Annotated in this window: 98 protein-coding genes, 1 rRNA gene and 2 pseudogenes; 39 read left to right on the top strand and 62 right to left on the bottom strand. The window is 52.0% G+C overall.

All coding sequences use genetic code 11. The features are described from left to right. The 3 genes from KNP76_RS06430 to KNP76_RS06420 all read right to left on the bottom strand — a co-directional run. Nucleotides 1-65 (bottom strand): 16S ribosomal RNA (locus tag KNP76_RS06430); the annotation flags it as partial. A gap of 286 nt (nucleotides 66-351) precedes the next feature. Further along, nucleotides 352-1,416 (bottom strand): PstS family phosphate ABC transporter substrate-binding protein, encoded by a 1,065-nt coding sequence (locus KNP76_RS06425; protein WP_251137373.1) that lies wholly within the window; start codon nucleotides 1,414-1,416, stop codon nucleotides 352-354. Nucleotides 1,417-1,564: 148 nt separating this feature from the next. Beyond that, nucleotides 1,565-2,431, bottom strand: coding sequence for a nucleotidyltransferase-like protein (locus tag KNP76_RS06420; RefSeq protein ID WP_034815692.1), 867 nt, complete (start codon nucleotides 2,429-2,431; stop codon nucleotides 1,565-1,567). 170 nt (nucleotides 2,432-2,601) lie between these two features. Between KNP76_RS06420 and KNP76_RS06415 the strand changes: the two genes are divergently transcribed. Then, a complete protein-coding gene (locus KNP76_RS06415; RefSeq protein WP_034809917.1) occupies nucleotides 2,602-2,961 on the top strand; it encodes a YgzB family protein in 360 nt (119 codons plus the stop codon). A gap of 30 nt (nucleotides 2,962-2,991) precedes the next feature. On the opposite strand, the gene perR is transcribed toward KNP76_RS06415, so the two are convergent. Continuing rightward, nucleotides 2,992-3,423, bottom strand: coding sequence for a peroxide-responsive transcriptional repressor PerR (gene perR / locus KNP76_RS06410; RefSeq protein WP_167331253.1), 432 nt, complete (start codon nucleotides 3,421-3,423; stop codon nucleotides 2,992-2,994). 192 nt (nucleotides 3,424-3,615) lie between these two features. On the opposite strand from perR, the gene KNP76_RS06405 reads away from it, so the two are divergent. Next, complete coding sequence (locus tag KNP76_RS06405; RefSeq protein ID WP_211779881.1) at nucleotides 3,616-4,914, top strand: glutamate-1-semialdehyde 2,1-aminomutase; 1,299 nt, start codon at nucleotides 3,616-3,618, stop codon at nucleotides 4,912-4,914. Between the two features lie 32 nt (nucleotides 4,915-4,946). Here the strand turns inward: KNP76_RS06405 and KNP76_RS06400 are convergent, their stop codons facing one another. Continuing rightward, nucleotides 4,947-6,584, bottom strand: a complete 1,638-nt coding sequence (locus KNP76_RS06400; RefSeq protein WP_034815696.1) for an ABC transporter substrate-binding protein — start codon at nucleotides 6,582-6,584, stop codon at nucleotides 4,947-4,949. Nucleotides 6,585-6,677: 93 nt separating this feature from the next. Between KNP76_RS06400 and KNP76_RS06395 the strand changes: the two genes are divergently transcribed. Continuing rightward, on the top strand, nucleotides 6,678-7,910 hold the full coding sequence (locus tag KNP76_RS06395; protein WP_214843581.1) for an MFS transporter: 1,233 nt from the start codon (nucleotides 6,678-6,680) through the stop codon (nucleotides 7,908-7,910). Nucleotides 7,911-7,963: 53 nt separating this feature from the next. Continuing rightward, complete coding sequence (locus tag KNP76_RS06390) at nucleotides 7,964-8,380, top strand: thiol-disulfide oxidoreductase DCC family protein (protein WP_034815699.1); 417 nt, start codon at nucleotides 7,964-7,966, stop codon at nucleotides 8,378-8,380. Nucleotides 8,381-8,479: 99 nt separating this feature from the next. On the opposite strand, the gene KNP76_RS06385 is transcribed toward KNP76_RS06390, so the two are convergent. The 6 genes from KNP76_RS06385 to mutY all read right to left on the bottom strand — a co-directional run bounded on the left by KNP76_RS06385 (nucleotide 8,480) and on the right by mutY (nucleotide 15,678). Beyond that, a complete protein-coding gene (locus KNP76_RS06385) occupies nucleotides 8,480-9,943 on the bottom strand; it encodes an IS1182 family transposase (RefSeq protein ID WP_214843580.1) in 1,464 nt (487 codons plus the stop codon). 291 nt (nucleotides 9,944-10,234) lie between these two features. Beyond that, nucleotides 10,235-11,383, bottom strand: a complete 1,149-nt coding sequence (locus tag KNP76_RS06380) for a DUF3238 domain-containing protein (RefSeq protein ID WP_214843578.1) — start codon at nucleotides 11,381-11,383, stop codon at nucleotides 10,235-10,237. A gap of 431 nt (nucleotides 11,384-11,814) precedes the next feature. Further along, on the bottom strand, nucleotides 11,815-13,563 hold the full coding sequence (locus KNP76_RS06375) for an ABC transporter ATP-binding protein (protein ID WP_214843576.1): 1,749 nt from the start codon (nucleotides 13,561-13,563) through the stop codon (nucleotides 11,815-11,817). 36 nt (nucleotides 13,564-13,599) lie between these two features. Further along, nucleotides 13,600-14,142 (bottom strand): nucleoside tri-diphosphate phosphatase, encoded by a 543-nt coding sequence (ntdP, locus tag KNP76_RS06370; RefSeq protein WP_034805392.1) that lies wholly within the window; start codon nucleotides 14,140-14,142, stop codon nucleotides 13,600-13,602. A gap of 89 nt (nucleotides 14,143-14,231) precedes the next feature. Further along, nucleotides 14,232-14,657 (bottom strand): hypothetical protein, encoded by a 426-nt coding sequence (locus KNP76_RS06365; RefSeq protein ID WP_034805389.1) that lies wholly within the window; start codon nucleotides 14,655-14,657, stop codon nucleotides 14,232-14,234. Continuing rightward, nucleotides 14,626-15,678, bottom strand: coding sequence for an A/G-specific adenine glycosylase (gene mutY, locus KNP76_RS06360; protein ID WP_214843574.1), 1,053 nt, complete (start codon nucleotides 15,676-15,678; stop codon nucleotides 14,626-14,628). The genes KNP76_RS06365 and mutY overlap by 32 nt, the downstream gene beginning before the upstream one ends. Nucleotides 15,679-15,807: 129 nt before the next feature. Between mutY and KNP76_RS06355 the strand changes: the two genes are divergently transcribed. Beyond that, nucleotides 15,808-16,743 carry a metal-dependent hydrolase gene (locus KNP76_RS06355; RefSeq protein WP_251137372.1) on the top strand — a complete coding sequence of 312 codons (936 nt, stop codon included), beginning with the start codon at nucleotides 15,808-15,810 and terminating at the stop codon, nucleotides 16,741-16,743. Nucleotides 16,744-16,772: 29 nt separating this feature from the next. Here KNP76_RS06355 and KNP76_RS06350 read toward each other — a convergent pair whose 3' ends face one another. Beyond that, nucleotides 16,773-17,306, bottom strand: a complete 534-nt coding sequence (locus tag KNP76_RS06350) for a YceI family protein (protein ID WP_034805375.1) — start codon at nucleotides 17,304-17,306, stop codon at nucleotides 16,773-16,775. Between the two features lie 222 nt (nucleotides 17,307-17,528). Here KNP76_RS06350 and adh point away from each other — a divergent pair, with 222 nt between their 5' ends. Both adh and KNP76_RS06340 read left to right on the top strand, forming a co-directional pair. Continuing rightward, entirely contained in the window at nucleotides 17,529-19,049 is a 1,521-nt protein-coding gene (gene adh, locus KNP76_RS06345) for an aldehyde dehydrogenase (protein ID WP_034805373.1), read from the top strand. A gap of 1 nt (nucleotide 19,050) precedes the next feature. Continuing rightward, entirely contained in the window at nucleotides 19,051-19,410 is a 360-nt protein-coding gene (locus KNP76_RS06340; RefSeq protein WP_034805372.1) for a DUF779 domain-containing protein, read from the top strand. Between the two features lie 55 nt (nucleotides 19,411-19,465). On the opposite strand, the gene KNP76_RS06335 is transcribed toward KNP76_RS06340, so the two are convergent. The 12 genes from KNP76_RS06335 to recX all read right to left on the bottom strand — a co-directional run bounded on the left by KNP76_RS06335 (nucleotide 19,466) and on the right by recX (nucleotide 32,410). Beyond that, nucleotides 19,466-20,536, bottom strand: coding sequence for an ABC transporter substrate-binding protein (locus KNP76_RS06335; protein WP_214843570.1), 1,071 nt, complete (start codon nucleotides 20,534-20,536; stop codon nucleotides 19,466-19,468). Continuing rightward, complete coding sequence (locus tag KNP76_RS06330; RefSeq protein WP_214843568.1) at nucleotides 20,533-21,333, bottom strand: ABC transporter permease; 801 nt, start codon at nucleotides 21,331-21,333, stop codon at nucleotides 20,533-20,535. Before KNP76_RS06330 ends, KNP76_RS06335 begins: the two co-directional genes overlap by 4 nt. Then, nucleotides 21,330-22,151, bottom strand: coding sequence for an ABC transporter permease (locus KNP76_RS06325; RefSeq protein ID WP_214843566.1), 822 nt, complete (start codon nucleotides 22,149-22,151; stop codon nucleotides 21,330-21,332). The genes KNP76_RS06330 and KNP76_RS06325 overlap by 4 nt, the downstream gene beginning before the upstream one ends. Continuing rightward, nucleotides 22,138-23,244 carry an ABC transporter ATP-binding protein gene (locus KNP76_RS06320; protein WP_214843565.1) on the bottom strand — a complete coding sequence of 369 codons (1,107 nt, stop codon included), beginning with the start codon at nucleotides 23,242-23,244 and terminating at the stop codon, nucleotides 22,138-22,140. The genes KNP76_RS06325 and KNP76_RS06320 overlap by 14 nt, the downstream gene beginning before the upstream one ends. A 16-nt stretch (nucleotides 23,245-23,260) precedes the next feature. Beyond that, nucleotides 23,261-23,800 (bottom strand): helix-turn-helix domain-containing protein, encoded by a 540-nt coding sequence (locus tag KNP76_RS06315; RefSeq protein WP_034805364.1) that lies wholly within the window; start codon nucleotides 23,798-23,800, stop codon nucleotides 23,261-23,263. A 161-nt stretch (nucleotides 23,801-23,961) separates the two neighbouring features. Continuing rightward, complete coding sequence (locus KNP76_RS06310; RefSeq protein WP_034805362.1) at nucleotides 23,962-24,231, bottom strand: YfhJ family protein; 270 nt, start codon at nucleotides 24,229-24,231, stop codon at nucleotides 23,962-23,964. Continuing rightward, nucleotides 24,228-24,542, bottom strand: coding sequence for a YfhH family protein (locus tag KNP76_RS06305; RefSeq protein ID WP_034805360.1), 315 nt, complete (start codon nucleotides 24,540-24,542; stop codon nucleotides 24,228-24,230). Before KNP76_RS06305 ends, KNP76_RS06310 begins: the two co-directional genes overlap by 4 nt. A gap of 69 nt (nucleotides 24,543-24,611) precedes the next feature. Then, nucleotides 24,612-25,787 (bottom strand): RtcB family protein, encoded by a 1,176-nt coding sequence (locus KNP76_RS06300; protein WP_214843564.1) that lies wholly within the window; start codon nucleotides 25,785-25,787, stop codon nucleotides 24,612-24,614. Between the two features lie 9 nt (nucleotides 25,788-25,796). Then, the gene (locus tag KNP76_RS06295; RefSeq protein WP_214843563.1) at nucleotides 25,797-27,842 is read right to left on the bottom strand and encodes an ABC transporter ATP-binding protein; all 2,046 of its coding nucleotides are present in this window, start codon (nucleotides 27,840-27,842) and stop codon (nucleotides 25,797-25,799) included. 22 nt (nucleotides 27,843-27,864) lie between these two features. Beyond that, nucleotides 27,865-29,589 carry an ABC transporter ATP-binding protein gene (locus KNP76_RS06290; protein ID WP_034815725.1) on the bottom strand — a complete coding sequence of 575 codons (1,725 nt, stop codon included), beginning with the start codon at nucleotides 29,587-29,589 and terminating at the stop codon, nucleotides 27,865-27,867. Nucleotides 29,590-29,905: 316 nt separating this feature from the next. Next, a complete protein-coding gene (locus KNP76_RS06285) occupies nucleotides 29,906-31,546 on the bottom strand; it encodes an L-lactate permease (protein WP_214843561.1) in 1,641 nt (546 codons plus the stop codon). 51 nt (nucleotides 31,547-31,597) lie between these two features. After that, nucleotides 31,598-32,410: a recombination regulator RecX gene (gene recX, locus KNP76_RS06280; protein WP_214843560.1), complete on the bottom strand. Its 813-nt coding sequence runs from the start codon at nucleotides 32,408-32,410 to the stop codon at nucleotides 31,598-31,600. 158 nt (nucleotides 32,411-32,568) lie between these two features. Between recX and KNP76_RS06275 the strand changes: the two genes are divergently transcribed. The 6 genes from KNP76_RS06275 (at nucleotide 32,569) to KNP76_RS06250 (ending at nucleotide 38,140) form a co-directional block, all read left to right on the top strand. After that, nucleotides 32,569-33,477, top strand: coding sequence for a TIGR01777 family oxidoreductase (locus tag KNP76_RS06275; protein ID WP_034805353.1), 909 nt, complete (start codon nucleotides 32,569-32,571; stop codon nucleotides 33,475-33,477). A 16-nt stretch (nucleotides 33,478-33,493) separates the two neighbouring features. Then, a complete protein-coding gene (locus tag KNP76_RS06270) occupies nucleotides 33,494-34,648 on the top strand; it encodes an amidohydrolase (protein WP_034815729.1) in 1,155 nt (384 codons plus the stop codon). A 178-nt stretch (nucleotides 34,649-34,826) separates the two neighbouring features. Then, entirely contained in the window at nucleotides 34,827-35,393 is a 567-nt protein-coding gene (locus tag KNP76_RS06265; RefSeq protein WP_034815731.1) for a GNAT family N-acetyltransferase, read from the top strand. Nucleotides 35,394-35,561: 168 nt separating this feature from the next. Beyond that, nucleotides 35,562-36,251, top strand: a complete 690-nt coding sequence (locus KNP76_RS06260) for a response regulator transcription factor (protein ID WP_211779896.1) — start codon at nucleotides 35,562-35,564, stop codon at nucleotides 36,249-36,251. Further along, nucleotides 36,248-37,639, top strand: a complete 1,392-nt coding sequence (locus tag KNP76_RS06255; RefSeq protein WP_211779897.1) for a sensor histidine kinase — start codon at nucleotides 36,248-36,250, stop codon at nucleotides 37,637-37,639. The genes KNP76_RS06260 and KNP76_RS06255 overlap by 4 nt, the downstream gene beginning before the upstream one ends. Nucleotides 37,640-37,861: 222 nt before the next feature. Further along, the gene (locus KNP76_RS06250) at nucleotides 37,862-38,140 is read left to right on the top strand and encodes a transposase (RefSeq protein WP_369792692.1); all 279 of its coding nucleotides are present in this window, start codon (nucleotides 37,862-37,864) and stop codon (nucleotides 38,138-38,140) included. Here KNP76_RS06250 and KNP76_RS06245 read toward each other — a convergent pair. From KNP76_RS06245 to KNP76_RS06235, 3 genes are all read right to left on the bottom strand, one after another. Further along, on the bottom strand, nucleotides 38,132-38,368 hold the full coding sequence (locus tag KNP76_RS06245) for a hypothetical protein (protein ID WP_214843558.1): 237 nt from the start codon (nucleotides 38,366-38,368) through the stop codon (nucleotides 38,132-38,134). The genes KNP76_RS06250 and KNP76_RS06245 overlap by 9 nt on opposite strands. A 4-nt stretch (nucleotides 38,369-38,372) precedes the next feature. Continuing rightward, nucleotides 38,373-38,543 carry a hypothetical protein gene (locus KNP76_RS06240; RefSeq protein WP_156028785.1) on the bottom strand — a complete coding sequence of 57 codons (171 nt, stop codon included), beginning with the start codon at nucleotides 38,541-38,543 and terminating at the stop codon, nucleotides 38,373-38,375. 244 nt (nucleotides 38,544-38,787) lie between these two features. Beyond that, nucleotides 38,788-39,075, bottom strand: coding sequence for a hypothetical protein (locus KNP76_RS06235; RefSeq protein ID WP_034805344.1), 288 nt, complete (start codon nucleotides 39,073-39,075; stop codon nucleotides 38,788-38,790). A 122-nt stretch (nucleotides 39,076-39,197) separates the two neighbouring features. Here KNP76_RS06235 and KNP76_RS06230 point away from each other — a divergent pair, with 122 nt between their 5' ends. Next, on the top strand, nucleotides 39,198-39,398 hold the full coding sequence (locus KNP76_RS06230; RefSeq protein WP_034815739.1) for a hypothetical protein: 201 nt from the start codon (nucleotides 39,198-39,200) through the stop codon (nucleotides 39,396-39,398). 30 nt (nucleotides 39,399-39,428) lie between these two features. Here the strand turns inward: KNP76_RS06230 and cdd are convergent, their stop codons facing one another. The 3 genes from cdd to KNP76_RS06215 all read right to left on the bottom strand — a co-directional run bounded on the left by cdd (nucleotide 39,429) and on the right by KNP76_RS06215 (nucleotide 41,508). After that, nucleotides 39,429-39,836 (bottom strand): cytidine deaminase, encoded by a 408-nt coding sequence (gene cdd, locus KNP76_RS06225; RefSeq protein ID WP_211779899.1) that lies wholly within the window; start codon nucleotides 39,834-39,836, stop codon nucleotides 39,429-39,431. 91 nt (nucleotides 39,837-39,927) lie between these two features. After that, complete coding sequence (gene rlmD / locus KNP76_RS06220) at nucleotides 39,928-41,304, bottom strand: 23S rRNA (uracil(1939)-C(5))-methyltransferase RlmD (protein ID WP_214843556.1); 1,377 nt, start codon at nucleotides 41,302-41,304, stop codon at nucleotides 39,928-39,930. Between the two features lie 6 nt (nucleotides 41,305-41,310). Continuing rightward, nucleotides 41,311-41,508, bottom strand: coding sequence for a hypothetical protein (locus KNP76_RS06215; protein WP_024371614.1), 198 nt, complete (start codon nucleotides 41,506-41,508; stop codon nucleotides 41,311-41,313). A gap of 85 nt (nucleotides 41,509-41,593) precedes the next feature. Here KNP76_RS06215 and yfkAB point away from each other — a divergent pair, with 85 nt between their 5' ends. Genes yfkAB through KNP76_RS06200 form a run of 3 tightly spaced genes read left to right on the top strand, consistent with a single transcriptional unit; the run spans nucleotide 41,594 to nucleotide 44,131 of the window. After that, nucleotides 41,594-42,700 carry a radical SAM/CxCxxxxC motif protein YfkAB gene (gene yfkAB / locus KNP76_RS06210; protein ID WP_034805338.1) on the top strand — a complete coding sequence of 369 codons (1,107 nt, stop codon included), beginning with the start codon at nucleotides 41,594-41,596 and terminating at the stop codon, nucleotides 42,698-42,700. A 52-nt stretch (nucleotides 42,701-42,752) separates the two neighbouring features. Continuing rightward, a complete protein-coding gene (locus tag KNP76_RS06205) occupies nucleotides 42,753-42,947 on the top strand; it encodes a hypothetical protein (RefSeq protein WP_034805335.1) in 195 nt (64 codons plus the stop codon). A 41-nt stretch (nucleotides 42,948-42,988) separates the two neighbouring features. Further along, entirely contained in the window at nucleotides 42,989-44,131 is a 1,143-nt protein-coding gene (locus KNP76_RS06200; RefSeq protein ID WP_214843554.1) for an MFS transporter, read from the top strand. A 38-nt stretch (nucleotides 44,132-44,169) separates the two neighbouring features. Here the strand turns inward: KNP76_RS06200 and KNP76_RS06195 are convergent, their stop codons facing one another. Together KNP76_RS06195 and KNP76_RS06190 are read right to left on the bottom strand one after the other, a co-directional pair. Beyond that, nucleotides 44,170-44,472, bottom strand: coding sequence for a hypothetical protein (locus tag KNP76_RS06195; RefSeq protein WP_034805333.1), 303 nt, complete (start codon nucleotides 44,470-44,472; stop codon nucleotides 44,170-44,172). A gap of 132 nt (nucleotides 44,473-44,604) precedes the next feature. Further along, a complete protein-coding gene (locus tag KNP76_RS06190; RefSeq protein ID WP_214843552.1) occupies nucleotides 44,605-45,540 on the bottom strand; it encodes a DMT family transporter in 936 nt (311 codons plus the stop codon). 198 nt (nucleotides 45,541-45,738) lie between these two features. Here KNP76_RS06190 and KNP76_RS06185 point away from each other — a divergent pair, with 198 nt between their 5' ends. The 4 genes from KNP76_RS06185 (at nucleotide 45,739) to KNP76_RS06170 (ending at nucleotide 50,206) form a co-directional block, all read left to right on the top strand. Further along, nucleotides 45,739-47,646 carry a heavy metal translocating P-type ATPase gene (locus KNP76_RS06185; RefSeq protein ID WP_211779901.1) on the top strand — a complete coding sequence of 636 codons (1,908 nt, stop codon included), beginning with the start codon at nucleotides 45,739-45,741 and terminating at the stop codon, nucleotides 47,644-47,646. A 117-nt stretch (nucleotides 47,647-47,763) separates the two neighbouring features. Further along, on the top strand, nucleotides 47,764-48,690 hold the full coding sequence (locus KNP76_RS06180) for a carbohydrate kinase family protein (RefSeq protein WP_034805330.1): 927 nt from the start codon (nucleotides 47,764-47,766) through the stop codon (nucleotides 48,688-48,690). 66 nt (nucleotides 48,691-48,756) lie between these two features. Continuing rightward, nucleotides 48,757-49,191 carry an NUDIX domain-containing protein gene (locus KNP76_RS06175; RefSeq protein ID WP_034815823.1) on the top strand — a complete coding sequence of 145 codons (435 nt, stop codon included), beginning with the start codon at nucleotides 48,757-48,759 and terminating at the stop codon, nucleotides 49,189-49,191. Between the two features lie 67 nt (nucleotides 49,192-49,258). After that, nucleotides 49,259-50,206, top strand: a complete 948-nt coding sequence (locus tag KNP76_RS06170) for a YihY/virulence factor BrkB family protein (RefSeq protein WP_214843550.1) — start codon at nucleotides 49,259-49,261, stop codon at nucleotides 50,204-50,206. A gap of 110 nt (nucleotides 50,207-50,316) precedes the next feature. On the opposite strand, the pseudogene KNP76_RS06165 reads toward KNP76_RS06170, so the two are convergent. The 3 genes and pseudogenes from KNP76_RS06165 to KNP76_RS06155 all read right to left on the bottom strand — a co-directional run. After that, nucleotides 50,317-50,991: pseudogene (locus KNP76_RS06165) on the bottom strand (transposase); the annotation flags it as partial. Nucleotides 50,992-51,265: 274 nt separating this feature from the next. Continuing rightward, nucleotides 51,266-51,817: a beta-class carbonic anhydrase gene (locus KNP76_RS06160; protein ID WP_024371624.1), complete on the bottom strand. Its 552-nt coding sequence runs from the start codon at nucleotides 51,815-51,817 to the stop codon at nucleotides 51,266-51,268. A gap of 18 nt (nucleotides 51,818-51,835) precedes the next feature. Further along, a complete protein-coding gene (locus KNP76_RS06155) occupies nucleotides 51,836-52,735 on the bottom strand; it encodes a 1,4-dihydroxy-2-naphthoate polyprenyltransferase (protein ID WP_214843548.1) in 900 nt (299 codons plus the stop codon). Between the two features lie 148 nt (nucleotides 52,736-52,883). Between KNP76_RS06155 and KNP76_RS06150 the strand changes: the two genes are divergently transcribed. The 6 genes from KNP76_RS06150 to menC are packed head-to-tail and all read left to right on the top strand — an operon-like array spanning nucleotide 52,884 to nucleotide 59,982. Next, nucleotides 52,884-54,269 carry an isochorismate synthase gene (locus KNP76_RS06150; RefSeq protein WP_034815762.1) on the top strand — a complete coding sequence of 462 codons (1,386 nt, stop codon included), beginning with the start codon at nucleotides 52,884-52,886 and terminating at the stop codon, nucleotides 54,267-54,269. After that, nucleotides 54,266-55,915, top strand: a complete 1,650-nt coding sequence (gene menD, locus KNP76_RS06145; RefSeq protein ID WP_214843540.1) for a 2-succinyl-5-enolpyruvyl-6-hydroxy-3-cyclohexene-1-carboxylic-acid synthase — start codon at nucleotides 54,266-54,268, stop codon at nucleotides 55,913-55,915. The genes KNP76_RS06150 and menD overlap by 4 nt, the downstream gene beginning before the upstream one ends. After that, complete coding sequence (locus KNP76_RS06140; RefSeq protein WP_235193359.1) at nucleotides 55,912-56,733, top strand: alpha/beta fold hydrolase; 822 nt, start codon at nucleotides 55,912-55,914, stop codon at nucleotides 56,731-56,733. The genes menD and KNP76_RS06140 overlap by 4 nt, the downstream gene beginning before the upstream one ends. Then, nucleotides 56,693-57,517: a 1,4-dihydroxy-2-naphthoyl-CoA synthase gene (menB, locus tag KNP76_RS06135; protein ID WP_034803849.1), complete on the top strand. Its 825-nt coding sequence runs from the start codon at nucleotides 56,693-56,695 to the stop codon at nucleotides 57,515-57,517. Before KNP76_RS06140 ends, menB begins: the two co-directional genes overlap by 41 nt. Nucleotides 57,518-57,566: 49 nt before the next feature. Further along, on the top strand, nucleotides 57,567-58,931 hold the full coding sequence (menE, locus tag KNP76_RS06130; RefSeq protein WP_214843538.1) for an o-succinylbenzoate--CoA ligase: 1,365 nt from the start codon (nucleotides 57,567-57,569) through the stop codon (nucleotides 58,929-58,931). After that, a complete protein-coding gene (gene menC / locus KNP76_RS06125; protein WP_034815768.1) occupies nucleotides 58,915-59,982 on the top strand; it encodes an o-succinylbenzoate synthase in 1,068 nt (355 codons plus the stop codon). The genes menE and menC overlap by 17 nt, the downstream gene beginning before the upstream one ends. Nucleotides 59,983-60,247: 265 nt before the next feature. On the opposite strand, the gene map is transcribed toward menC, so the two are convergent. From map to KNP76_RS06100, 5 genes are all read right to left on the bottom strand, one after another. After that, on the bottom strand, nucleotides 60,248-60,997 hold the full coding sequence (map, locus tag KNP76_RS06120; RefSeq protein ID WP_081852662.1) for a type I methionyl aminopeptidase: 750 nt from the start codon (nucleotides 60,995-60,997) through the stop codon (nucleotides 60,248-60,250). Between the two features lie 14 nt (nucleotides 60,998-61,011). After that, entirely contained in the window at nucleotides 61,012-62,172 is a 1,161-nt protein-coding gene (locus tag KNP76_RS06115; protein WP_251137371.1) for an EAL-associated domain-containing protein, read from the bottom strand. A 69-nt stretch (nucleotides 62,173-62,241) separates the two neighbouring features. Then, entirely contained in the window at nucleotides 62,242-62,493 is a 252-nt protein-coding gene (locus KNP76_RS06110) for a hypothetical protein (protein ID WP_214843536.1), read from the bottom strand. 101 nt (nucleotides 62,494-62,594) lie between these two features. Then, nucleotides 62,595-64,103: a degradosome RNA helicase CshA gene (gene cshA / locus KNP76_RS06105; RefSeq protein WP_198662286.1), complete on the bottom strand. Its 1,509-nt coding sequence runs from the start codon at nucleotides 64,101-64,103 to the stop codon at nucleotides 62,595-62,597. A gap of 163 nt (nucleotides 64,104-64,266) precedes the next feature. After that, nucleotides 64,267-65,118: a CvfB family protein gene (locus KNP76_RS06100; RefSeq protein ID WP_034803867.1), complete on the bottom strand. Its 852-nt coding sequence runs from the start codon at nucleotides 65,116-65,118 to the stop codon at nucleotides 64,267-64,269. 287 nt (nucleotides 65,119-65,405) lie between these two features. Between KNP76_RS06100 and KNP76_RS06095 the strand changes: the two genes are divergently transcribed. The 5 genes from KNP76_RS06095 (at nucleotide 65,406) to abc-f (ending at nucleotide 68,941) form a co-directional block, all read left to right on the top strand. Next, a complete protein-coding gene (locus KNP76_RS06095) occupies nucleotides 65,406-65,555 on the top strand; it encodes a hypothetical protein (protein WP_167331252.1) in 150 nt (49 codons plus the stop codon). 126 nt (nucleotides 65,556-65,681) lie between these two features. Further along, a complete protein-coding gene (locus tag KNP76_RS06090; RefSeq protein ID WP_211779910.1) occupies nucleotides 65,682-65,924 on the top strand; it encodes a hypothetical protein in 243 nt (80 codons plus the stop codon). Between the two features lie 86 nt (nucleotides 65,925-66,010). Then, on the top strand, nucleotides 66,011-66,271 hold the full coding sequence (locus KNP76_RS06085) for a hypothetical protein (RefSeq protein WP_211779911.1): 261 nt from the start codon (nucleotides 66,011-66,013) through the stop codon (nucleotides 66,269-66,271). Between the two features lie 82 nt (nucleotides 66,272-66,353). Then, nucleotides 66,354-67,055: a lysophospholipid acyltransferase family protein gene (locus tag KNP76_RS06080; RefSeq protein WP_214843534.1), complete on the top strand. Its 702-nt coding sequence runs from the start codon at nucleotides 66,354-66,356 to the stop codon at nucleotides 67,053-67,055. Beyond that, nucleotides 67,052-68,941: a ribosomal protection-like ABC-F family protein gene (gene abc-f, locus KNP76_RS06075; RefSeq protein WP_034815777.1), complete on the top strand. Its 1,890-nt coding sequence runs from the start codon at nucleotides 67,052-67,054 to the stop codon at nucleotides 68,939-68,941. The genes KNP76_RS06080 and abc-f overlap by 4 nt, the downstream gene beginning before the upstream one ends. Nucleotides 68,942-68,950: 9 nt before the next feature. Here abc-f and KNP76_RS06070 read toward each other — a convergent pair whose 3' ends face one another. The 6 genes from KNP76_RS06070 to KNP76_RS16105 form a co-directional block, all read right to left on the bottom strand. Then, nucleotides 68,951-69,493 (bottom strand): GNAT family N-acetyltransferase, encoded by a 543-nt coding sequence (locus tag KNP76_RS06070; protein WP_214843532.1) that lies wholly within the window; start codon nucleotides 69,491-69,493, stop codon nucleotides 68,951-68,953. Between the two features lie 8 nt (nucleotides 69,494-69,501). After that, the gene (locus KNP76_RS06065) at nucleotides 69,502-70,134 is read right to left on the bottom strand and encodes a response regulator (RefSeq protein ID WP_024371642.1); all 633 of its coding nucleotides are present in this window, start codon (nucleotides 70,132-70,134) and stop codon (nucleotides 69,502-69,504) included. Beyond that, complete coding sequence (locus tag KNP76_RS06060; RefSeq protein ID WP_024371643.1) at nucleotides 70,131-71,159, bottom strand: sensor histidine kinase; 1,029 nt, start codon at nucleotides 71,157-71,159, stop codon at nucleotides 70,131-70,133. Before KNP76_RS06060 ends, KNP76_RS06065 begins: the two co-directional genes overlap by 4 nt. After that, a complete protein-coding gene (gene liaF, locus KNP76_RS06055) occupies nucleotides 71,156-71,848 on the bottom strand; it encodes a cell wall-active antibiotics response protein LiaF (RefSeq protein WP_214843530.1) in 693 nt (230 codons plus the stop codon). The genes KNP76_RS06060 and liaF overlap by 4 nt, the downstream gene beginning before the upstream one ends. Before the next feature lie 84 nt (nucleotides 71,849-71,932). Further along, a complete protein-coding gene (locus KNP76_RS06050; RefSeq protein WP_034803884.1) occupies nucleotides 71,933-72,577 on the bottom strand; it encodes a PspA/IM30 family protein in 645 nt (214 codons plus the stop codon). Between the two features lie 22 nt (nucleotides 72,578-72,599). Next, the gene (locus tag KNP76_RS16105) at nucleotides 72,600-72,983 is read right to left on the bottom strand and encodes a lmo0954 family membrane protein (RefSeq protein WP_024371646.1); all 384 of its coding nucleotides are present in this window, start codon (nucleotides 72,981-72,983) and stop codon (nucleotides 72,600-72,602) included. A 244-nt stretch (nucleotides 72,984-73,227) separates the two neighbouring features. Here KNP76_RS16105 and rsgA point away from each other — a divergent pair, with 244 nt between their 5' ends. Then, a complete protein-coding gene (gene rsgA, locus KNP76_RS06040; RefSeq protein ID WP_214843528.1) occupies nucleotides 73,228-74,202 on the top strand; it encodes a ribosome small subunit-dependent GTPase A in 975 nt (324 codons plus the stop codon). 208 nt (nucleotides 74,203-74,410) lie between these two features. Next, nucleotides 74,411-75,637, top strand: coding sequence for an NAD(P)-dependent malic enzyme (locus KNP76_RS06035; protein ID WP_211779917.1), 1,227 nt, complete (start codon nucleotides 74,411-74,413; stop codon nucleotides 75,635-75,637). 39 nt (nucleotides 75,638-75,676) lie between these two features. Here KNP76_RS06035 and pflA read toward each other — a convergent pair whose 3' ends face one another. Both pflA and pflB read right to left on the bottom strand, forming a co-directional pair. Continuing rightward, nucleotides 75,677-76,393 carry a pyruvate formate-lyase-activating protein gene (pflA, locus tag KNP76_RS06030; protein ID WP_211779918.1) on the bottom strand — a complete coding sequence of 239 codons (717 nt, stop codon included), beginning with the start codon at nucleotides 76,391-76,393 and terminating at the stop codon, nucleotides 75,677-75,679. Nucleotides 76,394-76,449: 56 nt separating this feature from the next. Next, nucleotides 76,450-78,696, bottom strand: coding sequence for a formate C-acetyltransferase (gene pflB, locus KNP76_RS06025; protein WP_034803894.1), 2,247 nt, complete (start codon nucleotides 78,694-78,696; stop codon nucleotides 76,450-76,452). Nucleotides 78,697-79,057: 361 nt separating this feature from the next. Here pflB and KNP76_RS06020 point away from each other — a divergent pair, with 361 nt between their 5' ends. From KNP76_RS06020 to KNP76_RS06010, 3 genes are read left to right on the top strand one after another with little or no spacing between them, the layout of a single operon-like run. Then, entirely contained in the window at nucleotides 79,058-79,480 is a 423-nt protein-coding gene (locus tag KNP76_RS06020; protein WP_034803896.1) for a hypothetical protein, read from the top strand. 54 nt (nucleotides 79,481-79,534) lie between these two features. Further along, a complete protein-coding gene (locus tag KNP76_RS06015; protein ID WP_211779919.1) occupies nucleotides 79,535-80,701 on the top strand; it encodes a DEAD/DEAH box helicase in 1,167 nt (388 codons plus the stop codon). Beyond that, complete coding sequence (locus tag KNP76_RS06010; RefSeq protein ID WP_034808408.1) at nucleotides 80,698-81,339, top strand: hypothetical protein; 642 nt, start codon at nucleotides 80,698-80,700, stop codon at nucleotides 81,337-81,339. Before KNP76_RS06015 ends, KNP76_RS06010 begins: the two co-directional genes overlap by 4 nt. 29 nt (nucleotides 81,340-81,368) lie before the next feature. Here KNP76_RS06010 and KNP76_RS06005 read toward each other — a convergent pair whose 3' ends face one another. From KNP76_RS06005 to KNP76_RS05985, 5 genes are all read right to left on the bottom strand, one after another. Further along, complete coding sequence (locus KNP76_RS06005; protein ID WP_214843526.1) at nucleotides 81,369-82,472, bottom strand: hypothetical protein; 1,104 nt, start codon at nucleotides 82,470-82,472, stop codon at nucleotides 81,369-81,371. A 9-nt stretch (nucleotides 82,473-82,481) separates the two neighbouring features. Beyond that, nucleotides 82,482-83,288: a hypothetical protein gene (locus KNP76_RS06000; protein ID WP_214843524.1), complete on the bottom strand. Its 807-nt coding sequence runs from the start codon at nucleotides 83,286-83,288 to the stop codon at nucleotides 82,482-82,484. After that, a complete protein-coding gene (locus KNP76_RS05995; RefSeq protein WP_034815796.1) occupies nucleotides 83,285-83,965 on the bottom strand; it encodes an ABC transporter ATP-binding protein in 681 nt (226 codons plus the stop codon). The genes KNP76_RS06000 and KNP76_RS05995 overlap by 4 nt, the downstream gene beginning before the upstream one ends. Further along, nucleotides 83,943-84,335, bottom strand: coding sequence for a GntR family transcriptional regulator (locus tag KNP76_RS05990; RefSeq protein ID WP_034808399.1), 393 nt, complete (start codon nucleotides 84,333-84,335; stop codon nucleotides 83,943-83,945). Before KNP76_RS05990 ends, KNP76_RS05995 begins: the two co-directional genes overlap by 23 nt. 134 nt (nucleotides 84,336-84,469) lie before the next feature. Next, complete coding sequence (locus tag KNP76_RS05985) at nucleotides 84,470-85,075, bottom strand: kinase (protein ID WP_214843522.1); 606 nt, start codon at nucleotides 85,073-85,075, stop codon at nucleotides 84,470-84,472. A 25-nt stretch (nucleotides 85,076-85,100) separates the two neighbouring features. Between KNP76_RS05985 and KNP76_RS05980 the strand changes: the two are divergent. Then, nucleotides 85,101-85,205, top strand: a pseudogene (locus tag KNP76_RS05980) (zinc ribbon domain-containing protein); the annotation flags it as partial. Nucleotides 85,206-85,396: 191 nt separating this feature from the next. On the opposite strand, the gene KNP76_RS05975 reads toward KNP76_RS05980, so the two are convergent. The 8 genes from KNP76_RS05975 to KNP76_RS16040 all read right to left on the bottom strand — a co-directional run bounded on the left by KNP76_RS05975 (nucleotide 85,397) and on the right by KNP76_RS16040 (nucleotide 91,751). Further along, complete coding sequence (locus tag KNP76_RS05975) at nucleotides 85,397-86,770, bottom strand: MATE family efflux transporter (protein ID WP_251137369.1); 1,374 nt, start codon at nucleotides 86,768-86,770, stop codon at nucleotides 85,397-85,399. A 127-nt stretch (nucleotides 86,771-86,897) separates the two neighbouring features. Further along, entirely contained in the window at nucleotides 86,898-87,575 is a 678-nt protein-coding gene (locus KNP76_RS05970) for a hypothetical protein (protein WP_235420268.1), read from the bottom strand. Nucleotides 87,576-87,625: 50 nt separating this feature from the next. After that, nucleotides 87,626-87,868: a heavy-metal-associated domain-containing protein gene (locus KNP76_RS05965; RefSeq protein WP_051627724.1), complete on the bottom strand. Its 243-nt coding sequence runs from the start codon at nucleotides 87,866-87,868 to the stop codon at nucleotides 87,626-87,628. Nucleotides 87,869-88,010: 142 nt separating this feature from the next. Further along, nucleotides 88,011-88,286: a glutaredoxin family protein gene (locus tag KNP76_RS05960; RefSeq protein ID WP_029336165.1), complete on the bottom strand. Its 276-nt coding sequence runs from the start codon at nucleotides 88,284-88,286 to the stop codon at nucleotides 88,011-88,013. Nucleotides 88,287-88,300: 14 nt separating this feature from the next. Further along, nucleotides 88,301-90,760, bottom strand: coding sequence for a heavy metal translocating P-type ATPase (locus KNP76_RS05955; RefSeq protein ID WP_214843517.1), 2,460 nt, complete (start codon nucleotides 90,758-90,760; stop codon nucleotides 88,301-88,303). 18 nt (nucleotides 90,761-90,778) lie between these two features. Continuing rightward, a complete protein-coding gene (locus KNP76_RS05950; RefSeq protein ID WP_029336168.1) occupies nucleotides 90,779-90,994 on the bottom strand; it encodes a heavy-metal-associated domain-containing protein in 216 nt (71 codons plus the stop codon). 45 nt (nucleotides 90,995-91,039) lie between these two features. Continuing rightward, nucleotides 91,040-91,498 (bottom strand): CopY/TcrY family copper transport repressor, encoded by a 459-nt coding sequence (locus KNP76_RS05945; RefSeq protein ID WP_029336169.1) that lies wholly within the window; start codon nucleotides 91,496-91,498, stop codon nucleotides 91,040-91,042. A gap of 112 nt (nucleotides 91,499-91,610) precedes the next feature. After that, nucleotides 91,611-91,751, bottom strand: coding sequence for a thioredoxin domain-containing protein (locus tag KNP76_RS16040; protein WP_353047513.1), 141 nt, complete (start codon nucleotides 91,749-91,751; stop codon nucleotides 91,611-91,613). 917 nt (nucleotides 91,752-92,668) lie between these two features. On the opposite strand from KNP76_RS16040, the gene KNP76_RS05935 reads away from it, so the two are divergent. Continuing rightward, nucleotides 92,669-92,908 carry a hypothetical protein gene (locus tag KNP76_RS05935; protein WP_058765841.1) on the top strand — a complete coding sequence of 80 codons (240 nt, stop codon included), beginning with the start codon at nucleotides 92,669-92,671 and terminating at the stop codon, nucleotides 92,906-92,908. Nucleotides 92,909-93,096: 188 nt separating this feature from the next. Here KNP76_RS05935 and KNP76_RS05930 read toward each other — a convergent pair. Next, the coding region (locus KNP76_RS05930) for a hypothetical protein (RefSeq protein WP_214843515.1) at nucleotides 93,097-93,349 on the bottom strand (253 nt) is incomplete at its 5' end.

The raw sequence follows: 93,349 nt of genomic DNA, 5'->3' as shown, positions 1-93,349 counted from the left end.
TCGACTTGCATGTATTAGGCACGCCGCCAGCGTTCGTCCTGAGCCAGGATCAAACTCTCCAAAGAATTTGATATAGCTCTTGAAATGACGAAGCTTGCGCTTCATTCAAAATTTAAAACTTATTTTTGCCTCATCGTTCAGTTTTCAAAGTTCGTCTGTCGCGCTTGGCGACTTTATTAATCTATCACGTCGTCGTTCTCGCAGTCAACAACTTTTTTCACAAATTGTTTTTCTGAAATAATCTTTTGCCGTGACAACGTTTATAACTATAATCTCTAATTCCCACATCGTCAATAGAAAATTCATAAATAAATAAAAAAAGTTGAGCCTCGTCTCTCGAGGCCCAACCCATTAGTCTTTAGCGAGTGGAACATACCCTGTTCTCTCTACGAGCGTCTGCCCTTCTTCCGAACCCATCCAGTCTAGGAAAGGCTTGAACTCTTCATAACGATCCTCAGTCGTGATCGCATAAAACTCCGACGTAATCGGATACGTCCCATCGGCAATCGTTTCAACCGTCGGAGCCACACCATTCACTTGAACCAGTTTAATGTCATGGTCTTCAATCATCTCGGTCGCATAGAAGCGGAAAGAGAAGCCAATCGCATTTTTATGGTTTTGGTAAGCGGCCGTCTGTTCGATGATGCCACCCATACCTTCCGGGACATCCTCGACCGGGGCGTCCATCAATTTCCGTTCACCCATCATTCGCTGCAAAGCAGTCTGACTTCCGCTTCCTTCCGGCCGCTGAAACGCACGAATCGAGTCATTCTTACCACCGACTTCTTGCCAATTCCGAATTTCCCCTGAATAGATTTGCTGAATCTCTTCTAATTCAAGTGAGTCAACCGGATTGTCTTCATGGACAAAGAAGATGAACGCCTCACGTCCAATTGGTGTCATGTTGAACGCGACACCTTTTCGTTCCGCTGCGGCGATTTGTTGATCTGAAGGGCCGGCGACAAAAATGATATCCGTTTTCCCATTAATCAATCGTTCATACGCTTCACCCGTTGTCGTTGAGACGACCGCACTGTTCCCCCACTCGATATCGTACGGGTCATAGTCTCCTTGTGGATAGGTCGCCTCGACAAAAGAAGCATAGAGTGGGTAGAGCGCTGTCGCCCCATCGAGACGAGGGAGTTCTTCCTCGACCTTAAAGGAAGCCGGCGCATCCAGTTTTGCTAAATTGGATTCCGGTTTAAATGGACGGTAGTCTTGTAGCTCCACGCCCCGCTCTTCAATTCGCAGCCCCGCCGTATATACATAATAGCCTTTGACGGATGCGAACAAGACGACCGCGATGACCGTTCCAACCAAGCCGACGCGTTTTAAGTTTTGTTTGGAGAGTTTTGAGAAATCATATAGCGCAATGATCACAATCGCCAGTGCGGCGACAAACCAAAGCGTCCACATGATTGGACGCCCTCCCGCAATCGGGTCTCCCATAGTAAATATCGCGACCACGAAAGTTAAAAAAACAGTCGCAACGATGATGAATACACTACTTAATAGAAACTTTATCACTTTCATCAATCATACAATCCCCATTCTCATTCTATTCTTAAGAAATTTCATACGCGATTGCTTCAACCCCGACGCCCTTCGTCGGACGCGCAACTGCCCGGACATAGCCTTTCCGGACAAGGAAACTAATGATGCTCCCTAAATCGACACGTAACTCTTGCAAGTCCGGGTGTTCCATTAGTTCTGAGAACGACCATGGTTCTTCTTGTCGTTGCATGACTTGAAGCAACAACAGTGTTCCCGGCAACACTTTCGATTGAATCAAGTGCTCCATCCCAATGATAACGAGATGAATGCGCTGTTCGAGCTCTTCGCCCCCGCTCACAAGCTCTTCGTGTAGCTTATACACTTCTAAATCTAATTTCCGGACTTGTTTCCATAAGATGATCTCCGGATGAATGCCGGCCTCTAAAATCGACAACCGCGCCAAGTGCGTCAAGGCATGATGGATTTGCGTGAATGCGTCTTGATATTCTCCTTGTAAAAACAAACTGCGGCCGTCTTCGAACCGTCTGAGCAGTTTCGCGAACGCAAGCGAAAGTTGGAGACGTTGTTCTTCATTTGAGAAGTTGCGCAATCGCTGCCGAAGTTCTAGTAAGAATTCATTTCTCTCAAATAACACCATACCGTCCTCTATCCAATGAATGGCACGTCGATTTTCATTCAAGACAATCCAGCGATCCATCATCGAATCGCTCACAACGTGAAGGACAATTTTTTCTTGCCCGATTTGATAGTGTTTCACCGTCCAAAACGGATCGTCTTTCGCCTCGATAACAATCAACAGCCGATCCGATTGATCAGTCAACGGATCTCTCGGTCGCTTTTTCTTCACCTCGATAATCCCGAGCGTTGTTTTCAAGGCTGCATATTCTGAATAAATCGTTCGTGTGGCGTATTCCATCGTCACCTTGACCCCTTCTTTCTCATTGTGAACACTTCGTCCACACAAGTATCTACTCTGCTACGAAATTGATTCGCCTTGTTTATAAAATTCTCCTGCCATTGAACGTACGAACTTCTCACCGCTCGATAGATAAGATATAGTAAAGGCAGACATGGAGGGATTGTGGAATGAAAAAACGGGGGAATAAAATCAACCGAGCTCGGAACGTCGCGCTATTGCTCATCTTCGGCGGAATCGGTGTCATGTACCTCGGGTTGCTCGCGAAGAACATCACGTGGCTGATGATTATTTTCATGTTACTCGGTTTCTTGATGGTGTTATCGAGTTCTGCCCTTTACTTCATCATCGGAATGGCATCGACGAAAGCAATCATCGTCACGTGCCCGAATTGTGAGAGAGAGACAAAGATGCTCGGCCGCGTCGATTTATGTATGCATTGCGACGAGCCATTGACGATTGATCGCTCATTAGAAGGAAAAGAGTTTGACGAAAAGTATAACAAACGCCAATCCGAGCAACACGAATAAAAAACACATCCGCGTGTCGGATGTGTTTTTTTAATGTGTATGCGTTTGTTCAGCCTGGCACGTCGGACATGTCCCGTACACTTCAAGACGGTGACGATCGACTTTGAAGCCGGTCAACTGAGAAGCGACCGCTTCAATCTCATCGAGTACCGGGTAATTGAAGTCGACGACTTTTCCACACGTATCACAGATAATGTGATAGTGACGCGAAGTGACGAAATCAAATCGGCTCGAGGCATCTCCATAGTTCATTTCTTGAACGAGTCCAATCTCTTTGAAGACGCGCAAGTTATTATATACCGTGGCGACACTCATGTTCGGAAAACGTCCCGATAGCGCCTTGTAAATGTCATCCGCTGTCGGATGACTGTGCTCCGTGACGAGGTACTCCAAAATGGCCTGGCGCTGAGGCGTCATTCTGACTCCATGTTCTCGGAGCGACTGAACAGCATGGTCAAGCATCTCGCTTCCCACGTCAATCCCTCATTTCTTCTATTAGAACTCATGCGAAATGTTAGTTAGAATTAACCTATTTCTTACATAGTAATCTTTATAAATAGTGTACTGATTTCTAAAGCAGTCGTCAAACGTCGAGCTTAAGCGGTTGACGGCTATGATACAATAAGTGCGAATTTGTAAAAGGAGGCAATACATATGTCAACATCATCTACCCGGAAACAGTCAGACGTCTTGTACGAAGAGGCACAGACCCACATCGTCGGTGGCGTCAACAGTCCTTCACGCTCGTTTAAGGCCGTTGGCGGCGGCGCTCCCGTCTATATGGAGCGCGGGGAAGGAGCATATTTTTATGATGTGGATGGCAATCGCTATATCGACTATTTAGCGGCTTACGGTCCAATCATCACCGGTCACGCCCACCCGCACATTCATCGCGCCTTGATGGAGGCGTCATCAAAAGGACTGCTTTATGGGACACCCCACGCCCTTGAAGTCGATTTTGCGAAGAAATTGAAAGATGCCATCCCATCGATGGATAAAGTCCGGTTCACCAACTCCGGGACGGAAGCCGTCATGACGACGATCCGGGTTTCCCGTGCCTACACCGGACGCGAACTCGTCGTCAAGTTCAGCGGTTGCTACCATGGCCACTCAGACTTGATGCTCATCGCCGCAGGAAGCGGTCCGGCGACACTCGGCTCACCAGATTCTGCCGGTGTCACACGTGCGACCGCCAAAGAAGTCATCACCGTCCCGTTCAATGACGTCGAGGCGTTCCGTAACATGATGAACGAATGGGGCGAACAAGTCGCTTGCGTCCTCGTCGAGCCGATCGTCGGGAACTTCGGCATCGTAGAACCAAAACCAGGTTTCCTCCAAGCCGTCAACGACATCACCCATGAACATGGCGCCCTCGTCATCTATGATGAGGTCATCACGGCGTTCCGCTTCACTTACGGTAGCGCGCAACAAGTGTACGGCATTGAGCCAGACATGACGGCACTCGGAAAAGTGATCGGTGGCGGATTGCCAATCGGTGCTTATGGCGGGAAAGCTGAAATCATGGAGACCGTCGCGCCGCTCGGCCCTGCGTACCAAGCCGGGACGATGGCCGGAAACCCTGCTTCGATGGCGACCGGGATCGCCTGCCTTGAAGTGTTGGAACAGCCGGGCGTCTATGAGAAACTCGACGCCCTCGGCGCCCGGCTCGAGGCCGGAATTCGCGAGGCGGCAAACACACACGGTGTGACGATCACCCTCAACCGCTTGAAAGGGGCGCTCACGGTCTACTTCACAGACGAAATCGTCACCGACTATGACGGTGCCGAAAAGTCGGACGGCGAGGTGTTCGGCCGTTTCTTCAAGCTCATGCTCGAGAATGGCGTCAACCTGGCCCCTTCGAAATACGAGGCCTGGTTCTTGACGACAGAACATACGGAACAAGATATCGACGAGACGATCGCCGCGGTCAACCGCGCGTTCGCCGAACTATAAAGAAACGGAGATGCCGCGGCATCTCCGTTTCTTTATAGCGATGGTCGAATCCAAAGCTGCTCGTAGCGCGGATGACCATAGATGTCGATCGGCACATCGCCGAGGAAACTCGGGAATCGTCGTTCGCGGGCCACATGATAAAGCGGGACGACGTACGCTTGCTCGGTCACGTAACGTTCGACTTCACGATGAAGGTGCGGCCAGACGTCCAAATCGACTTGATGATATCGGTCCATCATCGTCCGAAGCGTCGCGTCTTCACCGAGCAACTTCCCGACAAGCGATAACTCGCTCGTCATGAACGCCAGAAACGCCAAGTCGCGGTCTTCATTCATCATCTCGCCACAAAGGATGATGTCGGCGCGCCGGAGCGTCTCTTCCTCGAACAAGACGGACAACGTATACACTTCTGTCTCCACGGTGAAACCCGCAAACGTCAATTGTTGTGCAATCAAGTTGGCGTCTTCCGTCGCCGTCGCGTAAGGCAAATGCAAGAGACGAATCGGACGCACATCGATGCGGTCTTCCGCTTCTCGCTTCACTTCTTGACTCGCTTCTGGGAAAAAGCCATGGGCGACTTGATGCCGCTCTCCGCCTAATGCGACGAGTGCCGTTTTGTCGATGGTACGGAGAATCGCTCGCCGAACGTCCGGGGCGTCCTTCAACCAAGAATGCCTCATGTTGAAGACGGCGTAACGCGCCCCAGCTTCGGCGACCCATTTCACAAGGCGATGGTCGTCACGCATGCTCCATTCGGCGTGGTCCGCCTCCGAGAACGTCACGAACTCGACGACATCCAACGACGGCCGCGGACGCAAGCCCCGTTCGAACGCTTGGAAACGCGTGACGTCTTCGGACACACGTTCGAGTTTGAACGGCCCTGTCCCGACCGTCCCCTCAAACCCTTTATACGAAATCGAGGCAGGCGTCTGCGCTAAGAGCCGCTCGATGTAACCACCGTGCGCAGATGTATAGATGTCGACGATAAAAGGAGCCGGTGAATCGACTCGCTCGATTGGCGCGAACAGCCACCGTTGTTTCCCGTATCGCAACAATCGGTTGAGCGAGTAGACGATCTCATTCGCCGAGAGCGACATCCCGTTATGGAACAGTACCCCTTTTCGGATATATAAGCGAAAACCGAAACGTGTTGCTTCTATATGATGGGCGAGCGATGGTCGGATGACATTCCCGTCCCATTCGAACAACCGGTCGAACAGGTGGCGGGCGAGCGACGCCTCCATCGCGATGTGGATATCGAGCGGGTCGAGCGAGGCGAGCGCTCTCGTTCGCGGGAAGATGAAACGATCCTCTTCCGTCTGTTCGAAGCCGAATCGCCCCCAGATGTGAGCCTGGATTTTCTCTCGCAACAGCGGCGGCCATTCCCATTCTAGCCATTTTGCCGCCTCGGCCATCGTGATGCGGGCGAACGTCGTATCTACCCAAGTCGTCAACACCTGATTAAACGACGGCGCGAACTGAATGACGGACTCGTGCCCCCTGCCCCGGCCCGGGCGATACTCGACCCATCCGGACTGCGCCCACACGTTCACGTCTCGCTTGATTTGTTTTTCACTATACCCCGTGGCGTTGACCGCTTCGCGTAACGTCACGTCCTCTCGGTCCCGCTCGATGGCATAGCGATAGATGGAAACAAGCTTCGGATTCATCGGACTCCCCCTTAAAAGTGGACATCCCCACTTTATTTGTCTCTTTTTTCCAAGTGTAGTCCACGTTTAAAGTAGGTGCAAGGAGGTGCTCACATGAAATTTAAAGATTTTCCTACGAACGTCCGACTCCGGCTCGTCTGTGGCTTTTTCATTCGCATCGTCGGTTCGGCAATCTTCCCATTCATGGCTTTATACTTTTCAGCAGAACTCGGCAAAATCGCCGCCGGGATCATCATGACATCTTTTGTCATCGTCGGGTACGTCACCGGCTTGTTCGGTGGGTACTTCTCGGACCGGTTCAATCGAAAACACGTCTTGCAAATCGGGCAAGTCGTTCAAATTTTATGCTTTATCGGCATGACGGTCGCGATTCACCCTTCGAACAACTGGGCACTCGCCGTCGCCGCCCTTTACTTCGGTCATGCGATTTCAAACGGATTGAACTATCCGGCGCTCGAGGCGATCGTTATCGACTCGATGGAAGAATCGAATCGAAAAGCGATTTACGTGTATGACTACTGGCTTGTCAACTTGGCCATCGCAGGTGGGGTCATGCTCGGCGGGTTGTTCTATCGCGATCATCGCTTCGCCTTATTCGTCGGGATGACGCTCGTCTTACTCATCATGACACTCGTCCTACAGCGGTATCTCGTCGATTCGTATGCCGGTAACCGCGCCACACCGGCGAACCCGATCGTCGGGGTCATCACGAACTACCGGATCGCCCTCGCCGACCGGCGTTGGATGCTGTTTGTCCTCGGCAGCATGCTCGTCTTCTCGACCGAGTTCCATATGGCGAACTATATCGGTGTTCACCTAGCCGAAACGTTTCAAGAACGAACGATTGTCGGTGTCCCATTTGACGGGGTGCGGATGATGGCGTTCATGCAACTCGAGAACACGCTCCTCGTCGTCGCAATCACGTTTGCCGTCACCGCCTTCATCAAACGTTTCCGCGAGAAACACGTGTTCTTTATCGGTCTCGCGTTATACGTCACCGCATTCGCGGCAATCACGTCAATGAGCTCATTTTTCGTTTTGGCCGTCCTCGCCATCGTCTTCACGGTCGGGGAACTCCTTTATTCTCCTATTCGCCAAGTGAAGCAAGTCGATTTGCTCGACCCGGAACGGCGGGCCTCGTATTTGGCGTTCGGCGGATTGACGTTCCACGGGGCCAAACTCGTGGCCGCTACCGGCATCGTCGTCGGTGCGTTCATCGGACCGGTCTTCATGAGCGGCTACATCTTCGCTTTCGGCGCGCTTGGAGGATATTTGTATTACTTGTCTCTCTACAAGATGGAGGCGACCCGACAACTGGCGGCATGACGTTTAATCTTTCGCTTGAGCGGTAACTACGAAGAGTGAAGGAGGCGATGTTTATGCCAGCAATCGTATTGTTCGACGGGGACTGCAATTTTTGTGATGCGAGTGTCCAATTCATTCTGAATCGTGACACGAAAGGTCACTTTCATTTTGCATCGCTTCAAGGCGAAGCCGGAAAAGCGTTACGGACCCGGCACCGGATTCCAGAAGCCATCGACAGTATCGTGCTTTTGAAAGATGGTGTCCCTTATCTCAAGTCAGATGCGGCCATCCGGATTGCAGAAGGGTTGGATGGGGGATGGCGTTGGCTCGGGCTCATCCGTATCGTACCGAGACCGCTTCGCGATTTCGGATACGACGTCATTGCCAAAAATCGCTACAAATGGTTCGGAATGAAAGAGACGTGTAAACTTCCGACACCAGAAGAACGGAGTCGGTTCCTCGATCAACAGACAAACCCGCCAACCTCTTGAGGGAGGGCACTGAAAAACCTCCGCTCTATCCGAGCGTGAAAAGAAAAAAGGGGGATTGAACCGACTCACGTCGGGACAATCCCTCTTTTTTCCTTGCCCTCATCCTGTATTTTCTTTTCGAAGGGCGATGATTCGCTTCAGGTTGACCGCAATGATTGCCATCACGCCCTGTAACGTCATGCCTTTCAGGTCTGACGTCTTGTTGCGCGCCAGACCTTGCGGGTTCTTCAATTGACTATTTTTCGCCTCGATGGCGAAGCGCTTGCGGCGATAGTCCTTGAACTCATCCGTCTGCTCGTACTCGTACTGTTCGCTATGCTCCCTCGATTTCAAGGACACGCTGTACGTTTTCGATTTTGCACCATTCTTGTAACAGCCATTGCGCAACGGGCATTGCTTACAGAGCTCAATATCGAAATAATGCGTTTCTTTCTGATTTTTACCGATGTCCTTTGTCCCTGTCCGGGCCTTCCGGATGGCCATGTGCCCGGCGGGGCAGACGTAGCGTTCGGCATCCTTGTTGTAGGTGAACCCCTCACCGCGGTTATCAGCCGGCGAATAGACACGCGGATTCAACGGGGCGACAAGCTTACATCCTTGTGAGGCAGCGTAAATCAGGTTGTCACGGCCAGAATAGGCGGCGTCACCCACGATGTGGTCGAACTCGGCACCGGCTAGATGGCTCTTCTCAACAAGACTCGCCAATTGTGGCCCGTCTGCCACCTCGCCAGATGTGACGACGACAGCCGTGATGATGCCCTCCTCCGTCATCGCATGGTGCTTGTAGCCGAAGAACGACGAGTCGGCACTCTTGTGCCCCGTCCGGGCATCGCTGTCTTTGGACACCTGCAGCTCGACATGCGCATCCTCCGCTAGCTCACGCACCCGGTTCACCTGGTCTCGGATGTGCTCGCGAAACATCAGCTCGGGCATCCCGGTCTCGACGGTCTCTGCGACGGCAAGCGCATAGGCGAGGAGTTGGTCGATATCCTCCTCGTCGACCTTTTCCGGGAAACGACCTTTCGCATCGACCGATGATTGGTAGCACGCTTGTCTCAGGCGTTTCGTCTCGTCGATGATTGCCTGTCTGATCGGTTTCTGCCCGTACCGGGCCCGTGAATGGGTCGCGTCGACGATCAATGTCCGTCCCTTGAGCAGCCCCATCCCTTTCGCGACCTCGACCGTGTGCCCAATCAACTTGTCGAGCAGCTCGTCGTCGTCCATGCGCTGACGACGGAACTTCGTGAGCGAGGAGGGGTTGATGACGTCATCTTCCGGTGCCAGGTCCAGAAAATATTTGTAGGTGAGGTCGGTCTTCGCCCGTCTGACGAGGTCGGCGTCGGACAGGTTCGAATGCGCCTTCAGGAACAGATATTTGAACATCCGGACAGGATGGACGGCCATCCGACCGTTGTCGTGGCAATACGTATCCTCGAGTAGGTCCGTGATAAAATCGAACGAGACGAGGTCATGGATGAGCCGCAGTTCGTCATCGGCCGGGATCAACAGGTCATAGAGGGCCGCATACGGGCTCGGCGGCATGTTGGGCAGGTCAGGCATCATCGGGATCGCCTCCAGATTGGTTGGTTACAGCCAGTATAGTCCGGAATGTCAGGCGCGTACAGCGCCGCCCGAGGGCACGCCGACTCCCGGGGAATCAGCGGGCAAGGCGAGACCCAGCAGCGACGACGTCGCGATGCGGCTCGGCGCCCGCCCCCAGGAAAGCGGCGTGCCGGACAGGGCGGCTGAAGGGCAATGAAAACAGAGGAGCGCCATCCCTTCCGGGACGACGCTCCTCTGTTCAAAAACATTTGAAGTTTTTCAGTGCCCTCCTCTTGAGGGTGGCGGGTTTTCTTATTGCATACACGTGAGGTACGTCCAGTGACAGTACGGTAAAGGCTGAGCCATAAAGCTGACGCCCAAATCGTCGGCTCGGTGAATGGTGATCCACGGCGCCTCTCCCATGCGAAGATAAATCTCATGGTGGGGAGACTGTGTATGCTCACCAGACAACTTGAACGTCGGTCGATTTTTCAGATGTGCGACAATCGTATACTTAATGTCCGGTGCAATCACGAGCGGATTGCCGACTGAATGTTTAAGACGATACGTCACTTCTCCGGGCTCGATGGAGACATCTTCTAAATAGACTTGATCGACGGAAGCCACGTCTTCTCCCATCAATTTATGATGTTTCGTATAGCCTCTCGTCACGTTCGCATCTTTCTTAATCGAGACGAATGGCACATCACGCAACTGTTCGACCATGACTTCGGTTCGCGTTCGATAATCTTCAGCGTAAACATTGTATGAGCGACCATCCCCCTCAAAGTAAGGATGCGGGGAGAACACGTTCGGATTCTTTAAAATCGGCGGTTTTATGAACGGCTGGACACGTAACTGCACGTCGCTCACTTCTGTGGTTTCCGGAGTCGACGGACTGACCATAAAGTACATGACATACAGCTCGCTGTCCCGTCTCGTCGAGAGCGTATGTTCTTTCCCGAGCGTCATCGCCTTCCCGACAAAATCAATCAACTGCGTACCGGGCTTGCGGGAATGTTTCACCGGACGCAATGCCCTTACTTCATAAAACGTCGGCTCGTGTAACGGTGTGTCATCGATATACCCGGACCCGCTCACTTCCGCGACGCGGCGCCCTTGGCGATAAATCGCATACGACTCCACGTCTGGTATCGGATCCCAATGCAAGTAGGTGCCTGCATCGGTTACGACAGCGGCGGTCAAATGTCGGTTCCAATATACGTCGTCTTTCGGGTTGACGGCCGCCGTGTAGACGCACGCCTCTTCCCCTGACGCAAACGTCAACTGATAGGCCACTTGTTCGCCGACTTTTGTTTCAAGGTCCACATAATGGTGCTCGGTTCCTTCGTAAACGTCCGTGCCATTTCGAACGACGTGTACTTCCCCTTCGAGTGACCACGTTAATTCAATCCCTTCATTGAGCGGCCGAACTTGAATCAATCCTTCCCCGTTCATCATTGAATCGTCCCCCTTTTCATGTCGTTACCTCATTCCCGTCTCGCACGAACGAAAAACAAAAAAAGACTTCGAGTTTAGAACTCGAAGCCAGCTTGTTGACTAACATCAATCGAATCGCTCGTCCTTCCGGCGCCCACGCTTTCCGCAGGCAATCCCGGAGCCGCATCGCGACTTTCGTCGCTGCTGGGTCTCCGTTGGATTGCGTTCCTGTCGGAGTCGGGGCGCCGTCGGAAGATCAACACAAACGGTCGCCGTCTGGCGGCCATTTTTTCTGTCGCCACGATGGCCGAAACGACCGTCGACATCGTACGTCATCCATTCCGAGTCGGGGTGAACAGATCAAGCTCGTTGAACACAAAAAAAGACGAACCCATTCGCTTTTTACGAATAGAATCGTCAACAGCCAGACTTCGAGTTTAGAACGCGAAGCCTTATTCGACGACAGCTAAGTCTTGAATCATATACAGGTCGTAGTAGGCACCCCGTCGACGCATCAATTCTTCATGCGTCCCGGTCTCCATGATTCGTCCATTGTCGACGACGACGATTTTGTCGGCGTCCGTGATTGTAGACAAGCGGTGCGCGACGATTAACGTCGTCCGTCCTCTCGTCAGGCGTGCGAGCGAGTCTTGAATCATCGCCTCACTTTCGAGGTCGAGTGCACTCGTCGCTTCATCGAGGATGATGATCGGCGGGTGTTTCAAGAAGACGCGGGCGATGGCAAGGCGTTGCTTTTGACCGCCTGACAGTTTCACGCCTTTCTCCCCGACTGGTGTATCATACCCGTTCGGCAAGTTCGAGATGAACTCGTGCGCGTTCGCTGCTTTCGCGGCGGCGATGACGTCCTCGTCTGACGCTTCCGGATTCCCCATCCGGATGTTCATCGCGACCGACTCGCTAAAGAGCACAGAGTCTTGCATGACCATACCGATTTGATCGCGGAGCGCGCGCAGTTTGAAGTCCCGCACGTCGACACCGTCGATTTTGATGCTCCCATCCGTGACGTCATAGAAGCGCGGGATCAAACTGACGAGCGTCGACTTCCCACCGCCGGACATACCGACGAAGGCGACCCGTTCCCCTTCCCGAATCGATAGGCTCACGTCATGAAGGGCACGTGTGCCTTCCTTCTCATAGGCGAACCCGACACGGTCGAGCTCGATTTTACCGGCCGTCTGGACCGGCACGAATGCGCCTTTTTTCTCTTCGATGTCATACGGTTCATCGAGGAACTCGAACACCCGGTCCATCGACGCGACCGACTGCGTGAGCGTCGTCGCCGAGTTGACGAGTCGGCCGAGCGGTGCATACAACCGATCGATATATGCGATGAACGCGACGAGCGTCCCGAGTGAGACTTGATCTTGCAAGGCGAGCCATGAGGCCGTCGTGAAAATCAAAATCGGGGCGATGTCCGTAATCGTCGAGACGACGACATACGTCTTCGCGTTCCAACCCGTGTGTCGAAGCGCCGCTTTCAAGAAGCCACCGTTCTGTTGTTCGAACGCCTTGTTCTCATACGGTTCGAGGGCGAAGCTGCGGATGACGGCCATGCCGTTCACCCGTTCCGTCAAATGACCTTGCAAATCGGCGAGTGCGGCCGAACGTTCACGTGTCAAACGACGCAGGCGACCGTAAAAGTAACGGACAGCAATCGCATAGAACGGGAGCGGCAAAATCGCGATGAGCGTCAGTTGTGGGTCGATCGTATACATGATGGCGATGGCGATTAAAATCGTCACCATATCGAGCCAAATGTTCATGAGGCCGGTGATGACGAAGTCTTTCGTCTGCTCGACGTCGTTGATGATGCGGGAGATGATTTGCCCGGTCTTGTTGTTCGAATAATAACGGAGCGATAGCTTCTGCACGTGGTCGAACAAACGGTTCCGGACATCGAATAAGATTCGCGTTGCCGCCCATTGTGCCAAATATTGACGTAAATATTCAATCGGCGGTTTCAAGACGAGAAAGATGAAGAAGACGATGCTGAACAGCCAGACGAGCTCGGTGTAATCGGCCGCCGGGTCTGGGTCTGTCAAATAGTTGTCAATGACATATCGATAAAGTAACGGCAATCCGAGCGGAATCGAAAATTTCAAGATTCCGACGAAGATGGTGAGCGCAATCTGTTTCTTATACGGTTTAACAAATTGCAAATAACGTTTAATACTGCCCATAGTTCCTCCTTCAAGAAAAAAAGCGGAGATGAGTCATCATCTCCGGTAACGTGCTTCGTATTCGCGATACCATTCATCGACGAATGTTGGGTTGAACGGCCCTTTCCGTCCTCGAATCCAGTTGATAAGTTCTTGAACGTTCTGTTTCAAGATTCGATCAATCGCTTTCGGATAATTCATCTCGCGACGATGCCGCTCGTATTCATCCTCATCTAAAATCGTGTACGACATATCTGGGAACACCTTGATGTCCAAATCATAGTCGATGTACTTGATGGCGCGTTCGTTGCCATCAAACGTCGTCGGCGAACCTAGATTACAGTAATAGTAAATCCCATCTTCGCGAATCATACAGATGACATTGAACCAAAACTCAGATGAAAAGTAGCAAATTGCCGGCTCTCGCGTTCTCCATTGCCGACCGTCTGACTCGCTGACCATGATGCGGTCATTGAATCCGATCATATCCGTTTTTGACGACTGAAGGACGAGCGTTTCTTCCCAAACGCGATGCAAAGTTCCGTTGTGCTTGTAGCTCTGTATCTCGATCTTGCTACCTGCTTTGGGAAATAAGCTCATAAGCTCCTCCTTTCCGCTATGATGCTATACAATTCTCATATTTAATTATAGCGACTTTCAGAACCAATGAAAAAGGAAATCTCTTATTTTCAGGAATTTAGTATGTTTTGGAAAGCAGTAGCGCGTGACTTGAACATCGGGCGCAGCACGAAACGTTCGACGAGCACGTTCGGAAGATAACTGTCGAACGTGACTTCATCGATCATGACCGCCCGCCCCTCACGTGTCTCGACGCGATGGACGTGGCAAAATCGTTTGAACGGAAACGGTAGCTTCACGCCTTGATCACAAAAGGCACGGTCTCCAGCCAACGTGATGACGCTATTCCAAGGCAAAGAGACCGGACCGATTCCGATGCGGAGTTGGACGACGTTCCCTTCAACCGAGGCCCCGTCCCCTACGAGCGTCACTTTCGGGAATGACGTCAGTTTTGATAAGAGCGAGGCGTCTTGCAGCAACGCCCATAGTTGCTCCGATGACGTCTCAAACGTCGTCGTTACGTCGAACTGTCTCATCGTCTACACCTGCCATCTGTTCTAATTTTTGTTGCGCGACCGACACCGTCAACTTGGCCCGCTCTTCCCCGTCGAGCCAGACCCAATCCCCTTCCGGTAGCGTCTCGACGACGTACAAATCTAAATACCAAACGATGTGCGAGAAAACATGCTTCACTTGTCCCACATAGGCTCCGTTTACCTGTTCCCCTGTTCCACGTTCTGTAAGCGGGTATTGCCACATTCCGGCGAGCAGACCCGCGTCCGGTCGTTTGACATAAGCTGTCTTCCCGTCGCGGCGGCAATAGAGTGCGTCATACATCTCAATTCGGGACGCCCCTTTTTTCGTTTTGACAGGGAGTTCCTCTTGCACGTTATGGGTGTAAGCATAGCAGTGCTCTTGGACGGGGCAAAGCGAACACATCGGGTTTTTCGGCGTGCATACCGTCGCCCCGAGTTCCATAACGCCTTCATTAAAATCAGAGGCATGGCTCGGGTCCATCAAGCGCCGGACGACTCGTTCGAACAGCTTTCGCGTCTTCGGGAGGGCGATGTCGTCATAAATACCGAACTGCCGCGACATGACGCGCATGACGTTGCCATCAACGGCCGGTTCCGGTTGATTGTAGGCGATTGAGAGTACGGCCCCTGTCGTATACGGTCCGACCCCTTTCAACTTCTCAAACCGTTCCTTCTCCTCTGGGACGATGCCGTCATAAACGGCGACGACTTCGCGGACCGCTTGATGAAGGTTGCGAACACGTGAGTAATACCCGAGCCCTTCCCAATACTTGACGACATCTTCTGGTTCGGCCTCAGCGAGCGACTCCATCGTCGGGAATCGCTCCATGAATCGATTGAAATAGGGGATGACCGTATCGACACGCGTCTGCTGTAGCATGACTTCGCTGACCCAGACACGATATGGATTTTTATTGTGGCGCCAAGGTAAATCGCGTTTTTCTCGATTGAACCACGTCACTAAATTTTCATTGAATTCAGGAATAGTATAATTTGTGAACAATTTATCAAGATCAAGCATTTCGTTTCCCCTCGTTTTAGAGATATTGTATGATATATGAGATCAGTTAACGACGTGTTTATTTGATGGAGGTGCTGAAGCACATTGGATACAGCTACTCACATTGGGATGGGACTTGGTTTAAGTGCCATGGCGACACTCAGCCCGGAAGTGTCAGGCGACGCACAGCTTTTCCTCGCCATGACCGCCACGGCGCTTGTCGGCTCGCACGCTCCGGATTTTGATACGGTCTTCAAATTAAAAGGCAATAGCACGTATTTACGCCAGCATCGCGGTCGTTCACACGGAATCACCGCACTCCTTGCTTGGCCGATCATCGTCAGCGCAGTCATCGGGACCGTGCTTGGCGTCAACCCCGCTTCGCTCTGGGTCATGGCCCAAATCGCCGTGTTGCTCCATGTTACCGTCGATTTGTTTAACGCCTATGGGACGCAGGCGCTACAACCGTTTTCGAAAAAATGGATCGGTTGGGGCGTCATCGGAACGTTCGATCCGTACTTGTTCTCCGCCTATTACGGAGCATATGTATTATGGCTCATCACAGGGGCGACTGTCCCGATTTTTGCATTGCTCATTGCGCTCGTCGTCAGTTATTATGCGATTCAGTTCAAGTTGCGTAACCGCGCGCTCGCCACGGTCGCGCGTCACTTCTCCGGTGCCCATGAGCTCTTCATCTCCCCAGGAATCGGTTGGGATGACTGGCACGTCGCCGTCCGTTTCCGCGATGGTCTCGGTGCCGTCAAAGTGAAAAAAGGGGAAGTCATTGAATGCGGCCGGTTCCGTGACAAACCGATGCCAGGTGAAGACGACCTTCATTTCGTCGAGGCACGAAAAAATGCCGACTTGCAAGCGTTCCTGGCGTTCTCGAAGATTCACACGTACACGGTCACACGCCACAACGGCATGATCGAGTACCGGTTCACGAACTTGCGCTACTTTTCAAAAGACATTTATCCGTTCGTCGCCGTCGTCATCGTCGACGAAGAATCGAACGAAGTGTTGTCTTCGTTCACCGGCTGGGTGTTCAGCGAAGAGAGCTTGCAGAAAAAATTGGCTTATGAATAAGAAAAGTCGCTCCGCGGAGCGACTTTTTATTATGCCTCCGATTCCGTGAACTGGAGCTCGAAATCGAATTTGACTTTCTTATCGACGAGGACGCCGCCCGCTTCGAGCGCTTGGTTCCACGTCAAACCGTAGTCTTCACGGTTGATCGACCCATCACCGGTGAAGGCATGCTTCATGTTGCCCCAAGGATCTTTCGCGCTTCCTTCATACTCGACTTCAAACGTCTCTTCACGTGTCGTCCCGCGAATCGTCAAGTTGCCTGTCAACTCGAATTCGCCGCCGCCTTTTGAGCGGAACGACGTCGACTCGAACACGATGTCCTCGTGTTGCTCCACGTCAAAGAAATCACCGGACCGCAAGTGGTTGTCGCGATCACCATTGTTCGTGTCAATCGATGCCGCCTTAATCGTCACCTTCACACTCGCGTTCGCGAGATCATCCGGTTGACCGTTCGCCTCGACGTTGAAATCTTTAAATTCGCCTTTCACTTTCGAGATCATCATATGTTTGACGGTAAAGTTGATGGTGCTATGGGCTGGGTCGACTTGATACGTTTTTGCCATAAGTACGTCCACTCCTTCGGATTATGAATTCATTCTAATATGTTGTTTACCACAAATCTTGACTTCAAAACATTTTTTTCGCAAATGTGACAAATTATTGTCGAAAAATTTTGACTTTTATCACAACTACCCGTTAGGATGGAAAAGGGAGCTATTTGCTTACTTGAAAATGTAAGCGCATACATAGGTTCCCGATACTTTACGGAAAAGGGAGGAACGACCATGATTTATGAAGTCCCAAACTCGACAGGCACGAAAGTACACTTTAAAGACCGCTATGAGAATTACATCAATGGCAAGTGGACAGCGCCTGCCGGGGGAGAATATTTTGAGAACACCTCTCCGGTCAACGGTAAAGTTTTATGTGAAGTCGCCCGCTCGACAAAGGAAGATGTCGAACTCGCGCTAGACGCGGCTCACGCCGCAAAAGAAGATTGGGGCAAGACGTCGGTGACGGAACGTGCCGTCATCTTGAATAAGATTGCCGATCGTATGGAAGAAAACCTTGAGATGCTCGCTTACGCCGAGACATGGGAGAACGGGAAAGCCGTCCGCGAGACGCTGAATGCCGATCTTCCGCTCGCCATCGATCATTTCCGATACTTTGCCGGGGTCATCCGCTCCCAAGAAGGTGGCATCAGCGAACTCGACAACGACACGGTCGCCTATCACTTCCAAGAGCCGCTCGGTGTCGTCGCGCAAATCATTCCTTGGAACTTCCCAATCTTGATGGCCGTCTGGAAAGTCGCGCCGGCCCTCGCCGCCGGGAACTGTATCGTCTTGAAACCAGCGGAACAGACACCTGCGTCAATCATGGTGCTCCTAGAATTGATTGAAGACCTGCTCCCGCCAGGCGTCTTGAATATCGTCAACGGGTTCGGGCTCGAGGCGGGTAAACCGCTCGCGTCGAGCGACCGTGTCGACAAGGTCGCCTTTACAGGTGAGACGACGACAGGCCGCCTCATCATGCAATACGCGTCACAAAATATCATCCCGGTGACGCTCGAGCTCGGTGGAAAATCGCCGAACATCTTCTTCGCCGACATTATGGATGCGGACGATGATTTCTTCGATAAAGCGATTGAAGGGCTCGTCATGTTCGCCTTGAACCAAGGTGAAGTATGCACGTGTCCATCACGTGCCCTCATCCACGAGTCGATTTATGAGCCGTTCATGGAACGCGTCCTCGAACGCGTGAAAGCGATCAAGCTTGGCAACCCGCTGGACCCTGACGTCATGATGGGCGCCCAAGCGTCGAACGAGCAGCTCGAGAAAATCTTGTCGTACCTCGAGATCGGCAAATCGGAAGGTGCCGAGTGCCTCATCGGTGGTGAGCGCAACGTGATGGATGGTGAGCTCGCGGACGGCTTCTACGTCCAACCGACGATTTTCAAAGGCCATAACAAGATGCGTATTTTCCAAGAAGAAATCTTTGGACCGGTCCTCTCGGTGACGACGTTTAAAGACGACGCCGAAGCAATCGCCATCGCCAATGACACGCTCTACGGCCTTGGTGCCGGTGTATGGACGCGCGACATGAACCGGGCTTACCGTTTCGGGCGTGAGATTCAAGCCGGTCGCGTCTGGATCAACTGTTATCATCAATACCCGGCGCACGCGGCGTTCGGCGGCTATAAGATGTCAGGGATCGGCCGTGAGAACCATAAGATGATGCTCAGCCATTATCAACGGACGAAAAACATGCTCGTCAGTTACAGCGAACAAAAACTCGGGTTCTTCTAAGATGGTGAACCGCGTCGAGGCCACCCCCGCCACGCTCGCGCTTCTCGATCGACTGAAACAAAAGCATGGACCACTCCTGTTTCACCAGTCTGGCGGATGTTGTGACGGAAGTTCACCGATGTGCTTTCCCCAAGGTGAATTTCTCGTCGGCGATCACGACGTCTTACTTGGCGAAATCGGGGGGTGTCCGTTCTATATCCACGAGAAGCAATATGATTATTGGAAGCATACGCAACTGATCATCGACGTCGTCGATGGCAGAGGCGGCATGTTCTCCGTCGAAGGCGTCGAAGGGAAGCGGTTTTTAAGCCGTTCGCGTGTCTTCACAGACGAGGAGCGGGCCGAGCTGCAACAGTCGTGAATGAACTCTCACTTGAATACAAAAAAGTCCCGCTCATCTTCGAGCGGGACTTCTGTTATTTACTCTGCATTTTGAAGCGCAAATACAACTCGTTGTAATACGCGTTCATGCGCTTGCCTAAATTCTCATACACCTCAAGCTCGTCCGTCACTTCTTTATCGGGATAGAACCGTTCATCCGTGACGACTTCTTCATCGAGGAACTCGAGCGCGGCCTCGTTCGGTGTCGAATAGCCGACATAGTCCGTGTTGCGTGCCGCAATCTCGGCGTCGAGCATGAAATCGATGAACTGATGGGCCCCTTCGACGTTACGGGACGTGCTCGGGATGACCAAATTGTCGAACCAAAGATTCGTCCCTTCTTCCGGGATGACGTACGTCAACTCTTCGTTCTCGTACATGATTTCTGAGGCGTCACCGGACCAGACGACGGCCGCGGCCGCTTCCCGGTTCGCCATGAGCATCTTAATCTCATCGCCGACGATCGCTTTAATGTTCGGCCAGAGTGTCTCGAGCTTCTTCTCCGCTTCGAGCAGCTCATCTTTGTCCGTCGTGTTGAGCGAGTAACCGAGTGAGTTCAGACCGAAGCCCATCACTTCACGCGTCCCGTCTGCGAGCAAGATGTCATTCTCGAGCGGCATGTCCCATAGGTCGTTCCATGACGTAATCTCACCGTCGACGAGTTCAGGGTTATACACGATGCCCACCGTCCCCCAGAAGTAAGGGACCGAGTACGTGTTACCCGGGTCGAACGACTTGTCGAGGAAACGTGGGTCAATGTTATCGAAGTTCTTGAGCTTGTCATAATCGATTGGCAAGAGCAGGTCTTCTTCAATCATTTTACTGATGGCGTAATCCGACGGGACGGCGATGTCGAACGCCGTGCCGCCTTGCTCGATTTTAGTGAGCATCGCCTCGTTCGAGTCAAACGTCTGATAGATGACCTTCAACCCGGTCTCTTCCTCGAACTCTCCAATCAAGTCTTCATCGATATAATCGCCCCAGTTGTAGACGACGAGCGTGTTATCGCCGCCGAATCCTTGCGCCATATTGATTTGATACACCCAGAGCAAGAGGCCGAAACTGACGACGACCGGCACCGTCAACATGATGACCAATTTTTTCATCGTCTTACCTCCTTCGCTTTACCACCGCGTTGGGCGAGCACATAATACCCAAGGACGAGAATGAGTGTGAACAAGAACAAGATGGCTGACAAGGCGTTAATCTCGAGCGAGATGCCTTGACGGGCGCGTGAGTAGACTTCAACGGCAAGTGTCGTAAAGCCGTTGCCCGTCACGAAGAACGTGACGGCAAAGTCATCGAGCGAATACGTGAGCGCCGTGAAGAACCCGGCAAAGATTCCCGGTGTGATGTACGGCAAGATGACTTTCGTCAATACGTCCCACGTACTTGCCCCGAGGTCACGCGACGCATCGATGAGCGTCGGGCTCATCTCTTGCAGCTTCGGCAACACCAAGATGACGACAATCGGTACCGAGAAGGCGATGTGCGCCAATAACACCGAGTAAAAGCCGAGCTGAATCCCGAGCATCGTGAACAAGATGAGGAACGACGCCCCGATGATGACGTCCGGGCTGACGATCAACACGTTGTTGAGCGACAAGAGTGACGTCTTCGTGAAGCGTTGCCGCGCCGTATAGATGGCGAGCGCCCCGATGACGCCGAGCACGGTTGAAATCGTCGCCGACAGCAAGGCGATGACGATTGTGTTTAAGACGATGACGAGCAGGCGGGTGTCGGCAAAGAGCGACTTGTACCAATCGAGCGTAAAGCCTTCAAAGTTACTCATCGTCCCGCCGCTGTTGAACGAGTAGACGACCAAATAGAGAATCGGTGCATAGAGGATGAAGAACACCGCCATCAAATAGAGGTTAGCTAATTTAAATTTTTTCGGTTTCATCGACGCACCGCCCCTTTCGCACCCCAGTCACGTGTGATGACCATGACGAGGACCATCGCCAAAATCAAGAACACGGCAATCGTCGAGCCCATGCCCCAGTTTTGCGTGACGAGGAATTGTTGTTCAATCGCCGTCCCGAGCGTGATGACACGGTTCCCCGCAATCAGTCGAGTGATCATAAAGAGCGACAACGCCGGGATGAAGACGATTTGAATCCCTGACTTCACACCGTCGAGCGTGAGCGGGAAGATGACCCGGCGGAATGTCGTCCAGTTCGAGGCCCCGAGATCGCGCGACGCATAGACGAGCGACGGCGGCAGTTTCTCGATGGCGTTATAAATCGGCAAAATCATGAACGGGATGAAGATGTACACCGACACGAACACGAAACTGAAGTCCGTGAACAAAATCTGTTGCGTCCCGATGCCGATCGCCTCTAAAAACTGGTTCGTGATGCCGTACGTCCCGAAAATGCCGAGGAACGCATAGGCTTTGAGCAATAGGTTGATCCATGATGGCAAGATGATGAGCAAAAGCCAAAGTTGCTTATGCTTTGTCTTCGTCAATAAATAGGCGGTCGGATACCCGATGAGAAGCGAGAAGAACGTAATCAAGAACGCATACCAGAAAGAAGATAACGTCATCGTCAAATACGTCGACGTGAAGAACATCTGATAGTTCTCTAAACTCAAGTTCCCTTCGATATCAAAGAAGGAATAGTAGAGAACGAGGAAGAGCGGTGCGATGACGAACAGGGCAATCCACACCCAATACGTCGTCATATAGACCGTCTTCGCCGTTTGACTAGTTCGATTCATGGCCGACCTCCTCATACGATTCGAGGCGGCGGTCGAACTCTTCTTCCGTTTCTCCTAGGCGCATGACATGAATCGCTTCCTCGTCGAACGTGAGCCCAATCTTGGATCCGACGACTGATTTTTTCGTCGAATGGACGAGCCACTCGTTCCCTTCCTCGTCATAACAGCAAATCTCATAATGGACGCCGCGGAACAGCTGGGAATCGACATCGACGACAAGTTTTGCCGACTCGACCGACGTCATCTCCAAATCCTCTGGACGAATGATGACTTCGACGTTCTCATTGCGGTCGAATCCTCGGTCGACACAGTCGAACGTCTTCCCAGCGAACGAGACGATGTTGTCTTCCGGCATGACGCCCGGCACGATATTCGATTCGCCGATAAAGTCGGCGACGAAACGGTTGATCGGTTCGTCGTAAATGTCGGTCGGCGTCCCACTTTGGACGATGCGCCCGTTGTTCATGACGAAGATCTCATCCGACATGGCGAGCGCTTCTTCTTGGTCGTGCGTGACGAAGATAAACGTGATGCCAAGACGTTGTTGCAATTCACGAAGTTCATATTGCATCTCCGTCCGGAGTTTCAAGTCGAGCGCTGAGAGCGGCTCATCGAGTAAAATCACTTCCGGTTCGTTGACGATGGCACGGGCGATGGCGACACGTTGGCGCTGCCCGCCCGACATCTCATCGATTTCACGGGACTCATAGCCTTTCAAGTTGACGAATTTGAGCGCCTGTTCAACTTTCGTCTTCACGTCCGCTTCTTTCATCTTCTTGATGCGCAGACCGAACGCGACGTTCTCGAACACGTTCAAATGAGGGAAGAGTGCATAGTCTTGGAACACCGTGTTCACTTGACGTTTATTCGCCGGCACGTCATTGATTCGTTTCCCATCAAAGTGAATGTCTCCATTGGAAGCCTCGATAAACCCCGCGATGAGCCGAAGAATCGTCGTCTTCCCGCATCCCGATGGTCCGAGTAGCGTGTAGAACTTCCCTCGCTCAATCTCAAAACTGATGTTCTCTAAGACGACGGTATCGTCGTAGCGTTTCGACACGTTATCAAAACGGATAATTGTCTGTTCGTTCATCTCATTTCCTCCCTGTTCATAAATATGAATGTGTCGCGACAACGAGACATTCGGTCACGTCCTCGTAATCGTTGACGAGTTGGTGCGAGTCCGACGCGACATAGTAAAGTGTTTCACCCGCTTTGGCAAAATACGTATGGTTCCCAAGCTTCAAAGCGACGCGTCCCGATAACACATAAACGAACGTCTCCGAGCGCGAAGGCTCGTAACGCTTGAACTCACCGTGTCGGGCGAACGTCAGTAAAATGGGCTCCATCTCTTTCTCATTCGATTCCGGGATCAGCCACTCGGTCCGGTATTTTCGTTCCTCGTCGGCATAGACGGTCCGGTCGTCCTCGGTGTAAACGACTTTTTGAAAAATCTCTTCATCGAAAAACTCTTTCGGTGAACAACCTAGCACTTCCAATAAGTCAAAGAGTGTCTCAAGCGAGGGCGAACTCAAGTCCCGCTCAATTTGCGAGATGTACCCTTTGCTCAAATCGGTGCGTTCCGCCAACTCTTCTTGCGTCAATCCGTTTTTAACGCGGAGGCGCTTCAATTTTTGACCGACTTCCAAGTCGCGTTCCTCCTTTCGACTTTGCGGTAAGTTTAGTGAAAGATGATTCCAACTAAAGAAAGTTTATAAATACTTAACTATCAAGCAAACAAATAGCGCCTTTTATTATAACCAACTGTAACACGTTTGCAAGTAAAAAATCACGCCAATTTGGCGTGATTTTAGTGAAGATCTCGTTTTGACATCAAGTGTTTGAACTTCTCGTTTTTCGTTTGGAATAGATGTAGTTGCGGGCCATACGCATCAATCTGTTGGACGACGTACTGAAACGATTTCGCCTCCCCCGGATACGGTTCTCCGGCTCGGGCAAGCGTCGTTTCAAAATCCTCCCACAGCACTTCGACCCACGTCAGCGCTTCGAGCTCGCTCAACACATCGTTTTTCGCCATCAAGATTTCGGCCAACCGTTCATATTGCTCGGACCGGTTCATGCCTTCACCTCCGACAGTTCAGAGAGCGGAATCGCACGCTCCATCATTTCGCCTTCGAACGTCCCCCACCCCATGACGCCGTTGACGAACTTCAAGCGGAACGGACGTTCATTGTAGTTGACGATATACGTCTCTCCCGGTTTGAACGACGACGGGTCAATCAAATAGCTCTCGGCGATGGCGATGCGGCGCAAGACGACTTCAATCTCACTTACCATCCCCATCTGCTCCGCTTTCCGCTTCCGTTCGTGGAGCGCTTGAATCTCTTGCTCCAATTCGTATTTCGATAAGTCACTCAATCGTTTTTCCATTTCGTTCACCTCACTTGTAGCGTATCAGATTTTCGATAGAAAAGAAAAAGGCGAAACTGAACAGATCGTTCAGTTCGCCTTGAAGTTGTAGAGCGGTTTAATGACTTGGTCGATGGTGACGGCCGGTTCGATATAGCGAACGATTTCCTTCATCGATTTATAAACGAACGGTGACTCGTCAATCGTTGACGGCCGGACCGACGTCGACCAGACGCCGGACATCGCTCGTTTGAACTCATTGAAGTCGACACGCTTCCGCGCAGCCGAGCGTGACATGATGCGTCCGGCTCCGTGCGGTCCGGAGAAGTTCCAGTCGGGATTCCCTTTCCCGGTACAGATGAGCGAGCCATCCCGCATGTTCATCGGGATGATGACCCGTTCCCCGTCTTTCGCCGAAATCGCCCCTTTTCGAAGGATCCGATCGTCATGGTCGATATAGTTATGCACCGTGTCGAATTGGTCAAGGACGCTCCAGTTCATCGCCTCGACGATGACATCGGTCATGGCAAGGCGGTTCATCGCGGCATACTGTTGCGCGATCCGCACGTCGTGCATATAATCTTGCATCGCGTCACCTTCGACGTAGGCGAGGTCGCGGAATTGTTTCCGCGTCTCACGCTCTGTCTCGAGATACGTTGAAATTTCATGCTCACGTCCGGTAGCTTTCAACTGTTCAATCGCTTCCATCACATCCGTCGTCTTCATCATGTGTTCGATTGCGCGACTTTGATAATGATCGGCAATTTGTACACCGAGATGGCGTGACCCCGAATGGATGACGAGATATGTCCGCCCGTTGTTCTCATTTACTTCAATAAAGTGATTGCCCGACCCGAGCGTCCCGACCGAGCGTAAGGCACGGTCGAGTTTGAACGGGGCCCGGACGTCTTCTAACGGAAGCTTCGCGGCATAATCATGGGCTTCTTCCCGAATGTTCATCCCGCTCGGCACCGCTTGACGAATGACGTCATCGAGTTTTTGAAAATCGATTCGTTTCGCCTTGATTTCGGTACAGAGCATGCCGCATCCGAGGTCGACGCCGACCAAATTCGGCACAATCTTATCGTGAATCGTCATCGTCGTGCCGACGACCGAACCTTTACCGGCGTGCATGTCCGGCATGATGCGAATCGTCGCGCCTTCTGTGAACGGTTGATCGACGAGCGTCTGCAGTTGCGCACGCGTCATATCATCCATCCGTTCATTGAATACTTTGGCGCGGTTGTGCTTTCCGATAATCTCCATATTGCCTCCTTAACTGATGGCTTGTTGTTTACTTTGTAGCTCATGCATGCGGGCGTAGACACCGCCGTCTGCGATGAGCGATTGATGGTTCCCGCGTTCGATGATGTGACCATGGTCGAGGACGAGGATTTGGTCGGCTTCTCGAATCGTCGACAGGCGGTGGGCGATGACAAACGTCGTCCGCCCTTTCGTCAGCGTCTTAAGCGCCTCTTGGATGAGCGCCTCTGTCTCTGAATCGACACTCGCTGTCGCCTCGTCTAGGACGAGGATGGCCGGGTCGAAGACGAGCGCGCGCGCGAAGCTGATCAGTTGTCGTTCACCGCTCGAAAGCGATGCGCCACGTTCGATGACCGGTTCCTCTAGTCCGTTCGGCAACTGCTTGACGAAGCGGTCGGCTCCGACCGCCGTGAGCGCCCGCCAGACGCGCTCATCGGAAATCGTCTCGTCGCCGAGCGTCACGTTCGTCTTAATCGACCCCGTGAACAGGAACGGGTCCTGGAGGACGATGCCGAGATGGTCACGGACCGCTTGTGTCGGCAGTTTTGTCACGTCCATCCCATCGATGTTGAGCGCCCCATGTGACGGATCATAGAAGCGCATGAGCAGGTTCATGATCGAGCTCTTTCCACTTCCGGTATGCCCGACGAGCGCCACCGTTTCTCCAGGTGCGGCGTGGATGTCGATGTGTTGGAGCACCGGTTTTCCGGCCTCATAACTGAACGAAACGTCATCGAAGACGACTTCGCCTTTAAAGCGTGGGATGCGTTCTGACGACACGTCTTCCCCTTTCTCATCGAGCAACTGGAACATCCGGTCTGCCGAGACGAGCGCCTGCTGGAGTGGCGACAGTTGGTTCATGATTTGCGTCACCGGTTCGAAAATCCGTGAGACGTAATCGATATACGCGTACAGAATCCCGAGCGTGAGCACGCTGCCCGTACCGAGCGTCTGCGCCCCAACGAACCAGATGAGCAAGGCAAGCGCCATATTGCGGAAAAAGTTGACTAAGTTGTGCGACATGAGCGCGTCGAGCTTGAGCAACTTCCGACGCGTCTGGAAATTGTCACTGTTCTTCTCGTTGAACTCGTCATAGACGAGGTCTTCTTTCACATACGATTGAATGATTGGCATCGTTTGAATGCTTTCATTCAATTGGGCGTTCATATCGGCGACGAGTGCCCGCACCCGGAAGTTGTTCCGTGTCGACAGACGTTGGAACAACTTGATCCAGACGATGACGACCGGGATGATGATGAGCGAGACGAGACCGAGTCGGACGTCTAAGAAGAACATGGCGATCAAGACACCAATCATCATGACGACGCTTTGGAATACACGGGCAAGGACGCCTAAATAAAGGTCGCGAATCGTCTCGGTGTCGTTCGTGACCCGGCTGACGATTTTCCCGATTGGTGTCTGGTCAAAGTAACGCACAGGAATCGTCTGTAAGTGCCGCATGACATCGAGCCGCATCGTCTTGACGATTTGGTGGGCCGAACGTTGGAGGAGCATCTGTTGTCCCCAGTTCAACCCTGCCGCAATCAAAAGCAAGATGACATAAAGTCCGGATAAGAAGAGGACAGCCCGGAGATCTGTCTCATAAAATCGGAACACGTCCGTCGATGAGAGCGGCACGATGTTTTCGTAAGTGGCGGCCTCATCGCTACGCGTGATGGTGAGGACGTCGTTCTCTACTTCGCGGACGCCCCCGCTCATGACGGCATCCGGTACGAGATAGTAGCCTTCTGTCGTCTGGACGATCGAGACCGGCCGGACGACCGTCTCCCCATCGAGTCTTGATTCTTTCTCGTAGACGTTCCCGGCAAACGAGACGCTACCCCCTGATTCGACTTGTACCCAATCGCGCTCGATGGCGACGATATGGTCGTCAATGATGATTTTTGCGATATACGGACCGGCAAGTTCTGCGCCGACCGCTAAAAAGAGTAACAACAGACCGAGGAAAATCGAACGCTTCACTTGTTTGGCATAGCCGACGAGTGAGCGAATCGTCTTTTTCCTGCGAACTGGATCTAATTCGTGTTGATCGATCATGAGAGATTCCCCCTTTCCCGGATTACTCCGTCTCCCCTTGTCGAACGTATTGTTCATAATACCAACCGTGTCGTTCCATCAGTTGGTCGTGCGTACCGCGTTCCGTGACGCGGCCGTCTTGTAAGACGAGAATCTGGTCGGCATGGGCCACGGCCGATAGGCGGTGGGCGACGATGAACGTCGTCTGTTCCGACCGGCTCGTCCGGACCGAGTCGATGATTCGTGATTCCGTTTTCGCATCGACTGCAGAGAGCGAGTCGTCGAGTAATAGAATCTCAGGGTCTTTGAGCAAAGCTCGGGCAATCGAGAGACGTTGTTTCTGTCCACCCGACAGCATGACCCCTTGCTCACCGACGACCGTATCGAGTCCGTTCTCTAAATGATTGATATCGGTATCGAACGCCGCAAGGCGAATGGCCGTTTGAAGGTCGTCCTCGGTCGCATCGGCCGCCCCGAACAAGATGTTGTCGCGGACCGTCTTCGAGAACAGCAAGTGTTCTTGCGATACGTAGCCGCTCCAGCCTCGGACTTGTTCGAGCTTGATGTCTGAGATGGGGATGCCGTTGACGAGCAACGCATCGTCAATCGGGTATTCCCGGAGCAGTTGACGCAAGAGCGTCGTCTTCCCGGCCCCGGTCGGCCCGACGATCCCAATCGTCTCTCCGCGTGACACGTGGAGCACGATGTCTTCAAGCGACGCACGGTTTGACCCCGGGTACGTGAACGTGAGCGATTTGAACGTGATCTTCTCAGGAACGGCGACATCCGTCGTCCCCGTCGACTCGACGTCTGGCCGTTCGTTCATCGTCGCTTCAATCCGCTCTAAGCTCGCCGTTCCGCGTTGGACGACGTTAATCAATTCTCCGAACGCATACATCGGCCAGATGAGCATCCCGAGATAAATGTTGAACGAGACGAGTTGACCGAGCGTGATGTCGTTCGTGAAGACGAGATACGTCCCGAACGACAGGCCAATCAAGTAGCTCAGTCCGACGAGTAGTTTGATGACCGGCTCGAACAAGACGTCGATTTTGGCGACGTGCATGTTTTTCGCCATGACGTCGTCGGTGATCGTGTCGAACTTCTTCGTATCCGCCTCTTCTTGGACGAATGAGCGGACGACACGAAGCCCTGAAATCGATTCGACGACTTGGTCGTTCATGACCCCGAACGAATCTTGCGCCGCGGTGAAGCGGGCATGGATTTGGCGCCCGAGCTTGTTCATCGACCAGGCGAGAATCGGCATCGGCAACAGTGCCGCGAGCGTCAGCTTCCAATCGATGAACACGCCCATGATGGTGAGCGCGATGAGCGTCATGTTGAACGAATCGACGAGCGTCATGACGCCGAACCCGGCCGTTCGTTCGACCGCTTTCAAATCGTTCGTCGCGAGCGCCATCAAGTCACCCGTGCGATGCTGCTGATAAAATCGCGGCGTCTGCCGAAGCAAATGCCCGAAGAAGCGCCCCCGCAATTTTTTCTCTAGCAGGAAGGCCGTCCCGAACAAGCGGGCGATCCACAAGTACGACATGACGTACGACAAGACCATGATCCCGAGGAGCGACCCGACGATGAGGATGAGCCGCTCTGTCGTCAAACTCCCTTCCCGAATCGCATCGATCGCCTGACCGATAATCCACGGTGGCAACATGTCGACGACACCCGTGATGATTAACAGAATGATGGCGATGAGATACGTCCGTTTTTGCCGTTTAATAAACCAATCCAATTGTCTAATCAGTTTCATGACTGATTTCCCCCTTCCGCCCTTTCCAAGCACGCAAAAAAGCGCACGTCACCTGATTGTGCAACCAATCGGATGAAGTGCGCTTGACAGTCTTCAGTCTTTTGCATGGTCAGGGAAAGGACACTACCCCTATCCAGCTGCCCGTTTAAGCAGTCAAATACGAGTAGCCATATGATGTTGTGTGTGTGCGTTGTAGTGTTGTGATGTACTTCATCATGCTGGCTCCTCTCGTTTCATAGTTTTAAAATCTACTAAAACCTTAGCAGACTGTTCAGAAAATTGTCAATATTATTTTGTAAAGAAATTGTAATTTATTTTAGTTGATGAAGAACGTCGCCAAAACCACACCGACAATCCCCGTCGCCACGACGTAGTAAATCATCGGCATGAGCGTGTAACGGATGATCGTTCCTTCTTTTCCGAGGAGACCGGCGACCGAAGCAACCGCGACGACGTTCAAGACGCAAATCATGTTACCGGCGTTCGCCCCTGCCATTTGCATCGATAGGGCGAGCGTCTCACTCATGCCGACCGATTCGGCGACACTCGTCGTCAAGCTCGAGAACATCATGTTCGAGAACGTGGCGGACCCGGATACGAACGACCCGAGTGCCCCAATCCACGGCGCGACGAGCGGCCAAACCCCACCGAACGTGTCAGCCGCAGCCGTTGCAAGTTCGACCGGCATGGAACCTAACCCTGCCCCGCCATTCTCCGAGTGGATGAAGATGCGGACCATCGGCACGGACGCCGCGAGGGTGATGAGTGTCCCGCCGATGCCGAGCGTCGTCGATTTAAACACCGACGTCACTTGCGACCAACTCATATTGTGCAAGAAGAACGTCGCGATCATCGTCAAAATGAACATGAACCCTGGCGAGTAGAACGGCTCCCACGATGTCGAGATTCCGACGACCCCTAAGATGTCTGGCAAGTTGATGCGGACACTTCGCGTCAGTTCGTTCAAGAACGGGACAGTCCGCGTCAAGATGAGGAAAATCGTCAAAATCAAGTAAGGGGCCCACGCTTTCCATTGCGGCAGTTCACGCTTGCCTGTCTTGACGGTCGGTTGTTCGAGCGGCTCGTCGAGTTCGTCGACGTATCCGTCAAACGTCCAAACACGCTTCGGCATCAAGATGCCCTTCTTCGCCATCGCAACCAAAATGACGAGACCTGTCAATCCACCGAGCATACCTCCAAATTCAAATCCTAGGACGAGCGTCCATAAATAGGCCGGGATGCTGTAGACGAGCGCTGCGACGAGCGCGATTGGCAACACTTCAAACGCCGGTTTGACCGACTTTTGTTTACTGAAGAACCGCGTCAGCATTAAAATGAGAATGAACGGAATAAACAGACCGACGACCATATCGATGAGCACCGTCTGCAAGACGACGCTCGTCAAAAACTCAATCGCTTCCGGTTGACTCACGTCGAGCGAAAGACCGTTCCCGATTCCGATGAGCGCCGGTGTTCCGACCGCGCCGAACGTGACGGCCGAAACGTCAGCCGACAAGGCAATGACGACGGCCGCAATCGGCGGAAAACCTAACGCGATCAGAAGCGGAGCCGCGACCGTGGCCGGAGTCCCGAAACCGGATGCCCCTTCGATGAAAGAAACGAACAGCCAGCCGACGATGAGTACTTGAATCCGTGGATCCGGCGTAATCGTGACAAACCCGGAGCGGATGGCGTTCATCCCACCGCCCTCTTTCATCGTGTTCATCATTCCAATCGCACCGTAGACGATCCAAGCCGCCGTAATGGCGATGACGAGCCCTTGTAGAACAGCCGCCGTGATTTGTGTGGCGTCGAGTTGCCAGACGAAAAATGCGAGAATTGCTGTTAAAACGAGCGAAAGTGGCATCGCAATCGATGCCGGTAACCGCATAATGACCAGTAAGATGAGCACCGATACAATCGGCATCAGTGCTGTAATCCATTCAAAAATCGTCAATGTAGACCCACCTTTTCAGTTTTTTCCCCTATACCGTAAACCGATGTCCAACTACGATTGTTCCTCAACGAGGCGCTCTAACGCGCGCTCGATGACATCATACGGAAATCCTTTGCGCCGAAGCTGCATCTTCATGCGCTGTTTCCGTTCGAATGCATCATATCCGCTATACTTTCGATTCAACTTTTCGGCTTGTGTCAAACAGGCCGCAAGCTCGACGTCCTCATCCTCGTTTTCCCAAAACGTGTGAATCGCCTCTGAAATAATATCAAACGTGAAACCCCTTTGCATCAGGGTTTGTTGAATTCTTTGTTGCACTTCTGTGGCGGAACGTCGATTTTTTTCCATTTGTTTCCTTTTAACAAACTTTCCGGCCTTTTCGAGCTGATCCTCATGCGTGAGGGAGGCGATCACGTCTTCGATGATCGTTTGGGCAATGCCAAATTGCGCAAGCTCTCGTTTGATTTTCACAGGTCCGCTCGGACTCGTGTTGAACTTCGTCTGCACGTAGGCTTTGGCGAACTCGGCATCGTTCAAGTAACGCTGTTCGATCAAACGGTCCGTAACGCGTTTAATGACCGGTTCGCTTACTTCTTTCTTCATCAAATAGTCATGCACCTCTGAAACGGCACGCATTCGGTACGACAAATAGTTAACGGCCGCTTTGTAAGCCTTTTGCTCCTCTTCGGCTTCGAGTACGTCACGGACGAAGTCATCTTCAAGCTCCATCCCTCTCGTCAATCCATATTTAATGAACACATCGACATCGATCGCAAAGGCAAACTCTTCTTTGCCGTCTTTCTCGACGAAGACGTTCAACCGGTCTTTGTTTTTCTGTTGCGTCGTAAACTTGGCGATTTTCACAAAAACCCTCCTTTTCCTAGTTCTAACATATCACGTTCCCCGCTTAAGGAGGATTTTTGATAAGTTAGAAGAAAGGGTATTCACAATACGAACGACCCACTTTCTTTATGGAACTCATACCCGTTTTGAAATCGCTTCAATATACTGGAGGGAGACTCATGAAAATTGCAATTACCGGCGGGACCGGATTGATCGGCCGTCCGCTCGTCCGCGCCCTTGCTGAGGCCGGCCATCAAGTCGTCGTCCTGACACGCAATCCGCGGCCGCGGCAAGGAGGCATCTCCTTCGTGGAATGGATGACACCGGACAGCCAGCCGGAAACAGCGCTCCAAGACGTCGACGCCTTCATCCATTTGGCCGGCGCCTCGATCAACGACGGGCGTTGGACCCATAAACAAAAACAAGCCATCCTACAAAGTCGACTCGACGGAACGAAAGAGCTTGTGCGCATCATTAAAAATATGAAGCAAAAACCGAGTGTCGTCATCAGCGGCTCGGCCATCGGAATATATGGTGAAGACCGCTCGATCACGTACTCCGAGTCCACACCGCTCCCGGAACGGACAAACTTCTTAGGGAACGTATGCGTGCTTTGGGAAAAAGAAGCCGCCCCAATCGAAGAGATGGGAATCCGGCTCGCATTTATGCGGACAGGTGTCGTCCTATCAAATGACGGCGGCGCGTTCCCGCTCATGAAGTTACCGTACACGTTTGGCGTCGGCGGAAAAATCGGTTCCGGAAAACAGTGGGTCCCGTGGGTTCACCTCGACGACCTCGTTCGTCTATTTGTCCATGTCATCGAGACCCCGGCCATCGCGGGTCCCGTCAACGGAACAGCCCCGACGCCAGTCACGATGGATGAGTTCGGACGAACCATCGCCCGCGTCATGCATCGTCCGCACTGGATTCCCGCACCGGCACCGCTCATGAAACTCGCGCTCGGTGAGAAAAGCGTCATCGTCTTAGAAGGCGCGAAAGTCGTCCCGACGAAAGCGCTCAACCATGGGTTCAAGTTCCGTTATGAGACATTGGAGCCCGCACTGAAACAACTGCTACATTTAACTTGAGGAGGATATACAATACGTGAGTAACTTATTGATTCGTAACGCCCATATTTACCCGATCACCGCTCCCCACTTCTACGGGGACTTGCGCGTCAAAGACGGCAAGATTGTCGAAATGGCCGATCTTCTCGACCCGCTCGAAGATGAGACGGTCATCGAGGCCGAGGGAAACTTCTTATTCCCCGGTTTTATCGATGCCCATACGCACCTCGGACTCTATGACGAAGGAACCGGCTCGGTCGGGAACGATGCGAACGAGACGGTCGAAGCGATGACGCCGCATGCCCGGGCCATCGACGGTGTCTATCCGCTCGACGAAGGGTTTGAAGAAGCACTTCGGGCCGGTGTCACGGCCGTCCAAGTCATGCCCGGTAGCATGAACGTCATCGGCGGCGTGACAAGCGTCATCAAAACACACGGTCGCTTCATCGAAGATATGATTCTCAGGCGGTATGCCGGGCTCAAGATGGCGCTCGGCGAAAACCCGAAGCGCATCCACAGCATGGGCAAGACAGGTGATTTGACGAGGATGGGGATTATGGGGCTTCTGCGCGAGGCGTTCCGGACCGTCGACTCGACGAAGACGATTGGCACGTTCGGCAGCCAGATGATCCAGCTCGCCCTTGACCGAAAGATGCCGGTTCGAGTCCACGCCCATCGCGCCGATGATATTTTATCGGTCGTCCGTTTCGCCGAAGAGTTCGACCTCGACTACCGCATCGAACATTGCACGGAAGGTCATCTCGTCGCCGAAAAGTTGCGTGAGCTTGGGGTGAAGCACGTCACCGTGGGGCCGACGTTCACGCGCAAATCAAAAATCGAGCTTCAAAACAAGACGTGGGAGACGTACCGTATCCTACACGAGCACGGCATGATCGTCTCGATCACGACCGACCACCCGTATACACCGGTCCAATACTTGAACCTTTGTGCCGGACTCGCCGCACGTGAAGGGCTGCCGGTCGATGTCGCGCTACGCGCCATCACGATTCACCCGGCCGAATCGCTCGGTGTCGACGACCGAATCGGCTCGCTCGAAGTCGGGAAAGATGCCGACCTTGTGCTCTGGAGCCACTTCCCGCTCGACTACATGTCGAAGCCGATTATGACGATTGTGAACGGTCAAATTGTGTATGCGACTGAACGCGCGAAAACGCATCATGAGATGGACTAATTTTCATTATTTTTCATAAGCGTTTTTAAGCATAATTTACTTGCTTTTTTAAAAAATCTATATAAAATTATCTTGTAACTTCAAAAAAGCAACCAAGGCGGTTCGAACAGCGAAGCCAGAAGTATGCTTTCGTTACGACTATTCTTCAGCGGTCTGAAATAGGAGGAGGAATGTAAAGGTGCTCAAATTTCGTGAGCTCACCGACTGCGCGGAGTTGTTCGAACTGATGCAACACCCAGATGTCTTTCCGTATGTCCGTCAAAAGACGGTCCACTTTGACGAGTTTTTATTTAGCACGAAGCAAGTAATCGAGCTAGAAGAGCAAGGGAACATCATCTCACGCACCATCACGAACGAGTTCGGGACCCCGATTGGGACAATCAGCTTGTTCGATGTGGAATCCGGCTACGGGTTCCTCGGTACGTGGCTTGGCAAACCGTATCACGGGAAAGGTTACAATCAAGTCGCGAAAGAAGCGTTCTTCTCAGAATTGTTCTTCGAGCTTGATATTGAAAGTGTGTTTTTAAAAATCCGAAAATCGAATGAACGCTCGATCGCCGCGGCCGAAAAGTTGCCGTACGCGTTTTGCGCCAATGAGATTCGTTCGGAGCTGCTTGCTGAAATCAATCAAGGGGACGTCGAGTACGTACTATATGAAGTGTCAAAGTCGAGCTTCCAGCTTTACTTGCACTCGCTCCATGCCCCAGAATTCGAGATTGCCTACGAGGCGCAACTCGAAGCTTAAGCCAATTCTGACAAAGAATTGGCTTTTTTGTGGCGTTTTTGTGTGGATTGCATGAGGACAACTTTACGGCGATGAATATTTCTGTTCTAATTCGGAGAGATAGGTATGATAGAAGTATGAGGGATTTCTCACACGCCCCGTTAACTGTTTTGTAAAGGAGAATGGACCATGTCAGAACCAACGTTTCGAATTTTAGTGACTGATGATGAAGAACAAATGCGGGATTTGCTCGTCTCGAACTTAGAGAAGGAAGGATACAAGACCGTCACGGCGACGAACGGGCTCGAAGCGATCGAGCTGTTGAAAGCACAGTCGTTCCACCTCGTCTTACTCGATGTGATGATGCCTGAACTTGACGGGCTAACGGCGTGCATGCGTATCCGTGAGTTCTCGAACGTGCCGATCATCATGCTCACGGCCCGTTCCGAGGAACTCGACCGCATTCACGGATTGAAGATTGGGGCAGACGACTACATCACAAAGCCGTTCAGCCCACGGGAACTGCTTGCCCGGATTGAAGCGACGCTTCGCCGGACACACAACTTCTCAAAAGAACAAGAAGCGACGTTCGATGTCGGCGTGTTATCGATTGATATCGAAGGACGTGCGGTCAGCGTGAAAGGAAAGACCGTCAACTTGACCCGTAAAGAGTTCGACCTCCTCTACTTGTTCATCACGAACGAAGAGAAAGTCTTCTCTCGCGAACAGCTGCTCGACCAAATTTGGGGAACCGAGTATCACGGGAACCTTCGCACGGTCGACACACACATTAAAACGCTCCGACTGAAGCTCGGCGAAGCCGGCGGCTACATTCAAACGGTCTGGGGGATCGGCTATAAGTTCGAGGCGAACGTATGAAGCAATACACGATCCGGAAGCGGATTTGGATCACCATTTGGACGGCCAGCCTCTTCTCCGCGTTCGTGTTCATCATCATGACGTTTTACTTGTACGACAAGTTCTACATCCAGACGCAAGAAGAACTACTCATCAACCGCGGAGAGAAGCTCGTCACCATCTACAAGGCAGACGGGTTCTCTGACGCGTTCTCTGACAGCATGACCTACACGAACGAATTGACGGAGACGAAAGTGTTCTTATCTTCCGTCAAAGAGGACGGGCTCGGCTCAGGCAAGACGTTTTTGCGCGAACAAGACCTAGCCCGACTCCAGGACGGCTACGCCATCTCGGTCACACGCAAGCATCCGACCGAGGACGTCGATATCCTCATGTCGGCCTTCCCGCTCATTCGTAACGGAGAGCTCGACAACGCGCTCATCCTTTATATGGAGCTGAGTAAAATCAGTGAGCCGTTCCAACCGATTCGGCTCATGATTACGTTTTTACTCCTCCTCATGGTCGTCAATCTGCTCATCTTCGGGACGCAAATCATCGACACCATCATTCAACCACTCATCCAGATGAAACGCGCCTCACAAGTATATGCCAAAGGCGACTTTTCGCACCGCATCCCCATCTACTATGATGACGAGATCGGTGAACTGGCCGAGACGCTCAACCGGATGGCCGAATCGCTCGGGCTCGTCGAAGAGCAGCGAAAAGAGTTTTTGGCGAACGTCAGCCATGAGCTCCGGACCCCGCTGTCTTACATCCGCGGTTACACGGAGATGCTTCAAGACCCATCGCTCGATGAGAAGACGAAAGCACAATATTACGACATCATCGAGAACGAGACGGAACGCTTGCAACGGCTCGTCAACGATTTACTCGACCTCGCCCAACTTGAACGCGACTCGTACCCGATGACGAAAGAGCCGGTCGTCTACTCGCAAGTGCTTGAAGACGTATTGTATCGCTTCGAACCGATTGCACAGGCGAAAGGCGTCGCCATCGAGACGGATCTCGACTTTGACCTCATCATCCTCGGAGACCACGATCGCCTCGAACAAGTCGTCGGGAACTTGCTCGATAATGCGCTAAGGTATACGGAGGCCGGCAAAGCCATCCATGTGAAGACGTTTTCTGAGGAAGGATATGCCATCACCGAGATTCGTGATGAAGGCCGCGGCATCCCGCGGGAAGATCTCGACAAGTTGACGGAACGATTCTATCGCGTCAACAAGTCCCGGACCCGCGAAGACGGTGGCACCGGTCTCGGACTCGCCATCGCCAAACACATCATGGAACGTCACGGAGGCTCGATCCATTTCGCTTCCGAAGTCGGTCAAGGCACGACGGTCACACTTGGCCTGCCACTGCTACCGGATGACGAATTCGACATATAAAAAGGCAGCTGCGGCTGACTATCGGACTGTAGACAAAACATTGTCTGCAGTTTTTTTATTTGTCCGACCGGGCACAGCTCGCTTTTCTGGGGGCAAGCAGGGAGCCGCATCGCTTAATGCTGCTGGGTCTCCCTTTGCTTGCTATTCCCCTAGAGGTCTCGCCGTGCCCTTGGTCGGTCCAAGCATCCATCCCTCTTTTCGTACCCTCGCCCATTTTTTATAATGAGAGGTAGAGAACCCGTCATGGGGGCGAATCGGACGATCAGGAAATCAACAGAATCGGAAACCAATCGAACACGATTGGAGATGGTCACGCCAGACGAGCGCGTGTTCGCGGACGCAAAAGAGAAGCATGACATGCGTTGGACCCGTTACCGGGGACTTGAAAAAGTTTCAATGCAGACGATGCTTACCTTTGCTGCCCTCAATCTCAAGAAGATGGCGGGCAGAGCGCCCTCATTTGTGTGGCCGTCAACAGTGGTTGAGGTTTTTTTACTTTAATTCAAGATGGAAGCTGACTTCGCTCTCGAGATGAGCCTTAATAGCATCTTCACCCTGCAAGATTATCTCATCAGGCATGTTCTCGATTGCAGTCAATAATTCAATTAATTCCAAATCCTCCTCACTTAATTCTTCCTCAGCACTAGCTACACCCATTGGGATGAAAGCTACTGAAAACAGGAGTACTATCGACATTACAAGAGATAAAAGTTTTGACTTTTTGGGCATGATCTCAGTCCTCCTTAGTAGTTTTGACTGCAAACTTAAGTCCAACAACAGCTATAAATACTGCAATGGTGACTATAGTCTTTGTTGTATTGGTCATTCCATCGACAAAGAAATACATAAATGTTACTGCGGCGAGCAACAAAATGTAAATCCACTCTTTAGCTGAATTTTTCATATGTCCAACCTCCTAACAGTTGCCAAATTAACATACTCAATCATAGAACGAAACCCCTAGAAAAATCGTTAAAGGGAAAAGACATGCGTCTTAAATTGGAACTAGGGAAATATATATTTTACGGCGGTTATGAAAAAAGTAGACTTATGAAAGGTAGAGAACCAGTCAACGAAAAAGTCACGTTTCAGTTCGCCTGAAACGTGACTTTGTCTTCAATCTGAAAGGCAGCCGCGGCTACCTTTTTTTATATGTCTTGGCCTTTGAACGTTTCTTCCGATTCGTTCATGAGCCGCTCACGCTCGGCGTGGGTCTGCGGGAAGCCGTTCGCTTGCCATTCGGCCCGGTGGTTCGAGTCGAGCTGGGTGAGTCCCGCCTCGGCCTCGTCCTTATCCGAATCGACACTCTCCATCCGGTCCATCTTGCTCCACGTGTCATCCTCGCGGTCTTGCGTCAGCAGTGCCGCCACTTTCGGCGCCACGAGCGCGGCCCCGGCGACGCCGAGGACGATGCCCATTAACACTTTTTTATCCATGCTACCCCTCCTTAGTCACTATGTACGGATAATTCCACCATTGTTTTAAATCGAAACCATTTCGTGAAGCGTTTACACGAAATCGGAAAGTGGAATAACAGAGAGACAAGGAGGCGAAACGAATGAAAAAAGAAAACCAGCCATCTAAGCGTCGCTTCGACAATCCGGACGCCGTCGATACAGACAAGGACAGCATCTTCGACGAGGAAGGGATGGAGACGGTCGACCCGATTCCAGTCGAAGAATTGAATCAAGAAGTGAAAGACGAGAAGCGTAAGCGCCACTCAAAAGACGACTCGGTTAGCGAGAAAAAATATAACTAACGTAAAAGGATGCGGCTCGGCCGCATCCTTTTACGTTAAATCTTTCGGCGAGAAGCCGTATGGAAGCATCTCTTCTTTCGTCATCACTTTCGTGTCTCCCGCCATATTCGCCAAAATCAACGTGAAGTCGTCACTCGCGAACTCGGCGATGACTTGACGGCAAGCACCGCACGGCGAGATCGGCCCGTCTGTGTCACCGACGACGACGACCGTCTCAATCGTCTTGCTGCCTTCTGACACGGCCTTAAAGATGGCCGTCCGTTCAGCACACATCGACAAACCGTATGAGGCGTTCTCGACGTTACAACCGGAAATCTCTTTCCCCGTCTCATCGATGACGACGGCGCCGACATTGAATTTTGAATAAGGCGTATATGCGCGCGTACGGGCCGCGATCGCCTTTTGGACAAGTTCGTTCACTCGGTCTTGTGGAATCATTGGATGTTCCTCCGCTTCGTTTTCTAAAGGAAGTCTGACATCTGAACTATACAATGAAAACGCTTTCTAATCAAGCGTTTTCATCGACTTGTTAATATTTCTTCTTTTTCTTTTTCTCGAAGACGACGACCGACTCGACGTGCGCCGTCTGCGGGAACATATCGTACGGCTGAACGTAATTCACTTTGTATCCGGCTTTCATGAGTTGGTCCGCGTCACGGGCAAGCGTCTGTGGGTTACATGACACATAGACGAGTCGTTGTGCTTTCGAAGAGATGATCGCGTTCAACAATTGATGGTCGACTCCGGTGCGCGGTGGGTCGACGACGATGACGTCAGGGATCCATCCGTCCTTCACCCAACGCGGAATCCAGTGCTCGGCCCGACCTTCGACATACGTCGCATGGTTGAACCCGTTCTCGCGCATATGGGCATTGGCGTCTTCGACGGCCTCCGGTACGACTTCCATCCCGCGAATCTCTTTGGCGTGCGGCGCGAGCCACAGCCCAATCGACCCGACGCCGGCATACGCGTCGATGACACGTTCTTCGCCCGTCAAAGCGGCCGCCTCGACGACTTCACGATACATGACCTCGGTCTGGGCCGGGTTCAGTTGGAAGAACGCGCGTGGCGACAAGTGGTAATGGACGTCGTCGAGCTGTTCGTCCATCTTCTCTTGGCCGGCGATGTGAATCGTACGATAGCCGAAGATGACGCCCGAACGGTTCGAGTTGATGTTCAAATGGAACGAGACGACGTTCGGCAACCCCATGATGCGATCGCTAAGTTCGTCTAGGTCCGGTACATCTTCGTGCCCGACGACGAGGACGACTTGGACGTCGTTCGTCTTATAGCCCGAGCGGACGACGACAGTCCGGGCAAAGCCAGTATCACGACGCGCGTCGTACACCGGGATGTCGAGCTCGTTCAAGATCCGGACGATGGCGTTGTTGATATTCGTCGTGTCGCGCTGTTGAACCATACAATGTTCAATCGGGACGAGCGTATTCGAGTTCGGTTTATACAGCCCCGACACGATTTCACCACGACGGACACTGAGCGGGAACTGAGATTTGTTTCGGTAATACCAAGGATCTTTCATCCCTTTTGTCGGGCGGATGTCCGATTTGTCGACGTTCAGTTTCGTCTTTTGACGGAACGCGTTGCGAACGATTTCTTCCTTATACTCCATTTGAAGGCGTGGGCTCATATGTTGAATCTGACAGCCCCCACACTCGTCATAGATTGGGCACGGCGGTTTGACACGGTCTTTTGACGCATTGTCGCGCTTGACGACACGGGCCTCGGCATAGTTTCGTTCGACGCGTGTAATCTCGACTTTCGCCTCTTCACCCGGCAACAAGTTCGGAATAAAGACGACCATCCGATTGATGGTCGCAATCCCCTCCCCGTTAATTCCGAGACGTTCGGCGGTGACGCTCTTGTAATCTCCTACGATCAGTTTCAATGTGTTTCATCCTTTCGATCCTTGTTCTAAATCTTTGGCGTAACGTACGACTTTCGCACGTAAGGAATCAATGTCAGCTAACAGGCGATGCAAATCCTCTGGCGTCGTGTGCTCGTCCAACGTATTGACTGACAGACAGAGCAATTCCGTTCTCGATTTCAACACATTCATTTTTCCTGCCGTATCGGTTCGTGATTTACCCATCTCATGATCGCTCCTTTGGTTCGTGACAAAGAGTTGTTATTATAGCATACTATTTCGTGTGACTAGATGAAAAGGTGGAATCAACATGCAAAACATCTCGACAACGTTTGATCCGTGGGAAGCGTATCTCGATCAAACCGAGTTCGGTCGTCTCGTCCTTTCGAACGTGGAAGTGACGACGACCAAACTATGCAACATGCGCTGCGAACACTGTGCCGTCGGCTATATGCTCGACCAGACCGAAACTCCTGAAGTGCCCCTCGAACTGCTCATCTCGCGTCTCGACGAGATTGAACATTTGCGTGCGTTCTCGATTACGGGCGGCGAGCCGATGCTATCAATGAAATCGGTCCGCAACTACGTCGTGCCGCTGCTCAAATATGCCAAGGAACGCGGGGCTAGGACGCAAATCAATTCGAACTTGACGTTGCCGTTGTCTCGCTATCATCTTATTACCCCGTACCTCGACGTTTTGCACATTTCGCACAACTGGGGGACGGATGCCGACTTTTTAGAAGGCGGATTCGCGATGATGGATCGGAAGCCGAGCAAGGCCGCGCGGTTGAAGATGCTCCAGACGATGAAAGACAACGCCCGTGCCCTCACATCAGAAGGCATTATCGTATCGGCCGAGACGATGCTCAACAAACGGACGATTCCTCATCTGAAGGCAATCCATGAGGAAATCGTCTCGCTCGGCTGTCAGCGCATGGAGGTACACCCGATGTACCCCGCCGACTTTGCGAGCGCGCTCGAATCGGCCTCACTCCCGGACATTCGCCAAGCCATCCACGACCTGCTCGACGTGCGGGATGAAAACGTTTGGATGCTGTTCGGTACGTTGCCTTTCTATGCGTGTTCCGACTTACCGGAAGACCGCGCCTTGTTGAAGCGGCTGCATGAAGCGAAAAACGTCACAGTCCGAAACGACCCAGACGGCCGTTCTCGTTTGAACACGAACATCTTTGACGGTGAGATTATCGTCACTGATTTCGGCGATGAACTCGGGTCGCTCGGGACGTTGTATGACACATCATTCCAAGAGGCGTATGAGACGTGGACGAACAGTGCCTTGAACGCGACGTTGTCTTGTCATTGTCCGGCCGTGAAATGTCTCGGTCCGAACGCGCTCGTCAAGCAAGCGTACTATCCAGAAATTGACTTCCAAAAACGTGTCGCCGACCCGTTTTAATTCCTTCGCATCGGGAAATATTTAGTATCTAAACTGAATCGAGGTGTATGAGATGACTGCCATCTATGTATTCATGATCACCGTCATGGCCATCATCATTTTCGGTGGTGTGCTTAGCATCTTATTGACAGCCGCATTCGTTTCAGACAAAGTAGACCGTGATGAAGTTTTCAGTCAAGGCAGTTGGGACGATGAGCTCTTACATTTGAACCATCTCACTCAACCGATTGACGAAACAAAAAGCTGAGAATCTTCTCAGCTTTTTACTATGTAATGACGAGGTGAACTATGCAACGGTTTCGTTTTTCGATTTTATTGCTTATCGTATTTATTTCCGGGTTGATTCAAGGGGCGCTCATCCCGCTGTTATCGACGCTCATCGAACGCGACGGGACCCCTGCATGGTTGAATGGCCTGAACGCCACGATGCTCTATCTCGGTGTCATCGTCTCGGCGCCATTGCTCGAACGGTTCGTCCGCAAGTACGGGTTTCGACCGACCATCGTCTTAGGCATCGTCTTGACGGCGCTCGCGACGTTCTTCTTACCACTTTGGCCAACGCTCCTTGCCTGGGCCGTCATGCGTTTCGTCATCGGTTTTGGTGACTCCGCACTCCATTACGGCTCGCAAGTATGGGTAACGTCCGTGAGCGAAAAACGAAGCCTCGGTCGAGCGATGGCGTACTACGGTATGTCGTTCAGTCTCGGCTTTGCCGTCGGTCCGCTCATCGCACCGCTCGTCGACCTGCATTTCTGGTTGCCGTTCCTCGTCTTGATTTTCTTCTGTCTCGCCTCACTCGTCCCCATCTTTAAAGTCGAGAACGAATTTCCTGAAGCGGAGAAAGTGAAAACAGACTCGACCGGGCGGATTCGGCTTGTGTTGATTGGTGCCGGCTATACGCTGCTCCCTGCCTTTACATACGGGTTTCTCGAGGCGAGCTTGAATGCGAACTTGCCAATCTTCACGGTCCGAAACGACATCGGGCTCGCTCAAACGAGTACGCTGATCACGACGTTCATCGTCGCTTCCATCCTCGTCCAACTCCCGCTCGGTCGTCTTGCCGATCACTTCGGGAAGAAACGCATCTTACAAATCGTGTTGACGCTCGGTACGGTATTGTTTGCGCTCGCGAACTTAGCCGTCGACCATTATGTGTGGCTACTCGTCTTGTTCGCCTTGGCCGGGGCCGGTCTCGGATCGACTTATTCCCTCGGCCTCGCCCATATGACCGAAGTGTTGCCACGCTCGCTGTTACCGACCGGCAACATGCTCTATAGCATCGCGTTCAGCGTCGGTTCGATTAGTGGTCCGATGATTGGTGCGTTTTGGATCAGTTTGCCAAAAGACGTATATTTTCTCATGTATACACTCATCCTCGGGATTCTCGCCGTCAGCCTGTTCACGGCCAAAGCCAAACCGATTGATATGTAAAAAGGGATGGAGCTCGCCGGAGCCCCATCCCTTTTCGTTTATTCTCTCGCCGGACCGACGCGGACGTCATTTCGCTCGAACGCCTGAATGAACACTTCATCGAGCGCGTACGGTTCTGTCTCAAGTGTGGCCAACACGTCCGACTTGAGCGTCACCTCGATGACCCGGTCGTTAATTTGCCATTTCGTCTGAATGTCGTCGCCTTGTCGCACGGCACGCGCATCCACTTGGTCATGGTGCTCTTTTAACCCCCGACTCACGCACTTCATCACGTACTTGACGTACTCATCACGCGGTTGCCGCGAGACGAGTATATTGCGGACAATCTGGTTTCTCGTCACGTTCTTTCCTCCTTCCTTTATGACACGTTGTACGCAAGTCTTTACGACGAAGACCGACTGTGAACTGAAATAATTCAGAATTTTTAATATATTTTCCCATGAGAACACAATTCCGTCAACCGCGCCTCAATCTCATTTGCGCACAGACTGTTTACGACCTTGGAAGTAAGTCGATAAATAAATCCCCGCGACGACGAACAACAGCCCGACGAGTGCATTCCACGGAATCGTCTCTCCGAGTAAAACACCCGATAAGATGACCCCGAATAAGGGAACAAAGAACATATAGAGTGACACGCGGCTGACCGGATTATATTTCATCAGCGTGTTCCATAAGGTGAACCCGACCGCAGATAACAGTGCCAAGTATAAGAGGAATAACAGCGTTTTCCCGGTGTATGGCAAGAACACACCACCTGGGTCCAGTACCAGGCCAACGGTGAGCAGGCCGAGCGATCCGAACACCATCGCCCAAGCCGTCATCGGCGCGACGTCGTGGCTACGGGAGTAATCTTTTGCGATCAAGTTGCCGAACGCCCCCGAGACCATCGCCAAAATGAGCAACACTTCCCCGACCCCAAACCCGATCTCTGAACTCGCGGACGGCCAGTTGGCGATGACGATGCCGGAAAAGCCGAGTGTGAGGGCGATTCCTTTCAACCGATTCAACCGGTCGTCCTCGTACCGAAAATGCGCAAGCGCCATTTGGAAGAAGGATGTCGAACCTGCGATAATCGAACCTTGCACGCCCGTCGACAGCGACAGTCCGACGTAGAAAAATAAATATTGTAAAAATGTCAGAAACGCACCGAGGTGCGCATACGCCTTCACGCGTTCGACCGTCAAATGAATCGGTCGCTTGAAGACGGTACGGCTAATCAATAAAAGTAAGACACCCGCAAGCAAAAACCGTTCTCCAGCAAAAATGAGTTGCTGACCATATTCGTCCGGACTGATTTCAAGCGCTTCATAGCTTAGTTTGATAAACGGGAACGCACTCCCCCATAAGAACGTGTTCAATAAAGCGAACAACGTGACGGTCCAAGGCCGTTGAAACAAGTTGGGCATGTCACCAAATCTCCTTAATCTTTTAGTTTGTGAGTTGTTCTCTTCCATGATAAAATAACCTTACATGATAATCATTATAAATAAGGATAATCGATTAAAATCAATAAAAACCCTCATTTTAAGGGTTTGGATAATGATAATCATCCTCATTCATTATCATTTAAGTGATATACATTATCAATTAGAAAGAGGTGCTTCATGAACACATCAACCGCTACACACGAAAAAAGCCACGTCTTCAAACGGGCAAGTTGGTTCGAGCATATCGAGCTCATCATGGCGCTCTTCAGCGGTGTATTGATTGTACTCGCTTATCTCGCTGAAAAACAAGTTGGAACGCCGTGGATTTATGTCACTTTGTATTTGTCTGCCTTCTTGATTGGGGGGTACGCCAAGGCGAAAGAAGGATTGACCGACACGTGGGAGACGCGGTCGCTGAACGTCGAGCTGTTGATGATCATCGCGGCGATCGGCGCCGCCTCGATTGGCTATTGGATGGAAGGTGCCATCCTCATTTTCATTTTCGCCTTATCGGGTGCCCTCGAGACGTATACGATGAACAAGAACGAGCGTGCCCTCGAGTCGCTCATGGAACTGCAACCTGAACAAGCGACCCGATTTAACGACGAGGGCGGGTTAGACGTCGTGCATATCGACGAACTGTCGGTCGGGGACCGGATTTACGTCCGCCCTGGGGAACGAATCCCGGTCGACGGACGCATCTTGAGCGGTAGCGCATCGATCGAGGAAGCTGCGATCACAGGTGAATCGATTCCAGTCGAGCGCAACGTCGGTGACGACGTGTTCGGTTCGAGTGTGAACTTGAACGGCGTTTTGACGCTCGAAGTCACAAAACTCGCCACGGAGACGTTGTTCCAAAAGATCATTCAAATGGTCCAACAAGCGCAGGAAGAGAAGTCCCCGTCCGCTCAATTCATCGACCGCTACGAAGGACGTTACGTCCAAGTCGTCTTGTTATCGGTTGCGGCCATCATCTTGCTCGGTCCCGTCTTCACGCCTTGGTCGCTCGAGACGAGCATATATCGTGGCATGATTTTGCTCGTCGTCGCCTCCCCTTGTGCGCTCGTCGCAGCGATCACGCCAGCCGCTTTGGCCGCCATCGCCTCGTCCGCCAAACACGGCATCTTGTTTAAAGGCGGCGTCCATATCGAGAACATGGGGCGGCTCAAAGCGATCGCGTTCGATAAAACAGGAACACTTACGATCGGAAAACCCGAAGTCCAGCACGTTCTGCTTCACCCGGACGTCACACAACATGACGTCTTCCGGATCGTCAGTTTGATTGAAGAGCATTCGATGCACCCGCTCGCCGAAGCGCTCGTTGCCTACACGGGAAAACATACCGGCACGATGGAACAGTTCAAAGACGTCACCGGTTCAGGCATCGAGGCGATGATTGACGGCGTCACGTACCGGGTCGGCAAACAAAAATTCGCGGACGCGAGCGGCGACTTTTTCCTTGATCAAGTCGAACGATTGAAAGAAGCCGGCCATACGCTCGTCTTCATCAGTGACGAAACCCGAACCCTCGGGGCTTTCGCCTTGCGTGACACGCTACGTCCAGAAGCGAAGCAAGCGATCGAGCGCTTGAACCGTCTCGGTATCGCCACGATCATGATCACCGGCGACAATGAGGCGACCGGGCGGGCCATCGCGACAGAAGCTGGTTTGACCCGTTATATCGCCGAGTGCCTCCCGGATGAGAAGGTCGAACAAATCAAGTTGTTGAAGGCGGAGTATGGGTCGATCGGCATGATCGGTGACGGCATTAACGACGCCCCCGCTCTCGCCACAGCCGACGTCGGCATCGCGATGGGCGAAGGGACAGACGCCGCTCTTGAGACGGCTGATGTCGTCCTCATGAAAAACGACCTCGTCCGCCTCAGTTCAGCCATCGAGCAGTCGCGCAAACTGAATCGAATCGTCCTTCAAAACGTGATCTTCGCTCTCGGCGTCATCCTCGTCTTGATTGCGACGAACATCTTTGAACTGCTCGTCATGCCGTTCGCCGTCGTCGGACACGAAGGGTCGACCATCCTCGTCATATTGAACGGTCTCCGTCTGCTCAGCTCATCGTGGGACTGACAAATTTCGACACGTCACGAAACCGTCATTGAAAGCAAATGCCGATTTCGCTATAATGGAAACAATGTGTCTAACAGACCGAAACAATAGGTAGATTGACTAAAGGTGGTACAAGGTATGAATACGATTGCAGTAATCGGCAAAGTGTTTGTCGACATAAAAGGAACGTCGTTCGCCCCGCTCCATAAAGATGCGAAAAACGTCGGAGATATCGCCTTTTCAAACGGTGGCACCGGACGCAACGTCGCTCAGAACTTAGGTGTGCTCGGTAACGATGTTCGGTTCGTCTCGACCGTGACGAACGATCAAATCGGAATCGGTGTCCTCGAAGAACTCCGCAGTTTGAACGTCAATGTCGAACACGTCGACTTGCTCGAAGACAACGGTATGGGTATGTGGCTCGCGGTCATGGACAATAACGGTGACCTCCAGACGTCAATCTCTAAACAACCTGATGAGGCGATGTTGGAACAATGCATCCTCCGTCGCATCGATACCGTGTTCGCCGAGAGCGCGGCTGTCGCCATCGACCTCGACTTATCGGTCAACGTCTTGAACGAGACGATTGAATTGTGCCGCGAGATGAAGCTCCCGCTATACGGTGTATGCGGCCATCTCTCGGTCATCGAACGCAACCGTCACTTGCTCCAAGGGTTCACGGGCTTCATCTGTAGCCGCGAAGAAGCCGAGATTCTCTCGGATATGTCCATCGTCACGGTTGACGATGCCCTTCGCGTCGCCGAGGTGCTCGCCATGAAAGGCGCGCCGCTCACGATTGTCACGATGAGCGAGCTCGGCGCCGTCTACGTCGACCTTCGTACGAACGAACAAGGTCACGTGCCGACGACGAAAGTGAAAGTTGCCGACTCCACAGGCGCCGGGGATTCCTTCTTCTCTGCCGTTATTTCCGAGCTCATGAAAGAGCATTCGATTGAAGATGCACTTCGTCTCGGCATGCGTGTCGCCGGGAAAGTCATCGGCTCTCATGACAACGGACTGACGCCTGAGATGTATGCTTCACTTGAACAACCAACACGTGACTGAGCTAACGCATCGACCGCCGTGTCGATGCGTTTTGTTCTCGGTTTTAAGAAAGGAATGATTGAATTCATGAGAACGAAACAACGGAGCGCCATCATTCTCGTCAATGAACAAGATGAGATCGCCCTCATTCGTCGCGAAAAAGCTGACGTCCTTTATTATGTCTTCCCGGGCGGAGGTGTCGAATTTGGCCATACGACCGAAGAAACGGCGATACGCGAAGCGCACGAGGAACTCGGCGTACACGTCGAACTTGAAGGCGTCGCCGCCCATGTCGCATTCAACGGTGAATTGAACCCCTACTACTGGGCCCGCGTCACCGGTGGCGAATTCGGGACCGGGACGGGCGAAGAGTTTCAAGCCGAACAGACGGAAGGATCCTACACACCGATGTGGATCAAACGGAGTGCACTCAGCCACCTTCCCGTCCGTCCGCCCTCGCTCGCAGAATTGCTTAGTCAGTCTTCAGAGCGCTTTTACGACAAAACATTGGCCGAAGATTGAATTTATAGTGTAACCTCCTCACAAATCGGGAAGATAGTTTCTAACGATAACGTTCAGGAGGCATGTTATGGACACGAAAGAAGTGAAAGAAAAAAAGAATTGGCTCGCGTTCGGAAAAGAATTATTGCGCCGATTTAAAGATCATAACGTCCAAGACTTTGGTGCGACGCTCGCTTTTTTTTGGTTTTTATCTATTTTCCCAGGAATCATCTTCATTCTGGCGCTGCTGTCGTTCTTTGACATCACACAGGCGTCATTCCAAGAGCAGTTGAACAACTTGGCCCCAGGCGCGGCCGCGACCGAGTTCCTATCGGGCATCTTTGAAGCGCTCGGGGAACCGCGTGGCGGACTGCTCTCCATCGGTGCGATTTTAGCGATTTGGTCGGCCTCGAAAGGGGTCGAGCGGCTCATCAACATGGCGATTCACGCCTACGGGGAAGACAACGAACGAAATTTCTTTGTCAGTAAAGGCATCGCCCTCGGATTGACGTTCTTACTCGGTGTTGGCGTATTGCTCCTCATCGTCTCGAACGTGTTCGGGTCGCAGATCATCTCGTTCCTTATGGAATTCCTTCCGATTTCCGGGGCCGAGGTCATCTTAATCAATATTTTTCGTTACGCGCTGACGACGGTCATCTTGATTTTGACGCTGTCGATTTTCTATAAAATCGCACCCCAGCAACACGTCTTTTGGAAGAGCACGATTCCAGGCGCCATTTTCGGGGTCATCACGTGGCAACTCGTCTCGCTCGGGTTTAGTCTATACGTGTCGAACTTCGGAAACTACGATTCGACGTACGGTTCGCTCGGCGGAATTATCGTGACACTATTATGGCTTCAATTGACCGGTATGATCATCTTGATCGGCTCCGAGATCAACGCCACGTGGATGCGATTCTTCAAGTCCCCAAGCGAACAAGAATATGAACGTGATTTCAAGAAGAACAAGAAAGCGAAGAAAAAAGGCGAAACAGAAGACGATTATAAAGATATCCCAATCAATACGTACGGATAAGAAAGAGGCTGGGACATAACTAGCCAGTTCTAAAGTATTTCAATCAAAAAGAGGGGTCCGGTCACCGATTTTCGGTGACCGGACCCCTTCTTTGTACTTCAGGCGACAACGGTGGCGATGAACTTCCGCAGGTTCACCGCCATGAGCGCGAAGCCGAGCTCGCGTCTCACGCGCTGTTTTCCCCTGACGGAGAAGCGGGTGAAACCCAAATTGGCCTTCAGATATCCAAAAACTGGTTCCACGTCCGTCTTGCGTCTGGCGTAGAGGGCACCCGTTTTCTCATCCGAAAGCAGCGTTCTCGTCATATGCTTTTGTTCTTCCCAGGCCACGTTCACACCGACCTGGCGGTGGCTCCCTTCCTCGGCCTTTGTGCACAGGTCGCGGAACGGACACCCGCCGCAGTCCTCGCTCAGATACATGCGGGACTCGCGGACGAACCCGTCCCTGTCGGTCTTACGGGATTCGCGGCTGAACGGGAGCCGTCTCCCGTCCGGGCAGGTGAACGCATCGGACTCCCTGTCGTACGCCCAGTTCGAGATGTTGAACGGGTTCTCGCGCCACTTCTTCTTCTGTTCCTTCCGGTACATCGTGTACGGGATCAAGGGAACGCGCCCCCGGCGCTCGAGGATGTCCGTGTAGTTCGGCTGGCTCCCATATCCCGCATCGGCGACGATGTAGGCGGGTAACTCGAGGAACGTTTCGACCTCGTCGAGGAACGGGGCCAACGTCCTCATGTCGGTCGGGTTCGGAAAGACGTCATACGCCAGCGTGTACTGGCCCGAGGTCGTGGACGGCGAAGGCGATGTCGTTCTCCGGGAGCCGAACTTCTAAATCTAGAGGCAAAACCAACTGGTTCATGGTATACTCTTTGTACATAGGGGCACCTCCAAAGTTATGGTTTGGTCACTTTAACTTTATCAGAGGTCGCCCCTATCTGTTTATATCGAAATGTGCGTACGAACCCATAAAAAGGAGAAGAGGCCACCTGGCGCGAACGAGTCGCGCCAGGTGGCCTCTTTCTTATAAATCTACTGAGTTATGTCCCAGCCTCTTTCTTATTCACACCTCGACGACGTCGAGTCGCCCCGTTCCCGGGTCGATGACAAATCCATGGACGTTCGTTTCCGGTGGCAAGAGCGGATGATTCTTAATCAAGCTGACCGAGTTCATGACGTTCGCCTCGACCGAATCGAATCCGTGCAACCACTTCTCCAAATCCATCCCGGACGCTTTGAGTGTTTGAAGCGTCTGAGGGTCAATCCCCCGCCGCTCCATCTCAGCAATGACCGCGTTCGGATCAATGGCGGCCATCCCGCAGTCATAGTGTCCGACGACGATCACTTCCTCCGCTCCGAGCGCATATAAAGCGACGAGAATCGAACGCATGACCGAACCGAACGGATGCGATAAGACGGCTCCTGCATTTTTAATAATTTTGGCGTCCCCGTTTTTGAGCCCGAGCGCCTGCGGCAACAAAGCTGTCAATCGTGTGTCCATACACGTCAAAATGACGATTTTTTTATCTGGAAACTTATCGGATACGAACTGCTCGTACTGTTTTTCCGTCACGAATCGTTCATTGAACGCCAACATTTCTTTGACGACTGACATTTTCCCCACTCCTTTACGTTATGTGATCACGCGGGCGACCATCAGACCGATGACCATCCACGCCCCGAACAATGTGTTCACCTTCGCCGTCATCGCCATCGCCGGCATCAATTCAACCGGGTCACGTTTCACCCAGAACCGCTTCACAGCGCGGACCATGAGTGGAATCGTGAACAGTGACAGCAATACCCATGGCGTAACACCATACACGAACACACCGACGAGAATTCCGACTAAAGCTGCCACGAAAAATCCTGCCAATACGAGCACAGCTCGGCGATGCCCGACGAGACATGCGATCGTCCGTCGACCGTTCTCTTTATCGTTATCTAAGTCCCGGATGTTGTTGGCGAGTAAAATCGCACCGATCAACAACGCCATCGGGAACGAAACGATGAGCAACTCTGTCGTCACCATCCCGATTTGGATGTAACCCGAAATACCGATGATCACGTAGCCCATGAACAAACCGGCCACGAGTTCTCCGAACGGGGTATAGGCAATCGGTAGCGGCCCGCCCGTATATAAATAACCGACGACCATCGATAGCGCCCCGATCCATAATAGATGCCAGCTTGTCGACGCGGCGATATACAAACCGAGCGCGGCGGCAACACCGTACATCCCAAGGGCGATGGTGAGCACTTGCCCCGGCGTGAAGCCATCCCGGACAATCGAGCCACCGATTCCAATCGATCCTTCATGGTCCAGACCACGTTTATAGTCATAGTATTCGTTAAATAAGTTCGTTGCGATTTGAATCAAGACGGACGCGATGAGCATTGCTAAAAACAATCCCCATTTTAACTCGACTTGACCGACGACGATAAACGTCCCGAGCAACACCGGAATAAAGCTTGCCGTCAACGTATGCGGCCGAATCATGCGCCAGTATGCGCCTTTTTCTCTCTGTTTCATCTCTTCCCCTCCCTTCGTTAGTTTACGTCTACGTAAAAAAATCTGTCAATGCCCGCCGTTTCCTCGAGCATTTGACAGGCGGGTCAGCAGCCAAGTCATGATACACTAAAAGATGAGAATTCTATCGGATTGAGGAGGCTTTTCGTTCATGCCAGATACTCAAACACATATTAAACAACGAATCGAACAGGCCCATAAACGTGCCCGCGCTTGGCAACGTCCTGTCCTTGCGTCTTACACGTGGGAAATCCCTTCGTTCGATGCGTTTCATATCATTCAAAACACGGAAACGTCCCATTATTATTTCACTTCCGCTGACCGTTCCCTCGAGATGCTCGGCTGTGCCGACGCCCTCGTTCTAACAGCGTCAGGTGCGGAGCGCTTTCAGCGACTACAGTACGACTGGAGCTTGCATCGCCGAGACGTCGACGCGATTTTATACGCGTTCTCGGGCTTTTCATTCGATACGTTCGTTCGGCCTCAAAAGAACATGTGGGAAGCGTTTGGGGAAGCTTCTCTCGTCGTGCCGAAATTTTTATATCGCCGGCTCGGCGATACGCACACGCTGACCGTGTCGACGCTCGTATCGGCAAAACAATCGGTCGAACAGTACTTGATTCAACTGGCAGACCAGTTGGCCCAGTTTAGCTCGCTCCAGACGCCAGACAGCCCGTCCCCTACGTATACGCAAGTGAAGAATGGGGTCGATCATTTTAAGTCGAGCTTCCAACAAGCCAAACAAGCGATCAAGGAAGAAAAAGTTGAAAAGATTGTCATCGCCCGAGAAGAGATTTACCAGACGTCCGATGAAGCGTTTCCGTTTGCCGAGACGTTACGTCATCTCGAAGCGCAACAGCTCGGAAGCTACATCTTCTTATATCAACCGAAACGAGAAATGGGCTTCTTCGGCGCTACGCCAGAGCGATTAGTGAAAAAAGAGGGACCGTATATCGAGACGGCCGCCATCGCCGGGACGACGAAACGTCCACTCTCAGAAGACGAAGCCGAGGCGGCGAAAGCGCACTTGCTTCACGATCAGAAAAACCTTGAAGAGCATGATATCGTCGTCAAATCGATTAAACACGCACTCGCACCTTATTCGGCGACCATTAAAGCGCCTGAGTCACCTCGCATATTACAGACCCGCTCCGTCTACCACCTGCATACGCCGATTCAAGCGACACTCGATACGAACGCCTCGCTCTTATCGATTATCGAGTCGCTCCATCCGACGCCTGCCCTTGGCGGATACCCGAAACGGACATCCGTCAGGCTGCTTCGTGACATCGAGCGATTCGACCGCGGTTGGTACGGATCCCCGTTCGGATGGCTCAGTACCGAGGGCGAAGGCGAGTTTGTCGTTTCTATTCGTTCGGCGCTCGTCCATCACCAATTTGTCGCGATGTATGCAGGCTGTGGAATCGTCCAAGAGTCTGAGCTCGAATCAGAATTAGCAGAGACCGAGATGAAACTGAGCCCAATCAAAGAAGCGCTCGGATTAAATCGCGTCACACCAGGAGGCAGTCCATCATGAACGACACATTAACGGGATGGGTCGCCCATATGGTGAACCGGCTCGTCGAACAAGGCGTCACGGACGTCGTCATCAGTCCCGGCTCTCGTTCGACGCCGCTCGCCATGGCCGCCTATCTCCATCCAGAAATCCGGCATCACATCGTCGTGGACGAACGTTCGGCCGCCTACTTCGCGCTCGGTTTGACCCGCTCGGGTGAAACGATTCGACCGGTCGCACTCGTCTGCACGAGCGGAACGGCCGCGACGAACTATTTCTCCGCCGTCGCCGAGGCGATGATTGCGCAATTGCCGCTCGTCGTGTTGACGACCGATCGACCGCACGAGTTGCGAAACGTCGGTGCACCGCAAGCCATCGATCAAGTTCGTCTCTACGGGGAACACGTCAAAGCGAGTGTCGACTTGCCGGTACCAGACGATGCCGCGCTTTCCTACATGGGTCAGACGATGAGCCGGCTCGTCCGGCTCGCCACCGCGGCGCCGCTCGGACCGGTTCACGTGAACGTCCCGTTCCGTGAACCGCTCGTACCGGACATCGACCAGTTGAAGGCGCGCTTTTGTTCGACACGTTCACCGAGCGAGCCGACTTACGTCCGTCCAACACCCCAAGATATATCACGGTTCATTGAATACGCCCACGTCGAACGGCTCGCCTTCGTCGTCGGACCTGGTACACCTGACGACTGGTTAGCAGCCATTCACGAGACGGCATCCGTCCATCGTATTCCGATTTTCGCAGATCCGCTCAGTGGAATGCGACGCTTCGAGAACGTATGTGTCAACTATGATACGTGGCTCGCGAGCGAGCATCGGGATGAATGGCTTCCCGATACGACCATCCGTTTCGGGGCCGCCCCGGTATCGAAGCGATTGAATCAATGGCTCGGAAGCACGACACAAGTCGTCATCGAACAACTTGGCTCGTTCCGCGACCCTTCTAGTATGGCGACCGTCGTCTACGGGGATGCCCGGGACTATTTGCGGGAAATCGACAGCACGTATGACGAGGTGTACCATGCGCGCCTCGAGTCGTTCGAACGGGTGACAGAGGCCGCGAAAGGTGGGCTGACAGGAGAGAGCGCATTGACACGCCACCTGCTCCAAACATCAATCGAGCGCTTATTCGTCAGCAACAGCATGCCGATTCGTGATGTCGACACGACGCTAAGCGCCGGTCGACGCATCAACGTCCTCGCCAATCGCGGTGCGAATGGGATTGACGGGATTTTATCGAGTGCACTCGGCGCTTGCTATGACACGGAACACGCCGCCCTGCTCGTCGGCGACTTGGCGTTTTATCACGACAGTAACGCGTTACAGTTGTTGAAGACGCACCCGGGGACGTTCTCGGTCGTCGTTGTCAACAACAATGGCGGCGGCATCTTCTCGTTCTTGCCACAAGCATCCATCGAGCCGCAACTATTCGAAGACTTGTTCGGCACCCCGCTCGAGTTGAATATCCATGGATTCGCCGACACCTACGGACTGAGCTATCGTCTCGTCGAAGATCCAGAAGCCGTGCAAGAAGCCATCGAAGCGGGGGTCCAATTGATCGAGTTCCCGTCTGACCGGGCCGCGAACGTCACCGCCCATCGCGAATGGACAGCTTTACTCTGCGACCGGTTGACGTTGGAGAACGGGACGTGATTCGTCGAATCCGAGATGTCGATTATGAACTGTTCGACCACGGGAGCGGACGGCCCGTGCTCCTCTTGCATGGGTTTACCGGGCGAGGGGATTGGTTCGACCGCTTCCCCGACCTGTCTGTACGCCTCGTCTCCCCGTCGCTCCTCGGACACGGCGGGACGAGCCATCGCGATGTCAATCGGATGCGGATGAGTCAGCAAGTCCGGGACTTGTCTAACCTGCTCGACCTCGACGATCGACCGTGGACGGTCATCGGCTACTCACTCGGTGGTCGAATCGGTATGACGTTAGCCGCATGTGACGACCGGGTCGAGCATTTCATCGGGATTAGCACGACCCCGGGACTCGAATCCGCAATCGAACGGCGTGAGCGTAGAGCACAAGACGCAGAGCTCGCCGCTTTCCTCGAGCAACGTGGCATCGAGGCGTTCGTCGACCGGTGGGAACGGCTCCCGCTTTGGCATCAGACCGACGAGATGCGCGCGACGCTTCGTCTGGAGCGGCTCGCCCAACGTCCCGAGGCGCTAGCGGATAGCCTCCGTGCCATCGGGAGCGGCAGCATGCCATCTATCTGGCCGATGCTCGACCGTTTGCCGCGTACCGATTTGATTGTCGGAGGACGCGACGTCAAATTCAAAGATATCGCGAGACGGATGCAAGCACGACAACCACATATTCAACTATACGAAATTCCTGACGCCGGCCATGCTCCACATATCGAGAATGCCCAACAATTTGGTACAATGATAGAGAAATTGATTTTAGGGGGAAATGAGAATGGAATCAGTAGCAAACTGGACATCGGTCCGAACGTATGAAGATATTAAATACGAGAAATGGAACGGGATCGCCAAAATCACGATCAACCGCCCGGAAGTGCGGAACGCTTTCCGTCCACTAACGGTAAACGAATTGATTGACGCGTTCGCCCGCGCCCGTGACGACAAGGAAGTCGGCGTCATCATCTTGACAGGCGAAGGCGAAAAAGCATTCTGTTCAGGCGGCGACCAAAAGGTTCGTGGCCACGGTGGATACGTCGGTGACGATGAAATCCCACGTTTGAACGTCCTCGACCTTCAACGCTTGATTCGCGTCATCCCGAAACCGGTCATCGCGATGGTCGCCGGTTTCGCCATCGGCGGCGGACACGTCTTGCACGTCGTCTGTGACTTGACGATTGCCGCGGATAACGCACGTTTCGGTCAAACCGGACCAAAAGTCGGTTCGTTCGACGCTGGATACGGCTCAGGCTATTTGGCGCGCATCATCGGCCATAAGAAAGCCCGTGAGATTTGGTACTTGTGCCGTCAGTACGACGCACAAGAAGCACTCGACATGGGACTCGTCAACACGGTCGTCCCACTCGAGCAACTTGAAGCCGAAACGATTCAATGGTGCCAAGAGATTTTGCAACACTCACCGACTGCACTCCGTTTCTTGAAAGCCGCGATGAACGCGGACACGGACGGCCTCGCAGGTCTTCAACAGCTCGCAGGGGATGCGACGCTCCTTTATTACACGACAGACGAAGCAAAAGAAGGACGCGACGCGTTCAAAGAAAAACGCGACCCGGACTTCGGTCAGTTCCCGCGTTTCCCTTAATCTGTACGAGAGTAGCGACTTCGCTACTCTTTTTTTGGAGGTATGCCTGATGAATGCACTGAACCATCCGACTGATCACATCGCCCTCGTCACGGCCGGACGCCGTTTGACATGGGGCACGTTGTGGAACGAGAGCGCACGCCTCGCGCACTATGTGAAACGGAACGCACCCGATGCCCGTCATATCGGACTGTATGCTGCCAATAGCGCCGAGTACGTCATCGCTGTCCATGCCGTTCTCTTACTCGGGAAAGTGCTCGTCCCACTGAACACACGGTTGACGAAAAGTGAGATCAAGATGCAACTCGAGACGGCGGATGTCGATCTTTTGCTCGTCGACGAAACGTGCGACGTCCCGGTTCCCCAGCTGACGCTCACGATGCGCGACGACGAACCGATCTCTGACTTCCACGCGTGGAAACAAGACGAGGTCATGTCGCTCATGTTCACGTCCGGGACGACCGGACGCGCGAAAGCGGTCAAGCAGACGTACGGCAACCATGTCGCAAGCGCCGTGGCCGCTCGAGAGCACCTCGGCTATGGCACACGCGACCGCATGCTCGTCGTGACCCCGCTGTTTCATATGAGCGGGCTCGCCCAAGTGTATCGGGCCGCCTGTTTCGGTTCGACATTATACGTGGAACCGAAGTTCGACGCCGCCCGTACGCTCGACTTGATTACACGCGAACACATCACCCACGTTTCACTCGTCGCCGTCATGCTCGACCGGTTGCTCGCAATCGGACTACAGCGCCAAGCCCTGCGCGTCGTACTCGTCGGGGGTGGCCCAGTACCGAAGCCGCTCCTCGAGGAAGCCGAGCGCCGTCACATCCCGGTCGCCCAAACGTACGGCATGACCGAGACGTGCTCCCAAGTGGCGACGTTACTCCCGTCGGAAGCACTCGACCATCTCGGTTCTAGCGGTCGAGCCATCTTGCCGACACGAGTCCGCATTAATCCAGATGGCGAGATTGAAGTGAGCGGTCCGACCGTCACACCCGGCTACTATAAGCAACCAGAAGCCGACGCGTGGACGACAGACGGGTTTTGGCGGACCGGAGACTTGGGTACAATCCAAGACGGCTATTTGTACGTCCACGACCGAAGAAGCGACTTAATCATCTCAGGGGGCGAGAACGTCTACCCGGCCGAGATTGAGAGCGTGCTCCGGCGTTGCCCTGGCATTGAAGACGCCGGGGTCACCGGACGCCTTGATGCGACATGGGGAACCGTCCCTGTCGCGTATATCGTCGGGTCGTATGACCCGCTCGAACTGGAACGCTTGCTGACGGAACACTTAGCCAGCTATAAACATCCGAAAGCGTTCTATTCCGTCCGTGAACTCCCACGCAACGCAAACGGGAAATTGATGCGCCATCGCCTAAAGGAGACCGCTTATGATTCGACACGCTGAATTATATATCGTCCCATTGACGTTCAAACATCCGATTGTAACCGCCCACTCCGTCCTCTCGACCCGACGGACGATCATTCTCCGGCTCGAGACGACGGACGGCCTCATCGGATACGGGGAAGGCGTTGCTTTTGAGACGCCCTGGTATACGGCAGAGACGGTTCGCTCGACAATCGATGTCTCGACGCTCATCACCAACCTGTTAGCGGGGCAGTCCGTGTCACCCCACTCGTTTCCGGCGCTCGTCCGATCCATCATTGGCCATCCGATGGCCAAGGCGATGTGGGAGAGTGCCTGTTGGGAAATTGAAGCAGCCCGGCAACAGAAGACACTCAAACAACTGCTCGATGCGGGTGACACGGTCGACTGCGGACGAACGATTGGGATCGGTCTTCTGGCCCAGACGCTGAAATCGATTGAAGGGGCACTCGAGTCGGGTTTCGACCGCATCAAGCTGAAGGCAGCACCGGAAGAGTTGTTGTACTCGTTGAACGAGATTCGTGCCGTCTTCCCCGATGCCCCCCTCATGATCGATTTGAACGGGAGCGGGGTCGAACAGCCGCTCTCGTGGTTCGAACAGTTGGATGCGCATCGCCTCTTGATGATTGAACAGCCGTACCCGAGCACATATTGGGCTGCGTCTACCGATTTACAAGTCCGGCTCGAGACACCGATTTGTCTCGACGAGTCCATCACATGCCGGCAAGACGTCGAGACGATGACCAGACTCGGTGCCGGCCGCATCGTCAACATTAAACCGGCCCGCGTCGGCGGCTTGACCGAGGCGCTCGCCATCCGTGAAACGAACGTACCGTATTGGGTCGGCGGCATGTATGAGTCCGCAATCGGTCGTTACCATACGCTCTTGTTCGCTTCCTTGAGCGGTGCCGCTTACCCAGCCGACATGGCGGGAACGAGCGCCTATTTCGAGACCGATTTGCTCGACACACCGCTCGAGGTCAACGGCGGACAGCTCATCATCCCGGACGACCCGCGACCTGATTGGGCAAAGATCCGGCGCTTAGCCGAAGAGACGATTCAGCTGAAATAAAAAGGCAGATGACGGGCGTCATCTGCCTCAGGCTGTTGACGAACCCATTCGCAAAAAGCGGCTCGGTTCGTCTTTTTTGTGTTCAAGGAGATCGAGTCCCCCAGAAAAACACAAACGGCCACCCGACGGCGACCGTTTGTGTTGCTCGTCCGACGGAGACCCAGCAGCGACGCGAGTCGCGATGCGGCTCCAGGATTGCCTGCGGAAAGCGTGGGCGCCGGAAGGACGAGCGATTCAATTGATGTTAGTCAACAAGCTGAGGCAGTCAACGGAACGAACCCGTCAACACTTCAAAGCCGTCCTCGGTGACGACGACCGTATGTTCAAATTGCGATACGAGACTATTGTTTGGCGTGAAGAGCGACCAACCGTCCTCTTCCGACTGATAGACGACTTCGTCTTTCGTCGAGATGAACGTCTCGACGGCAATGACTTGGCCGACTTTCAAGATGTCGTTCTCTTCCCGGTTGTAGTAGTTCGAAATCGACTCCGGCTCCCCATGGAGTGTACGCCCCAACCCGTGTCCGGCCAAGTTGCGGATTACCGTGAAGCCGTTCTTTCTTGCATCGGCGTAAATCGCCTTTCCGATTTGGTTCACTTTCGTCCCGGCTTTCACTTTGCTGAGCCCAGCTTCGAGCGATGTGAGCGACACTTCGACGAGCCGTTCGTGCTGTGATGATTTTGGTGTACCGGCGATGACCGTCCGCCCGGTGTCCGCGTAATAACCGTCCTTCACAGCCGAAACATCGATGTTGACGAGGTCCCCGTCTTGAATGACAAGTTCGCCTGGGATGCCATGTGCGGCAATCTCGTTGACCGAGATGCACGTATAGCCCGGAAACTCGTACATCGTGATCGGCGCCGATGCCGCTCCTTCTGCTTCGAGAATTCGTTGTCCGATCTCATCCAGCTGTTTCGTCGTCATTCCCGGAGTGACGGCTTTCGCCATCTCATCCCGGGCCAAGGCGACGATGCGTCCAATTTCACGTAACGCGTCGTAATCATAATCAAGCATCATATATCCCTCTTTCAGTCTAATAATCGATTTTGGTATAAGTATTCCTCCGACAAGTCGGCGAATAAGAACATGCCATCTGGCAACGGATAGCTAAACGTCCGCGTCACTTCATTCGAGCTGAAGTCTCGATAGTCATCGGATAAATAACCGCGCCCGCGAACACGCATCGCCGCCATCGTCTGAATGAAATACGGACGAAAGCTCCAGTTGTAACCCCGATACGTATTGTCGACTCTCCATTCGGCATCCGCCTGATAAACGTTCGCACTCGTCTGGAAACCGGTACGGTCGGTCAAATAATACCGCACGAACTTCCCTTCGAGCTTCGTCGCGATATGAAGTAGCCACTCATCCTTCTTGTCACGGGACCACTTTCCGGCCGCGAGCTCTTGGATTTGACGGTGTAACTCAAATTCGAGTTCATAAAGGCGCTGCAACCGTTCTTGGTCGTGAAGAAAGAATGACGGTACTTCTTGCGCGAGGACGTTCATCCCTTTCGTCTCCAGAACAGGCGACGTCGCTCGCTGGCCAAGCAGTCCGCCCATGTAAAAACGCCCACCGTGTTGCCACGCGTAACGCAACTGCCCGACGTGATCGATTGATTTATAGAGGAGCGGAGCCCCGAGCTTTGAAGCGATATACTCCATCGTTTGCAACATGTGCGGGTACGTCACCGGCAACGTCTTCTTCTCGACCATCGTCGCTAAGTCCACGAGTAATAGCTCCGGCGCGATGGCCATGATGTCCTCGATGCTCGTCGACTCAGCGAAATCGAGCGCGATTTTCACCCCGTATGAACGATAATACTGGACGACGCGCGACAGTCTCGATACGTCGACGAGATCGGTCCCTTGAATCGTCACGTAAATGCGATGGAGCGGGAAGTTCAGTTCGTGAAGCGGCGCAAGGAACGCTTCGCCCCCTGCTTCAAGAATCCATTCGGCCCGGCATCGAAACGTGACGAACTGTTTCGCATCTCGCAGCGACTCCGCAGCCAAACGTTCCATCCGTTTTGCGATGTCGAGCTGATACTCGACCGGCACGTCGTCATCATAAAAGAACGATGTGAGCGAGTCACCCCTGAACTGGCCATGCACCATATAGCCTTCGACTTGAAACGTAGCCGCCCCAAGAATCGGCTCATACGTCACCTCGACTTCGTCTGGATTCATCATCACATCCACTGCATCCACTCGTCATCACCTCATTCATTTAATCAAAAATAAGAAAGCGAGCCGGTTTCAGCTCGCTCGTGTATGCACATACATATAGGCACCGAAACAAGCAATGAAATATACGATACTCATCACACCATAGCCGATTCCCATTTTCCCACCGACACCGATGGCCATGACGAGCCAAATCATCGCGCCAAACAGTAACGTCGCCACAGGGATATAGCGAAAATTCGGCCGGTCCGTCCTTGATACGATTGGCTTCAACGCCAACACACATACCAACAGTATGACGAAACCGAAACTTAGTTCTACCATCCGTTGACACCTCATCCTTCCATCTCTACTCGTTTAGTGTAGCATGACCACAATAAAAAAACCGCAAATCCACTTAAGGAAATGCGGTTTTCAATTATCGCTTAGTCACGTGGACGGCGTGGGCCACGGTCGTCCGAACGACGACGGTCGTCTCCACCGCTACGTTTGCCACGGTATCCACCGCCGCCACCGCTACGGCCGCCACGGTCTCCGCCGCCACGACGTTCGCCGCCGCCACTACGGTTTCCACGGTATCCACCGCGGTCGTTGCGTCCGCCTTGACGCTTCACGCGAATTGGGTCTGCGTATGAGATTTCAACTGGTGTTGAATCCGGCTCTTTCGTCAATCCACGAAGGGCTGCCGCAAGAATTTCAACTGCTTCATACTCTTCAAGAAGCTCTGTCGCAAGTTGCGTGTAAGCTTTGAAATCGCCCGCTTGAACGCGTTCGATCAACTCTTCAGCTGCTTGCTTTTGGTTGCCTTCAAGTACTTCCGCGATTGTCGGTACGTGACGACGGTTCATCTTCTTGTTCGTCACACGCTCGATTGCTTTGACTTGGCCGAACTCACGTGGCGTGATGAACGTAAGAGCAGTACCTGTTTTACCAGCACGGCCTGTACGTCCGATCCGGTGCACGTAGCTTTCCGGGTCTTGTGGCACATCGAAGTTGTACACGTGTGTGACACCTGAGATGTCGAGACCACGTGCTGCAACGTCTGTTGCGACTAAGATGTCAATCGTGCCGTTTTTGAAACGACGAATGACTTGGTCGCGTTTTGATTGCGTCAAGTCACCGTGAAGACCATCAGCCGTGTAACCACGCTTGATAAGGGCTTCTGTCACTTCGTCAACGCGTTTCTTCGTACGAGCGAAGATGATGCTGAGTTCTGGTGAGTCGATGTCAATCAAACGGCAAAGCGTATCGAATTTCTGGCCTTCGCGCAATTCGAGGAACTGTTGGTTGATGTTCTCAACTGTCATTTCCTTCGCTTTTACTTTGATGATTGTCGGCGACTTCATGAAGCGTTCAGCAATCTTCTTGATCTGTGGTGGCATCGTCGCTGAGAAGAGAAGCGTCTGACGCTCAGCTGGAAGACCAGCCAAAATCGTCTCGATATCTTCTACGAAGCCCATGTTGAGCATTTCATCCGCCTCGTCCAAGATCACGGTTTGGATCTCGTCGAGTTTGATCGTCTTGCGTTTCATGTGGTCCATGAGACGTCCTGGTGTCGCAACGACGATTTGTGGGTTCTTTTTCAAGCCGCGGATTTGACGGTCGATTTGTTGACCACCGTAAACAGGGAGTGCGTATACACGTTTCGCTTCCCCGATTTTGTTTAATTCTTCTGCAACTTGAATCGCAAGTTCACGTGTCGGTGCAAGAACGAGTGCTTGGACTTGACGCGCCTTTGAATCGATTCGCTCAATTGTCGGAATACCGAAAGCTGCTGTTTTCCCTGTACCTGTTTGTGCTTGTCCTAATACGTCCACTCCAGTGAGTGCGACAGGAATTGTTTCAGCTTGGATCGGTGTCGCTTCTTCGAAGCCCATCTTGAGTACACCTTTTACTAATGCTTCACTTAACTGTAAATCTTGGAATTTTGTCAAATTATATTCTCCTTTGTTCATACAAAAAACGTCTGAGAGTTCGTTCAACAGACGTTCTTTCAATGTTTCCTCTTAGTCAACTTTACTAACTATAACGTATTCGTTTCTAAAATGAAAGAAATACATTCTAAAACTTTTCATGACTGCGTCAACATGAGTAATCTTATTTCAATTTGTAGCCGTTGTCGAGCTTTTCAACTCGCTTTTCTTTTAATAACTTACCGAGGGCACGTTTGAAGGCCGCTTTGCTCATCCCGAACTCACGGTCGATGATGTCAGGTGCCGTCTTATCGCCATAAGGCATTTGGCCACCTCGTTCTTCAATATAAGAGAGAACGTTTCCTGCATCCCCTTCAATCGCTTCATACGCACGCGGCTTCATCGAGACGAGCACCGTACCGTCTTGTTTCACTTTCGTCACGCGGACCGTCAACTGCTCACCGAGGCGTGGCCAACGTGTCATTTCTGCTTCATGTAAGAAACCGAGCGACTCGTTCTCGACCCAAACGTTGACCCCGACGTCTCGCTTGTTCAACACGATTGCCGATACGTCCTGATTGCCCCATTCTTCTTTTGCGGGACGGGCCAATAAATTCAAGTAAGCGTAAGGAGCCGGGTCGCCCAAGAGGCGCCCTTTTTGGTCGTACTTGAGACGGACACATAGCTTGTCGCCTTCTTTTGGCCAGTACGACCGATTTTCCGGAAGGTCGTCTTGTGAGACGAGCACGTCTTTTTGAATCCCGATATTGACGAACACACCCGTATTGTAACGGACGCCCGTCACTTCGAACCATTCATACTCGTCAAACGTCACGTTCGGGATCGTCATCGTCGAAGCGAGACGCCCTTCTGAATCGTGATAGAGGAAGACACGTACGGTCTGTCCGACCGTGACTTCTTCTGTTTGCTCTTTTCGATGAAGTAGTACCTCTTCGCGACCGTTTCCGATGAACACACCGAAATCAGCGGAACGTTCTGCGACCAAGTCCACGACTTCTCCTGCGCGTAATGCCATAACATCCACATCCTTTTTTCTTCTATTACTGTCAGTATACCTACCTACACACGTTCCTAATCATATCACGTTCGTTTTTCTTACCTCAACCGAATGTGACCAAATTGTGAACACAAACCCTCATATGAAAAGAAAAAAAGACCGGCTTATGCCGATAATGTTCAAATGATTGTGACAATTTTGTGAACGGCATATTTCCATCTAGTATCCACATTTTGAAAACGTTATTATAAGAAGAGTGTTGTTTAACAATTAGGTTTCAGCCATGGCCGAACGGGGGATATAAAATGTTTGATGTTCAATCTCGCTCATTTGCGAAACGCTTTATGAAGGGGCTATTGATTACGTTCTTCGCCCTTCTCGCTTCACTTAGCTTCATTTTCTCAAACGGTGTCGACACGAACGTGTCTTCATCGGTCACAATGGTTCAAGAGTGAAACGCCTCTCTATTCGGGAAGGCGTTTTTTTCTTTTGTTCGACAGAAAAAGGAATTTATCTGGCGATTGTCGAACGAATTTAACGTTCGGCACTTTTTGAATCTTATCGGAAAGGAAGAGTCACTCATGCTATTTTACTTTCTCGCCACGATTGTTTCGGTCGTCGGTTTATCCGTCTCGTTCCAAACCGGTTTTTTCAAGGACCCGATCGGCACGTTCTTATTCGCAGCGCTGCTCGCGATGGGGTTATCCTCGTTCAAGCAGTTGATTGCGCAAACGAACAACCTGCTCAAAGAACGGCGTGACCAAAAGCGAATCAATCGAATCGTCGCCCGGATGCACTCTAGCTCGCGCAAACGCTCTACATAACACTCGTCTTCGACGGTCAGTTTTGTTATTCTAATGAAGATAGTAGATCGCATAACGGATTTGAACCGTAGGAGGCACACACACGTATGAATGAAATCCCCTTATCGAACGAATGGATCTTACGCTATTCACCGGTCATGGAGCTATGGCTGAAAGAAGACGGAATCTTGCTCGTCGACGATGACAACCGGATTCGGCTCACGCTTGAAATCGGGAACGATCAAGCGATGCAAATCAAAAGCATCGAGCAAGACGGTGCTTACTTCGTCGTCGACCCGGTGAATAAACGAATTACGTTCGAACTCGAGGAAGAAGAAGAGGAAAGCGATTCTCGCTTCTGGGAATAAGGTTTCATGCCGTAGAGTCGGATTCTCCATTCGAGAAGAAGACTCTTTCTTATTGCGCGCTACATGGAAAGGAGACAACTGTATGATTCGCACCGCTATTTGGTTTTTCTCATTTTTTGCCGTACTTCCAGTGACATTGCCGTTTTTAAAAAAGGCAAGCACGATCGAGGTACCGGCCCGCTATCGCTACGTGCAAGACATCGCCTATAAATGGGCCACCTTTTTATTAAAGGTTGCCGGGGCGAACGTTCGTGTGAAGGGACTCGAAAACATCCCGAACGAACCGGTCGTCTACGTCGCGAACCACCAAGGAAACTTCGACGTCCCGATTATGATCACGGCGACGAAACACCCGAAAGCGTTCATTTCAAAAATCGAAGTTCAAAAATTCCCAATTATCCCGCGTTGGATGGAGCTGATGGGTTGTATCTTTATCGACCGGAGTGACCGCCGGCAATCCATCAAGGCGATTCGCTCTGGCGTCGAGACGATTAAGTCCGGACAGTCCATCATCATCTTCCCAGAAGGCACACGCTCGAAAGGCGGACCGATGAAAGAATTCAAAGCCGGCAGTCTGACACTTGCCACTTCGAGCGGTGCCAAAATCGTCCCGGTCGCGATTCAAGGTAGCCACCATCTACTCGAGACGAAAAACCGTATCACGCCCGGCACGGTTGACGTGACGTTCCTTCCGGCCATCGATCCGGCCGATATCCCGAATAAGGAAGTCGCCGCCACGGTCGAAGCCGCGATTCGTCAAATCGTAGAAGGAGATGTGTCATGAGTTTACTCACCATCGAAGGGATCCATAAAGAGTTTGCCGATAAAGTCCTATTCGACGACGTAACGATGACGATTCACCCAGGGAATCGGATTGGCATCATCGGCGTCAACGGCTCTGGAAAATCCACCTTTATGAAAATCATTGCCGGGGTGGAGACGGCCGACCGCGGCACGATGCAACACCCGAACGACTACCGAATCCGTTATTTGACACAGACGGTCGAATTCGCACCTGACCAAACCATTTTAGATGCGCTGTTCACGAGCGAGACTCCGTCCGTCCTGGCGTTAAAAGCATATGAACAGGCGCGGCAACAACTCGAAGCCGATCCGGCGAGCGAGCAGCGGCTCGAGCGGTTCATGAAAGCCCAACAAGCTGTCGATGCCGCTGACGCGTGGGAAACCGAGGCGAAATTAAAATCGATTTTAAACCGGCTCGGACTTCCGGACGTGACGGCTGACGTCAGTTCTCTGTCGGGTGGTCAACAAAAGCGGGTCGCCCTCGCTGCGGCGCTGCTCGACGAAGCGGACTTGCTCTTACTCGACGAGCCGACGAACGAACTCGACGCCGATACGATCGCTTGGCTCGAGACGGTGCTCGCGGACTATCGTGGTGCCATCCTACTCATCACGCACGACCGCTACTTCTTAAATCGTGTCACGAACCACATTTTGGAGATTGCGGACGGGACGAGCTATTTCTATGACGGGAACTATGAGCTGTTTCTCGAGAAACGGGCCGAACGAAAAGCGCGGACGCAATCGATGGAACAAAAACGTCAGAACATCCTGCGACGTGAACTCGCTTGGCTCCGACGTGGCGCCAAAGCACGGACGACGAAACAAAAGGCCCGGATTCAACGCGTCGAAGACTTGAAGCATCAGGAGTCGCTCGCCGAAGACGAGGTACTCGAGGTATCCGTCGGATCGCGCCGTCTCGGGAAAAAGGTGATTGAAGTCGAACACCTGTCGTTCCAATATGACGACACGCCCATCATCCGTGAGTTCAACTGGTTGTTCGGTCGCCGTGAACGGTACGGCATCGTCGGCCCGAACGGAAGTGGTAAGACGACGCTCATGAACCTCCTCGCCAAGCGGCTCGAGCCGACGTCCGGCACGGTCGTGCATGGCGAGACGGTCCATCTCGGCTATTACGGGCAACAAGTCGAATTCGAGGACTTGTCACGCCGTGTCATCGATGAAATCGAACGCATCGCGCAAGTGATTCACACCCCGGACGGTGAATCGATTACGGCGAGCCAAATGCTCGAGCGGTTCTTATTCACACCGGATGCGCAATATAAACCGATCGCGAAGCTGTCCGGTGGCGAGAAACGACGTCTCGTCCTTCTCCGCATTTTGATGGACGAGCCGAACGTCTTGTTCTTGGACGAACCGACGAACGACCTCGATACCGAGACGTTATCCGTTCTCGAGGACTATTTGGAATCTTTCCCCGGAACCGTCATCGCCGTCAGCCACGACCGCTATTTCTTAGACCGAATCGCCGGCCAACTGATCGCGTTCGAAGACGGCTCAATCAACGTCTATCATGCCGAATATAGCGACTATTTAGCCTCGCTCGTCGAGACGAAGGTGCAGGCGAAAAAGGAACCGAAAGAGAAGAAAGAACGCGTCAAGACGGACGTCGTCAAATTCACGTTCAAAGAACAGAAGGAATGGGAAACGATTGAGGACGACATCGCCTCAATCGAGTCTGCCATCGAGACAGCTGAGGCACGCTTGGCCGATGCCGGGAGCGACATCGGAAAAGTGAATGAGATTTATGCCGAAATCTCGACGTTGAAAGAAGCGCTCGATTCGAAGATGGAACGATGGGAATACCTATCAGAAATTGACGAACAAATAGAGGCCCAGAAACGCTAAAAGGCAGGATCATTCGTGATCCTGCCTTTCGTGTATGTAGCTATACATATAAACGTCATGTGCCCTGCCATCTTGGTGCATGTAGTGTCGGAGCGTGCCTTCGCGTATGAACCCGTTCCGCTCAAGCATGTGTTGTGAGGCGACGTTCTCTGTATAGACGACTGCCCCGATTCGATCAAACGCTGCCACGCGGCTTGAATAGTCGAGCGTCGTTTGCAACGCCTCGGACGCATAGCCGTTACGCCAATAGTCCGGGTGAATCTCATATCCGACCTCGGCGCGGCGGTGGCGTGGAACGAGATTATGAAAGCCGATGGTCCCAATCAACGTCAAGTCGTCTTTGCGAACGATTCCCCAACGGATGACCGTCCCCGCCCGCATCCCCTCGACCATGTTCGTCACCATTTGAACCGTCTCATCCACTGTGGCGTGCGGCTCCATGCCGTAATGCTTCAATACGGTCGCGTTCGAAAAGATTGGGAACAGCCGACCTGCATCGACCACCTCGAGCGGCCGCAACGTCAGCCGTTCCGTTTCTAACGTCGGAATCACGACACCGCTCATTTGCTCACCAAGTTGTGCTGGAACGCATAGACGACGGCTTGGGTCCGGTCATATACGTCGAGCTTCGTCAAAATGTTCGACACGTGTGTCTTCACCGTCTTGAGCGAAATGTACAATTCATCGGCGATGACTTGATTTGCTTTCCCTTCAGCCATCAGTTGTAAAATCTCACGTTCCCGTGCCGTCAGACTCTCATGAAGCGTCGTTTCTGGATGACGGAGACGCTCGAGCATCTTACCGGTCACTTGCGCGGCCATGACGGGATTCCCCGCCGCTGTCTGGCGAATCGCGTCGGCAATCTCGTTGGCGTTCGCCGTCTTCAAGACGTAACTCATCGCCCCCGCCTCGATGACCGGGTACACTTTTTCATCGTCTAAGAAACTCGTGACGACTAAAATCTTCGCTTCTTTCCAACTCGCTTTGATGCGTTTCGTCGACTCGACCCCGTCGACCGGCTCCATGACGAGGTCCATCAAGACGACATCCGGTTTCTCCGCGATCGCGAGCTCCGCGCCCGTCGCCCCGTCGGAGGCCTCGCCGACGACTTCGATGTCCGGTTGTGTCGACAAGAAAGCCGACACCCCGGCCCGGACCATCTCGTGGTCATCAATTAATACGACTCGAATCATTCCAATCCCTCCACTTGTTGTTTCACGCGCACTTCAATTTGAGTACCGGCACCAGGCACACTGACGAGACGTAACGTCCCACCGACCTCGGCCGTTCTCTCTCTTATCGATTGTAAGCCATATGAGGCGACTTGTGTATCATCGACATTAAACCCGATGCCGTCATCATTGATTTTCAAGATGACCGTCTGTTGGACGGTCCGCATCTCAATCTCGAGCCGCTTCGCCTTGGCGTGACGGAGGGTGTTGCTAATCGCTTCTTGGACGATGCGAAACAGTTCGTTCTCCGTGTGACGGGACAAATGAACTTCTTCGAGCCGCCAGACGAGTTCCGTCGATTGTTTACGAGACAACTCTTCTAACAACCGTTCAATCCCGGTCTTCAGCGTCATCCCTTCGAGCTCGACCGGACGCAGTTGCAAAAGAAGCGAACGCATCTCGGCTTGGGCGGTTTGGGCCATGACCTCGACTTGTGCAATCTGTTTGGCGGCGACGTCCGGTTTGACGTCAATCGTCTGCTTCGCTGCCGTCGTCATCATCGAGATGGCGTACAACTGTTGACTGACCGAATCGTGCAACTCGCGGGCGACACGGCGACGCTCTTCGACGACCGCTTCACTCCGCGCCTCCTCGACGCTGACAGGACGATCCCCGACGCGTTTGGCGACTTCGACCATTTCGGTCCGTTGTTTGCTGATGCGGACGATTCGTTCTAACGTGTCACGATATGGGGACAGCGGACGAAACGTAATTTCTTTTTGGTTCTCTAGTTTCCATAAAGCGTTCGCGACTTCCCGAAAATCGCGGCGTAAGTAAAAGTAGGACCCGACCCCGAACACACTGCCAATCAAAACGGCGATGACGAGGATGGACACACCGAAAGGCAACCCTTCTTCACGCGTGAACAAATCTCGGAGTGAAGTCGAGTCACCTATTAAAAAGGCTAATGTGACGAACAGCGCCGTCAACAAGCTACTAAATAGTTGATGCCAGACGACCGTCCTTGGGTAAGAATCTTTTTTCATACCGTCATCACCTCGACACTTCCGCTCATGAGCACGATATGAATCCGGACTTTGCGCGTCGCCGTCGGATAGTCGTCCGACGCCGTATAGAAACGGCGATTGAACACCGGCGAATAGTTCGATTCATCGACTTGAATCTTACCAAATCCAATCGAGGCATCAATCGAATAATCGTACCCTGCCGGAATCAAGATCCGGACGTCACCAGCGAGTCCGTTCAATAGTAAGAACGTCTCTCCTTCCGGGATGATGGCGCGAGACAAGTCCATTTCGACGTCACGCAGCAAGAAGAACTCGTTCGTGTCTTTCAACACGTAATGTCCCGACTCTTTTGTGCCGAACGAAAACGCCTGTTCTTGCCGGAGGTGTGTGCGGAATCGATTCGATTCGATTGGACGATTTTTATAAAGACGATATCCGAACATGAGTAAGAGTCCTGACAAGACAAATCCGAAAGCGGCCGATGAGAAGATGAGTCCGACGAGCATGATGCCACCGATGCCATAAAAGACATAGCTGACCGGCTGGTTGCCTTTCCGGCTAAAGCGACGTCCGATGTAAAGCAAAAGTAACGGTAAAATCATGCTGAACAAAATGCTATTGCCGCCAGTGATGATGTCGATGAATAGACCGATGGCAAATAAGATAATCATAAATCCGATAATTTGGCGTGTGTTCCAACGTTCCACCCGGCTTCCTCCTCTCCCGATATGTAATATGAAGCAAAGAAGCGATGGCCCGAATCCATCTCGGACCATCGCTGAACCGTCGCGTCAGTCTTGTTTGAAACGACGCTCAAGTTCTTTCAGTTTTGCTTCAAAGTCATCTTCGTCTGCCGAATCGATTGATTCTTCTGGAGTTGACTCTTTCTTCTCTTCCTCTTCTGTGAACGGATGCGATTTCGACGTGTCTGCTCCGAAAATTTGGTCGAGTGCCCCTTTCAACAAGTCCATGTTTTGACGCATCGCAAACTCGTAACGTTTGTTTTGCATCTCATCGAGTTTCAAACGCATCTCGAGGGCACGACGCTCGAGGGCATCGAGTTCACGCGTTCCTTCATCGATCAACCCTTCGAAGTAGCGGTATTGTTCCCCGTAGTGCTTCGACTCAAGAGCGGCCCGTTCGGCAAGCTTCTCTTCACCCGCTTTTTTCGCCAATTCCGTCTGCTCGTATCGCTTATCGGCCATCTGTTTGGCGTCATCACGTTTTGTCGCCAATTCATCAAGCAACGTTTTTTGACGCTCGACGAGGCGTTCGACCGACAACGCTTCTTTTTCAGCGCCACGGATGTGACGGTTCAACTCGGCTTCACCGCTCGAGCGCGGTGCCTCTTTATCTTGATACTTCTTCATTTCTTTCGATAACTCTTTCGTCAACTCATTAGCTAAATCACGAAACTGGTCAAATGGTGTCTTCATCATCGTATCCTCCTTGTGAATCTTAGCGACGGTTTACAAACTTCTGCCAGACTTGGTCAAACGATTGAAAGCTACTTCCGCTCGCACGCGACCCGTCCGCGTTAAAAATCTCGACATCCCGCTTTTGGTTGGCATACATCATATACCCTTTAAACAGGACCCATGCTACCAAAATTCCGATTAACGCCCAAATATTCGACAATACCGTGAGTATCCCGACTACGGCGAGTGCGCCGTAACCGATTTTCGCGCCGACATGTGTCACAGCCATGAATCTGACTCCAGCCCACAGTGCTAAGAGCGCCCCCAAACCAAATAAGATCATATTTGGTAAAAAGCCGATTAGAACGAGAACTAAAGAGATCGCGGCCACGATGAACAGCACTTGCTTCACCTGGCGATTCATCTGTCATCCCTCCTCGTTAAGTACACTCTTATCATAATACGTTATTTTTCGGGATGCGACGAGCGGAAGACCTGTTTTCCCTCGGTCTGAAGACTGAGATGTTAGCGTTCTCAATCGATGTGGTATACTACTGCTATCGAACAACGAAAGGATGATGTTTTATGAGCACCGTAATCCATGCATTACCGACCTTGTCAGCCAATCGGAGGGCGACTGTCCTCCACTACTAAAAGGAGGATTCTATTTGAATCAAACAACAAGCACAACGGGACGTGTCACGGCACAGTTCCAACATATGTACACCGTCACGACAGAGAACGAAACCTACACGTGTAGCGTCTCCGGAAAATTTCGGCATGAGGCCGAGAGCGAGCGCGACTATCCCGTCATCGGCGACTATGTCGAGTTCACCGTTCGCGAGCATGGTCAAGGCTTGATTCGACGTCTCCTTGAACGACGCACTGTCCTTTCACGGGCAGCGGCCGGCAACGAGACGCGCGAACAGCTGATCTGCGCGAACGTCGATTTCATTTTAATCACGATGGCGTGCGGCCACGATTTCAACCTGCGCCGCCTCGAACGTTATTCGCTCGCCGCATGGGAGACCGGCGCCACACCGCTCATCGTCTTGACGAAATCGGACCAAGTCGACAGCGCAGATGCCCTCGTCGACGAGCTCACGTTGACGGTTCCTGGGGTCGACGTCTTTCCTGTCAGTGCAGTCACTGGGGACGGCGTGGAAGCGTTGCGAGCCGCACTGCCGGGCGGAAGCACCATCGTCCTCGTCGGCTCGTCCGGTGTCGGGAAATCGACGCTGACGAACGCGCTCGCCGGGACGACCGTCGCCGAGACACAGGCCGTCCGCGAGAGCGATGAACGCGGCAAGCATACGACGACGCATCGCGAACTGTTCCAGATTGACGATTTGTTCGTCATCGACACGCCCGGGATGCGCGAGTTCGGACTTTGGGACGGGGCCGACCACCTTGACGATACGTTCCGCGATATCGAGACGCTCGCCGAGGCGTGTCGGTTCCGCGACTGTTCGCACGGCAACGAACCGGGCTGCGCCGTCCGAGCCGCCATCACATCCGGAACGCTCGATGCGAAACGGTATCAAAGCTTCGTCAAACTCGAGCGCGAACTCCGCTACGCCGAGAAACGACAAGCGGAAGCAGCTCGCATCGCCGAGAAGAAGAAACGAAAGACGAAAGCATAACGAATCGGGAGACACGGAAATAGCCGTGTCTCCTTCTTTTTACGGCTTCGATTAGTACCATATCCTAACACGAGTCCGATATTTATGAACATACGTTCAGAAATTGTTCCATTGAATGTGCACAAACCCCTCGAAAGAAAGCGGTTACTTCGTTACAATATACACGAATCGCCATAGATAAAATCGTTTTAGCCATAGGGAGAGAGACATGAAAACATTGAATGAACGCGCACTCGAGATGCATGCTTTCCATCACGGAAAATTGGAAACGACACCGAAAGTCGACGTCGACACGAAAGAGGCGCTCAGCCTCGCCTATTCACCGGGTGTAGCCGAGCCGTGCCGACGCATCGCTGACGATAAAGAATTATCTTATGACTATACACTCCGGGCCAATACGGTCGCCGTCGTCTCAGATGGCAGCGCCGTCCTCGGTCTCGGGAATATCGGACCTGAGGCCGCCCTCCCGGTCATGGAAGGGAAGGCCGTCTTGTTCAAAAGCTTCGCCGGGGTCGATGCATTCCCCATCTGCCTAGACACGCATGACGTCGACGAGATCGTTCGGACGGTCGAACTGCTCGCACCGACGTTCGGCGCGGTCAACTTAGAAGACATCAAAGCACCCGAGTGTTTTGAAATCGAGGCTCGGTTGAAACAATCGCTTCCGATTCCCGTCTTCCATGACGACCAACACGGCACGGCCATCGTCGTCTTGGCCGGTCTCGTCAACGCGCTACGCCTTGTTGATAAGACGATGCCGGAACTCCGCGTCGTCATGAACGGGGCCGGTGCAGCCGGCATCGCCATCGCCAAATTATTGAAGCGTTTCGGTGTCGAGGACCTCGTCATCTGCGACACGAAAGGCGCGATTTACGAAGGACGCGTCGAAGGGATGAACCCGTTCAAAGACCAAATCGCCAACGCGACGAACCGGAAGCAACACGAAGGATCGCTCGCCGACGTGCTCGAAGGGGCCGACGTCTTTATCGGCGTCTCGGCGGCCGGGGCTGTCACGGAAGACATGGTCCGTTCGATGGCCGTCGACCCAATCATCTTCGCCCTAGCGAACCCGATTCCAGAGATTATGCCGGAACTCGCGACAAACGCAGGCGCCCGCGTCGTGGCGACCGGCCGTTCGGACTTCGCCAACCAAGTGAACAACGTCCTCGCCTTCCCAGGCATTTTCCGCGGCGCGCTTGACGTTCGCGCGACCGAAATCAATGAGGAAATGAAGGAAGCCGCCGTCCATGCGATTGCCGACCTAGTGACCGAGGAAGATTTGACGAACGGGGTCGTCATCCCGAGTCCGTTCGATGAACGCGTCGCACCGGCCGTAGCCGTCGCGGTCGCTACCGCGGCCGTCGAGACCGGCGTCGCCAAACGCCCGCTCGATGAGACCGCCATCCGTCTACACGTGAATCAAAAGCATCTATAAGAAAACTGCGCAGACCATGATGACGGTCTGCGCAGTTTTTTAAACGGTTCCTTGTAAGATCCCTTCCGCCCATTCGACTTGTTCCGTCGTCGGGGGTTTAATCCCTTTGAGCGGATAGTCGAGACCGAGCGCCTCCCATTTGTAGACGCCCATCTCATGGTACGGTAAGATTTCGACTTTCTCGACGTGATCGAGTTTTTGAATGAACGCTGCCGTGCGGCGGAGCGCATCTTCATCGAGTGTCCATTCCGGGACGAGGACATGGCGAATCCACATGTTCGTTCCGCGCTCGGATAAGTGCTCCGCGAGCGCGAGCGTGTTGACGTTGCTCCGTCCTGTCAGTTTCTTACACATGTCATCGTCGATATGTTTAATATCAAGCAAGACGAGATCGGTATGGTCCAAAATCGCGTCCAAGTTAGGGGGACGGAGTGCACCTGACGTGTCGAGTGTCGTATGGAGCCCGTGTTTCTTCGCTTCACGCAACAGCGCCTCTAAAAACTCTGGCTGCGCGAGCGGGTCGCCCCCAGAAATCGTGATGCCGCCTTTTGACGCTTCCATGAACGGACGATAGCTGAGCGCTTCTTGAATGACATCCTCGGCCGAACGATGGTTATTCTTTTTGAAATCCCACGTATCAGCGTTATGGCAATAGAGGCAACGCAGCGCACAACCTTGTAAAAAGACGATAAAACGAATTCCCGGGCCGTCAACGGTTCCAAACGATTCGACCGAGTGTACATATCCCATTGTCATCGAAATGACCTCCTAACGAATGAGCGGCCCTCGAGTGAAGGCCGCCAAGCCTTTGTTTACAGTGAACCGTGGAACGTCCGGTTGATGACGTCGATCTGTTGCTCGCGTGTCAACTTGATGAAGTTGACCGCGTAACCTGAGACACGGATCGTGAGCTGTGGATATTCTTCCGGATGCTCCATCGCATCGAGCAACGTCTCACGGTTGAAGACGTTGACGTTCAAGTGATGGCCTTTATGTGCCCCGCCCATATAACCGTCAAGGAGTGCCGCCAAGTTGAGTTCACGTGCCACTTCTTCTTTACCGAGCGCTTTCGGGACGATCGAGAACGTGTAGGAGATACCGTCTTGCGCGTGTTCGAACGGGAGTTTCGCGACTGATGAGAGCGACGCGGCTGCCCCTTTCGTATCCCGGCCGTGCATCGGGTTCGCACCTGGTGCGAACGGTTCGCCGGCGCGACGTCCGTCTGGTGTGTTCCCTGTCTTCTTGCCGTAGACGACGTTTGATGTGATCGTCAAGACCGACTGCGTATGGAGCGCATCACGGTACGTTTTATGCTTGCGTACTTTTTCCATGAACGATTCAACGAGTTCGACGGCGATCGCATCGACACGGTCGTCGTTGTTGCCGAATTTAGGGAAGTCGCCTTCTGTCTCGAAGTCGACGGCGATGCCTTGTTCGTTTCGGACCGGTTTCACGGTCGCATATTTGATGGCTGACAGGCTGTCGGCTGTGACCGAGAGGCCGGCGATGCCGCATGCCATCGTCCGTAAAATCTCAGGGTCGTGGAGCGCCATCTCGATACGTTCGTACGCGTATTTGTCGTGCATGAAATGGATGACGTTGAGCGTGTTGACATATAGTTCAGCGAGCCAATCGAGCGTCCGGTCGAAGTCAGCGTACACTTTTTCGTACGTGAGGACGTCTTCCGTGTTCATCTCCCAAGCCGGTGCGATCTGGTCGCCGCTCTTCTCATCGCGTCCCCCGTTCATGCTATAGAGGAGTGCTTTCGCCATGTTGGCGCGAGCGCCGAAGAACTGCATCTGTTTCCCGATTTTCATCGGCGACACACAGCAGGCGATGCCATAATCGTCACCGAACGTCGGAAGCATGAGATCATCGTTTTCATATTGGATAGCCGACGTCTCAATCGACATCTTCGCGCAGTATTGTTTGAACCCTTCTGGCAATCTCGTTGACCAGAGCACCGTCAAGTTCGGCTCAGGAGCCGGGCCGAGGTTTGAGAGCGAATGGAGGAAGCGGAACGAGCTCTTCGTCACGTTCGAGCGACCGTCTTCACTCATGCCACCGATTGACTCGGTCACCCATGTCGGGTCACCGGAGAACAGTTCGTTATAGTCTGGTGTCCGTAAAAACTTGACGATTCGAAGCTTCATAATGAAGTGATCAACGATTTCTTGGACATCCGACTCCGTCAAACGACCAGCTTCGATGTCACGCTCTGCATAGACGTCGAGGAACGTCGAAACGCGTCCGAGTGACATGGCGGCCCCGTTTTGTTCTTTGACGGCTGCGAGATAAGCAAGGTACACCCATTGATACGCCTCTTGTGTATTTTCCGCCGGACGGCCGAGGTCAAACCCGTACGCCGTACCGAGCTGTTTCAATTCTTGGAGCGCCCGGAGCTGTTCCGACATTTCTTCGCGTGTCCGAATATCGGCTTCAGACAAGAAGCCACCACGCTTCGCCAAATCTTTCTTCCGTTCAGCCATCAAGAAGTCGACACCATAAAGAGCGACGCGACGATAGTCTCCTATAATGCGTCCGCGTCCGTATGCATCAGGAAGACCCGTAATGATCCCCGATTTCCGAGCCGCACGCATTTCAGGCGTGTACGCATCGAAGACACCTTGGTTATGCGTCTTCCGAATGTCCGAATAAATTTTGGTGATCTGCGGATCCGGCTCGAACCCGTACGATTCGAGTGCCGCATCGACCATCCGAATCCCGCCGTTCGGGTGGATTGAGCGTTTGAACGGCTCATCCGTCTGAACGCCGACGACTTTCTCTAACGCTTTGTCTAAGTATCCTGGTCCGTGCGAGATGATGGTCGATGGCGTATGTTGATCGACATCCCAAACCCCGCCACGTTCTCGCTCTTGTTTCGTCAATTCCATCACATGTGCCCAAAGACGATCCGTCGCCTCCGTCGGCCCTGCCAAGAAACGATCGTCTCCCGTATACTCGTGCCGGTTCAATCGAATAAACTCCCCGACGTTCACTTCCGTCGTCCATTGACCAGGAACAAATCCTGACCACGCTGATTTGATTTCGGTTGCCATGGTTGGTCACTCCTCATAGGTTGAGATAACTGCCTGCTTTCTATAATATGAGTGTACGTGAAAAAGTGAACAAGATGTATTACGAACTTGTGAATGTTGTAACAATCTAATGAACGTTGATACGCCTCGCCGTTTGTAAGCGCTTCACTATCTGTTATACTAGGCCATCACTCAAATTTGAAACAGATGATGCCCATGGTTGCAAGTCTTCGGCGTCATCTGTACTCCTCTTTGCTTTCTGTGACGAAGTATACAGATTTAGGTGTGATGTCCCTCACACTTCAGGGATAGAACTTGAATTTTTGACGCATTTCAGACACAATGAAGGCAGAACATTGTAGAAGAGGAAGGGGTTCTTCCCATGACGTATGAACCATTGACACCTGAGCACGACTTGAAAGTCGGTGATCGAATTTCACTTAAAGTCGATTCAGCCGGAGAATCGCGTGACGGATTCATTACAGAATTTGAAGATGCAGGATTTTGGATTCGCTTCGATGATGACATCGAAAACGAAGATTTCATCGATTATCGAGACAGCTTACTCGTCGCGCTCGTCTCACGACCGATTGATGTCGTCGCGACGCATCCCGAGTTAAAACCGTATGAGCAGTTGGTGACGGAGTTACAGTACCGCGTCTACCAAGGGTTCACGCTCGAAGGCATCGAACGGACAGCCGACGGAATCGATGTGCACATTTCGCTCATCGAAGACGGCCAAACGTATACCCAGACACTGCGCTCGTCATTTGACGGCGACACCGAACATGTTCGTTATATTTGAGACAGGGAGCGCTTATGCTTCCTTTGTTTTTGCCCAACGATAAGGAGAACTGATATGAACTTTACAAAACCATTTATTAATGAAGCCTGGGAGCGCCTCGGCTTCACTGAACCAATGCCGGTCCAAGCAGAAGCGTTCCCGCTCTTGCTTGACGGCAAAGACGTGACCATCGAGGCGCCGACCGGCACCGGGAAGACGCTCGCCTATTTGTTACCGGCAATCGAGAAAATCGACCCGACGAACGAACGCATCCAAGTCGTCATCGTCGCCCCGACACGAGAACTCGTCATGCAGATTCAAAACGTCGCCCAACGCTTCACGGAGAAAGGTGATGTCCGCATCGCCTCGTTCATCGGTGGGGTTGAGCTGAAGCGTCAAATCGACCGATTGAAGAAAAAACCGCATTTGATCGTCGGGACGCCGGGACGTCTCGTCGAATTGATTGAAAAGAAGAAATTGAAGTTGCATGAGACGCATACGGTCATTCTCGATGAAGCGGATCAAATCATCGACAGCGGGTTGACCGAGACCGCGGAGCGAATCATCAAGCATACGGCAGCAAATCGCCAAATCGCGCTCGTGTCAGCGACGTTGACGGATTCGTTGAACGCCTGGGCCGCACCGTTCTTGAATGAACCGGCTCACATTAAAATCGAGCGGGCCGTGAATAACCAAGTGACGTTCGGCTACATGTTGACGACACGCCGCTACAAGCCGGAGCTACTCCGCCGTCTGTCTCACGTCGACGGTGTCAAAGCGCTCGCCTTCATCAACAACCGCTCGTTCTTGCCGCCTTTAAAAGGAGAGCTCGAGAAGATGAACGTGAACTATCGCATGCTCGACAGCTTAAAAGGCAAACGGGAACGCGTCGAGACGCTCCGTGAATTCCGCAAAGGCGAGTACCCGCTCCTCATCACGACGGGCCTTGCCGCTCGCGGCCTCGACATCGAAGAAGTGACGCACGTCGTCCATTTCGACTTGCCCGAATCGATTGACGACTTCATTCACCGCTCGGGCCGGACGGCTCGTGGAAACGCGGCCGGGACTGTGCTCTCACTCGTGACCGATGAGGACTTGAAGCACTTGAAGGCGTTCGCCCGTCAACTCGGCGTCGAATTGAAGGAGCTCGAGATTTACCGCGGTGACGTCATCGAGAAACGCATCGAAGACAAACCGAAAGTCATCAAGCGCCCTGCGAACAAGCGAGGACCACGTCGATGAAAAAAGACCGGAAAGTGATTCCATTCCCATTGCTTGTGGAAGAGTCCGAATTGCTGGCCGAGCTGAAGAAATTATATGAGCAAGCGGCACTCGCACGGAGCACGCAATGGACAAACTATATTCAAGAAATCGCCTCGGAAGGCACATGGCATTTGAAAGACGCCGAACTGTTCCGCGACCTATTCATCGATTGGGCCGTCTTCTTTGAGACGGACGAGGACGGGATGACGCCGCACGGTCGCTATTTAGCGGACCATAAGGCGGACATGTCCCCGGCCCTGTATCACGCGCTCCGCGGACTCGCCGTCCCGCGCTGTTCAGTCTTTGAAGTGACCGAGGACGGTCTTCGCGACTGGGAGACGAAGGAGACGTATCGCGTCAACCTCCCTGAAAAACGTGAAGTCGGTGACATCATGCTCGGGAAACTGCTCGACATTCGCGGCAGCTGGCGTTTCGGATCGGCGTTTCTCGCCCTCCCGGCGAAGATGGCCGGCAACGTATCGGATTTATACATCGACTTCACGGACGAGGTCGGCCCAGGTGCGTTCCTCGACCAGTTCCCCGAATTTTGTGCGGAGCTGATCGATTTGTTGCTCGATTTAGAAGAAGGGGTCATCATCCCGAAACCATCAAAATAACCGAGAGGCGGCCGCCTCTCGGTTATTTGTTATTGTACATAATATTCCGTGTCGGACACTAACGCTTTCGCCGCATTGTTCGTCGCTTTCACGACAGCGCTCGAGATGGCTTTTCCATCTTGATAGACGTCGATGACGGCCCCTTCTTTCGTCGGACGAGCATGATACAGTTGGTCGTCGACGTATGACGTCGTGCCGACCGAACCATCGATAACTGGCCGCGTCGATTGCTTCCCTGTCTTCAAGTCGACGACGAGTTCGGTTCCGTCTTCTTGTAAGGCAATCAATTGGTCTTCATAGACGGTCGCATTCCACATGTCTCCGTCCGGCGTCAATTCGACCACTTGCTTCGTATCAACATCGTATGCATGAATCCCCATCTTTTCTTGCTCACTCAAATACGTTTCTCCGTTTTCGGTAACCGATGTCTGTTCAGTCATACCAACCGGAATGAATCGGTTGTCGGGCGCAATCGTCGCCATATAAGGACGGAAGGCCCACGACGTACCGGTCACAGATGAAACGGCCTCATCTTGAAGCTCGACGGTTTCAATCTTGATTTGTTTGTCGCCTTCATCGAGCATGGCGATTTTCGTGACTGGATTTTCCCCGTACCCGTCTCGGTAAATGACGTGTATGTTTCCTTCACGAACGAACATTCCAGCCCAAGGGCTATCCATGAGTTCCGACGAACCACTGACGTCTTTCCCGAAGACTTGTTTGGTCACGTCTTCTCCGTTCAATCGGAATACCGCAATCTCCGTGTTACCATTCTGGCCAACCCCGATATAGCCATCAGGTGTCCGAATGGATTGCACGAACGTTAGACCCGAGAGCTGTCGATAAAACCTGCGCACGGACGAGTCAATCTCGTCATCATATGCCAACGCTTCTTCGATATAATTCAAATTGGTCGTCACACGACTCCCATCGGTCGTCAATATAAATCGTTCCGTCGTACCTTCTTCTTCTGTGCCAGAAAATAAACTAATCGTTTGCTCTTCCCAAAGGTCCGGATTCGACGTGACGGCCAACTCCCACTCGGCTTTCGTGTCCCGCATATCGAAAGCAAACGTCCCAAGACCGATGAGCACAATCGCACCGAGCACGGCTACATTCCATAATCGTTTCATCTACTCACCTCACACACTTAGTTTTTTCGTCAAGTAGCGACGACCAATCCAGATTGTTGCAGACACCCATCCAATCAAACCGAGGATAACCACAAACACCATCTCATCCATGAACAACCGGTTTTCTAAAAAGAAGAACACCGTCACAGGAACGACGATCAGCATCCCGAGCATCAGCATCGCGAGGATTGGCGCCCATAATGTACGTTGCCAGAGACTCCGCTCCATCAACACGAACGTGAAGATGAACAAGATGACGAGCACGACGAGCATTTGATGAATCAGAAAGTTGACGAGTGAGGCCGGATACATGACATACAGCGTTCCATCCGAGCGAATCGCATGTTCGAACGTTCCACGCACCGGAATCATTTGCGAATCGAACCATTCGGTGAACGATATGTACTGAAGCTTAAGGGCGATCCATTGAACCGATAAGAGTCCGAGCACCATCAAGGTCATTGTCGCGAGCTTCGCAACAAAGACGAGCATCCGTTGTTGCGGTATGAGCAACAAGCGCATCATGAACGTGCCGCGGCCTTGGAAATCACGATACCAAATCCAAAAGCTATACAAGAGCATCGCCGCGACGGCAAATCCAATCGACAAGATGAACGGAGTGCCCCCAATGTAGTTCCCGAACGTCAACACGTAATCCGGCGTCCCGGTACGGCGAATCTCTTCATACAGCGCTGTCTCGCTCCATAAGAAATAGCCGAGCCATGCGAACTGTGTGACGACGAGCAGTGAAATCAAGATGAGGTATGGTTTCGTCACCCGTTCGACTTCCCATCCGATTAGTTTCAACACGTTCATGCCCCGTACTCCTCTCTCATGACATCAACGATCGACTTCCCATGTATGAAGCGGACGTCCTCGACATCGAACTCGCGGACGATTCGTCCCCGGTTCAACATGACGGCCTTGTCGACCAAATATTCGATATCGTCAATCTCGTGCGTCGTAATCAGCACGCCGCGGTCTTCCATCACATCACTCGAGAATAACGCGACGATTTGTTCTTTCGAGAACACGTCGATGCCCGAGAACGGCTCGTCGAGCAATAAGTAGTCCGGATCTTGCGCGATGCCGAGCGCCAAATTCACTTTCGCGAGCGTCCCTTTCGACAGCTCGTTCAACTTGTCTTCCGGGAACAGCTTGAACTCGTCGACGAGACGGGCGAACAGTTTCGAATCGAACTTCGGATAAAAGTCGCGCATGAACGCCTCACACTGTTCAATCGTGAAGTGAGTCGGGAACGTCGAATGGTCCGGAACGAACGCGACGCGATTCAAATCGAGCGGCTTTCCATCGATTAACACTGTACCGCGGTCGAACGGAGTGAGCCCCATGATGCCTTTTAAAATCGTCGATTTCCCAGTCCCGTTCAATCCGATGAGGCACGTGATTTCCCCTTTTTGTGCCGTGAACGACACGTCTTCGAGCACTTGCTTTTTACGGTATCGCTTCTTAACTCCCAGTACTTCGATCATCGAGATTCCCCTCCCCATATTGCCGTTTGATTTTATCAACAAGCTCATCCATCGTGACGTCGAGCTCTTGAATCGATTCGACGAAGACGGCGACCGCCTCGTCGACGAGCTCCGTGCGGATTCGTTTCAGAACATGTTCATCGGTCGTGACGCGGCTCGGCCGGTTCCGTTCGGTCGTAATCAATTGTTGTTCCTCCATCTCTTTGAACGCCTTTTGGACGGTGTTCGGATTGATTTTCAGTTCGGTCGCGAGTTCGCGACGCGACGGCATTTCTTCGCCCGCCTGTAATTCTCCGAGCGCCATCTTCTTTTTGAAGTAATCGACGACTTGGATATAGACGGGGGCTCTCGTGTTGAATTGAATGATCATAGGCCACCTCTCTAAGTGTATGATGCGACTAATACACTATCTGACTGTATTATTACCGTAATACACTTGACTGTCAACAACTTATTTGTAAAAACCATCCAAAACAAAAACGCATCCACTTGAATATGGATGCGTCAACCCGCTTGAACGATGTGGTCGGCCTTGCCTTTCGGGTTGACCGTCTCAAGATAATGCGCTTCTCCTGGCCAGTAACGTCGCGTATACTTGTCGAGCCGCTCTGCCAAGTCACCGATGTATGTATCGCGATGCAATACCCGCTCATAGCGGACCTCTTGAGGGCAATCGAGGTAGACGACGTAATCAAAATAATTCCGCCATTCGTCACGCAGCAAAAAGATGCCTTCGATGAGGACAAGTCCGTTCGGTGTAATTTCTACCGTTCGGTCGATGACCTCATCTCGTTCGCGCTCATAATAGGGCAATGTCAACTTCGCTTGCCCTTCCTGTAGCGGCTTGAACAACGTCTCCACGAGCAAGTCGACGTCCCATTGGCGCGCATAATATTCCATCGCCTCCGATTCACCAGTCCCATAACGCTTGAACCGTTCGACGATAAAGTCATCGATATGAAAGACCATCACATCGTTCGCAAGGTCGCGCAACTGCTCGACCATCGTCGTCTTCCCAGATCCGCTCAGCCCATCGATGGCGACGATGAACGGCCGGTCCGACGCGTGTTTGACGTATTCGTTACGAAGCATCTCCTTCAGCCTCTCCATCCTTTCATCTCCTTTAACTAAATCAGGCGAGAAGAAAACAGTGGATGTCCGCGAATGGACGTGTACCTGTGGCGCTCACCATGATCGAGACATCAATGCGAGCATCAATCTTCTGATGTTGGCAAACTAAAACGAATTCTTTCAGGGTGGGAACCACCCGACGAGCTTGGTCAATAATCGTAGCTAGTAAAAGTACGATCTTCCCAAGAAGCTCCCACTTCAATTTGCGAAGCAAATAAGTGGTGAGTAGTTCACTAACTTTTTCAGAAAAGATAAAAGGAAAGAACAACTTTGCTCTTTCCTACAATTTCTAGCCCAGTGTTAGTAATTATTTATACATCGCACGTCTTCATGCTTGGTTTGGGGATGACAGGGTTTCTGTGGTTCGGATTCCGCTACAATCCAACGCCCTCGGCTGAATTGAATCCAAAGGACGATCGCCTTAAAGATGATGTCTAGACCGATGGCGATCCACACTCCTGCAATGCCCATCTGCATCTGAATCGCCAATACATATACTGCCCCAGTCCGGATCACCCACATACCGATCGTGGTCAGATACATTGGAAACTTCGTATTGTTCGCTCCTTGGAATCCACCGGTCAATACAAGGACGACTGCTAGGAAAGGCTGGAAGACCGCTGCTATTTTTAACGCGACATCGATGTCTTTGATGACTTGGGGATCGTCGGTGAAAAGTGAACCTGCCCATCCTCCGAAGAAGAATAAGACGACCCCGAATAAGGACATGAAGCCCATCGCCATGAACGTGCTCAATCTGGCATATTCTTTGGCGGTCTCGTGGTCTCCCGCTCCGATGTTGCGACCGACGAGAATGGTTGCTGCTGTCGCGAAACCATATGCCAACATATAAGAGAACACCTCTAGATTCCCTGCAATTTGATGCGCGGCGAAGGTATTCGTCCCGAGTACCACGATGAATCCGAAATACACGATCTGTCCGGCTCTCATGATCAATCGCTCGATAGCCGCCGGGCTTCCAAGGTTCACGAGCTCCAACTGGTGTTCGAGATCCGGTCTCCAGAAATCTTTCCTGAAGGCGATCACTTCCGTCTTACGAATATAGTTCATCAATAAGAGCGTCCCGACGAGCCGGGCGATGACGGTCGCGAGTGCCGCTCCGACGAGACCAAGTTCGGGGATGATCCAAAAACCGAAAATCAACATATAGTCGAGCACAATATTGACGACATTGATGACGATGCTCACCTTCATCGGTGATTTTGTATCTCCCGCACCTCGTAAGATACTACTGAGCACAAACATCAATGCCATCACGATCGATGGGATCCCGACAATTTTGAAGTAGGTGCTACCAGCTTCTAAAACGTCATTCTCCACCCCCATCAACCGCAGGAGAGGCTCAGCGAAAAATAGCGTCACGACCCCAAAGGTCACCCCGACCACGACAGATAGGACGATGGCCTGCTGCGCGATATGTCTCGCGCGCTCGATTCGTTCTGCGCCTAAGTTATTGGCGACATAAACGTTTACTGCCACACCGATTGCCATAAAGACAGCAAAGTAGATGGCGAGGATGGCATTCGTCACTCCTACCGCTGACACTTCTGCTAGGCCGATTCTTGAGACGAACAGCGTATCGACAAATCCGAGCAACGTTTGGAAAAAATTCTCGGCAACCGCTGGTAACGCGAGTAGAAGGATGAATTTCATCTTGGTTTTTCGATCACCATGAGTGTCCAGCCGCTCACTTTCTATCATCTGAGTCCTCTCCTTCGAAAATTATGCTTACAACGATTACAGGAAAGCGACCCAACGAGGAACCATGGGTCGCTCATGGTCAATCTGAGACACGAATGACGAAAGGATAGGTGTGCACAGTCCCATGGAACTGGAATTCGGCCCAGACCTTGTATAGGCCAGGTTTATGGAAGACCGTCTCAAATTCCGTCGTATCATGAGAAGAAGGATGCACATGGATAAACTGTTCTCCGGCTTCATCCAAGATGACGACATGACCAAGTGCTCCAAGGTATGGCTCCGGGTTACTTTCTTTGGTGTCATAGCTGAAGACAGTCGGGACATGCGCTTTTAAAGAGTCAATCGACAGCTCGACGGTATGACCTTCGATCGTCTTCGTCAGACGCTCATCCACTTTAAGTGACGATTCGATAGAGGAAGAGGACTGATGATCAATCTGTAAGTGAACCGGCTTCACTTGATATGCCAGTCCCTTAGGCTGAATATCCACGAAGAGTTTATACGCCCCTGCCTCAAGTTGGACGGGTTGCTCGAATCGACCCTCACCCTTTTTAAACGGATGGAGGTGTCGGTACTCAGTTAGGTCTTCGTTCACGAGAATCAAATGGAATTCCTTTTCATGGCTGACTTCGAGTTCCGGGGCTTGCTGATGTTGATCCTTTAACTCGATACTGATTTTCCCGAATTCATATTTAGCTTCTACAGACACTTCATTTCCCGTCAAGTTCTTCATATGATGATGTCCATGGTCTTTCACGTTTAACACTCCTTTGTGTAGTCCTTGATCGCACCGTCACTCGACCTCCATTACTTGCAGCAAGAACAACCGATTTTAACGGTCGCCTCCGTTACCTCGTAGCCAGTCTCTTGAATTGCGGTTTCAATCTCAGAAAGTGTGAGTTGGCTTTCATCGAACGTCACGTCCACCTCTCCCGCCGAAAGATTGACCTTCACTGATTCAATACCCGCTAACTTTCCAACGTGTCCTTCAATCTTATTGATACAAGATCCACAAGACATACCCGCTACCTGAAATGTTGATTTTTTCATTATATGTTCCTCCTGATTATTTAATTACCATACATGGGTAGGGTGTAAAAGTATCGATTTTTTTACACCCTCGCCACCTTATGTTCGTGTCCCTCATTGCGCGACACGCTTTCAACAGGTTCTGAGAGTGAGCTATCGTTGCTTATCGTAGCAATGTTAGAATCTCTTCTTTGTTGTTCTCGAAGCCAACAAAGTACTTCACTACTCTTCTTTTTCTGAGCATCCCTTTTTTGTAGAAGACAAACAGTGGTACGATTCGATTCCCTGATATCGCTACCATTTCTTGTTCAAGGTCAAGGTTCACACCCACATCTTTGTTCACATAAGAGACTGAGATTGTTTTTAAGTATTTTTTGGCATCCTGACAATCTGAACACGTCGGACGCGTGTAAAGTTCGAGCTGTAGATCTCTATCCATCCCAATTCCTCCTTTTATTTGATCATCGAAGGCTGGAATCGTTTCAAACGGAGTGCGTTCACCAGGACCGAGACTGAGCTTAAACTCATGGCCGCTCCAGCAAGAATCGGGTTCAATAAGGGCCCACCAAGTAGATAAACAATCCCCATCGCAAACGGGATACACATGACATTATAGGCAAATGCCCAAAACAGGTTCTGTTTAATATTGCGGATGGTTGACTTGCTCAATTCGACAGCTGTAGGTACATCCATCAAATCGCTTCGCATCAAGACGATGTCTGCAGATTCGATCGCAACGTCAGTACCCGAACCGATCGCGATTCCGATGTCTGCTTGGGCCAAGGCTGGTGCGTCATTGATTCCATCACCGACCATTGCGACCTTCTTCCCTTCGGCCTGTAACTTCTTCACTTCGTTCGCTTTGTCTTCAGGTAACACTTCACTCAGTACCCGATCGATCCCGACCTGTCTCGCAATCGCCATGGCCGTACCTTTGTTGTCTCCGGTGATCATGGCTACTTCGATACCCATTCGTTGAAGTTTCTGAATGGCTTTACGACTGTTTTCTTTGACGGTGTCTGCGACAGCGATGATCCCTGCGATTTGTTGGTCAATCGCGATATACATCGGCGTCTTGCCTTGGTGTGCGAGTTTGTCTGAAGCGCCTTCAAGGACATCCAGTGAGATGCCGCGGTCTTTCATCAATTTTCCGTTTCCGGCAAGCAAGACTTTTCCGTCGATCAGGACTTCGATCCCGTGCCCTGGGATGGCTTCAAAACGATCGATATCCATGACACGCATCATTCTGTCCTCTGCCGCTCTTACGATTGCTTCGCCCAATGGATGTTCAGACCCTTTTTCAGCGGAAGCTGTCAAGCGTAACAACTCATCTTCTTGATGTCCATTCACTGTCACGATATCTGTCACTTTCGGTTTTCCTTCAGTGATCGTCCCTGTCTTGTCGAACACGATCGTCTGGACTTTATGGGTCGTCTCCAAGGCGCCGCCACTCTTGATCAACACACCATTCTCAGCACCTTTGCCCGTACCCACCATGATTGCTGTTGGTGTGGCCAAACCTAGTGCACAAGGGCAGGCGATGACCAGTACTGAAATCGTGATCGTCAAGGCGAAGAGGCCGGTCTGACCGCCTAAATACCATGCAATTCCTGAAAGGATCGCGACGACGATGACAATCGGTACAAAGTATCCGGAGATGATATCGGCCAGTTTTGCGATAGGAGCTCGAGAGCCCTGTGCATCCTCGACCAATTTGATGATTTGAGATAGCGCTGTATCCTTACCGACTTTCGTGGCTCGGTATTGGATGATCCCGTTCTTGTTGATGCTGGCACCAATGACTTGAGCACCCACATTTTTTTCAACAGGGATACTTTCACCGGTCAGCATGGATTCGTCTACAGACGTATTACCTGATAGAACCACGCCATCCACCGGAATCTTCTCACCAGGCTTTACGATAATCGTGTCGCCGACGATGACTTCGTCGATTGATACTTCTAACTCTTGTCCGTTGCGGACGACCTTTGCCGTCTTAGGTGCCAGTCCCATCAATTTTTCAATCGCTTCGGATGTTTTACCCATCGACCGGACTTCAAGATATTTACCTAATGTGATCAGCGTGAGAATGACTGCGGCTGTCTCATAGTAGAGGCTATTCACGTATCCCTCATAACCTGAGAGGATAGCCATGGTGGCACCGACGCTATAGAAGAAGGCTGCGCTCGTCCCTAGGGCGACAAGTGAATACATATTCGGATGCCCTCGGAACAATGTCTTAAATCCGACGGAGAAGAATTTCCATCCGAATAACATCACTGGGATGGTCATCATGAGCTGCAAGACAGCGAACAATTCTGGGTTCATCGTTGGATGCAATGCCATCGGTAGGGGTAGGCCGATCATATGCCCCATCGCCACATAGAGTAATGGAATCGTGAAAATCGCCGACCCTACAAATCGGTTCCACATCGATTGAATTTTTTTCAGTTTCTTTTCTTTCTCGGTATCTTGACTATCCGCTGATTCTTGATCTTCTCTTGCCTCATATCCGGCGTTTGCCACCACTCGGATGACATCTGATACAGTCACCAGCTGAGGATCATATCGAATAACTAATTTTTCTGTCGCCAAGTTCACATTCGACTCAGTCACACCCACCATTTTCCTCGTGGCCTTCTCAATCGTCTGCACACACGAGGCACAAGTCATCCCTGTGATGACAAATGATCTTTGCTCGGTCTCGGTTGAGGCCTTGTAGCCAGCCTTCTCGACGGTCGTCTGAATATCCAGCGGCGAGATTTTCGTCTCATCGTAATGAATGCTCAATTTCCCAGTCGCTAGGTTGACGTTGGAGGTCACTACGCCAGGCAATTTTTTTGTTGCTTTTTCAACTGTCTGAACGCAGGACGCACAGGTCATCCCTTCCACGGCAAATGTCTTACTCTCCATATCGTCTTACCTCCATTATTATTGGGCTGATTCGACTTCGTAACCGACCTCGCCCACAACTTCTTTAAATTCATTCACATCTAGTCGTGTTTCATCGTACTTCACTTTTGCAATGCCTTTCTTTAAGTTGACTTTCGCACTTTCAACCCCATTCAGACCTTCAAGTGCTGACTCGACTTTGTTGACACAATGAGCGCATGACATACCTTTAATCGTTAAAATCGTTTTTTTCATCTTGAATCTCCTCCTATTCACTACCTTCATGACATCATTTCAAACTCAATGTCTGGATCCACAGGAATGGTCCTGACATCTGCATTGACCCGGGGTACAGGTGCATGGAATGTCCTCCACCGCTTCACTTTCCTTCATCTCAAGGATTTTTTTGAGATTCTCGATATCCTGTACACTCAGTGTCGCCTGTGTGATCATCGTTCCGATTGTGTTACCGACATCCCTGTCACAGATATGATCGAGTAGATCGTGTAACGTCTCTCTGATGACGTCACCTTCAACGACGTTCGCGGAGTAGATGAATTTCTTCCCCTCGGCCTCGGTTGAGAGCATCCCTTTTTTCACGAGCCTTCCAATGAATGTCTTCGTCGTCGCAGGCTTCCAGCTCATCTTCTTTTCCAATACCTCGATGATTTCTTTACTGGTCACGTGCTTTTGGGCCCAAACGACACGCATGACTTCCCATTCTGAATCCGTGATTTGTTTTTCGACATGTTCAGCCATTTGTCTAACCTCCAATTTTAAGTTTACAATCGTAAACGTTTTATTTGTTTTCAGTTTACAATCGTAAACTTCGACTGTCAACCATTATGTTTTTGGGTTCGCTATTCAGTCTTCATTGGCTATATTCTTGTCTAGAAAACGCATCTGGATATCCTTCAGCAACGCTTTCAAATAGTAGTGCGAGCTGACGGCATCCCGGGCACCAATCGGCGGTGAACTTTAAGACTACAGGCTGCGTAGAGTGATTAACCATTTGCAAATCAGATAATTGAAATTTCGAAAGCATTTTTTCTCCTCTCTTTTCGTTTACATTTGTAATCGATTTGAGTTCACGAATGTAAACGTTATTTGTCAATCTATATATTCGTGTCCATTTTGTATGTTTTTTATTTTGACCTCATACAGCTTTAAATTGTTAACTACTGTCATCTCTTATATGATGTAATAAAACAAAGTAGGAATTGTCTTAAGCGTTTTGTTGCTTAGTCGCTAGGATTAAATAGATGATTCGACTACTAGCTTACTATTGAGACATTCTCATAAGTAAAAAGTGTAGGAAGGTATACATTTCGACGTCGAAATGTATACCTTCCTACACCACAAAGTGCCAGTTTATGAGTGACTCTTTTTTATAACAACTTGTATTTAAATGATTTAAATATAGGAACTACATATGCTGTATACAAAATAATAACCAAATGAGGGATTAGAATTGGAATCAAACGAGACCAAGGTGACGTCATTCCGCGTGTCACAAGAAGTGAAAGAACATATTCAGCGTTTAATGGAGCAACGTCAAATATCAACCAACCAATTATTCGAGCAATTAATATCATTGGCCGATAAACAGTCACCGGACCCCTTAGTCGTCAAGGAGAACGAATCACTCGACTAGAAACGCAACAAAAAGAACATGAGCGAATCAACGCGCGATATAAAAATACCATTCATGACCTTGAACAAAGCGTAATTGCAGAAGCTGAACGACTCCAAGAGGAGTATGAGCGAAAGGTGTCGTCACATGAAATTGCACTCACTCAATTACAAGATCAAATCAACCAACTAATCGCTGAAAAGAGAATCGTTGAAGACGCATTGGAAACAGAACGTGTGTCTAACAAAGAAGAACTAAAAGAGCAGAAAAAAACAGTTTTTCATCTAGAAGGAGACATGAAAAAGCTAGAAGATGAACGTAGCCAGCTCTATCGGCAAAATCAAAGTCTTATGGACGCTGTCGACGACTTAAAAGCTCGTACACGCCGTCTTGACCAGCTTGAAGAAGAGAACCAGAAACTGCACTTAGAAGTCCAGCTCCTCCGTCGAGAGAAAGAGACATTCGAGAACCGGTTACAGGAACAGGTCGAGCTCGCGGTCCTGCGTGAGCGGAGCACCCAACAAAATAAACAATGATACGAAAAGGGTACTAGATTGAGTCAACCAGTGACTGAATCTAGTACCCTTATGTTTATTACAAACAAAGTATTTAACGGTTTGAAGAAATCGTCTGATACATGTTCAATGACTTGACCAAAGATGCTTCATTCACACGTAGAATCATAACCTCATGAGAGTATAAAGAATGACTCCGTTTGGTCCAATTAAGATTTCACCTGCAATCCACGCACCTTGAATCGATTACGCTTTTCTTCTAATTTCACTTTCATATCTACCGAGAACGTACTTTCAGGAGTGTTGTAGGCACGCCGTGCTGCCATACTAAGCATTTTTGCCACATCCTCTGCCCGGTCGTCCTGTAAATCATGCAGTGAAGATCGAACATACTGGCGAGCCATTTCTCGGTCACGTAGCGATTCAGGGACCGATACATGACGACTTAATGCCAGGGCCAAT

This window comes from Exiguobacterium sp. s150 (genome assembly GCF_018618435.1).
Lineage (GTDB): Bacteria > Bacillota > Bacilli > Exiguobacteriales > Exiguobacteriaceae > Exiguobacterium > Exiguobacterium alkaliphilum.
The sequence above is the reverse complement of the archived record's forward strand: the minus strand, read 5'-3'. Positions and strand labels throughout refer to the sequence as shown.

What these genes read in the sequence shown, in the direction of transcription:
- KNP76_RS06090 (WP_211779910.1), top strand. Translation starts at nt 65,682, where the DNA reads ATGCTATTTTACTTTCTCGCCACGATTGTTTCGGTCGTCGGTTTATCC.
- pflB (WP_034803894.1), bottom strand. Translation starts at nt 78,696, where the DNA reads ATGGCAACCGAAATCAAATCAGCGTGGTCAGGATTTGTTCCTGGTCAA.
- KNP76_RS06235 (WP_034805344.1), bottom strand. Translation starts at nt 39,075, where the DNA reads ATGGATAAAAAAGTGTTAATGGGCATCGTCCTCGGCGTCGCCGGGGCC.
- KNP76_RS05990 (WP_034808399.1), bottom strand. Translation starts at nt 84,335, where the DNA reads ATGATCATTCAATTCAACACGAGAGCCCCCGTCTATATCCAAGTCGTC.
- KNP76_RS06415 (WP_034809917.1), top strand. Translation starts at nt 2,602, where the DNA reads ATGAAAAAACGGGGGAATAAAATCAACCGAGCTCGGAACGTCGCGCTA.
- KNP76_RS06170 (WP_214843550.1), top strand. Translation starts at nt 49,259, where the DNA reads ATGGACACGAAAGAAGTGAAAGAAAAAAAGAATTGGCTCGCGTTCGGA.
- KNP76_RS06100 (WP_034803867.1), bottom strand. Translation starts at nt 65,118, where the DNA reads ATGGCATTACGCGCAGGAGAAGTCGTGGACTTGGTCGCAGAACGTTCC.
- menC (WP_034815768.1), top strand. Translation starts at nt 58,915, where the DNA reads ATGATTCGACACGCTGAATTATATATCGTCCCATTGACGTTCAAACAT.
- KNP76_RS06000 (WP_214843524.1), bottom strand. Translation starts at nt 83,288, where the DNA reads ATGAACGTGTTGAAACTAATCGGATGGGAAGTCGAACGGGTGACGAAA.
- pflA (WP_211779918.1), bottom strand. Translation starts at nt 76,393, where the DNA reads ATGACAATGGGATATGTACACTCGGTCGAATCGTTTGGAACCGTTGAC.
- mutY (WP_214843574.1), bottom strand. Translation starts at nt 15,678, where the DNA reads ATGCTTGATCTTGATAAATTGTTCACAAATTATACTATTCCTGAATTC.
- KNP76_RS06010 (WP_034808408.1), top strand. Translation starts at nt 80,698, where the DNA reads ATGAAAAAAGACCGGAAAGTGATTCCATTCCCATTGCTTGTGGAAGAG.
- yfkAB (WP_034805338.1), top strand. Translation starts at nt 41,594, where the DNA reads ATGCAAAACATCTCGACAACGTTTGATCCGTGGGAAGCGTATCTCGAT.
- KNP76_RS06080 (WP_214843534.1), top strand. Translation starts at nt 66,354, where the DNA reads ATGATTCGCACCGCTATTTGGTTTTTCTCATTTTTTGCCGTACTTCCA.
- KNP76_RS05960 (WP_029336165.1), bottom strand. Translation starts at nt 88,286, where the DNA reads ATGGATAGAGATCTACAGCTCGAACTTTACACGCGTCCGACGTGTTCA.
- KNP76_RS06085 (WP_211779911.1), top strand. Translation starts at nt 66,011, where the DNA reads ATGAATGAAATCCCCTTATCGAACGAATGGATCTTACGCTATTCACCG.
- KNP76_RS06155 (WP_214843548.1), bottom strand. Translation starts at nt 52,735, where the DNA reads ATGAAACAGAGAGAAAAAGGCGCATACTGGCGCATGATTCGGCCGCAT.
- KNP76_RS05955 (WP_214843517.1), bottom strand. Translation starts at nt 90,760, where the DNA reads ATGGAGAGTAAGACATTTGCCGTGGAAGGGATGACCTGTGCGTCCTGC.
- KNP76_RS06395 (WP_214843581.1), top strand. Translation starts at nt 6,678, where the DNA reads ATGAAATTTAAAGATTTTCCTACGAACGTCCGACTCCGGCTCGTCTGT.
- KNP76_RS06255 (WP_211779897.1), top strand. Translation starts at nt 36,248, where the DNA reads ATGAAGCAATACACGATCCGGAAGCGGATTTGGATCACCATTTGGACG.
- KNP76_RS06390 (WP_034815699.1), top strand. Translation starts at nt 7,964, where the DNA reads ATGCCAGCAATCGTATTGTTCGACGGGGACTGCAATTTTTGTGATGCG.
- KNP76_RS05935 (WP_058765841.1), top strand. Translation starts at nt 92,669, where the DNA reads ATGAAAAAGCTAGAAGATGAACGTAGCCAGCTCTATCGGCAAAATCAA.
- adh (WP_034805373.1), top strand. Translation starts at nt 17,529, where the DNA reads ATGATTTATGAAGTCCCAAACTCGACAGGCACGAAAGTACACTTTAAA.
- KNP76_RS06260 (WP_211779896.1), top strand. Translation starts at nt 35,562, where the DNA reads ATGTCAGAACCAACGTTTCGAATTTTAGTGACTGATGATGAAGAACAA.
- KNP76_RS06300 (WP_214843564.1), bottom strand. Translation starts at nt 25,787, where the DNA reads ATGGAGATTATCGGAAAGCACAACCGCGCCAAAGTATTCAATGAACGG.
- KNP76_RS06350 (WP_034805375.1), bottom strand. Translation starts at nt 17,306, where the DNA reads ATGGCAAAAACGTATCAAGTCGACCCAGCCCATAGCACCATCAACTTT.
- KNP76_RS06405 (WP_211779881.1), top strand. Translation starts at nt 3,616, where the DNA reads ATGTCAACATCATCTACCCGGAAACAGTCAGACGTCTTGTACGAAGAG.
- KNP76_RS06190 (WP_214843552.1), bottom strand. Translation starts at nt 45,540, where the DNA reads ATGCCCAACTTGTTTCAACGGCCTTGGACCGTCACGTTGTTCGCTTTA.
- KNP76_RS06305 (WP_034805360.1), bottom strand. Translation starts at nt 24,542, where the DNA reads ATGGAAAAACGATTGAGTGACTTATCGAAATACGAATTGGAGCAAGAG.
- menE (WP_214843538.1), top strand. Translation starts at nt 57,567, where the DNA reads ATGAATGCACTGAACCATCCGACTGATCACATCGCCCTCGTCACGGCC.
- KNP76_RS06375 (WP_214843576.1), bottom strand. Translation starts at nt 13,563, where the DNA reads ATGGGCAGTATTAAACGTTATTTGCAATTTGTTAAACCGTATAAGAAA.
- KNP76_RS06290 (WP_034815725.1), bottom strand. Translation starts at nt 29,589, where the DNA reads ATGAAACTGATTAGACAATTGGATTGGTTTATTAAACGGCAAAAACGG.
- KNP76_RS06205 (WP_034805335.1), top strand. Translation starts at nt 42,753, where the DNA reads ATGACTGCCATCTATGTATTCATGATCACCGTCATGGCCATCATCATT.
- KNP76_RS06310 (WP_034805362.1), bottom strand. Translation starts at nt 24,231, where the DNA reads ATGAACCGGTCCGAGCAATATGAACGGTTGGCCGAAATCTTGATGGCG.
- KNP76_RS06380 (WP_214843578.1), bottom strand. Translation starts at nt 11,383, where the DNA reads ATGATGAACGGGGAAGGATTGATTCAAGTTCGGCCGCTCAATGAAGGG.
- KNP76_RS06335 (WP_214843570.1), bottom strand. Translation starts at nt 20,536, where the DNA reads ATGAAAAAATTGGTCATCATGTTGACGGTGCCGGTCGTCGTCAGTTTC.
- ntdP (WP_034805392.1), bottom strand. Translation starts at nt 14,142, where the DNA reads ATGAGCTTATTTCCCAAAGCAGGTAGCAAGATCGAGATACAGAGCTAC.
- KNP76_RS06015 (WP_211779919.1), top strand. Translation starts at nt 79,535, where the DNA reads ATGAACTTTACAAAACCATTTATTAATGAAGCCTGGGAGCGCCTCGGC.
- KNP76_RS05995 (WP_034815796.1), bottom strand. Translation starts at nt 83,965, where the DNA reads ATGATCGAAGTACTGGGAGTTAAGAAGCGATACCGTAAAAAGCAAGTG.
- KNP76_RS06365 (WP_034805389.1), bottom strand. Translation starts at nt 14,657, where the DNA reads ATGAGACAGTTCGACGTAACGACGACGTTTGAGACGTCATCGGAGCAA.
- KNP76_RS06150 (WP_034815762.1), top strand. Translation starts at nt 52,884, where the DNA reads ATGCCAGATACTCAAACACATATTAAACAACGAATCGAACAGGCCCAT.
- KNP76_RS06020 (WP_034803896.1), top strand. Translation starts at nt 79,058, where the DNA reads ATGACGTATGAACCATTGACACCTGAGCACGACTTGAAAGTCGGTGAT.
- KNP76_RS06175 (WP_034815823.1), top strand. Translation starts at nt 48,757, where the DNA reads ATGAGAACGAAACAACGGAGCGCCATCATTCTCGTCAATGAACAAGAT.
- KNP76_RS06110 (WP_214843536.1), bottom strand. Translation starts at nt 62,493, where the DNA reads ATGGTAGAACTAAGTTTCGGTTTCGTCATACTGTTGGTATGTGTGTTG.
- KNP76_RS05965 (WP_051627724.1), bottom strand. Translation starts at nt 87,868, where the DNA reads ATGAAAAAATCAACATTTCAGGTAGCGGGTATGTCTTGTGGATCTTGT.
- KNP76_RS06230 (WP_034815739.1), top strand. Translation starts at nt 39,198, where the DNA reads ATGAAAAAAGAAAACCAGCCATCTAAGCGTCGCTTCGACAATCCGGAC.
- KNP76_RS06065 (WP_024371642.1), bottom strand. Translation starts at nt 70,134, where the DNA reads ATGATTCGAGTCGTATTAATTGATGACCACGAGATGGTCCGGGCCGGG.
- KNP76_RS06240 (WP_156028785.1), bottom strand. Translation starts at nt 38,543, where the DNA reads ATGAAAAATTCAGCTAAAGAGTGGATTTACATTTTGTTGCTCGCCGCA.
- KNP76_RS06215 (WP_024371614.1), bottom strand. Translation starts at nt 41,508, where the DNA reads ATGGGTAAATCACGAACCGATACGGCAGGAAAAATGAATGTGTTGAAA.
- KNP76_RS05985 (WP_214843522.1), bottom strand. Translation starts at nt 85,075, where the DNA reads ATGGAGAGGCTGAAGGAGATGCTTCGTAACGAATACGTCAAACACGCG.
- KNP76_RS06180 (WP_034805330.1), top strand. Translation starts at nt 47,764, where the DNA reads ATGAATACGATTGCAGTAATCGGCAAAGTGTTTGTCGACATAAAAGGA.
- KNP76_RS06425 (WP_251137373.1), bottom strand. Translation starts at nt 1,416, where the DNA reads ATGTGGACGCTTTGGTTTGTCGCCGCACTGGCGATTGTGATCATTGCG.
- KNP76_RS06185 (WP_211779901.1), top strand. Translation starts at nt 45,739, where the DNA reads ATGAACACATCAACCGCTACACACGAAAAAAGCCACGTCTTCAAACGG.
- KNP76_RS06060 (WP_024371643.1), bottom strand. Translation starts at nt 71,159, where the DNA reads ATGAAAAAAGATTCTTACCCAAGGACGGTCGTCTGGCATCAACTATTT.
- KNP76_RS06295 (WP_214843563.1), bottom strand. Translation starts at nt 27,842, where the DNA reads ATGATCGATCAACACGAATTAGATCCAGTTCGCAGGAAAAAGACGATT.
- KNP76_RS16040 (WP_353047513.1), bottom strand. Translation starts at nt 91,751, where the DNA reads ATGGTTAATCACTCTACGCAGCCTGTAGTCTTAAAGTTCACCGCCGAT.
- KNP76_RS06005 (WP_214843526.1), bottom strand. Translation starts at nt 82,472, where the DNA reads ATGAAACGATTATGGAATGTAGCCGTGCTCGGTGCGATTGTGCTCATC.
- menD (WP_214843540.1), top strand. Translation starts at nt 54,266, where the DNA reads ATGAACGACACATTAACGGGATGGGTCGCCCATATGGTGAACCGGCTC.
- map (WP_081852662.1), bottom strand. Translation starts at nt 60,997, where the DNA reads ATGCTTGATTATGATTACGACGCGTTACGTGAAATTGGACGCATCGTC.
- KNP76_RS06325 (WP_214843566.1), bottom strand. Translation starts at nt 22,151, where the DNA reads ATGAATCGAACTAGTCAAACGGCGAAGACGGTCTATATGACGACGTAT.
- cdd (WP_211779899.1), bottom strand. Translation starts at nt 39,836, where the DNA reads ATGATTCCACAAGACCGAGTGAACGAACTTGTCCAAAAGGCGATCGCG.
- KNP76_RS05975 (WP_251137369.1), bottom strand. Translation starts at nt 86,770, where the DNA reads ATGAAATTCATCCTTCTACTCGCGTTACCAGCGGTTGCCGAGAATTTT.
- KNP76_RS06250 (WP_369792692.1), top strand. Translation starts at nt 37,862, where the DNA reads ATGAGAGGTAGAGAACCCGTCATGGGGGCGAATCGGACGATCAGGAAA.
- KNP76_RS06400 (WP_034815696.1), bottom strand. Translation starts at nt 6,584, where the DNA reads ATGAATCCGAAGCTTGTTTCCATCTATCGCTATGCCATCGAGCGGGAC.
- KNP76_RS06355 (WP_251137372.1), top strand. Translation starts at nt 15,808, where the DNA reads ATGGCGACACTCAGCCCGGAAGTGTCAGGCGACGCACAGCTTTTCCTC.
- KNP76_RS06160 (WP_024371624.1), bottom strand. Translation starts at nt 51,817, where the DNA reads ATGTCAGTCGTCAAAGAAATGTTGGCGTTCAATGAACGATTCGTGACG.
- KNP76_RS06035 (WP_211779917.1), top strand. Translation starts at nt 74,411, where the DNA reads ATGAAAACATTGAATGAACGCGCACTCGAGATGCATGCTTTCCATCAC.
- abc-f (WP_034815777.1), top strand. Translation starts at nt 67,052, where the DNA reads ATGAGTTTACTCACCATCGAAGGGATCCATAAAGAGTTTGCCGATAAA.
- KNP76_RS05950 (WP_029336168.1), bottom strand. Translation starts at nt 90,994, where the DNA reads ATGAAAAAAACGATTTTAACGATTAAAGGTATGTCATGCGCTCATTGT.
- KNP76_RS16105 (WP_024371646.1), bottom strand. Translation starts at nt 72,983, where the DNA reads ATGAATCGCCAGGTGAAGCAAGTGCTGTTCATCGTGGCCGCGATCTCT.
- KNP76_RS06385 (WP_214843580.1), bottom strand. Translation starts at nt 9,943, where the DNA reads ATGATGCCTGACCTGCCCAACATGCCGCCGAGCCCGTATGCGGCCCTC.
- KNP76_RS06330 (WP_214843568.1), bottom strand. Translation starts at nt 21,333, where the DNA reads ATGAAACCGAAAAAATTTAAATTAGCTAACCTCTATTTGATGGCGGTG.
- KNP76_RS06200 (WP_214843554.1), top strand. Translation starts at nt 42,989, where the DNA reads ATGCAACGGTTTCGTTTTTCGATTTTATTGCTTATCGTATTTATTTCC.
- KNP76_RS06095 (WP_167331252.1), top strand. Translation starts at nt 65,406, where the DNA reads ATGTTTGATGTTCAATCTCGCTCATTTGCGAAACGCTTTATGAAGGGG.
- KNP76_RS06340 (WP_034805372.1), top strand. Translation starts at nt 19,051, where the DNA reads ATGGTGAACCGCGTCGAGGCCACCCCCGCCACGCTCGCGCTTCTCGAT.
- KNP76_RS05945 (WP_029336169.1), bottom strand. Translation starts at nt 91,498, where the DNA reads ATGGCTGAACATGTCGAAAAACAAATCACGGATTCAGAATGGGAAGTC.
- menB (WP_034803849.1), top strand. Translation starts at nt 56,693, where the DNA reads ATGGAATCAGTAGCAAACTGGACATCGGTCCGAACGTATGAAGATATT.
- perR (WP_167331253.1), bottom strand. Translation starts at nt 3,423, where the DNA reads ATGCTTGACCATGCTGTTCAGTCGCTCCGAGAACATGGAGTCAGAATG.
- KNP76_RS06115 (WP_251137371.1), bottom strand. Translation starts at nt 62,172, where the DNA reads ATGAATCCAGACGAAGTCGAGGTGACGTATGAGCCGATTCTTGGGGCG.
- KNP76_RS06050 (WP_034803884.1), bottom strand. Translation starts at nt 72,577, where the DNA reads ATGAAGACACCATTTGACCAGTTTCGTGATTTAGCTAATGAGTTGACG.
- KNP76_RS06420 (WP_034815692.1), bottom strand. Translation starts at nt 2,431, where the DNA reads ATGGAATACGCCACACGAACGATTTATTCAGAATATGCAGCCTTGAAA.
- KNP76_RS06245 (WP_214843558.1), bottom strand. Translation starts at nt 38,368, where the DNA reads ATGCCCAAAAAGTCAAAACTTTTATCTCTTGTAATGTCGATAGTACTC.
- KNP76_RS06320 (WP_214843565.1), bottom strand. Translation starts at nt 23,244, where the DNA reads ATGAACGAACAGACAATTATCCGTTTTGATAACGTGTCGAAACGCTAC.
- KNP76_RS06275 (WP_034805353.1), top strand. Translation starts at nt 32,569, where the DNA reads ATGAAAATTGCAATTACCGGCGGGACCGGATTGATCGGCCGTCCGCTC.